This window comes from Acidaminobacter hydrogenoformans DSM 2784 (genome assembly GCF_900103005.1).
Taxonomy (GTDB): Bacteria; Bacillota; Clostridia; order Peptostreptococcales; family Acidaminobacteraceae; genus Acidaminobacter; species Acidaminobacter hydrogenoformans.
In genome coordinates, this window is record NZ_FMWL01000006.1 from 57,672 (window position 1) to 173,014 (window position 115,343).

General features: G+C 50.4%; 96 protein-coding genes, 1 pseudogene, 1 riboswitch and 2 other annotated features (1 of these 100 only partly in view). Of the genes and pseudogenes, 17 read left to right on the top strand and 80 right to left on the bottom strand.

The window, feature by feature from the left end; all coding sequences use genetic code 11:
• From BLP63_RS07710 to BLP63_RS07840, 25 genes are all read right to left on the bottom strand, one after another.
• On the bottom strand, positions 1-224 hold the 5' end (the start) of the coding sequence (locus BLP63_RS07710; protein ID WP_170829357.1) for an efflux RND transporter periplasmic adaptor subunit. The gene continues 1,081 nt to the left of window position 1, outside the view; only the first 224 of its 1,305 coding nucleotides appear in the window; it begins with the start codon at positions 222-224; the stop codon falls past the left edge of the window.
• 358 nt (positions 225-582) lie between these two features.
• A complete protein-coding gene (locus tag BLP63_RS07715) occupies positions 583-3,336 on the bottom strand; it encodes an Ig-like domain-containing protein (protein WP_092590340.1) in 2,754 nt (917 codons plus the stop codon).
• A 232-nt stretch (positions 3,337-3,568) separates the two neighbouring features.
• On the bottom strand, positions 3,569-5,410 hold the full coding sequence (locus tag BLP63_RS07720) for an O-antigen ligase family protein (protein ID WP_092590341.1): 1,842 nt from the start codon (positions 5,408-5,410) through the stop codon (positions 3,569-3,571).
• A gap of 161 nt (positions 5,411-5,571) precedes the next feature.
• Positions 5,572-8,364, bottom strand: coding sequence for an Ig-like domain-containing protein (locus tag BLP63_RS07725; protein WP_092590342.1), 2,793 nt, complete (start codon positions 8,362-8,364; stop codon positions 5,572-5,574).
• A gap of 171 nt (positions 8,365-8,535) precedes the next feature.
• A complete protein-coding gene (locus tag BLP63_RS07730) occupies positions 8,536-10,386 on the bottom strand; it encodes a polysaccharide biosynthesis protein (RefSeq protein WP_092590343.1) in 1,851 nt (616 codons plus the stop codon).
• Positions 10,387-10,455: 69 nt separating this feature from the next.
• Positions 10,456-11,514 (bottom strand): Wzz/FepE/Etk N-terminal domain-containing protein, encoded by a 1,059-nt coding sequence (locus tag BLP63_RS07735; protein WP_092590344.1) that lies wholly within the window; start codon positions 11,512-11,514, stop codon positions 10,456-10,458.
• 685 nt (positions 11,515-12,199) lie between these two features.
• Entirely contained in the window at positions 12,200-15,160 is a 2,961-nt protein-coding gene (locus tag BLP63_RS07740; protein WP_092590345.1) for an S-layer homology domain-containing protein, read from the bottom strand.
• Between the two features lie 403 nt (positions 15,161-15,563).
• On the bottom strand, positions 15,564-16,943 hold the full coding sequence (locus tag BLP63_RS07745; protein ID WP_170829358.1) for a S41 family peptidase: 1,380 nt from the start codon (positions 16,941-16,943) through the stop codon (positions 15,564-15,566).
• Positions 16,944-17,110: 167 nt separating this feature from the next.
• Positions 17,111-19,417 (bottom strand): xanthine dehydrogenase family protein molybdopterin-binding subunit, encoded by a 2,307-nt coding sequence (locus tag BLP63_RS07750; protein ID WP_092590347.1) that lies wholly within the window; start codon positions 19,415-19,417, stop codon positions 17,111-17,113.
• Between the two features lie 3 nt (positions 19,418-19,420).
• Positions 19,421-19,870, bottom strand: a complete 450-nt coding sequence (locus tag BLP63_RS07755; protein ID WP_092590348.1) for a (2Fe-2S)-binding protein — start codon at positions 19,868-19,870, stop codon at positions 19,421-19,423.
• Positions 19,871-19,891: 21 nt separating this feature from the next.
• Entirely contained in the window at positions 19,892-20,689 is a 798-nt protein-coding gene (locus tag BLP63_RS07760; RefSeq protein ID WP_092590349.1) for an FAD binding domain-containing protein, read from the bottom strand.
• A gap of 626 nt (positions 20,690-21,315) precedes the next feature.
• Positions 21,316-22,173, bottom strand: a complete 858-nt coding sequence (dinD, locus tag BLP63_RS07770) for a DNA damage-inducible protein D (protein ID WP_092590351.1) — start codon at positions 22,171-22,173, stop codon at positions 21,316-21,318.
• 336 nt (positions 22,174-22,509) lie between these two features.
• Positions 22,510-23,757 carry an alginate O-acetyltransferase AlgX-related protein gene (locus BLP63_RS07775; protein ID WP_092590352.1) on the bottom strand — a complete coding sequence of 416 codons (1,248 nt, stop codon included), beginning with the start codon at positions 23,755-23,757 and terminating at the stop codon, positions 22,510-22,512.
• Positions 23,758-23,803: 46 nt separating this feature from the next.
• Complete coding sequence (locus BLP63_RS07780) at positions 23,804-25,267, bottom strand: MBOAT family O-acyltransferase (RefSeq protein WP_092590353.1); 1,464 nt, start codon at positions 25,265-25,267, stop codon at positions 23,804-23,806.
• 253 nt (positions 25,268-25,520) lie between these two features.
• Entirely contained in the window at positions 25,521-26,123 is a 603-nt protein-coding gene (locus BLP63_RS07785) for a hypothetical protein (protein ID WP_092590354.1), read from the bottom strand.
• 111 nt (positions 26,124-26,234) lie between these two features.
• Positions 26,235-27,008 carry a Na-translocating system protein MpsC family protein gene (locus BLP63_RS07790; RefSeq protein WP_092590355.1) on the bottom strand — a complete coding sequence of 258 codons (774 nt, stop codon included), beginning with the start codon at positions 27,006-27,008 and terminating at the stop codon, positions 26,235-26,237.
• Between the two features lie 14 nt (positions 27,009-27,022).
• The gene (locus BLP63_RS07795; protein WP_092590356.1) at positions 27,023-29,689 is read right to left on the bottom strand and encodes an ABC transporter substrate-binding protein; all 2,667 of its coding nucleotides are present in this window, start codon (positions 29,687-29,689) and stop codon (positions 27,023-27,025) included.
• A 254-nt stretch (positions 29,690-29,943) separates the two neighbouring features.
• Positions 29,944-30,390 carry a hypothetical protein gene (locus BLP63_RS07800; protein WP_139159796.1) on the bottom strand — a complete coding sequence of 149 codons (447 nt, stop codon included), beginning with the start codon at positions 30,388-30,390 and terminating at the stop codon, positions 29,944-29,946.
• Positions 30,391-30,710: 320 nt separating this feature from the next.
• Positions 30,711-31,499 (bottom strand): lysine 5,6-aminomutase subunit beta, encoded by a 789-nt coding sequence (kamE, locus tag BLP63_RS07805; RefSeq protein WP_092590358.1) that lies wholly within the window; start codon positions 31,497-31,499, stop codon positions 30,711-30,713.
• Positions 31,499-33,064 (bottom strand): lysine 5,6-aminomutase subunit alpha, encoded by a 1,566-nt coding sequence (kamD, locus tag BLP63_RS07810; protein ID WP_092590359.1) that lies wholly within the window; start codon positions 33,062-33,064, stop codon positions 31,499-31,501. The genes kamE and kamD overlap by 1 nt, the downstream gene beginning before the upstream one ends.
• A 172-nt stretch (positions 33,065-33,236) precedes the next feature.
• Entirely contained in the window at positions 33,237-34,961 is a 1,725-nt protein-coding gene (kamC, locus tag BLP63_RS07815; RefSeq protein ID WP_092590360.1) for a lysine 5,6-aminomutase reactivase ATPase KamC, read from the bottom strand.
• Entirely contained in the window at positions 34,958-35,998 is a 1,041-nt protein-coding gene (kamB, locus tag BLP63_RS07820) for a lysine 5,6-aminomutase reactivase subunit KamB (protein WP_092590361.1), read from the bottom strand. Before kamB ends, kamC begins: the two co-directional genes overlap by 4 nt.
• Positions 35,999-36,060: 62 nt before the next feature.
• The gene (gene kamA, locus BLP63_RS07825) at positions 36,061-37,314 is read right to left on the bottom strand and encodes a lysine 2,3-aminomutase (protein WP_092590362.1); all 1,254 of its coding nucleotides are present in this window, start codon (positions 37,312-37,314) and stop codon (positions 36,061-36,063) included.
• Positions 37,315-38,356: 1,042 nt separating this feature from the next.
• Positions 38,357-39,394 (bottom strand): L-erythro-3,5-diaminohexanoate dehydrogenase, encoded by a 1,038-nt coding sequence (gene kdd, locus BLP63_RS07830; protein WP_092590363.1) that lies wholly within the window; start codon positions 39,392-39,394, stop codon positions 38,357-38,359.
• Positions 39,395-39,633: 239 nt separating this feature from the next.
• Positions 39,634-41,052 (bottom strand): sigma-54 interaction domain-containing protein, encoded by a 1,419-nt coding sequence (locus BLP63_RS07840; RefSeq protein WP_092590365.1) that lies wholly within the window; start codon positions 41,050-41,052, stop codon positions 39,634-39,636.
• A 529-nt stretch (positions 41,053-41,581) separates the two neighbouring features.
• On the opposite strand from BLP63_RS07840, the gene BLP63_RS07845 reads away from it, so the two are divergent.
• Positions 41,582-42,727 carry an alpha/beta fold hydrolase gene (locus BLP63_RS07845; RefSeq protein WP_242870844.1) on the top strand — a complete coding sequence of 382 codons (1,146 nt, stop codon included), beginning with the start codon at positions 41,582-41,584 and terminating at the stop codon, positions 42,725-42,727.
• 108 nt (positions 42,728-42,835) lie between these two features.
• Here BLP63_RS07845 and BLP63_RS07850 read toward each other — a convergent pair whose 3' ends face one another.
• The 7 genes from BLP63_RS07850 to arcA all read right to left on the bottom strand — a co-directional run bounded on the left by BLP63_RS07850 (position 42,836) and on the right by arcA (position 50,770).
• On the bottom strand, positions 42,836-43,264 hold the full coding sequence (locus tag BLP63_RS07850) for a DUF1934 domain-containing protein (protein WP_092590367.1): 429 nt from the start codon (positions 43,262-43,264) through the stop codon (positions 42,836-42,838).
• Between the two features lie 69 nt (positions 43,265-43,333).
• Positions 43,334-44,017, bottom strand: a complete 684-nt coding sequence (locus tag BLP63_RS07855; RefSeq protein WP_170829359.1) for a GntR family transcriptional regulator — start codon at positions 44,015-44,017, stop codon at positions 43,334-43,336.
• The gene (gene ispE / locus BLP63_RS07860) at positions 44,014-44,889 is read right to left on the bottom strand and encodes a 4-(cytidine 5'-diphospho)-2-C-methyl-D-erythritol kinase (RefSeq protein ID WP_242870838.1); all 876 of its coding nucleotides are present in this window, start codon (positions 44,887-44,889) and stop codon (positions 44,014-44,016) included. Before ispE ends, BLP63_RS07855 begins: the two co-directional genes overlap by 4 nt.
• Before the next feature lie 495 nt (positions 44,890-45,384).
• Complete coding sequence (locus BLP63_RS07870) at positions 45,385-46,503, bottom strand: acyltransferase (RefSeq protein ID WP_092590370.1); 1,119 nt, start codon at positions 46,501-46,503, stop codon at positions 45,385-45,387.
• Positions 46,503-47,882: an FAD-dependent oxidoreductase gene (locus BLP63_RS07875; RefSeq protein ID WP_170829360.1), complete on the bottom strand. Its 1,380-nt coding sequence runs from the start codon at positions 47,880-47,882 to the stop codon at positions 46,503-46,505. Before BLP63_RS07875 ends, BLP63_RS07870 begins: the two co-directional genes overlap by 1 nt.
• 353 nt (positions 47,883-48,235) lie before the next feature.
• Positions 48,236-49,228: an ornithine carbamoyltransferase gene (gene argF / locus BLP63_RS07880; protein WP_092590372.1), complete on the bottom strand. Its 993-nt coding sequence runs from the start codon at positions 49,226-49,228 to the stop codon at positions 48,236-48,238.
• 303 nt (positions 49,229-49,531) lie between these two features.
• Positions 49,532-50,770: an arginine deiminase gene (gene arcA, locus BLP63_RS07885; protein ID WP_092590373.1), complete on the bottom strand. Its 1,239-nt coding sequence runs from the start codon at positions 50,768-50,770 to the stop codon at positions 49,532-49,534.
• Between the two features lie 703 nt (positions 50,771-51,473).
• Between arcA and rocF the strand changes: the two genes are divergently transcribed.
• Complete coding sequence (gene rocF, locus BLP63_RS07890) at positions 51,474-52,382, top strand: arginase (RefSeq protein WP_092590374.1); 909 nt, start codon at positions 51,474-51,476, stop codon at positions 52,380-52,382.
• Positions 52,383-52,596: 214 nt separating this feature from the next.
• Here rocF and BLP63_RS07895 read toward each other — a convergent pair whose 3' ends face one another.
• The 16 genes from BLP63_RS07895 to BLP63_RS07975 all read right to left on the bottom strand — a co-directional run bounded on the left by BLP63_RS07895 (position 52,597) and on the right by BLP63_RS07975 (position 68,383).
• Positions 52,597-54,540, bottom strand: coding sequence for a sensor histidine kinase (locus BLP63_RS07895; protein ID WP_242870839.1), 1,944 nt, complete (start codon positions 54,538-54,540; stop codon positions 52,597-52,599).
• A complete protein-coding gene (locus BLP63_RS07900) occupies positions 54,512-55,201 on the bottom strand; it encodes a response regulator transcription factor (protein ID WP_092590375.1) in 690 nt (229 codons plus the stop codon). The genes BLP63_RS07895 and BLP63_RS07900 overlap by 29 nt, the downstream gene beginning before the upstream one ends.
• Positions 55,202-55,459: 258 nt before the next feature.
• Positions 55,460-55,717, bottom strand: a complete 258-nt coding sequence (locus tag BLP63_RS07910; RefSeq protein WP_242870840.1) for a Veg family protein — start codon at positions 55,715-55,717, stop codon at positions 55,460-55,462.
• 304 nt (positions 55,718-56,021) lie between these two features.
• Positions 56,022-56,777, bottom strand: coding sequence for a YkgJ family cysteine cluster protein (locus BLP63_RS07915; RefSeq protein WP_092590378.1), 756 nt, complete (start codon positions 56,775-56,777; stop codon positions 56,022-56,024).
• Complete coding sequence (locus BLP63_RS07920) at positions 56,774-57,724, bottom strand: sugar phosphate isomerase/epimerase family protein (RefSeq protein WP_092590379.1); 951 nt, start codon at positions 57,722-57,724, stop codon at positions 56,774-56,776. The genes BLP63_RS07915 and BLP63_RS07920 overlap by 4 nt, the downstream gene beginning before the upstream one ends.
• Positions 57,725-57,998: 274 nt before the next feature.
• Positions 57,999-58,772: a DUF1295 domain-containing protein gene (locus BLP63_RS07925; protein ID WP_092590380.1), complete on the bottom strand. Its 774-nt coding sequence runs from the start codon at positions 58,770-58,772 to the stop codon at positions 57,999-58,001.
• A gap of 1 nt (position 58,773) precedes the next feature.
• Positions 58,774-60,588, bottom strand: coding sequence for a DegV family protein (locus tag BLP63_RS07930; protein WP_092590381.1), 1,815 nt, complete (start codon positions 60,586-60,588; stop codon positions 58,774-58,776).
• Positions 60,589-60,869: 281 nt separating this feature from the next.
• Complete coding sequence (locus BLP63_RS07935) at positions 60,870-61,766, bottom strand: DUF4097 family beta strand repeat-containing protein (RefSeq protein WP_092590382.1); 897 nt, start codon at positions 61,764-61,766, stop codon at positions 60,870-60,872.
• Between the two features lie 72 nt (positions 61,767-61,838).
• Positions 61,839-62,441 (bottom strand): HAAS signaling domain-containing protein, encoded by a 603-nt coding sequence (locus BLP63_RS07940; protein WP_092590383.1) that lies wholly within the window; start codon positions 62,439-62,441, stop codon positions 61,839-61,841.
• Positions 62,438-62,758 (bottom strand): PadR family transcriptional regulator, encoded by a 321-nt coding sequence (locus BLP63_RS07945; RefSeq protein WP_092590384.1) that lies wholly within the window; start codon positions 62,756-62,758, stop codon positions 62,438-62,440. The genes BLP63_RS07940 and BLP63_RS07945 overlap by 4 nt, the downstream gene beginning before the upstream one ends.
• A 350-nt stretch (positions 62,759-63,108) precedes the next feature.
• On the bottom strand, positions 63,109-64,038 hold the full coding sequence (locus BLP63_RS07950; protein WP_092590385.1) for an SPFH domain-containing protein: 930 nt from the start codon (positions 64,036-64,038) through the stop codon (positions 63,109-63,111).
• A gap of 71 nt (positions 64,039-64,109) precedes the next feature.
• Positions 64,110-64,553: an NfeD family protein gene (locus tag BLP63_RS07955; protein WP_092590386.1), complete on the bottom strand. Its 444-nt coding sequence runs from the start codon at positions 64,551-64,553 to the stop codon at positions 64,110-64,112.
• A gap of 224 nt (positions 64,554-64,777) precedes the next feature.
• Positions 64,778-67,027, bottom strand: coding sequence for an S-layer homology domain-containing protein (locus BLP63_RS07960; protein ID WP_092590387.1), 2,250 nt, complete (start codon positions 67,025-67,027; stop codon positions 64,778-64,780).
• 152 nt (positions 67,028-67,179) lie between these two features.
• Entirely contained in the window at positions 67,180-67,926 is a 747-nt protein-coding gene (tatC, locus tag BLP63_RS07965; RefSeq protein WP_092590388.1) for a twin-arginine translocase subunit TatC, read from the bottom strand.
• Positions 67,927-67,934: 8 nt separating this feature from the next.
• On the bottom strand, positions 67,935-68,105 hold the full coding sequence (locus tag BLP63_RS07970; protein WP_092590389.1) for a Sec-independent protein translocase subunit TatA/TatB: 171 nt from the start codon (positions 68,103-68,105) through the stop codon (positions 67,935-67,937).
• A 74-nt stretch (positions 68,106-68,179) separates the two neighbouring features.
• Positions 68,180-68,383, bottom strand: coding sequence for a Sec-independent protein translocase subunit TatA/TatB (locus tag BLP63_RS07975; RefSeq protein WP_092590390.1), 204 nt, complete (start codon positions 68,381-68,383; stop codon positions 68,180-68,182).
• A 292-nt stretch (positions 68,384-68,675) separates the two neighbouring features.
• On the opposite strand from BLP63_RS07975, the gene BLP63_RS07980 reads away from it, so the two are divergent.
• The 5 genes from BLP63_RS07980 (at position 68,676) to BLP63_RS08000 (ending at position 78,343) form a co-directional block, all read left to right on the top strand.
• Entirely contained in the window at positions 68,676-71,042 is a 2,367-nt protein-coding gene (locus tag BLP63_RS07980; protein ID WP_170829361.1) for a helix-turn-helix domain-containing protein, read from the top strand.
• Entirely contained in the window at positions 71,035-72,666 is a 1,632-nt protein-coding gene (locus BLP63_RS07985) for an extracellular solute-binding protein (protein ID WP_170829362.1), read from the top strand. The genes BLP63_RS07980 and BLP63_RS07985 overlap by 8 nt, the downstream gene beginning before the upstream one ends.
• Positions 72,667-72,927: 261 nt before the next feature.
• Positions 72,928-74,709 carry a M3 family oligoendopeptidase gene (locus BLP63_RS07990; RefSeq protein WP_170829363.1) on the top strand — a complete coding sequence of 594 codons (1,782 nt, stop codon included), beginning with the start codon at positions 72,928-72,930 and terminating at the stop codon, positions 74,707-74,709.
• A gap of 397 nt (positions 74,710-75,106) precedes the next feature.
• Positions 75,107-76,438, top strand: coding sequence for a YjiH family protein (locus BLP63_RS07995; protein ID WP_242870841.1), 1,332 nt, complete (start codon positions 75,107-75,109; stop codon positions 76,436-76,438).
• Between the two features lie 660 nt (positions 76,439-77,098).
• Positions 77,099-78,343 carry an L-lactate MFS transporter gene (locus BLP63_RS08000; RefSeq protein WP_092590394.1) on the top strand — a complete coding sequence of 415 codons (1,245 nt, stop codon included), beginning with the start codon at positions 77,099-77,101 and terminating at the stop codon, positions 78,341-78,343.
• Positions 78,344-78,426: 83 nt separating this feature from the next.
• Here the strand turns inward: BLP63_RS08000 and BLP63_RS08005 are convergent, their stop codons facing one another.
• The 3 genes from BLP63_RS08005 to BLP63_RS08015 are packed head-to-tail and all read right to left on the bottom strand — an operon-like array spanning position 78,427 to position 81,289.
• Positions 78,427-79,212 carry an ABC transporter ATP-binding protein gene (locus BLP63_RS08005; RefSeq protein WP_092590395.1) on the bottom strand — a complete coding sequence of 262 codons (786 nt, stop codon included), beginning with the start codon at positions 79,210-79,212 and terminating at the stop codon, positions 78,427-78,429.
• A gap of 7 nt (positions 79,213-79,219) precedes the next feature.
• A complete protein-coding gene (locus BLP63_RS08010) occupies positions 79,220-80,272 on the bottom strand; it encodes a FecCD family ABC transporter permease (RefSeq protein WP_092590396.1) in 1,053 nt (350 codons plus the stop codon).
• A 51-nt stretch (positions 80,273-80,323) separates the two neighbouring features.
• Complete coding sequence (locus tag BLP63_RS08015) at positions 80,324-81,289, bottom strand: ABC transporter substrate-binding protein (RefSeq protein ID WP_092590397.1); 966 nt, start codon at positions 81,287-81,289, stop codon at positions 80,324-80,326.
• Between the two features lie 114 nt (positions 81,290-81,403).
• A riboswitch (cobalamin riboswitch) is annotated at positions 81,404-81,535 on the bottom strand.
• 370 nt (positions 81,536-81,905) lie between these two features.
• Here BLP63_RS08015 and BLP63_RS08020 point away from each other — a divergent pair.
• Positions 81,906-82,151, top strand: a complete 246-nt coding sequence (locus BLP63_RS08020; protein ID WP_092590398.1) for a thioredoxin family protein — start codon at positions 81,906-81,908, stop codon at positions 82,149-82,151.
• Positions 82,152-82,238: 87 nt separating this feature from the next.
• Positions 82,239-82,442, top strand: a complete 204-nt coding sequence (locus BLP63_RS08025) for a thioredoxin family protein (RefSeq protein ID WP_278278127.1) — start codon at positions 82,239-82,241, stop codon at positions 82,440-82,442.
• Positions 82,443-82,577: 135 nt separating this feature from the next.
• Here the strand turns inward: BLP63_RS08025 and BLP63_RS08030 are convergent, their stop codons facing one another.
• The gene (locus BLP63_RS08030; protein ID WP_092590400.1) at positions 82,578-83,015 is read right to left on the bottom strand and encodes an Lrp/AsnC family transcriptional regulator; all 438 of its coding nucleotides are present in this window, start codon (positions 83,013-83,015) and stop codon (positions 82,578-82,580) included.
• A 221-nt stretch (positions 83,016-83,236) separates the two neighbouring features.
• Here BLP63_RS08030 and BLP63_RS08035 point away from each other — a divergent pair, with 221 nt between their 5' ends.
• Positions 83,237-83,797 (top strand): RNase H family protein, encoded by a 561-nt coding sequence (locus BLP63_RS08035; RefSeq protein ID WP_092590401.1) that lies wholly within the window; start codon positions 83,237-83,239, stop codon positions 83,795-83,797.
• A 150-nt stretch (positions 83,798-83,947) separates the two neighbouring features.
• On the opposite strand, the gene BLP63_RS08040 is transcribed toward BLP63_RS08035, so the two are convergent.
• The 8 genes from BLP63_RS08040 to BLP63_RS08075 all read right to left on the bottom strand — a co-directional run bounded on the left by BLP63_RS08040 (position 83,948) and on the right by BLP63_RS08075 (position 87,479).
• Complete coding sequence (locus tag BLP63_RS08040) at positions 83,948-84,514, bottom strand: HD domain-containing protein (protein WP_207646434.1); 567 nt, start codon at positions 84,512-84,514, stop codon at positions 83,948-83,950.
• A 101-nt stretch (positions 84,515-84,615) separates the two neighbouring features.
• Positions 84,616-85,194, bottom strand: a complete 579-nt coding sequence (gene rbr, locus BLP63_RS08045) for a rubrerythrin (protein ID WP_092590402.1) — start codon at positions 85,192-85,194, stop codon at positions 84,616-84,618.
• Between the two features lie 98 nt (positions 85,195-85,292).
• The gene (locus tag BLP63_RS08050) at positions 85,293-85,799 is read right to left on the bottom strand and encodes a ferritin (RefSeq protein WP_092590403.1); all 507 of its coding nucleotides are present in this window, start codon (positions 85,797-85,799) and stop codon (positions 85,293-85,295) included.
• A gap of 87 nt (positions 85,800-85,886) precedes the next feature.
• On the bottom strand, positions 85,887-86,267 hold the full coding sequence (locus tag BLP63_RS08055; RefSeq protein WP_092590404.1) for a desulfoferrodoxin: 381 nt from the start codon (positions 86,265-86,267) through the stop codon (positions 85,887-85,889).
• Positions 86,268-86,356: 89 nt separating this feature from the next.
• Entirely contained in the window at positions 86,357-86,776 is a 420-nt protein-coding gene (locus tag BLP63_RS08060; protein ID WP_092590405.1) for a Fur family transcriptional regulator, read from the bottom strand.
• Between the two features lie 33 nt (positions 86,777-86,809).
• On the bottom strand, positions 86,810-86,968 hold the full coding sequence (gene rd / locus BLP63_RS08065; protein WP_092590406.1) for a rubredoxin: 159 nt from the start codon (positions 86,966-86,968) through the stop codon (positions 86,810-86,812).
• A gap of 92 nt (positions 86,969-87,060) precedes the next feature.
• The gene (gene rd / locus BLP63_RS08070; protein WP_092590407.1) at positions 87,061-87,216 is read right to left on the bottom strand and encodes a rubredoxin; all 156 of its coding nucleotides are present in this window, start codon (positions 87,214-87,216) and stop codon (positions 87,061-87,063) included.
• Between the two features lie 83 nt (positions 87,217-87,299).
• Positions 87,300-87,479, bottom strand: coding sequence for a transcriptional regulator (locus BLP63_RS08075; RefSeq protein ID WP_092590408.1), 180 nt, complete (start codon positions 87,477-87,479; stop codon positions 87,300-87,302).
• A gap of 277 nt (positions 87,480-87,756) precedes the next feature.
• Here BLP63_RS08075 and BLP63_RS08080 point away from each other — a divergent pair, with 277 nt between their 5' ends.
• Positions 87,757-88,962, top strand: coding sequence for an NAD(P)/FAD-dependent oxidoreductase (locus BLP63_RS08080; RefSeq protein ID WP_092590409.1), 1,206 nt, complete (start codon positions 87,757-87,759; stop codon positions 88,960-88,962).
• Positions 88,963-89,066: 104 nt separating this feature from the next.
• Here the strand turns inward: BLP63_RS08080 and BLP63_RS08085 are convergent, their stop codons facing one another.
• From BLP63_RS08085 to BLP63_RS08105, 5 genes are all read right to left on the bottom strand, one after another.
• The gene (locus BLP63_RS08085) at positions 89,067-89,951 is read right to left on the bottom strand and encodes a DUF1028 domain-containing protein (RefSeq protein ID WP_092590410.1); all 885 of its coding nucleotides are present in this window, start codon (positions 89,949-89,951) and stop codon (positions 89,067-89,069) included.
• Between the two features lie 197 nt (positions 89,952-90,148).
• Positions 90,149-90,439, bottom strand: coding sequence for a metal-sensitive transcriptional regulator (locus BLP63_RS08090; RefSeq protein ID WP_092590411.1), 291 nt, complete (start codon positions 90,437-90,439; stop codon positions 90,149-90,151).
• A 14-nt stretch (positions 90,440-90,453) separates the two neighbouring features.
• Complete coding sequence (locus BLP63_RS08095; RefSeq protein WP_092590412.1) at positions 90,454-92,970, bottom strand: FAD-dependent oxidoreductase; 2,517 nt, start codon at positions 92,968-92,970, stop codon at positions 90,454-90,456.
• 358 nt (positions 92,971-93,328) lie between these two features.
• A complete protein-coding gene (gene hcp, locus BLP63_RS08100; RefSeq protein ID WP_092590413.1) occupies positions 93,329-94,975 on the bottom strand; it encodes a hydroxylamine reductase in 1,647 nt (548 codons plus the stop codon).
• 147 nt (positions 94,976-95,122) lie between these two features.
• The gene (locus BLP63_RS08105; protein ID WP_092590414.1) at positions 95,123-95,905 is read right to left on the bottom strand and encodes an ATP-binding protein; all 783 of its coding nucleotides are present in this window, start codon (positions 95,903-95,905) and stop codon (positions 95,123-95,125) included.
• 189 nt (positions 95,906-96,094) lie between these two features.
• On the opposite strand from BLP63_RS08105, the gene BLP63_RS08110 reads away from it, so the two are divergent.
• Positions 96,095-96,772, top strand: a complete 678-nt coding sequence (locus BLP63_RS08110) for a Crp/Fnr family transcriptional regulator (RefSeq protein WP_170829364.1) — start codon at positions 96,095-96,097, stop codon at positions 96,770-96,772.
• A gap of 63 nt (positions 96,773-96,835) precedes the next feature.
• Here the strand turns inward: BLP63_RS08110 and BLP63_RS08115 are convergent, their stop codons facing one another.
• Positions 96,836-97,069, bottom strand: coding sequence for a glutaredoxin family protein (locus BLP63_RS08115; RefSeq protein ID WP_092590416.1), 234 nt, complete (start codon positions 97,067-97,069; stop codon positions 96,836-96,838).
• Between the two features lie 793 nt (positions 97,070-97,862).
• Between BLP63_RS08115 and BLP63_RS08120 the strand changes: the two genes are divergently transcribed.
• Positions 97,863-98,399: a Holliday junction resolvase RecU gene (locus tag BLP63_RS08120; protein WP_092590417.1), complete on the top strand. Its 537-nt coding sequence runs from the start codon at positions 97,863-97,865 to the stop codon at positions 98,397-98,399.
• Positions 98,400-98,432: 33 nt separating this feature from the next.
• Here the strand turns inward: BLP63_RS08120 and rsmA are convergent, their stop codons facing one another.
• From rsmA to metG, 4 genes are all read right to left on the bottom strand, one after another.
• A complete protein-coding gene (gene rsmA, locus BLP63_RS08125; RefSeq protein ID WP_092590418.1) occupies positions 98,433-99,290 on the bottom strand; it encodes a 16S rRNA (adenine(1518)-N(6)/adenine(1519)-N(6))-dimethyltransferase RsmA in 858 nt (285 codons plus the stop codon).
• A complete protein-coding gene (rnmV, locus tag BLP63_RS08130; RefSeq protein ID WP_242870842.1) occupies positions 99,284-99,850 on the bottom strand; it encodes a ribonuclease M5 in 567 nt (188 codons plus the stop codon). Before rnmV ends, rsmA begins: the two co-directional genes overlap by 7 nt.
• Positions 99,847-100,632, bottom strand: coding sequence for a TatD family hydrolase (locus BLP63_RS08135; RefSeq protein ID WP_092590419.1), 786 nt, complete (start codon positions 100,630-100,632; stop codon positions 99,847-99,849). The genes rnmV and BLP63_RS08135 overlap by 4 nt, the downstream gene beginning before the upstream one ends.
• 62 nt (positions 100,633-100,694) lie before the next feature.
• Positions 100,695-102,689, bottom strand: a complete 1,995-nt coding sequence (metG, locus tag BLP63_RS08140) for a methionine--tRNA ligase (protein WP_092590420.1) — start codon at positions 102,687-102,689, stop codon at positions 100,695-100,697.
• Positions 102,690-102,822: 133 nt separating this feature from the next.
• Positions 102,823-103,094, bottom strand: a binding site (T-box leader).
• 159 nt (positions 103,095-103,253) lie between these two features.
• On the opposite strand from metG, the gene BLP63_RS08145 reads away from it, so the two are divergent.
• The 3 genes from BLP63_RS08145 (at position 103,254) to BLP63_RS08155 (ending at position 104,948) form a co-directional block, all read left to right on the top strand.
• The gene (locus BLP63_RS08145; protein WP_092590421.1) at positions 103,254-103,676 is read left to right on the top strand and encodes a YxiG family protein; all 423 of its coding nucleotides are present in this window, start codon (positions 103,254-103,256) and stop codon (positions 103,674-103,676) included.
• A gap of 266 nt (positions 103,677-103,942) precedes the next feature.
• The gene (locus tag BLP63_RS08150; protein ID WP_092590422.1) at positions 103,943-104,446 is read left to right on the top strand and encodes a hypothetical protein; all 504 of its coding nucleotides are present in this window, start codon (positions 103,943-103,945) and stop codon (positions 104,444-104,446) included.
• Between the two features lie 259 nt (positions 104,447-104,705).
• Entirely contained in the window at positions 104,706-104,948 is a 243-nt protein-coding gene (locus BLP63_RS08155; protein ID WP_092590423.1) for an AbrB/MazE/SpoVT family DNA-binding domain-containing protein, read from the top strand.
• Positions 104,949-105,021: 73 nt separating this feature from the next.
• On the opposite strand, the gene rsmI is transcribed toward BLP63_RS08155, so the two are convergent.
• From rsmI to BLP63_RS08200, 9 genes and pseudogenes are all read right to left on the bottom strand, one after another.
• Positions 105,022-105,864: a 16S rRNA (cytidine(1402)-2'-O)-methyltransferase gene (rsmI, locus tag BLP63_RS08160; RefSeq protein ID WP_207646435.1), complete on the bottom strand. Its 843-nt coding sequence runs from the start codon at positions 105,862-105,864 to the stop codon at positions 105,022-105,024.
• Positions 105,864-106,658 carry a tRNA1(Val) (adenine(37)-N6)-methyltransferase gene (locus BLP63_RS08165; protein ID WP_092590425.1) on the bottom strand — a complete coding sequence of 265 codons (795 nt, stop codon included), beginning with the start codon at positions 106,656-106,658 and terminating at the stop codon, positions 105,864-105,866. Before BLP63_RS08165 ends, rsmI begins: the two co-directional genes overlap by 1 nt.
• Positions 106,659-107,286: 628 nt before the next feature.
• Positions 107,287-108,027 (bottom strand): annotated as a pseudogene (locus tag BLP63_RS17060) (PSP1 domain-containing protein); the annotation flags it as partial.
• Positions 107,999-109,009, bottom strand: a complete 1,011-nt coding sequence (gene holB / locus BLP63_RS08175) for a DNA polymerase III subunit delta' (protein ID WP_092590427.1) — start codon at positions 109,007-109,009, stop codon at positions 107,999-108,001. The gene holB and the pseudogene BLP63_RS17060, both read right to left, overlap by 29 nt.
• An 11-nt stretch (positions 109,010-109,020) precedes the next feature.
• Positions 109,021-109,347 carry a cyclic-di-AMP receptor gene (locus tag BLP63_RS08180; RefSeq protein ID WP_092590428.1) on the bottom strand — a complete coding sequence of 109 codons (327 nt, stop codon included), beginning with the start codon at positions 109,345-109,347 and terminating at the stop codon, positions 109,021-109,023.
• 66 nt (positions 109,348-109,413) lie between these two features.
• Positions 109,414-109,968 carry a signal peptidase I gene (gene lepB / locus BLP63_RS08185; protein WP_092590429.1) on the bottom strand — a complete coding sequence of 185 codons (555 nt, stop codon included), beginning with the start codon at positions 109,966-109,968 and terminating at the stop codon, positions 109,414-109,416.
• Between the two features lie 82 nt (positions 109,969-110,050).
• Positions 110,051-111,535, bottom strand: coding sequence for an aminotransferase class I/II-fold pyridoxal phosphate-dependent enzyme (locus BLP63_RS08190; protein WP_092590430.1), 1,485 nt, complete (start codon positions 111,533-111,535; stop codon positions 110,051-110,053).
• Positions 111,532-112,032: a hypothetical protein gene (locus tag BLP63_RS08195; protein ID WP_092590431.1), complete on the bottom strand. Its 501-nt coding sequence runs from the start codon at positions 112,030-112,032 to the stop codon at positions 111,532-111,534. The genes BLP63_RS08190 and BLP63_RS08195 overlap by 4 nt, the downstream gene beginning before the upstream one ends.
• Before the next feature lie 11 nt (positions 112,033-112,043).
• A complete protein-coding gene (locus tag BLP63_RS08200; RefSeq protein WP_092590432.1) occupies positions 112,044-112,259 on the bottom strand; it encodes a hypothetical protein in 216 nt (71 codons plus the stop codon).
• Positions 112,260-112,390: 131 nt separating this feature from the next.
• On the opposite strand from BLP63_RS08200, the gene BLP63_RS08205 reads away from it, so the two are divergent.
• Positions 112,391-113,569 (top strand): pyridoxal phosphate-dependent aminotransferase, encoded by a 1,179-nt coding sequence (locus tag BLP63_RS08205; protein WP_092590433.1) that lies wholly within the window; start codon positions 112,391-112,393, stop codon positions 113,567-113,569.
• A gap of 170 nt (positions 113,570-113,739) precedes the next feature.
• Here BLP63_RS08205 and serS read toward each other — a convergent pair whose 3' ends face one another.
• Positions 113,740-115,014: a serine--tRNA ligase gene (serS, locus tag BLP63_RS08210; RefSeq protein ID WP_092590434.1), complete on the bottom strand. Its 1,275-nt coding sequence runs from the start codon at positions 115,012-115,014 to the stop codon at positions 113,740-113,742.
• A 111-nt stretch (positions 115,015-115,125) separates the two neighbouring features.
• Positions 115,126-115,336: a binding site (T-box leader), on the bottom strand.
• Positions 115,337-115,343: the final 7 nt, after the last annotated feature.

Sequence of the window (115,343 nt, forward strand, 5' to 3'; positions counted from 1 at the left end):
CTTAGGTTGGAGGTCGCTTCACTTTCCAAAGTCCCCATGAAAAATAAATCTTTGGTCAAGGTCGAAGGTTCCACCGTCCAAAGCTCGGTGACAATGCTGCGCTTAGCTTCTACCGCTGTGCCCTGATCCTCTGCCAACGCGGCTTTCATCACTCTCGGACCAGCAAAGACTGCAAGCGCCACAGCCAGCCCTGCAACCAGAACAACTTTCTTTATGTGTTTCATGAACATCACCCCATCAGAATTTGTAGTAAAGGACGCGTGGTTTCATCAGGCCAATTGTGGGGGGACCACCATATCACTTATGCCTGTACTTGAACCCAGCGTCCTTACTTCTTCTATCCTATTCTAATGAAGAGCAAAAGAGTGTGACATGGGACACACTCCTTGAAAAAAGTGACAAGTGAACGTCCGGTGAATATTAACTGAACGTTCACTGAATATTTACTGAATGTTCACCTTGAAAGTGAATATTCACTTTGTTCAAGTTAATAATCGTGACAGCAAAGCGTCATTCGACCGTTTAACTTATAAGAATAGCCCCAGCTTGCGCCGGGGCTAATAAATCAGTTCTGAACGATCCTTATTGCTGAATTGGCGTCAATGTTTCAGTCGTTCTAAACGGATTGTTATTGCCATCCAAAACATTTGTGCTTTGCGTCACGGTTGGAACACTCGGTGGTGTGTTGTTCAGTGTCAGGCTCACAATGCTGCCGTTGGTGCCCACTGCTGTAATAGAGCCCGCGGAAACCTTGAAGGTCGACGTAGTCACAGAGCTGGCTTTAATGCTTTCCGTGAACACAATGGAAATCTTGTCGCCTGCAATGGTCACGTTGTATTCGCCGTCGTGATCCCCACCTTCAATGACATCAAGGGCTGGGGCAATTTTGTCCTCAACGCTGACTGTCACGTCTGCCACAAGCTGACCGTCTCCGTTTTCTAAAATGCGGTCTGTGGCATTGCTGTCAATTTTTAGCTTAACATCTGTTGCATCGTATGGCAGCGCCCTTGGCGATGTTAACAGTACAACCGTGTCGCCTGCGCTGTTGGTGGAGGTCTGAATTTCATCTGGTGCGTATTCCGTGGATCCTATCAGGATTTTAAAGGCATCTATATCCACGGTCGTCAGTTTTTGATCAAAGGTCACTTTGACGGTATTCAGGTCAACCGCCTCAGCGCCCTCCACCTCAGGTGCTGGTCCCAGTAAATCTTCAATGTCGTCAAACTCAAGTGTATAGGTGCTCATGGTATTGCCGGCGTAGTCCTTGATGCCGGAAATTCTCAGATCTGCACCTGTTCTTTGAGAAAGTGTGAATTCTGAATCTGTCAGCGACAGTTTCACTTTGGTCTCACCACTGATGAAGACAGGATTGTTATTGAGACGGTCTGTCGTGCTTCCAGAAAGGATCACATAGTTGTCTTCGTTAAGCGCAGTTGCTGAGGTCACAGGCTCACTGAAGGTCACATAGAGCTCTTTTTTAGAGGTATCCTGACGAACTTCCGTAACCCGTGGCGCGGTTGAATCCGCGACGGAAAGGGTTTTGGAGTAGGAGGTCAATACATTTGGCACAATGGCAAGATCCTCAACATTTCGAATGGTCACTTCAATGGATTTGCCGGTCAGGTTGACCCCGGTCAGGTTCGCGGAATAGACATTCCCTGAGCCGGTCACTGCCACGGACAAACCTGTGATCACAGAATCATCCGGATTTCGCACTTCAATATTCGTTCCGCTGAATTTGACGCTCTCGCTGAACTCAATAGCAAGCTTCGTCGAAGTCGAGCTGGAGGACGAAACCGAAAGCTTGGTCACGGAAGGCTTGGTCGTGTCTGCCGTCACGGTGACGGAATAACTGCCGCCAAGATAAGCATTGCCGTATTCATCCACAATTTTGACATTTGAAGCGCCAAGCTCTTTGATATAAACAGTCGCGGATCCGGAAGGCAGTGGATTCCCTGTAAGGGTGCTGCCTGATGCGTCAGCAAACTTTACATACACGTCTTCCACTTTGGTGCTGGTGGAAATGGCGGTGGTCATAGCAGCGTTGGAGTAAATCCCAAGAGGCACTTTGGCTGTTGACGTATGGTAGAAATGCGCCTTGGTCAGTCCGCTGACCACGTCACTGAATTCCACATGGACGTAGGTCTGTGTGGCTTTTATAATTTTTGCTGTTGGGTCATAGGACGCCGGTTTGTAGATCAGGTCGACTTCTTCAGCGTCGCTGTAGTTGCCTGCATAGTCCCGGAAGCTCTTGATCCTGAACTCGTAGGTTCTGTTATTCACTAAAGCTTTGCTCAGTCTGACAATGATGGTATCACTACCGAGCTCAGCAAAGGAAGCGGATGACGTATAGGACGTCCTGCCATCATAAACCTGGACTGTTCCAGCGGTTTTGATTGGCTCAGAAAAGGTCAGCTCCACATAGGCAGGCCCAAGGAGCCTTGCGCGTTCAAGCTCTGGATCAATGTCATCATCTGACGTGAACGTCTTGGTGACGCGGGAGAGAGAAGTCCCATCCTCAGAGCGAATACCGCTGATGGTCAAGCTATATCTCGTGTCGTTGGAGAGTGCACTTGACAGTTCCAGAATGACCGTAACGCCATCATTTTGAAGCTCTGGTGTCGCCGTCCGTCCTGAAATGGAAAAGTCAGAGCTTGAAAGAGTATCCTCGTCCACTTCTTTTGAGAAGACCACTTTGATCTCTCTAAGATTATTGGAAGAGACGTCTTCGACCTCAAATGGGATCATGTCCGGCGTCAGCACGTCGAGCTTTTGTCCGAGCATGTAGGTCTGTCCCTTCATGTCCGTCAGCAGGGTGTTCAGCATAGTCTCGAACAACTGGCCTCTGTAAATGCTGTTGGTTTCTCTTAATGACAGGCCTTCAAACAAGCCAAGGGCTTTTGCCTTGGTGTAAGCAGTCTCCCAGGTGAAGTCCGCTGGTGCGGTATAGCCCAAAGCCTTCAGCATAAAGACGCTGGCTTCCTGGACAGTGTGCTTCTGCTCATAGCCAAACTTGTTATCGCCAATACCTGCGGTCCAGCCTTTATACTGGGCATAGGCCACGTAGCGCTCTCCCCAGTGGTTGCTGCGGTCAGAAAAGGTGGATTGTCTCGTCCAGCGGAAGGCTTCGTTATACTCCCCGAGCATTCTCGCCAAAATGACCATCATTTCTGTGCGGGTCAGGAACTCGTCCTCCGCAAGGTCGCCATCTTCATAGCCTACAACGAGTCCCAGAGACCTCAGTGTCTCTCCGGCAGTCATCTCGGCCGCAAAGCCGGTTGGAATGATACCCATGGCCAGAATTAATACCAATAACATAGAAATAAGGCGTTTCATGTCATAACCCTCCTTGGGTAAAAATAACGGGGTAACTTTACTGCTTGCAAAGCATTAGACGCAAAAATCAGAAGGTTGGTTCCACTTCGTGATTCCTGCGTCTAATCTGAGTTTGTCGTGAAGTTACCCTCTTCAGTCTATTAATACCTAATTTGTTAATTATTAATCAAAGAGGGTGTAAATATTACAGCTTTAACTTTAAAGCCATGCATCACAATACTGAATACTATCTCTATGCGGATAAGGCTTCTTTTCTTTCCTTTAACAGGCTTTGGTTGAGGCTAAAGCCTATCCCCAACAGCGCCCAAAATACCGGCGCAATGGATACAATGGCATCATTGAACAGCCCTGCGCCAAGGTAGCCCACGACGCCAAGGAAGATCCCCACGCCCAGCTGAGCCCTGAAGTCTTCGTAGCTATTCTTGAAGTATAGCTTCATGCTTTGCGCAATATAGAGGCCAAAGATCACAAGCTGTGCCAGGAGGGACAGAACTCCAGTATTAACGGCTGTATGCAGGTACATGTTGTGAGGTTTGTCCGTCACCATACCCGTGGTGCTGTAGGCAATCTGCTTGCCAATGTAATCATCCTGCGGGAAGTAGAGCATATAGGTGTCCGGGCCGTGGCCAATCAGCAGGGTATCCCTCAGCATAGGAATGGTTCTGGACCAGATATAACCCCTTGAGGAGCCCAGACGCTCCTGGCCTACGAAGCCCCATTTTTCTATTGGATTGATTTTTACCGCCACGTCCGCGTGATTGACATAGCGTACTTCGTCTTCCAGGAACAAATATTTCAGCGTGACTCTATGGTAGCGCACCGTCACCATAGGCATCTCTTCCGTGGCCATGGTAATATCGAACTTGAAGTTACTGAAGCGTGGATCATTCAAAGTATATTCTTTTTCGCCCTTCACGGCTTCAAGGACCGTATCCTCTGCGTCCATGAAATAGAGCTGATCGTTGTCAAATTTGATGAACAGCGGGTCTTCCTGGAGCTCCAGCCTCAGCACATTGTCCTCAGAGGTCGCCTGCTGGGCACCATAGAGATTTTCCGCCGGTGCCAGGCTGTTGATCGTCGCTAAGATCCGCTTGTAGATGAGGCCCTCCAGAGCCGTATTCATGGAGGTCACAACGCCGGCTATAATGACTACGACCACAAGTGTAACCTTCCAGCGCTTGAACAGTTCCCGGCGGAACATAATCAGCATGACGACAGCAGCCACAGAAACGCCTATGATGCCTGCCCTGGATCTGGAGCCAAAGAGATTGGCCATGCTCAGAGCGAAGAGCGCCGTCACCAGAAGCTTGTGCCGGAGGTCGTGAATGAAAAAGACCAGGGTTAGAAGCAGCGGCGCCAGGAGCGCAATGAAGCTTCCCATGTAGTTTGAGTTTTGCAGGGTACTGTAGATCTGCGTTTCCGCCATTCTAATGGTGATCTCCGCACCGGATTTCAAGTACTGCATAGGTACAATGAGGGTCTTGCCAATTTCCGTTTTGAACAGGTCCATTTTAAAGAACTGAAAGATGCCTATGGTTCCAACCACAGCAACAGAAAAGTACAGGCCCTTGAGAAGAAGCTTAAGCTGCTTTTCGTCATAGGTATATTTTGAACCTATAAACAGGATGAGCATGTAAGACCACAGGACTAAAGCACCTTCATATCTGCCTCTGAAGCCCCAGAAAGACAGGCTGACGAATTCAGATAACACCGCTGAGAAAAGCACCGTCACCATAAAGACTAAGATGCTCAGGTCCAAAGGCTTTTTCTCATGAGGATTGCCATGGGAGGATCGATCAAAGACAAATACCGCAGTCATCAAGAAGGTGATTGATATCAAAATTCTGCTTTTGTAATAAGAGAAAAAGTCATAGTCGACGTCACTCACCCATGGACTCTCTGCATAGGCGGTGAGGTCAACGACCTTCAGCCGAACAATGATGGGAATGATGGCGAGGATCAAAAATAAAGCGATCATAATCCCTTTACTTGCACCTGGCGTCCTTGGGGTGCGTGAGGTCTTAATTTTATTTTTAGTTTTTGCCGATGGATTTTTGGAGTGTGCTTTTTTCAACGGGTGTTCCCTCCTGATTGTCAAACTGTGAAGATCTACCAATATCTTACCAAACTTATGGCTTCACTGAAATGCTAAGTGGGTTAAAAACAAAGAAAAAAGGTTGAAGCTTTGAGGCAGACCCTCAAAAGCTTCAACCCTCTTAAATTAACTCGATAGAATTATAGATCTTCGCCTTGCTCCAAAGCGTCTGTCTTAGAGAAGCTTTCCAGCATAAGGCCTTCGAGGTCTGCAATGCCAGCTGCTTCGTTGTAGTAGACGTTGGTATTGATTGTGAAGTCGGATTCATCCTCATCAGAGGTCAAGAGAATGCTGCGATCTCCATACTTTGTAGCGGTATCAAGAGTGCCACTGGTTGTGGTGAAGCCGTTTTTGCCGGATGGGGCGAAGGTGCCGCCTTCAAGCTCTTCCGTCAGTACAACCAGAATTTCATCTGAGTTAATAAAGTAAACTTCTTCAACTTCCGGTGGTGCTGCGTCGACAAGGACGTTGTCATATTCTTCAACGACTTCGTTGTACTGATTTTTCGATGATTGATCAATGATCGCAAAAGCAATATCATCACCATCATCCACAGATTTTGCATCTGTATCCACCTTGCTGGCAAGGGTGAAAGTCAGTACGGTATTTCCATCACTATTAACTGAGGAAGAGACTCTCGTTACAGTGAGCTTCTCGTCTGCGTCGTAGCCGTTGTCACCGTTCTCATCCGCATAGACAACAAAGTCTGAGTTATCAATGCTCGTGAGTCGATCTTCGAAAGTAACCTCAACCTTAGTTGAAGATACCAATTCTGCGGATTCTACGCGAACAAGTCCTGCATCATCAATCGTCAATTCATTGACCATAGCTATAGTATAGTTGCCAGCTGCGTCTGCAACTCTTCCAATTTCGAGCTTGTAGCTTTGATCGTCTTGAAGGTCGAGGCTGTCTTCAGGGATCTTTATCTCGACAGCCTTATTGCTTTCAATCATAGTGATCGTAACATCATCAAGCTCTGAAAGGAAATCATCATCCTCAAGCACGTATTTCTCAAGATCATTGACGGCATATTTGCCTGATGTCGCCATAGCTTCACCAAAACGTACGACTATGATTTGAACATCCGCATCCGGATTGTACAGTTTGGCGCTGAAATCAGAAGCAATTGGATCTGTCATATCCGTGACAGTGAACGATCTCGTTACTTTAGTAATTTCATTGCCAGATAAGTCTTCGACATCTTGAACAACAAGCTTGTAAGTGCCAAGAAGTGGTTCATCAAAGCGAAGCGTTACAGTATCCGTATCGTCCCCAGTGCCTCTGACAGCACTGTCGATCATATCCTCAAGCTCTGAGCCAGAGCTGTTTTGAAGAACATAGTTCTCAAGGTCTTCAGCGGAGTCTTCATCTACTGTTTCGCTAAAGATCAGTTCAATCTCTTCTTCGTCAATGACGCTGATGCCAGTAAGCGTTGGCTTTACTTCGTCAGCAGCGACTTTGACAAGGATTGTCAACTTATTGTTTTCATTATCCCAAAGGTCCATAAAGGTATCTGCTAAAACATAGAGATAAGCATTGCCTTCAGGCATCTCATTCGATGCAAAATTAAGCTTCAGTTCTTTTCCGTCAATGTCATCAGCGGAGATTGGCGCAGCGAGATTGCTGCCATTCGTATGATAGATGCTGGAGCTCGCTTCATAATCATCCGTTAAAACAATATCTTCATTGAAGATTAAGGTAACGCCTGTCTTTGATACATCTTTGTAGCCCGAAACCGTTGGCGGCGTCGTATCTACAACAACGCGAACGTCAAAAGTCGTTGCGCTTGTCTTGAATCCAGCGAAGTCTTCGATCCCGCTGCCTACAGCGACTTCGATTGTACCCGCTTCAAGCTCTGCATAAAGCTCCACATTAACTTCTGTGTTATTGTTCATCAGGTTAACGCCTCTGATAAACATGTCCCCATCTTCTACTTCAAAGTCGCTAGCGCTTACGGTTGCAGGATTGACCGGCTCACTAAAGATGACTTTAATGGTTTCTTTGCCAACCACTGCTGCGGATGTCGCAACTGGCGGTTTTGTGTCAAAGAAATTGAAGTCAAAGTCCGCTTCTACAGGAAGGATCTCTTCTTTGATGGTGAGGTTCGCTTGGGCTTGTTGCTCAACCGGCTCTTCGAAAGTAATGGTTACAACCTTATCATTGACCGTGATGTCATCGATCACTACTGGATCATCATTCATATCCAGAAGCTCGTCACCATCCTGGTCTTCGAAAATGTAGTTGTCAACGTTGACAAGCGCATCTTCATCAGCCCAAGTATTAGCGTTGAACTCAACCAGGACCTGAATCAAACCGTTCGCTTTGACGGACTGTATCTTAAGTGGCACGGTGCCCATAATGCCAAGGGTCTCACCAAGGGTTTTAGTCTCGCCCTTCATCTTGGTGTTTAGAGTGCGCATCATAACGCGGAACAAGTCGCCTCTTAAGATATCCTCAGCTGGCTCAACATCAACATCATCAAAAAGGTCGAGCTGGGTTGCTTTTTGGAAAGCGTTTGTCCAAGTAAAGTCCGTATCAGCAATGTAGCCAAGGGTCTTCAGCATGAAGACGGCGGCTTGCTGAGCAGTGTGCTTCATTTCATAGCCAAACTCATTGTTGCCCATGCCGCTGGTCCAGCCGCGCATTTGAGCATAAGCGACATAGCGCTCTGCCCAGTGGTTGTTCCCGTCTGTAAAGGTTGATTTAAGTTTGTAGTTTTCTGCTTCATCAAATTCGCCCAGCATTCTGGCGAGAATGACCATCATCTCCGAACGCGTGAGATACTTGTCTTCCATCAGGTTCCCGTAGGTGTCACCCTTAAGCAAGCCTAAGTCGCGAAGCTCCTCGCCCGCTGTCTTTGTGGCTGCCATGGATGCTGGCATGATGCCAATCAATAGCATCACGACCATGATTAGCGCGATAAATCTCTTCATAATCAAAATTCCTCCTCTTAAATAAGGTTCAATCTAAATAGCTGGTTGTGTAAAGAGAAGACTCGTACTCTTATATTATACCCTTAAAAACAGGGTTATTTCGTCGTTTTGACAAATGATATCGAATTGTAAGACAAGATTAAGAAAACCTTAATAGAACAGTTTTTGATTTTATCCTGCTGGCTGGTCCTGGTAAGTTGGGACGATTGTTCTTAGAATCTGCTTAAGTGCTTGATCACTTTCCTCGTCAATCATATCTTCAAGCTGGTTTAACTGGGTTTTTAGCTGTTCTGGACTAACCGCAAGAGGTCTTCCAATATAAATCTTATCATGACGTGTTTCAAGAAGACCTTCTTCTTTAAGAAGCAGCTCTTCGTAGAGCTTTTCCCCCGGTCTGAGACCTGTAATTTCAATTTCCATATCTTCGTAAGGGATGAAGCCTGAAAGCCGTATAAGGTCCTCTGCCAACGTCAAAATCTTGACAGGTTCACCCATATCCAATATAAAGATCTCGCCGCCCTTCGCCATGGCACCGGCCTGAAGGACCAACTGAGCTGCTTCTGGTATGGTCATGAAGTAACGCGTGATATCCGGATGGGTGACCGTTACCGGGCCACCTGCTTCAATTTGTTGCTTGAACAGCGGTATGACACTGCCATTGCTGCCAAGGACATTCCCAAATCTGACCGCAACAAATTCCGTCTTGCTGACAGGATTCTGGGTCTGAATCAGCATTTCACAGATGCGTTTTGTAGCACCCATGACGTTGGTTGGGTTGACAGCTTTATCTGTTGAGATTTGAACAAAGGTCTCCACGTGATATTGATCTGATAATTCTACAAGATTTTGTGTCCCAAAGACATTATTCTTAATCGCTTCATAAGGGCTTTCTTCCATGAGGGGCACGTGCTTATGGGCCGCAGCATGAAAAATGACTCGAGGCTGATACTGCGCAAAGATTTTCTCAATCCGTTTTCTATCTCTTATAGAGGCAATTAAGACCTCTACGGGGACTGCAATTTTATTTTTATCCGTACTGCGCTTTAACTCATGCTGAATTTGAAAAAGTCCATTTTCATTGATATCAAGGAGAATAAGTTGCTGAGGCTTATATTTCACTATTTGTCTCGCTAACTCTGAACCTATGGATCCGGCGCCGCCGGTAACCATGACGGTCTTACCTGAGAGCAGCGCTTGCAAATCACCAATATCTAGATTAACCTCGTCCCGACCGAGCAGATCTTCGATTTCAATATTTCGAATCTCCGAGATGCTGACCTGACCATTGATGAGCTCATAGACACCAGGCAGTATCTTGAGTTCGCAATCTGTCTTTTTACATTCATGAACGATCGCAGCAATATCTCGCTTAGACGCGGATGGAATCGCAATAATGATTTCATCTATATGCTTACTCTTGGCAGTACGGGATATTTCTTTTGTTCCTGCCCTTACTGTAACACCTTGAATGCTCTTGCCCCACTTCATACTGTCATCATCCATGGCAATAACAGGCTTCATATTAAGATCCCTGTGGCGTTTTAGCTCCTTGATCACCAAGGCCCCAGCATCACCAGCTCCAACGATCATGACGCGTTTCTTAATGGACCGTTTAAAAATACTCCCTTGATTTTTCATCCGCCTCATCATTCTGTAGCTCAACCTGACGCCACCAATAAACATAACGTCAAGAATTGAAACAATGATGTAAATACTCCGAGGGATTCGAGTTTCAAGCAAGAATAAAAACGACAGCATGACTGTATTGGCTACCACTGAAGCAGCGGATATCTTGAGCAACTCTTCAATGGACGCGTATTCCCACAGACTGTTGTATAGACCAAACAGGAAAAGCACCACAATTTTTATAATAATGACGTTAACCAGGAAACGATCTGCCAAATCAAAATATTCTGCTGGAAATGTACCTTCAAAGCGAATGAGAAAGGACAAGAAGAGTGAAAGTACTAGCAGTCCAACATCCACTGCCACTAAATATGCTGTTCTGATTCTGCGTTTCACTTTACCACCTTCTCATAAATCAACTTTTGATGTCTAACCTTTGCTGATCTCGAATATTATAAAATTATCTTAGCTGTTCTTCCAGTAGGCTTTGAAGAGTCCCATGAATACGCCCAGCATCATACCTAATACTAATCCAATGGCCATATTTAAAGCTTTTCTCGGCGCTACAGGACTATCCGGCTGGTATGGTTTTGAGGTAACAAAGACATTTTGTGCCATGACATCCAGCTTGCCATTCAGTAGCTGTGATTCATTTTCTGTAGTAATCAAGCTGTTGTAATTCTCAAGCTCTTTACTCAACTCACCAAGCAATTCATTTTTATTATTAAGGCTTTGTCTCAAATTGATCAGCTCAACCTCAGTATTGACCACTTGAGCCTCCACATTAAAATAGCTGTCATTTTTAATTTCCTCAGTCATAACATCATCAGACAGGCTGGCTAAATCAAGGTTTCTACGGTCTGCGTAGGCTGCTGCTGCAATGGGGTCTGAGGAAAGCATTTTTTGTAGCGTAATAACAGGCTCCAAAGTGCTGAGCAAAACACTTGTTTCTGCCAAAATGGCTTCTTTATATTCAATGGAATTATTTAAGCTTTCAATCTGTGATTGATAATCGAAAATAAAACTCTCCAGAGCTTGTTTCTTATAAGTCAATCTTAAGCTGTCAACGTATTGATTGATTAAGTCGTTATTGATCTGATAGGCCATCTCCGGGTCTTCGTTCTTGACTGTGACTTGAAAACGATTGGCATCCTTATCCTGGGTTATAGTAATCATATTTTTAAAAGATTTGCTTGAAATATCAAAACCATGCTTCGCTATGATGCGGTCAGAAACCTCATTACTATAGATAAACTGTATGTAGTCATTAATGTTTTCTGAAGGGAACGTATAGGTACCATATGGTGTAGAAGTTTCAACAGGCTTCTTAATAATCAAGACACTTGTTGTTTCATATTGAGGACTCGCAATCACAAAGGTATAAATCCCCGTTAAAACAACCGTAACCGCTAAGATAACAGCGATCAGCTTACGCTCACTCCATATGGAAAGAATCAACTCCTTAAGGCTGATCTCATCATAGTCATTATGATTCATTTCATGTCTTTCACTCGAATTCTGCATATCTTCCTCCAGCTTTTCCTTTGGATTTTATTCTAAAACAGCCAATCTGCTTTTAGCACTATTACAGTTTACCATAGTTTAACAGCGCAATACAGCCATTTGCATTCAATTTAATAGTTCTGTTAATTTTAAATCAGGCAACAAAAATGTGAGGGTTACTGATTTCATTAGACATGAAGAAAGACTCTTCAAACGAATTGGGTGTTTGAAGAGTCTGATTTATTTCACTCCGTTCAACAACGGATCGATAAAAGTGTTAACTCTACGCTTGTCGGTTGAATGACTGTCTTAATTCAGATTCAAATTGAATTGAAAACAATTTCACCATCTTCGCTATTTGTACCTGTCACCCAAGCCCGTCTTTTACTCTGACTTTTCTCTACATGCCTTGCAATCACTACATAAAATTATTAACAACTTCCGCAATTTCACTGACGGTGACAGGTACAGGCCATCGACAGGCCATCTTGCGGTTTCTGTTCGTCGGCCCGGGACTTTGCCTCCGGCTTCCTTCAGACTCCACCTCGCGATGGTCGCCCTTGCCTTCAGCTAACGCTTCCTGCTACCGAGCGCGTAGTGGACTTGCACCACCAAGTTATTGCCCATGGGGGGCGCAATACAAAAATGGCCCCTGTCAAATTGACAGAGGCCATTTCTAATACATTTATTCTAAATCTTTCCTCAATTACTTAAGAACAAAAGGTCTAAGCGTAGTTGAAGACTTGAACTCATTATCTGCCATATCAGATACAGCATACTTTTGAGTTACAACCAATCGCTCATCACCATCGAAAGTTTCGCCACTTTCAGCTTCGATTTCAATTGTTACAACATTTGTACCATCGGAATCTACTGAGATCACTTTCGCATCAGCAACAGAGAATGCGAGTCTTGAAAGTGAATCTTGAGCAATATTCTCAGTGAATTCGATTGTAATAGTAGCAAGAGTTATTGATGTATCAGAAGTGTACTGGATCAATACTTTTGCATCGTCTTCATTTGGAGCAGTACCTACATAAAGATCTTCATCTTCATCTGCATCAAATTCAGCAATTTCAGGTGCATATGCGTCGTCAGCTTCCATGTAGTCGCCTGTCTCAAATGCAATCGACTCACCATAGTAGTTTTCAGACTCATTATCTACAATCTTGAGTACAACGAATTCATTAGCAACAACGAGTTTTGCGTTGTAGTCAATATCTTCAACCAATTTTACAGTAACAACTGTATCATTGTCTGAGTTGACTGAAGTACTAATTCTACTATAAGCAAGAGGTGTATCAGTTGTTGTTCCTGCATAGAACTTCAGATCAGCAGCTTTAAAAGTAGTAAGCTTGTCGTCGAAAGTAATAACAACCGTATTTTCACCAGTAACTTCAAAGCTATCTACATAAACGTTGCCAGCAGATTTAAGATCAATTGTTCCTGAAAGAGTAGTGGCTTTATTACCAGCTTCATCAGCAACTCTACCAATTTGCAAGTAATCAGTACCAGCTACAAGATTCACACCATCTTCATCATCTTCTGTGGATGCAATCAAGATTTCAATTGCTTCGCCATTATCAACGAGCTTGATTTCTGGGGTTACATCCAAATCACTGAGCTCGACAAAACCTTCTCCAGCTACATATACCATATACTTTTCGATATTAAGTACAGAGTAAGCGCCTTCTGTGGCCATTTTCTCATCGAAGTCAATTTTGATCATTTGATCGTCATCACCAGGATTGTAGAGTGTAGCAACAAACTCTTCAATAACTGGTGCTGCAAGATCATCCACTGCGAATGTTTTTGTAACTTTTACAATTTCGTTGTTTGAAGTATCTTCGAGGTCTTGAACAGTAATTTTGAATTCTCCAGAAACTTCATCAGCTGGGTCGTCTAAGGTAATAACAATTTCGTCAGTATCAGCTGAGTAGTTTTCCACATCAAAGCCAACTTCATCACCATCTTCATCAACAATCATGAAAGCATCATCATCAATTGTATCGTAAGCGATGTCTTCAGAGAACTCAAGTGTGATTTCAACGTCAACATCATTGTCAGCAAGATCAACGTCAATAGCTTCAAGAACTGGCGCTGTATTGTCAACTGTGATTTCAACTTTAGTTACAATTTTGTTGTTTGCATTTTCCCAGAAATCTTGAACTGCATCAGCTGCGACGTATACATAAGCAGTACCTTCTGGAAGTGGATTATCAGTGAAGTCAAGCGTTAACTCATTGCCATCAATAACGAATGGTACGAAATCCGCATCATCAGCAAGAGCTTCTGCATTACCAACTACGTTGTTTGAGTTAGTATGATAGAAGTATTCATAGTCAAAATCGTAGTCATCGTTATCGAAAAGTTCTTCGATATCTTCATTGAAAATGAGTGTTACTTCCTTAGTTTTTGCATCAGTGTAACCAGTTACCACTGGCGCATCATTATCCTCAACAACATCAATTTCGAATACTGTTTTGACAACGTTGAAGCCAGCAAAATCTTCCATACCACTAACTTCAATAGTAATCTTGCCTTCTTCTAATTCAGAGTAAAGAACAACATTTGCTTCAGTATTATTGTTGACAAGATACGCATCTTCAATAATATAATCGCCATCTTCTACTTCAAAGTCATCATCAGAAACACTTACAACTGGCTCACTGAAGTAAACTTTGATTGTATCATTACCAATAACTTCTGCTTTTGTTGCTTTTGGAATCGTAATGTCGCCAAATTCGAAAACATCACTTACATAGTCATCAATTGAAAGCTCTTCATCAGCGCTTTTAACACCATCGATTTCTAAGATAGCTTCGTCTTGTTGATCGATTTCGTAATCGGAATCAACTTCAAGAGCACCAATCATAGTAATGACGACAGTTTTTTCGTCGCTTTGAAGTGAGAAAGCAGCTTCTTCCCACTCAGCATCTGTGAAGATGTCATCGCCGTCTTCATCAGTCAAAATGTAGTTCTCAAAATCTTCAGCAGATTCCTCATCAACAGGCATGTTGAACTTAACTTCTACTTGTACGAGGTTAAGAGCCTTAACAGAAACAACCTCAAGCTCCGTAACTTCCATGTAGCCAAGCTTAATCCCGAGAAGCTCGGAACCATCTTTAACTTCAGTGTTAAGAGCAGTTACCATCATAGTGAAGAGATCACCACGAAGGATAGGGCTTTTTTCAGCAGTGTCTACGCCAGCAAAGAGGCCTTTAGCTGTAGCGAACTCAACTGCGTTATCCCAGTTGAAGTCAACGTCAGCTTCGTAGCCAAGAGCCTTAAGCAGGAATACCGCAGCTTCTTGAGCAGTTACGTTGCCTGCTGGGTTGAACATGTTAGCGCCAACGCCTGCAGTCCACTCGTTCATTTCAGCGTAAGCAACCCATGGAACTGCCCAACCGAAACTTGCGAGGTCAGTGAAAGTTGATGGAAGTGCGAAAGCTTCAGCTTCTGCGCCTTTACCCATCATTCTAGCCAATACTACCATCATTTCTGCGCGGTTCAAGTTTTGATCTTCATTGAGGTCACCAGTTTCGTCACCTACAATGATACCGTATCCCTTAAGCATTTCGCCAGCGGTGTGACCGTCAGCAAAGCCCATTGGGATCATCCCTAACACTAACACGAGTGCCAGGACGAGAGAAAGTACTCTCTTCATCTGCAAATTCCTCCCTTATAATGAGTGTGTGAAGGGTATTGTACTGCGTCTTCAGCCTTACCCTTCTCAGAGGCTGTCGACTAGTTCACCTGATGCAGAGTTTATTGAAACTCCACCTTCTGCAACAGATTATACCATTTGGAAGGATGTGGAGCAACCGACCAAATGTTTTGTAACACAACTGTAAAATGAGCTGTTACAAAGCTCTACACGGTTAATTATACCCCAGATTCAGGATATTGCCCGTTACAGTTATATTACATATCGCAAAACGGCCGAAGCCGCAAATGCCAACAGGTGTAGCAATTTGTGTAAATTAAGCGTTACAATAGAGCTTGTGGATTTTGTGGATAAGTTACAAATTCCATATAAATTTATTTGTGCATTCTGTGTATAATGTGGATTATTGTATTTTCAACCACTCCAGGCTTTTTTGGAGAGGCTCGTCAGCCACAACTTGATTATAGCGTTCGAAAATGGCGCGATCAATAGATTTTTTAACAATCTCATCCAAAATTCCATCTGCTGGATAATTTGAAGCATTTTCATAACTAAAAAGTGCCTGCTGTGTGTCTCGGTCGAACACACCCGTGTGCTGAACCTCATACCCTAACAGACTCAGCCTTTGCTGTAGAGCGAAGGCTGAAACGGAAGTCTCCCCGACTTTCAGAGGCTCACTGTAATAAAATGGTGCCAGTGCCCTGAAAGGCGAAAGATCATTCCCTGAGTCTATAACCTCCACATCCGGCGTAATACCGACACCCTGGATCTTAAGGCCACTTGGGCCATAATACTCCGCAATAGTCAGCTTGACCCCATTTCCTGTTGAAAGCCTTCTGACTTCCTGAACCAGGCCCTTACCATAGCTGGTTTCGCCAAAGACTCTGACATTCTCTCTTCCTATAAGTGCCGCCGTCAAGACTTCAGAGGCGCTTGCGGATTTACCGTCAATCAATACCGCAATGTCGCCAGTAAAGCCAATACGCTTTGCGTATTCCGTATCATCTGGCTCACGTCTGTAATCCACGGTGACAATTTTTGAGCCTATTGGAAGTAAGGTATCTGCTATCTCCACCGCAGCATCCAGGTACCCGCCAGGATTGCCACGGAGGTCAACAACAATGTTATTTATACCCCGGTTCTTAAAGCTGGAAACAGCCTGTCTGAACTTGTCCTCGACACCAAAGCCGAAATCTTCGAGCTTGACATAGCCCACAGAGCCGTCTATAACCTTTGAAGTGACACTTTCAATGGTAATTCTTTGCCGCGTCAGGTTAAAGGACAGGTCACCGGTTTTGCCGGGCCTTTGGATCCCTATCTTGACTTCCGTGCCCGCCGGGCCTTTGATCTTAGCTACTACAACTTCGAGGGACTGTCCGTGGATGCTTTCACCGTCAACGGAGATAATCAGGTCGTCTGCTAAAATGCCGGCCTTTTCAGCAGGAGAGTCAGGGATGACTTTATGGACGCGTATGTAAGGCTTTGCTTCGATCAAGTACATACCGACGCCTTCAAAGCTATTGTTGAGGCTCTGGAACAGCGCTGTCATTTCATCTTTGGTCAAATAAGTGCTGTAGGGATCCAGCGTTTCCAGCATGCCCTTCAGCATGCCTTCCGTCAGCTGGTCGTCGTTAACTTCAAGGTAATAGTTCTCCTTGACGTAGTCCCGCATCCAGTCCAGCAGCGCGGCGTCCTCACTCTCAGTCTCAGCCGCAAAACCGCCAGGCAGAACAAGGGAGATCATCAGGATCAGCAACATAAAGACACGATAGCTTCGCTTCATTTTCCTCTGCCTCCTCTCAAGGTCCGTACTTCTCATTATAGCCCCTTATCTCAGTCCGCGCAAACGCTTCAGAGGAATTTAATAATATTATGTCAAGCGAAACGGGCCAAAGCACTTAGCTTTGACCCGCTCAGATCCATTATTTTATTGAACTTTAACGAAACAGCCTATACGTCATGCCCCAGCTTGCCAAGAATGATCTTCTCAGGGGTTACCGGAAGCTTTCTGACACGGACACCCGTCGCATTGAAGATGGCGTCCGCAATCGCAGGACTTGGCGTATTGATGCAGACCTCACCCACGGACTTGCCGCCAAAAGGACCAGATGGCTCATAACTTTCAACGAAGTCTACGGTGATCTTAGGGACATCACTTCGGGTTGGGATCTTGTACTCGAGAAGTGAGTTGGTCTTAAGCTTGCCATCTATAAACTTGACATCCTCGAAGACCGCCATGCCCATGCCTTGAACGAGGCCGCCCTCCATCTGGATCAGGGCCAGTTTAGGGTTAAGAATAGCGCCACCGTCTACAGAAGCGACGTAATCAATGATCTCAAACTCGCCAGTGTCAAGGTCGACCTCAACCTCCGCAAAGCCTGCTAAGAATGGCGGCGGAGATTTCTCCGTGACGTGAGAGCCGTGGCCTACCAGCTGCTTTTGATTCTTGACATAAAGGAGCTTCATAGCGAGGTCCGCCAGATTGATGGACTTTTCGCCGCAGAAGACACGCTCGCCGTCATATTCACACTGCTCTGGGGCTTCCTCAATCATCATGGCACCTTCAGCGAGAATCTGAGATCTGATGTCCTCAGCCGCGTTGACGACTGCAGTGCCTGTAATATAAGTCGTACTTGAAGCGTACGCACCGACGTCAAACGGCGTCACATCTGTATCTGAGGAATGAACACTGATTTTATCAAGCGGCACACTGAGAACCTCTGCCGCAATTTGCGCCAAGACTGTATCTGAGCCTGTGCCCAAATCCGTGGCGCCCATCATGAGGTTAAAGCTGCCATCCTCGTTGAGCTTGATAATGGCGGCGCCCATGTCAATGCTCGGAATCCCTGAGCCCTGCATGGAAAGGGCCATACCTACGCCTCTGGCCTTATTGCCGTTGACCATAGGCTTGCCATATTTTTCATCCCACCCTATGAGCTTTTTGCCATGCTCAATACAGGTGGACATTTTGTTGTTTTCAATGAGTTTAATAGGCTTTTTGACTCCGTCGCTGCCGGACGCCCTGTAGACCAAATGGGTCTCGCCCTCCTGGGTATGGTTGAGCTCACGAATCCGGCAAGGGTCAAATTTCATTTCATGGGCTAGCTCATTGATGGCAGACTCAATGGCGAAGACACCCTGTGTGGTGCCATAGCCCCGGAGCGCGCCGCCCGGCGTACGGTTGGTATAGACGACGTTGCCTTCAAAGTCAAAGGCATCCATCTTGTTGTACATGGACAGAACCTTGAGACAAGCCGCGCTGAAAACAGTACGGGCATGCTCGCCATAAGCGCCGGTATCAGAGATGCCGTTGACCTTGATCGCACGGATAATGCCGTTTTCATCCGCGCCGACCTTGTAAGTAAACACCATAGGATGGCGGGTGTAAGTAGATTCAAAGGCTTCCTTACGAGTGTAAGTCAGCATGGAAGGCCGGCCGGTCTTCAGGGTGACAAAAGCCGTGTAAAACTCCGTATGGAGGGCCTGCTTGCCACCAAAGCCGCCGCCAATTCTTGGTTTGATCACCCGGATTTTCGCTACCGGAATGCTGAGGGCATGCGCTAAGATTCTGCGGGCATGGAACGGCACCTGGGTAGAGGTGGTCACTACGAGGCGGTCATAGGCGTCAAGATGCGCGTTAGATCGGTGGGTCTCCATCATAACGTGGGCCTGTGCCTGAGTATAGTATTTGTGCTCCACCACATGGGTACAATTGCTGAAGGCTTCATCTAAATTTCCATAAGCAAGCACATACGTCGCTGCAATATTGTTCTCAACATCAACACCAGAAGGGATCTTCTCGACGACGCCCTCTGGATGGATCACAGACGGATGGCCTATGGCTGTTTCAGAATCCAGCACGGGCTCCAGGACCTCATATTCCACCTTGATGAGCTTCATGGCTTCTTCTGCAACGCGCTCTGTTTCTGCCGCGATTATGGCCACTTCGTCCCCCACATAGCGGACGTATTCGTCCAGCATGCGCTTGTCATAGTTGGACGGCTCTGGATAGTTCTGGCCAGCGCGGGTGTACTGGGTCTTCGGAACATCATGATGGGTATAAACCGCCACGACGCCTTCCAGTTCAAGCGCCGCCGAAGTATCAATGCTCACGATTTTGGCAAAAGGATGAGGGCTGCGAAGCAGTTTGACAGTGAGGTATTCCTTGGTATCATAGAGATCTTCCGTATAAGCCGGCGCGCCCATGGCGAGACGCAGGCCGTCCTTCTTGTCATAGGATTTTCCGATCACCTTCATGGACTACACCTCCAAATACTTGCGAATGCCGCGGAGCTGGCCTTCGTAGCCGGTACAGCGGCAGAGATTGCCGTTGAGATAGTTCTTGATCTGATCGTCTGTGGCTTCCTTACCAAGTTCTTTTTTCATGCCAAGGATAGAGAGCACGAGGCCTGGGCTGCAGAATCCGCACTGTTCGACGCCTTCACCGACAAGGGCAGAAGCGACCTTTTTGGCTTCTTCGCCGGCACCTTCTATGGTGGTGACTTCGTGACCATCGGCACGTGCACTGAGATAAGAGCAGGACAGGACGGGCTTGCCATCCACAAGGACAGAGCACAGGCCGCAGGAGCCCGTGTCGCAGCCGCGCTTGACGCTCTTGTAGCCGAGGCTGCGGAGGGTTTCGAGAAGGAAATCATCCGGGCTGATCTCAGCAGTATGCTTCTTGCCATTTACTTTCAAGGTTATATTCATAAGAACTGATCCTCCTTAGGCCTATAGCAGTTTGAGCAGAACGCGCTCGACGAGGGCTGGGGTGACAGCTTTGCGGTATTCTCCGGAGGCTCTGAGGTTGGTGCCAAAGTCAAGCTCATCCGCTGCCATTTTAGCGGCTGTTTTAGCCGTCTCAGGGGTGAGGCCGTTCTCGTTCAGGTAATCCATGGCGCCGGTCGCAAGCTTGGCAACCCGCGGACGAATGCCTACGGAAATGCGGTATTTGCCTTCACACACCGAAGCGGCGGCGTTCAGGACCGCGAAATCGCCCTTGGAGCGGCGGATGGAGTCAAAAGCTGCCTTAGTGGTTTCAGGATTCTTGATCACAATTTTTTCAAGGATATCGAATCTTCGCTTGCGCTTCGCGAGGAATTCATCAAACGCCATGCGACGGTCGCCGTACATGACCAGCTCCGCATCCAGGGCAAGGAGCGCTGTGTTTGGATCAGAGAAGGCATACTTGCTGTAGGCCGTGGCCCCTAAAGTCGCGAGGTTCCGGAACTGGACGCCTACTATGTGCTTCATGGCATCTGACCACATGCCGGAGAAGCAGTCCTTCAGGTATGGGTCCGTTTCAATCTCGTGGAAGGTGGCCATTGCGCCTATTTCTACAGCGTTCTCAATGGGCTTTATGTAGTCGAGGCCAAGGTCTACCAGGTCGACACCAAGGTCAATGGTCTTGTCGCCAAGCTTGAGCATCAGCATGCCACCGCCGAGTACCTGGGACTTCTTGTTGGATTTCAGAAGTGCCATGGCCTCGTCCATGGTTTTGGGACGGGCATATTCGCGAATCGTGAGCATTAGCAAATCCTCCTCTTTTGATGAGATATCCTTATAAGGTGTTTTGTTGAAGCTCTTGCAAAGTTGTACTTAAAACGCCTTAGAAGCTCGCGATGCAAGGCGCGTGTAAATTGGGCGACATGAGCATACTAAAAGGTATGTGATTGAGCCCAATTTACGCAGCAACGCAGCTGCGTGACGCTTATAAGGTGTTTTTCTTGAATCTTTCGCCGGACGGACTGGTTTGATCCTCAGCCCATCCGCCAGTGTTGTCATGGGGGGCATGACATCATTGTATGTGCGGCTTCATGGCAGCAGCGCTCGGCTGAAGCGCCGCCAACCTATCCGGCCGGCGAAAGATTCAAAAATAAAAGGTCAGCACAAGGTATATATACCCTGGCTGACCTGTTTAAGACCCAAAATTCTTAAGCATTATCAAGCGCTTAATATGCAGTTGATTGTCTTTCGGTGAACATGGCGTTTCCCCGAACTACGGCACTATTATACGTCTGGGACTCCAAAATGTCAAGTTCAGGAATGGCGTTTTGAGGCTTAGGATTAAAATTCGTTGTGAAAATATCACAAAAAGAGTTTGACAATTACCTGAATTGATTGAAAAGTCCAAAGAAAAGAGCACCTCCCAATCATTATTCATCCAGCATGAGCTTTTGTTTTGATTTCCTTAATTTCAATATTTCTTCACGCTCAATGGTTTGAATACTTTTATCCGGAACGGGCATGTCTTCAGGTAAAACAGCACCCATTTCAATAATTGCTTTGCGTATCTTCTCAGCTACCTCATAATGCGTATTATTTGCATCCACTGCTGATTTCACTTCATCACGCTTAAGCTTTTCCTCTGTCTGTGAGATTCTGAACAAATTTGCGATCAGCTCTGTACTCCCCATATAATCTAGAATTTTCTCGTTCTTCTTAAGGCCCTTTCTTTCATGCAGGTCAAAGACCGTCAATCCCCCATACAATCCCATATACCCGGAGTTTTGAAAAATCGCAAATTCTTCATCAGTAATTACACCCGCGTTATGAGCCGCTTCAGCCAATAGTTGATTCCATTGTTTAATGTTTCCTCTAACCACCAATCTTTTATTGTTTTCGTCTAACTGGTTAAACGCATCTTGAACTTCCTGACGTCGGGTTTGAATTGCAAAATAAGTTTGTCCAAGAGCAATTATCTCTTTTCTTGGATCTCCATTTTGAACGATTAGATAACAAGCATAACGCGTTAACTCGAAATCTTTTACTTTTCTTTGTGTCGAACTTCCTATAACAACCATTTTGCTGACCTCAGCAAAATGGTCTTTTAAAACATATCCACTGTTTTGACAAGCAAGAATTGCTCGATCAATTACTTTAAGAAAATTTCTCCATTGAACATATCCCAACACATCAGCCAACTCACGTGCGTTCCAGAATTCAATGCCATTATCCTTCACATGCCTTATGCTTTCGAAAGTTTTATATTCCTCAGCATTTAGGTTTGACACATTATGCGCCTCCTCGGTCTGATGATCTTACATTTATCTAACTTGAATTGATAAATCGTCCTGAACAATAAAAAAAGATCAAATAATTCTAACGCAAGTACAGTCGATAATCCTCGTAATAGTATCATTATTTTTTTGGCCAACATCAATACGCTACACATCTATGCGAATAACATCAGTATACCCAACAACAGATTATAAAAACATATGTTCTGAACATCGACAATAAATTTACCTGATTTTTACTTAAATAGTGAGTAAGGCAGCCTTTCATTAAAAACTATTAGGCATTTCTTGTACAATCACTTTTAATCACCAACATAAGTTCCCACCCTCTCAATTTCCAGAAAACTCAAACATCGAAGCCGCCAGGCTGTTGGGATTGTAGAGGATGATGACCAGGTCCGGCTGATAGTTTTTGGCGTATTCAGCAACAGAACCCTTATAAAGCCGCACATCCAGCGCCCGGATTTCATGCACCCCCAGGGAAAGAAATGAATATACCGGGAGGCCAAAAGAATCCTTGACCATCAGAATCCGGCCTTTCTCCTCAAGGTGGTTGGTCAAAATCAGCTCAGCATGGTCTCCGTGGTAGGCGGCGTAGCGGTTGGTGTCCACCGGTGCAAGGGGATCGAGGTAGTGATCGACGAGGACGGCCTCTTCAAAGCTGCCTTCCAGAATCACCGCCGGATCGACATCCTTTTCAGTGACGGTATAGTCCGTCTCAAACTTTGGCGTCACAACCGTAAAGCCGTCAAGACCGCTGTATAGCTTTCCCACCCGGCGTCCCATAGCGCCTAAAAAGAAGTCTTCGTACTTCTTGAAGTCATACCTTCCTGGATCAGTAAGCTCCGGGTCAATCTCAAAGCCGTAGTCGTCATTGAGATGCCCGGCAATCAACCCCGTGCTGTAAAGGGCAGCCTCAATGGTCCAGTGGTGATCCGTGTCATAGAACAGCTGGTTCTGGGGCATGCCGCTTGAAAAAAATTCCGGGCGCAGGTCGTAATAGTTTATGCCCGAAGCTTCAAGGCCAGAGAGGAAACGGTTGGCATTGTCATTGGCATACTCCTTCACATGGGGCGGGAGCTGCTGCTCGTGCTCCGGCAGCTTAAAGGGCGCCTGGATGTACAGCAAGTCAAGCCCTAAGGCGTCCAGCTCTGTTTTCAGCTGCCGGATGCCCTCAAGGTCCGCCTCGACCTCAGCCCTGTTGACCGTGGAGGTAATTTGGCCATAGCTCGTTTTATAGATTGAGCCGTAGTTATAGTCGTAAACCACATCCTTGGCCATCAGCTTTTGGGTAAGGCCATGGAGCTCAATAAAATTCTCGCGGTAGCGGATCTTCTCATTCACGGTTTGCTCGACGCTGTCCACCGCCAGCTCCAGTCTGCGGGCAAGGGTTAGCCCTTCCCCGCCGGGCCCTCCGGCAGCAACCGCCGCCGCTGAGGCATTTTGATAACGCAGCAGTGCCTCATCTTTCAAAGTGGTGAAGTCACTGACAAAAAACGCGAAGAAAACCGCGAGCAGAATCAGAAACCCTGCTGCGGTCAAGCGCTCTCTTGGGTGATGCTCAAGGTCAAACTTCATATCAGACAAGCCTCATTTCGAGAAAAACTTTATTGAAATAATTATTTTAAAAATTGAAGTAAATGAACGGATTATATGCCCCTTTGACCAAATAGGCCATAGAGATGACGAATAGGGCGAGGAGCGTGATGGGGCCCCGGAGGTCGGCAGGGGACCATCGGCCTCCCAGACGGTCTTCGAAGCGGGCATCAAACCTGGCGGACAGCCACCTCGCAACGGGCATGGAGAACAGGACGCCAAAGAAGAAAAACACGGCGTTTTCCTTAAGGTCCATGACAGCGGTAAGATTATAGGCAGGGGCATCAGAAAGGAACAGCATAATCTTGAGGTATTTAAACGCGTCCGCAATGCTTTCCGCCCGGAAGAGCACCCAGCCAAATAAGACCATCAGCAGGGTGTAGCTGCGGGTGAGTATGGAGACCAGCAGACTTCGGTCCGCCAGCGGGATGACGCGCTTTTCGAAGCTGAAGAGCTTTTCTACCGCGATCAAGACAAAGTAGAGGAGCCCCCAGCTGATGAAGGTCCAGTTGGCGCCGTGCCAGAGGCCTGTCAGACCCCAGACAATAAACAGGTTGATCAGGAGTCTTCTCCTCGAACCTACGCGGCGACCACCGAGAGGGATATAGACGTATTCCCGGAACCAGCTGCCCAGGGAAATGTGCCAGCGCCGCCAGAATTCCGAAATGGAGCGGGAGATGTAGGGATAGCTGAAGTTTTCAGGGAAATGAAAGCCAAACATTTTTCCAAGGCCTATGGCCATGTCCGAATAGCCGGAGAAATCAAAGTAGATCTGGAAAGCATAGGCCAGGATTCCCATCCAGGCATAGGCCGCTGAAAGGCCGTCCCAGCGCAACATATTAAAGGCATTATCCGCCAGCAGCGCGAAGTTGTTGGCCAGCAGAATTTTTTTCGACAGGCCGTAAAGAAAGCGGGTCACGCCATGGGAAAAGTCCGCGAAGCTCTCCCGCCTGCCCATAATTTGCTCTGCCACAGTTTCGTAGCGGATAATGGGTCCGGCGATCAGCTGCGGGAAAAAGACTATGTATAGGCCTACGTTGAGGGGATTTCTCTGAACTTTGCCGCGCTCATAATAGATGTCCAACACGTAGGAAATGGCTTGAAACGTAAAAAAAGAGATTCCTATGGGCAGGGCAATCCGAGCCACCTCAATAGACAGACCAAAAAGCCGGTTCAAGTTATCTAAGGTAAACATCAGATATTTGAAAATGAAAATGATGGTCAAATTGAAGAGCAGCATGGCGGAAATGACCCAGCGGGACCGAATCCGGTCAGCACGAACGCGGTCCATGAGCAGACCAAACGCCCAGTTGGCGCCTATGGACAGCAATAGCACCAGCACAAACCAAGGCTCCCCCCAGGCGTAGAAGCCCAGACTCGCCAATAAAAGAAAAATATTCTGGGCTTGGCGGTGCTTTCTGAGGGCAAGATAATACACCGCCAAAACAGCGGGGAGAAACAGGAAAAGGAATACTAAAGATGAGAACAGCACTGGGCTTGACTCCCTTCGAAAAAGACTTGATCTGGATCAGCTGCAGGTGTCCACCAAGATCCCAAACCTGCCTAATCCATCAATTTGACATATGTCAAATTACCACTTTGACCATTATATCTCAGCACAAGTTTCATGTCTATTCTGAAAAAATTCCTGGCGGATCGTGCTGCTCCGCCAGGAATTTTTGAAGTTAGTTCTTATTAACAAGGGAGGGGATTCACTTAAACACTGAGCCTTAAGCCGTTATTGACTACTGCGCTGGAACTGCGTTAGCGCCCATACCGAAACCATTTACACCCATGCCTTGGCCTGCGCCTTGAGTGTTACCACGCATCATGCCTCTGCCACCGGTGCTGCCTTCAGCTGAAATGCCATTTCTCAAGCCTTGTCCAGCTTCGTTTTCAGGGTTGCCATTAGAAAGACCATTTTGCTTGGCAAGACCTTGTCCGCCAGCGGCCTGACCATTGCCAAGTCCAAAGCGTTCGCCGTTATTGAGCTCAGCGCGCATAGCGTGAGTTTGAGTGCCGTCACAGTCATAGTTTTGCATGAAGTCAATCATAGCCTTTGCGCGTTCCTGGGTGAGTTTGCCGTCTGCTGCCAGCTGCTCAATTCTCAGAGCTCTGTTCGCTTTGACTGCCTCGACGAACTGGTCGAAAACGCCTTTTTCCTGTGCTTGTTCGCTGAGTGTGCTGCCTGCCTTGACGCCGTCTACAATGGCTTCTTCTGAAAGACCGCTGAGCTCGGACAGGATTTCAACGCTTCCTTTTACGGTAGGTGTCTCATCTGCGAAGACCACAACAGAACCGAGGGCGAGTACGAGAATCAGAGAAAGGGACAATAACATTTTTTTCATTTTAAATTCCTCCTAAGGGATGTATTTGGCCATTTCACTTCAGCCATGTTGTTTCTATGGCTTTACTATACAGGAGGAATTTGAAGGGATTATGAAGTTGGTCTACTTATTTCAAAACTTAAACACAAGCTGATCCACATCATGGACACCGTCCACCGTGACATCCTCCAGCTTGCATGGCGCCCCAAGGACGCCGGAGATCGCCGTCTCCAGCTCATGGCTGGACTCCAGATAGAAGACACGGCGGTTATATTCCACAAGCTTGATGTTCTGACGGTTGTTCAGAATGGTCTTCTCAAGGGCGGTCAGCGTTCCCCGGGCGGTAATCTCAATCCTGTCGCCGTGGATAAAGGCCTGCAGATCCCTTGGTCCCTTGCCGCTTCGCTCCTTGATGAGCGCGGAAATCTCGCCCCGCAGGGCCTTCTCCAGCGCCTGCTTCTGCTCAGGGTCCACCAGCTGATGGGCAATCAGCGTCGTGCGCACCGAGGACTTCAGCACCTGCTCCGCCAGCGCTTCCAGCTGGGTCACCAGCACTGCCGTATCCACGGGCTTCACGTGATATTTGACAATCCCCAGGTCCACCGCTTCCAGGATGGTGTCAGAGTCAGAAAGTGCGCTAAGAATGATCACTGGCGTCCTGTAGCCCTTCTCCCGCAGCGCCCGCACCATATCCAGGCCCGTCATGCCCGGCATCCGTAGGTCCGTCAGGATGATGTCCGTCGGCTGCTCTTCAAAGCGCTTCAGGCCATCCTGACCATTTTCGCCGGTAATCAGCTTCCCCACGCGGCGCTTCAGAAATTTGGAAAACTCCTCTCGGGTATCTGCTTCGTCCTCCACATAGAGAAGACGAATATGAGAAAGTAGTGTTGAAGCTGGCTGCGTCATTGGACCTCACTCCTTTATCGCATGAAATAGTTCTGTGCCAATGGTCGGCTGCCACCAAGCTCTTTTAACTTGGCATCCTCTTCTGTCCCCGCGCCGGTTGGGGCAGACCTTTGATCCCCGGACACCATGGCTTTAACCGGAATCCGGATGGCAAAGCTTGCGCCGCCGGCCTGGCTATCAAGCAAAACCAGCTGACCGCCAAACTGATTCTCAATAATGGATTTCGCAATGTACAGCCCAAGGCCTGTACCCTTGCCCCCTGTTTTGGTGGTGAAATAGACGTTGAAAACGTCTTCCCTGATTGACTCCGGTACGCCAGGCCCGGAGTCCCGCACCACGATTTCACAGCAGGCATCCGCCTCCTGGAGAACGGGCGCTTCCAAAAGCGGGGTACTGCCTTCTTCCAAGCAGCTGCAGTCCTCAGGCGCGTTCAGTTCAATGTCAATAAAGCGCCGGTCCATTGGGACCCCCGCCATGGACATGGCATCAATGGCATTGGTGACTAAATTGAACAGCACCTGGGAGAAGCCTTGCCTGGAGCCCGAAAGCCTGAAAGCGGCATTAGGATGAATAGCCGCTTTCACCTTATTAAAGCGGAGGTTTTCTTCCAGGAGATCCAGTACGGTTTCTATTTCCTCCAGAGGTGAGAAAACAACCGGGGTACTGTCCGGCTTCAGGAAATCTCTGAAGTCGTCTATAGTTTCGGACATCTTTTTAATAAGTCTTTTTGATTTTTCTATGGATTTGGTGAACTCATCCGGCTGGAGGTCGCCATACTGGTAGCCATCCTCCAGATTGCTGAGGATCAGCGCCAGGTTATTAAGCGGCTGGCGCCACTGGTGGGCAATGTTGGCCACCATCTCGCCGGTTGCCGCGAGCCTGCCCTGATGGGCAATAAGGGCTTCCTTCTGACGGTTTTCGTCCAGCTCCTTTTTAAACAGCCGCTCCAGCTCAAGGTTGATCTGCTCAAGCTTCTGACTCAGGCGGTCTCTGCCGGTAGCGTCCAGGGCAACCGCGTTCAGTGGTCTTAGGGCCTCCGGTCCAATTTCCGCGGCAATGTCGTCGACAATAGCCCTGAAGCGGGCCTCGCTGCGGCGGACGGCCTCTTCCTCGAGAAAGTCCCGTGTGATGTCCTCAATCATGGCCAGGTTGACCATGTCATCCGTCTCCGGGTCCTTGATCCGGGTCATGAAAACCCGGGCGTAGAGCAGGCCCCCATCTTTTCGGATATAGGTCCGTTCGAACTCAATCTCTTCCTGCCGTCCTTCCAGAAGGGCGGCGAGCTCTGCCTTCCCTTGATCTCTCGAGCTTGGTGCAATCAGGTCGAGAATGTTCATGCCAATCAGTTCTTCAAGGGGATAACCGAGCTGCCGGGCCCAGGTGCCGTTGGCCTGGAGGATGATCCCATTTTCGTCTGCCATGGTGATGGCGAGGACCGCATTGTCAAAGATGGATTGATGACGGGCGTAGGAGCGGGACAGGGTCGCTTCTGCCTTCATGCGCTCCTGGATTTCATCATTGAGCTCGCGGTTTCGCACGAATAAAAACAGCACAAACAGGACGACCAACAAAATGACAAAGCTGACAATCTGCCCTTGGCGCTTTTCAGCGGCTTCAATCCGCTTCGCCTCCTGTATGGCATCATAGTCAAACAGGATGCTCTCAATGGGATAAGTCTCTGCCATGAACCCCAGCTCTTTAAGCGTCTGCTGCATGTGATCCCAGCGCAGGGGGTTGAGGTTGCCTACGGCGACCACCGGATACAGCATCAGCTCCTGAACGACGCTGGCCTGAAAACGGTTGTAGCCGGTATGCTCCTGGAGGCTCATGTCTACTCGCGGGAGCTCGCTGCTTATGGCAATGGAGGTTTCTACAGGAAACTGAAGGGCGTACTCCCAGCCCTTGATGGTGGCGCTTCGGAAGCGTTCCACCAGCTCCGGATTTTCCGTTGCAAGTCTTGCGGAAGTAAACAGGGAATCCCCGTAAAAATCAATGCCGTAGTCAATAGGCCGGATCACACGGACGCCTACGCCTTCCTTTGCAGCATAGTAGCCCATGGTACCGAGATAGCTGGGAATCACATCAAAGCGTCCGGTCAAAAGGTCCTGGAAGGCTATACTCATAGACGCGTCACTGAGCTGGTCGTCATTTGGCATAATGCCACGGGAGACCAGCATGGCCTGGAGCTCAATGTCCAGGGTGTCATCCCGGCGCCTTGCGACATTCAAAGTGTTGAAATCTGATAGATCCTCAAAAGGCATCTCCTCGAGCATATAAAACTCTGTGGGACTCTTCTGGAAAAAGGAGGCGACAATTTTCAGCTGGCTGGCCCCCATGTCCAGGAGGATGTCCGAGGTGCCTATGCCAAAGTCCGCGCGGCCATCTTTGACTTCCTCGGTGGGACGGAGCACCTGCCGGTTCTCATCAAAGCCATGGCGGATTTCGACCTCGAGGCCTGCCGCCTCATAATACCCTTGCCAGAGGGCCTGGTAGTAGCCGGAGAACTGGAACTGGGGATCCCAACGGAGCTGGAGGACGACCTTGTCCAGTTCAGCGCTATGGTCTGCAAAGGTGGGCTGAAGGGGCAGGCAGGCGGCGCTCAGCAGGATTAGGAGGAGGAGGAGGCGCTCCAAGACCATCGGCAAAGCACTGGTGTTCTGGGCTTTTTGGTGTCTGAACATTTTGGGCCTTCCTCCTTTCGTCAAGTTTAGGCGGGGTGCGCCGTTTGCTTAATCAATCCTCTGAGCTTATTATAGCGGAAATTGAAGGACTACTCAAAAAAATGTGGTGGCTTGCGTAAAAGAAGCGGCGTGGGCTCAGACGCCTCATTTTGCGCATAAAAAAAAGCCTGTGCAGGCTTGAAATTGCCTATTCATTTTTGACAGAGCCTCTCCCACCCCTCATTAAACGGTTTGCTGCGGTGGACAGGGATGGACTATAACACAAGTCCAAAAAATGCCACACCAAGGGCAAGGCTCAGATTGACCAAAGCCAAGATGCCAAAGGACACAATGAGCAGACATTCTTCGAGTCCCCTGAGATGGGAGATTCTGTCTCTGAGCAGAGGGCGTCTCTGTGAGCTCATAACCGGTACAGCTTCCTCTTCCTCATACTGTCCATTCTTATCGAGATCTATGACCAGAACAGGCTTATATCCTGCAGGCAAGGCACGGCTACTGACCTTCTCCTCCGTCTCGCGGGAGCGCTTAACCTCATGGGTCAGTTCCCACAGGGAGAGCGCAGCAAAGACTGCGGTCCAGGCACCAAAAAACAGGGTGGTGGGCTCAAATTCAAAATAGGTGAAGGCTTCTATAGCCACTGCGGAAAGGATGGACATGTATAATGACAACCCTCGGGCAGGACGTTGGGACTTTTGTTTCACGGCGGATCACCTCGTTTGGTTTATGCTTTGGTAAGACTATAATACTTGCTGGAGTGTAAGAGTGCTGAGGTTATTCGTTTTTTGAGTCCTTTGGTACTGGTGAGTCAGTTTTGACGCCGTCCTCTTGGGCAGGGGGTTAAGGGTGTATGCTTATACAAAGTCCTTTATTTTAATATGATACCGTACTTGCCAGAGTTTGGAAAGTCACAATTTTGCATAAATACTGGGATTTTGACTAAATTTTTTTTGCAAATAGGACTACCGCTGAAAAAAGAAAAAGGAAACCAGCCTCAGCCAGTTCCCTTTGTTGTAAAAGTGCTCTATACCAGACCTCGCTGAACCATTTGGGTGACTATGAAAGTCGCCACGTGCTCCGCAAAGCTGCCCGTGGAGAAACCCGCGTCATAGCCAATTTCCTTGGCCAGCTCATGACTGATCCGCGGACCGCCGGCGACGACCACCAGCTTGTCCCTGAGCCCTTCTGCTTCGATGAGCTCAATGAGGTTGGTCAGATTTGGTATGTGAACGTCCTTCTGGGTGACGACCTGAGACACGATCACCGCGTCCGCGTTCAGCTCGATAGCTCTTGCCAGGAACTCCTCGTTTGGCATCTGGGAGCCCAGGTTATAGGCTTCAATGCCCTCGTAGCGCTCGAGTCCGTAGTGGCCGTCATAGCCCTTCATGTTCATGATGGCGTCAATGCCTACCGTGTGGGCATCCGTGCCGGTGCAGGCGCCCACAATGACCACCGGGCGCTTGATGTTTTCTTTGATATAGGCCTCAACGCCGTACTTGTCCATGACCTCCACGTCGACTTTAGGGACCTCAATTTTCGTGAAGTCCACGGTGTGGGTGCCCTTGCCATAGCAGACGAAGAAGGTGTAGCCTACGCCCAGGTCCTCGTAGTGGCTGATCTGGGGCTCGTCCACGCCCATTTTGAGGAGGTAGAGGCGGGCGGCTTCCCGGGCTTCATCGGAATAAGGCACGGGGAGGGTGAAGCTGAACTGCATCATGCCGTCGTTGAGGGTGTCGCCGTAAGGCTTGATTTTGGTGAGGTCTATTGTGGCTTGGGCTGTGGTGGATGGGGTTTTGTGGCTATGGGCAGTCATTAGAGGGTTCCCTCCTTTCCCAGCATAAGCGCGATGAATGGATTGAAGTAGAGCGGATCCTTGACCACGACGCCGTCCAGGCCCTTGCCGCCGTTCATGGCGCGCTTGACGCCGGCGAATTTGCCTTTTTCGATGGTGGACATAATGCCCTCGCGCTCAATGTCCTTCAGCATTTCCGCTGCGTCCGTGAGGACGGCCTGGGCGCGGCTCTGAATGATGCCACCTTCCTTGAACTCAATCTCGTCGCTGATGCTGCGCATGTTGTTGAAGATGTAGCGGGCATTTTCAATGGAGAGCGCGCGGTCATGGAGGAGCGGGGTGTGAATGGCTTCCGTCAGCATGCCCAGGAGCTGGATGCCCTGGTTGGTCATGATGGAGACCATGTTGAAGAGCGCGTCCTGGATATGGCCCCTGAAGATATTGCCGGTCATGAACTTCGTAGGCGGCATGTACTTAAGGGGCGCTTTCGGGAAGATTTCCCGGGCCATCTGGGCCTGGGACAATTCAAGGAGGAACCCGTCCTTGACGTTGGGATTCATTTCAAAGGCGTGGCCGAGGCCCATTTGCTCTTCCGGGAGGCCTGCGCGAACGGCAAACTGCTCATTGATGAACTGGCTGGCAAGGACCGTGTGGGCTTCCTCAACCGCGTCCGCAGTGGTTAAGTAATTGTCCTCGCCGGTGTTGATGATGATGCCGGCAAAGCCGTTGATAATCCTTGAGAAATACTGGTCTACCAGGGTGCGCTGCATGTTGATGTCCCGGAAGAGAATGCCATAGAGGGCGTCGTTGAGCATGACGTCCAGGCGCTCCAGGGCGCCCATGGCGGCGATCTCAGGCATGCACAGGCCTGAGCAGTAGTTGCAGAGGCGTATGTAACGGCCGACTTCGGTACCCACTTCGTCCAGGGCCCGGCGCATGATGCGGAAGTTTTCCTGGGTGGCGTAAGTGCCGCCGAAGCCTTCCGTAGTTGGGCCGTATGGGACGTAGTCAAGGAGGGACTGGGCCGTCGTGCGGATGACCGCTATGACATCAGCGCCCTGCCTTGCCGCCGCTTGTGCCTGGAGGACGTCCTCGTAGATGTTCCCCGTGGCGACAATAACATAAAGGTATGGCTGAGGGCCTTCGCCCACATTCTTGATGAAATCTTCGCGGACCTTGCGGTTGGCGCGGATGCGCTCGACGGTCTGGACGGCAACCTTGTTTATGGCAGCCTGGATGTCGCTGAGGGGCTTTTCAGGCAGCTTTGCCAGATCCAGCTCGCCTGCCGCGACGGCCTCCGCGATTTCCTGAGGGGTGTTCCCGGTGGCCAGCATGGCGCGGCCTATCCAGTAAGCGGCGCCAAGAGGCAGTCCGCCCTCTTTCTTAATGGCTTCAATCATAATGTTAGGCAGCGGCCGGTCGAGCTCGTCGACGCCGTCAATGCCAAGGAGTCTCGCGACGGTGCGCTCGACGGTGACGCTGGAATGCTGATCTATGAAGGGCTGGATGTCCCCGGCGATTCGGGCCGCGGATTTGCGGGCTTCCTCCACCAGGCCGAAGTCCAGGTTCAGCTTGTTCTTGTGCATGGATGTTCACTCCTTTAATGTTTGGTTGGGGACAGGCACTGCCTGAGGGTTTGGTTGGGGACAGGCACCGCCTGAAGGTTTGGTCGGGGACAGGCACCCACCAAACGCCAGCTGGTCCGTTGTCCATCCGGCCAGCAGACCAGTTGCCAGTGGCCATTTCTATCCTTACAACTTAACCCCTCGGCGTCACCAGGATCCTGCGCGCCTCTTTGAGAATCCCATCGTCAAGGCCCATCAGCGCGGCAATGTGGATCGCGTCCTTTGGCACCTCTTCAGGCGAGTGGATTTCTTTCAGCCGGTAGTCCATGGACCGCTTCAGAAGCTCAATCCCCTTTTCTGGATCATTCTCCATCTCCAGCAGAACGGATTTGAAATCCACGAAGCTGAGGCCCTGCACTTGTAGGTGCCGCACCTCCCGCGCGTCTGCCAGACCGTCAAAATGGGTCGTGATCAGCGTCATGGCCGCCGCCCGTTTCAAGTGGTTCACTATGGCCATGGAGATGGCAAAGCCCTCTTTGGGGTTTGTACCCCTGGCCAGCTCGTCGATCAGGATCAATCCCGGACTCGACGAAAGCTTTACGGCTTCTGAGACTTTCAGGATTTCGGCTCCAAAAGTGCTGAGACCCTGGTCCACGTCCTGCAGGTCTCCAATAGAGGTATAGATAAACGCCCGCGGCGTCAGCCGCATGGCCTTTGCCGGTACAAAGAGCCCATACTGGGCCACTGCCGTCAGCATGCCCACCATCTTCAGGGTCACCGTCTTGCCGCCCATGTTGGCGCCGGTGATGCACGTAACACCCGGCGTCAGGCTAAGGCCCACCGCCGTATAGCGGGCGCCGTCACCCGCTTTTTTGACCTGCTGCTCGACCTTGAGGTGCCGGCCCTCCGTGATTTCAAGGACCCCCGTGGCCAGTCCGTCCGCCGCCCCCGTCTTGGGCGGAATGATGTCCGGCCGGACACAGTCAAAGCCTATAGCGAAGTAGCCCTTGGCCGTCAGCAAGTCCAGCCGCCCAATAGCCCTGATGTTTTCCTCAAGAAAAGGCAGGAGCGCCCTCAGCGTCTGGGACAGGATTTTTCTAACCTCAAATTCCGCAGACTCTTCTTCAGACCGCAGGTCCTCCACCAGGCTGCACATGTGGTCAATGGCTTCATTGCCCCTTAATCGGTAAGTAATGTTCACATAAGTTTCCGCGCTGTAGACCAGATCAGGCTCGTTATTCAGCCGTTCAATCAAAGCCCGGTCATCTTTGCCCACAGCCAGCTCGCCGCTGGGCCTTATTTTGACGCCAAGCCGCGCCTCCAGCGCCCCGCGGATGCGCTTTCGCTCCAGCTGTATCTGATCCTCAAGGGCTCTCAACCGGTCTCTGACCGCCTTTAGCTCCGGCGCGTAATCGTCATAAATATAAAAGGTCGGTGTCCCCGTCCGGGCGGGATCCAGCAGCTGGTCCACCTCAGGCAGGGCGTGGACGGCAGCGTCAGCCGGAAGCCCTTTGTGAAGCTCTGAGGACGGTGTCGCAAAAGCAGCGCCAGAGAACCCCGCCTTCAGCGTCGCTGCCGTCTCTGACAGCTTTTTCATGGCCAGGGACAGCATCTTGATCTCGAACAGCTCCGTCACCGCTAAAACCTCGCCGGCTTTCAGGCGCAAAAAAGTCCCTCTGAGATCCTTGATCCGGGAAAACGTACCCCGCATGTCCACGAAGGCATAGCGGTTGTCTCGAATAAGCGCCGTGATGCGTTCCACATTGTCCAGCTCCGCGATCAGCGCCGTGGTTTCCTCCGGTCCAAAAGGCAGCATGGCCTTCTTTTCAGATTCTCCATAAGGGGTATGCACCACTATGCGTTCGAATATATCCTCAAGATCCAGATTCTTGAATACTTCAAGGCTGAAGGGCTTCATAGGTCCGCCTCCCCTTCCATGACATCAAACACGGGAATGGGCAGCAGATCCTCTGACATACGGCGCCGGAAGGTCTTGGGATCAAAATAATACCCCTGAGGCGCGTACGGGTTGATGGTGACTGCCAGCACCCTTATAGGTTCAATGACCTCCACCTTCAGGCCGGCCCGCCGGAACAGCTGCCAGTCCCTGGCGTCCACGAAAATCTTCGTGGCGTCCCGGACAATCAGCGTGATCCCTTTAAAATGACTGCTCGCGGCCACGAGGTCCCGCATGGTCTTCGTCACCAGCGACCCCGGCAGCACCACGTAACGGGTATGCTCGTCCAGCGCCTCCGCGATCTTGATCCCGGCCCCCAGGGCCGTCTTTGCCTCAATGCTTCTCACCTCAAAAGCGTCGTCGATCACAGCAATCAGCCGCGCCCTCAGACACTCCTCCGCCAGCAGCCTGACCACGGGATCCACCACCGTCTCCAGCTGCAGCAGGTGCACCCGGTGGATGGACTGCTCGATCACCTTGTTCATGTCCCGGCTGAGCACCGCCCCTGTGGAAAGAATGGTCGCGTCGGTGATCGCCGGTGACGCGCTGGACATCCGGTCAAGCGCCCCGTCCACCAGCACGAGCTCCGCCCCGTACTGCAGCATCCGCTCCGAGACCTCCCGGATCTCCTGGTTGGTCACGGGCCCGCCAATCTCAACGTTCCCGCTGTTCACCGCCCGGGCAATGACGATCCGGCCCAGGGACGACTGAAAATCCGTCATCTCCAGCACTTCAAGCTTTGCCTCCGAACAGTGGAACAGACTCTCCGCCGTCGCGATCAGCGTCCCCCGCTCTATGTAAATCATGGGCTTCTCTGTGCAGGTGACCACATCCACCCTCTCCCCGTCTCTGCCGATGGACGTCAGTCCCAAACGAACGCCTTCGTCAAACGCACTATACAAAATATCATTGAGCGCAGACGTCTTCCCGGCATTCTTCGCCATGCCAACCACAGACACAATGCGGTAGTTGCCCCGGATCAGATCAAGAATAGACATGTGGTCACCTCCTCTTCACAGATTCACAGAAATTTTTCTCGTTTTATTGATCAGAATGACTTCTACTCGTGATGACTTCTCTTGTAACGGTCGAGATCTTTGAGCTCCAGGCTGACCTGGTTCCCCTGAAGGAGCCCGCCTACCCCAGTGACCTTGTGGGCGCGCTTGCCCTCACAAACCTCACAGTGGCAGACCTCCTGATAAGGCGACGGCTCTGTATAAGTCGTGACAACGCCCTCGTAGTTCCTGAGCACAACGCGCTCCGGCGACATGGAAATCAGATACTGCGGCATGACCGGAATCTTGCCGCCGCCCCCTGGCGCGTCCACGACAAAGGTCGGTACCGCGTAACCAGACGTATGCCCTCTGAGTCCCTCAATGATCTCAATACCCTTGGACACCGGCGTACGGAAGTGCTCAATACCCACCGACAGGTCGCACTGATAAATATAGTAAGGACGTACGCGCATCTTGACCATGTTGTGCACCAGCTCTCGCATGACGTGCACGCAGTCGTTGACGCCTCTCAGCAGCACGGACTGGTTGCCAAGCGGCACTCCCGCGTCCGCCAGCTTGCGGCAGGCTTCCTTCGACTCTGGCGTGACTTCCTTGGAGTGGTTGAAGTGCGTGTTCAGCCAGATTGGATGATACTTCTTCAGCATGTTCACCAGGTCGTCCGTGATCCGCTGCGGCATGACCACCGGCACTCTGGAACCAATGCGGATGATCTCCACGTGCGGGATCTCCCGGAGCTTTTTGATGATGTACTCCAGCGTCTCGTCCGACACCAGCAGCGCGTCGCCCCCGGAAAGGAGCACGTCACGGACCACCGGCGTGTTGCGAATGTACTCAATGGCTTTGTTGATGTTGTCCATAGGCGACTGCTGGTCCTGAGACCCCGCGAAGCGACGGCGCGTACAGTGACGGCAGTACATGGAGCACATGTCCGTGATCAGGAACAGCACCCGGTCCGGATAACGGTGGGTCAGCCCTGGCGCAGGCGAGTCCGCGTCCTCGTGGAGCGGGTCGTCCATGTCCGCGGCGCTCTTATGGGTCTCGTGAATCGTAGGCACCGCCTGCATGCGCACAGGACAGCCCGGATCGTTCTTATCCATTAAGGAAGCGTAGTAAGGCGTGATGCCCATTCTGAGGATCTCCAGGGACTTCTTGATCCCATCCTCCTCCTCCTGCGTCAGGTTGATGACCTTCTTCAGGTCCTCCAGCGTTGTGATCCGGTTGCGGACCTGCCAGCGCCAGTCGTTCCACTGCTCCTCGGTGACGTCTTTCCAAAGCTCGATCTCGTTGTAATACTTCACTCGGAAGGCCTCCTTCTGATAGTCGGGATCTTACGGTAACGGATGATGCCCACAGGACACCGCCCAACGCGTGCTCACTGCCTGCGGACACACCCCAGACAGCACCAAATGACTATAGAGGTCGCCGATGGTCACACTTCCAACCTCTTAGACCTCATAGTCACCTCTTTCTCATATTAACATTGTTACACTTTTATTTATGGTTCAAACGAGCTCGGGATTGCTTCAGTAAGATTGTCCTGGTCTTTCTGGTGAAAGCGCTTTGGGTGGGAGCGCTTCACCTCCACTTATGTAGAGTTCGGACGGGGCCTGGGGTTTTTGGTGGGGGACAGGGACTTTCCGGAGTTTTGGTTGGGGACAGGGACTTGTGGTGCGGGACTGGGCCCGACTGCGCTTTGGGTGAACATTCTGCTTCGGGTTACACGTTGCCAGACACGGTTACAGCCTGATGGGTTCTGCTTGCTTCGGGTAAAGCATGGCAGGGTCGGGTTGTTTTTTTTCGCCTAACAGAACATTAGGCTGTAACCTGATATGACAATTATGTACTTATTTTGATTAACCATGTAATAGATTTGCTTTGCAAATCTATTACTCTCACCCATGCTGCAGGTTTCACCTGCGGCTTGGGTTCGGGGTCGGGTTGTTTTTTTTCGCCTACATGTAATTTCCCTGCTGTTGCCAAAACATATTCACTTTCAGTTCGAGGCATCTTATCCCCGGCACTTTACCTTACTCCTTTTTCTCCAGTATTATTTCCCTTAATCTCTATCTTCTTCCCCTTCTCCTCCCCAGGCGCCATCCGTTCTGAACAACCATGGTAAACAGTGACCAGTTCTAATCTGAAAAATAATCTTACTTTCGCAATCCCAAGTCTCTGATTTGACTTAAGTATTTATGGTGTCAGCTTTAGCCAACACTCATGCGAGGCGGAAAACGTGCCTCTGCACGTTTTCCTTCAACCTACTCCACTGTAATAGATTCACTGCGCTGTGCGCTTCGTGAATCTATTACCAGTATGCTCAATTTTCCGCAAAGCGGAAAATTAAGCATACAACTCTGTATAAATCTCCCTCAGGACTTCGCTTTCTCTCATGCAGTTGAGGGCACAATCGGCGTGGCCTTTGGTGTAGCCGTTGCCTATGATCATGGTGGTATCCATGCCTACGCCTTCCGCGCCAAGGGCCGCAGCCGTAAAGCTGGTAGCCATGGAGAAGAAGTAGATCACGCCGGTATCTTTCGTAGCAAGAATGCTGGACATCTCCGTGCCTGTGATGTTGACGCAGTTGATGGTCACGTCGCACATCTCGCCGTTCGTAGCTTCGCGTACTTTTTCAAGGATCTCAACCGGCTTGGTAGCGTCGCCCGTGATGAGGACGTCTGCCAGGCCCGCACGCTTGACGCGCTCCATGGACTTCTCGCTGCGGCCATAGCAAATAACTTTGCCAGTCGGGCCCGCTTTTTTCTTGGCTTCGTAGAGGCACAGCATGCCGGACTTGCCAGCGCCGCCCAGGACGAGGACCGTGTCGCCTTCCTTGACGAGCTTCGCCGTTTGAGCCGGTGCACCTGCCACGTCGAGGACGGAAAGCGCCAGGTTCTGCGGCATGTCCTCAGGCAGCTTCGCGTAGATGCCGCTTTCGAAGAGGATCGCCTGACCATCAATGTCCACCTGGTCAATGTCCTTGCGGATTTCCTTAATCGCGTTGATCTTCAGTGGGGTCAGGGAAAGGGACACCAGCGTCGCCAGCTTGTCGCCCACCTTCAGGTCGGTCTTGCCTTCAAGGGCCGGCCCAATTTCCTTCACTGTGCCAATCAGCATGCCGCCGCTGCCAGTGACCGGATTATGATGCTTGCCGCGGGACGCGACAATGCCCATCATAATCTCTTCAATTTTCGCAAGGTCGCCGCCCGCCTGCTCCTTGATCTGCGTGAAGCTGGCAGAGTCAATGTTCAGCGTCTGAACGTCGATCAGAATCTCGTTGTCGTAGATCTCCATGGTGTTGTCAATTTTGAGCGCCGGCTGTGGCAGCGTGCCCACTGGCTCAAGAACTCTGTGTGTACCAAATTTGCATCCTTTTTTCATGCTATGTACCCCCGCTTTTTGGACTTAGGTGCGCACACCTGTCGTTTGACTTCGGGATACTATATTGCAATCGCCATGCCAAAAAAATAACGAATCCCCGGCTGGCCGCTCCGGAGATTCCTTTAACCCTTTTATTTTCAACGCTTTGAGCCTTAAAAATTCTTTTTCAATTTTGAAAAACCTATCTGCCGATGGTCCCCCTTCCCCCAACCCCACCGCAAATCCGCTTCTTTTTGCCATTAAACCGCCGAATTTTCGGCATCTTGGCCTTCTTTCAGCTTCTTGAGCTTCGACTGCAGGGTTTGTCTTGGCAGCGCCAGCAGCTCCGCGGCGCGGGTGATGTTGCCCCCTGTCACCGACATGGCCTCCTCGATGTACTGGGCTTCGAGACGGGCGATGGCCTCGACTATCGGCAGTTTAGAGGTTTCTGGTTCCTGGGGACTGAGGCGCTGTCTGGTGGCGCGCTGGAGGGTCTGTGGCAGGTCGTCGAGGGTGATTTCGCGGCCTTCCATCATGCTCATGGCGCCTTCAATGACGTGCTCGAGCTCGCGGACGTTGCCGGGCCAGTCGTAGCGCATGACGGCGGAGAAGGCGGCTTCGTCGAGGCCCATGACGTTGAGGTAGAGGCGGTCGTTGAATTTCTTGATGAAGTGGTCGACGAGGAGAGGGATGTCATCCCGGCGCTCGACGAGCTTTGGCAGGTGGAGGGTGATGGTGTTGAGGCGGTAGTAGAGGTCGCTGCGGAGCATGCCGTGCTGGACGGCTTCCAGGGGCTCGATGTTGGTGGCTGTCAGAAGCTTGACGTCCACATGGCGTGTGCGGGTGTCGCCGACACGGCGGAACGTGCCGTCCTGAAGAACGCGCAGGAGCTTGCCCTGGAGCTCCAGGGGCATGGAGTTGATTTCATCGAGAAATAATGTTCCGCCGTCCGCTGTTTCAAAGAGGCCCGGGCGGTCGGTGGAGCCGGTGAAGCCGCCCTTGGCAGTGCCAAAGAGGATGCCTTCCAGGAGTGAGGCGGGCAGCGCGGCGCAGTTCTGGGCAATGAAGGGGCGCTTCTTTCGCCCGCCAGCATTGTGGATGGCCTGAACAAAGAGCTCCTTGCCGGTGCCGGTGTCGCCCCAAATCATGACGGGGGCGTCTATGCGGGCGGCCTTCATGGCCATGGACTTGGCGGTGAGCATGCGGGCGTTCCGGGTGACAATGTCGTCGAAGGTGAAGTGGGCATCATCCGAGGCGGTGGTGTCCTTTGAGCCGTACATTTTGTTCTGCAGGGTGACGACCTTTTCGCTGAGGGCCATGACGGCGGAGATGTCGTGGGAGATCTCCATGGCGCCCACCAGGTGGCCGTTTTTTCGGACGGGCAGGGTGGTGTTGACAGTGGCGACTTTCTTGCCTTTGTACGTGGTGAAGGTCTGCTCGTGGTTATAAATGGGGATCCCCGTCCGCAGGACTTTGTAGAGGGTACTGTTCTCCTCGTCCAGGGAGGGGTAGATTTCAAAGAGGTGCTTGCCCAATGAATTTTCAATGTTGATGTCGTCAAGCATGGCCGCCAGGCGGTTGCAGAACACCAGGCGCCCTTCTATGTCGATGACCTGGATGCCGTCAGAAACGTGGTCCAGGATGATACTGAGGTTTTTTTCGTCAATCAGGCTGACCATGGCGGGGGCTCCTTTCTGGTGGGGGACAGGGGCTTGTGGCGCGGGACAGGGACACGTGGTGCGGGACAGGGACTTGTGGCGCGGGACAGGGACGCGTGGTGCGGGACAGGGACACGTGGTGCGGGACTGGGACGGATCGCAATCACGGCATTTCAGCCGGCTTCAAAAAATGATGATTTAACTATTATGAGTAAATTTCACAGTGTGAAATCATAGACTCAGCGACTGCCGAAATTCCAGCATATAGCCGCCGTAATTTCGGCATCTTCTCTTTGTAGTGTATCACAACCCGTGTGTTGGTGGGTAGGAAAAACAAAAAACTTCGGAAATTAAGCCCAAGCTCTCTTGATATTACAGTTCTCTACTTCACTGGTAAAATTTTATAATACCGGGTATAAATGAGGTGCGAAAAAAGCTCATTTTCCACCCAACGTTTTCCACCCAACGAACCATTGCCAGGCGGGCGATTTCTGTCGTCCGTTAAACTGACCCACTCTTCCACTGCTGTAAGGAGGGCTTAACTGTGAACATGGACTTTGCTACAGCATTCCCAATTGGCTATCGTGATTTCCACAAAGATCCGACCTATAACTTCCAACTTAACCGGTGGCATTCGCTCGGGTTAATGCCCTCTGAAGATCTTCAAGGCCTTGGTACTAAAATCATAACTTTTGCAGATTGGAAAAGTGAAATGGTGCAATTGGCTGAAAAAGCCACCAGTGAAAACCGCCTCCGTAATGCAGCTTTTTACTACCGCGCAGCTGAATTTTACACAATAAATGGAGATCAACCCGACAAGGAATTTTATTATGATAAATTTTCTGGTTTATTCTATCAAACAATAGATTCCAAGCTGGTTGAGCGCAAGTTTATTCCATATACAGACCGTACCGAGCTACCCGTACTGCGGATCAGGTCGAAGTCTGATCATAAAGGCACTATCCTCCTTCACGGAGGTTTCGACTCATTTCTGGAAGAGTGGTATTTAATCATGGAATATTTGAGTACGAACGGCTTCGATGTCATTGCTTTTGAAGGACCTGGTCAGGGGCATATGCTCATTAAGCAAGGTGTCCCACTGGATTATCAATGGGAAAAGCCTGTCAAAGCTGTTTTGGACCACTATGGCTTGAACGACGCGACTTTATTTGGATTATCAATGGGTGGATGGTTTTGTTTAAGAGCTGCTGCCTTTGAACCGCGCATTAAAAACGTGATCACGTCCGGCCATGCGGTAGATTACTCAAGAATCCCTCCTGCCTTCGCAAGATGGCTTATGATGTTCTTTATCAAGTATTTCCGCGCCTATACTGGAAGATCCTTCAAAAAAATGGCCGCACGGGGCGGTATTAAAGGCTGGCAAGTTAACAACCTGGCCCACATAACAAAACAGGATCCTTTGGAGGCCTTTGAGTATTCATTGAATTTAAATAAGCAGAATTTAAATTGCGACCACATTAAGCAGAACGTCCTTTATCTCACAGGGCGAGATGATCATTTTATTCCATTCAAAATGCATGACATCCAGCTGAAACTGTTTACAAATGTCAAATCTCTGAAGGACAGGGTCTATGAACAAGAAGACTATGCCAATCACCATTGTCAAATTGGAAACATTAAGCTGATGCTGGATGATATTGTTGAATGGCTTGAAACATTGGAATCTCATCAATAAGCACAGTGGACCCATCCTCATTTTTTATATTCCCAAACACACACAAAGAGCCGGCAACTCCAATATTTGGAACTGCCAGCTCTTTGTTAATTTGGCGGAGGACTGCTTTCACGACACCTTAATCTTCAAATGATTCAGCGTCTTCGACAGCCCCTTGACTTCAATTTCATAACTGATTTCAATATGCCCGGCCCCGCCCTCATCAATGGCCGCAGTGAGGTCAATGGTCCTCATCTCCACATCAAAGACGCCGTAAGGCGTTTCGTAAACGGACTCCCGGATCTCCCCCGTCGCAAAGACAAGCTCGACAATATTCACGCCGTAGCGGTGCATAGTCACCACATCATCCTTGACCTTCAGGGTCGTCTTGCCGCCCTCCATACCGGAAAGCTCAGACTCCGAATATATGTAATAATGCGTTTCTTCCTTGAGATAATACTTCCCCGACGTGGCGAACTCAATACGCTGGGCCGCTTCGCCCTCCGTCTGAATTTCCGTTGTCAGCTGGAGGAACACCTCCGCGCCCTTTGTCGTCATAGAGCCTCCTATCTGCCGATGGTCACACAACCGTCCCCCCGTGCCCCCGCGGCACCACAGGACAATCGCCTATTCGTTGCGTTTTTCCTTCCAATTCATGACAAGGTCCATGATCACCTGAACGTGCTGCTGCGCTGCTTCTTTGGCAGTTTCTGCATCATTTGAGCGAATGGCATCATAAATTTTCTGGTGCCAGCGCTGAATTTCCGGATAATTGTCAAACTCGGTAAAATAGGTCAAGCGGAAGCGCTGAAACTGATCATGCAAGTCTTTGACAATCTCAATCAACTTGTTATTTTTTGTAGACTCAAAAATTTTATCATGGAATGTGTTGTCGAGGTCGATCATCCCCTGGCGATCTCCCTGCTCCACCGCGTTATTGAAGGCCTCCATGGTGTCCCGCAGCTCTACAAGCTCTTCCTCAGACATGCGCTGCGCAGCCAGGGCTGAGGCAAAGCCCTCAAGCAAAATTCGAATTTCCAGAACATCAATGATATCTTTCGCGGTAAGATCTGCCACATATGCGCCCTTTCGAGGAATCATCTCGACAAAGCTTTCTTTTTCAAGCTTTCGAATAGCTTCACGAACCGGCGTACGGCTGACACCAAGCTGTTCAGCAAGGGCAATTTCCATGAGCCGCTCCCCCGGTTTCAAAGTCCCGTTCAAGATGGACTCTCTCAAATATTCGAAGACAACTTCTCCGAGAGGTTTATAGTTCCTGATCTCCAGCGATCCCAAATTTGAATTGTTCAACGTTCCAACCTCCTGTTAGTGGTGCGCGCCAGATAGACCTGCGCGTAACTCTTTTTTAGATTTTTATACGCTTTCGAAGCACGTCCATATTGCCTGAAGAATCCAAAGACTGTTGGCCCGCTGCCGCTCATCATTGCGCCATCCGCGCCATATTGGAGCATTTGGCGGCGAATCTTGCCTACAATGGGATGCATCTGCGTGGTCACGGGTTCAAGTACATTGACCATATGCTCGGCGACGTACCGCATATCATCCGCTTGAATGGCCCGTATCAGAGCCGCCGTATCCGGACGCCCCACAATTTCAGTCTGATCATAGCGCTGATAGACCGCTGGTGTCGATACACCGAGGTTTGGCTTCGCCAACAGCACCCAGTGAGAGCCAAAACCCTCCAGGTACTCCAGCTTTTCGCCTATACCCCTGGCCACAGCACAGCCACCTGTAACACAGAATGGCACGTCCGCTCCGAGAGAAAGACCCAGCCTCTGCTGAGTTTCAAGATCCATCCCCAGTTGATAGAGTCGGTTGAGGCCCCGAATAACCGCTGCGGCGTCCGCGCTTCCACCTGCCAGACCCGCCGCTACCGGAATGCGCTTGACTATGGAAATCTGGACGCCTTTTTCAAGACCCGTTTCCTTAAGCACCAGATCCGCGGCCCGCCATGCCAAGTTTGAAGCATCCAGCGGCAGATAACCCACATCACAGCTCAGCGCGATTCCGGAATCACGCGGCTCGAGAATAATGTCATCAGCAAGATCGATCTCCTGAAGAATCATTTCTACTTCGTGATAGCCATTTTCGAGTACACCCAGAACATCCAGGGATAAGTTGACCTTGGCAGTAGCAATTTCTATGATTTTATTATGCTCCAATGGCGTCACCCCAAACTCAGCCTTAGAATAAAGATATACATACATTATACAAAATACATTACAAGTATTATACTTCAAAATCCTACAAGATACCAGCCTAATCTTGCACAAGAAAAAGAACAATTTTTGTCACTTTTTCGTATCAATTTTGTAAAACAAACAAACTTAAGGGCTTATATACAATCACATTACCGCGCCCGTCACTCAACAATTGATCCGGCCCAGTCCTCCACCACGCGGCCCAGTCCCCCACCACGTGTCCCTGTCCCCCACCAACACCCAGGAACAAAAAAACTTTCCGCAGCCATCGCCCTTTCTTCCAAACAAAAAAGGCGAAGCGCCCCCTGGCGCTTTCGCCCACCTTTCCTTATGCCAGAAACGCCGCACCCCGGCCGCGGCAGCGGCCATGGGGGCGGCGTTCTCCTTGTCTGTCACTTTTCCCCGTTCACTGTCTTAATAACCCTGTCTTCTTCCTTTGGTTTTTTTCCTTTGCCTTTATCCCTTGTCCTCTTCCTTCTTGCGCTTCTTAAACCTCTCCTCAACCTCATTGTACCCCAGCCGCACCAGCGCCGGCACCGTCAGCCCCAAAACAAAGCCCAGAACGATCTCCAGCGTCAGCGATTGCAGGTTGGCGGCACGTGACCATCGGCTGATAAAAAATAATATGAGAGGGTGGGCCAGATACACGTCAAAGGTGACGCCCGAGAGCCGGGACACCCAGCCCCCCAGCTTCTCATTGATGTTGACTGCCTTGAACCAGGCCAGCAGCAGCATCACTATGGAAAGGGAATAAACCTCCCAGGCCAGGGGCATGGAGAGCATGGTCATAGGCGTGATGGACTTGAAAACGGCCAGGCGGCCCACCAGATAATCCGCAAAGGCCACGGCGCCGGCTATGCCAAAGGCCGTCAGAAGCGTCGCCCGGGGCGGCCGCTCAAAAGCAACCATGCCCGCATAGAAAAATGGCAGATACGTCATGAAGAACCTGTCGGATGACGGAACATAGCGTCTCAGCCAGAAGGCGTAGAGGAGATAGAGCACCGCCACGATCGCTATGTCAAAGCTAAACGCAAAACCGCGATCTCCTTCCGGACGCGCCTTGTCCCACAGCCCGCCACCAAAGCGCCGCCTAAGCGCCAGCAGAAGCGGAAACACCAGGTACAGCTGTATAAGGATCACCATAAAATAGAGGTGGTAAAAGGCACCGCCGTTCAGGATCAGCTTCACCATACCCGCCGCGCCGTAGCAGATGCCCAAGAATCGCTGCTGCAGAATCAGATAAATCAGCGACCAAATCAGGTAAGGCAGCAGCACAGTTTCAATCCGCCGCCCCCAGAAGCCCAGCAGTCCCTCTACCTGCTCTTTACCCCGGTAGCGGGCCGCCAGCCCAAAGCCGCTGGCGAAAATGAAGGCCGGCACCGCAAACTGGCTGAAGCTGTTGACCCCAATGGCCAGCCGCTGCAGCCAGGATCCCGGCAGATACCCTGTGACCCCCGAGGCCGTCGTGTGAATGACCACGACCAGCACGCAGGCCACAATCTTTAGGAGATCCAGCGCCGGGGAACGCTCCCGCTCCCCTGGTGCCGGTTTTTTTACCACATGAAGTCCACTCATTAATCCAGCCCCTCAATTTCTGAATCCGCCCAAAACATTGATCCTGAATCCTCACAGATCTGGTCCACCACCCGCTGGGCGTCTTCCCCAAAGCTGTAGAAGCCAATGCCATAAGGAGATGGCCCGCCGAAGCCTGGGTTCAGCTCGACACCGGTGAAATAGAGACCATCGATAGAGGTCTTGCCCGCTTCGTGGATCAGCTGTCCGTCGTCCGCAAACACCGGCGCGTCCACCCACTGGTAGTTCGGCCTGAAGCCCGTGGCCCAGACCACGCTGGCAATCCCGGTCTCAGCCAGGTCGAGGCGCTCTGTCTCCTTAAGCGCCCCCCAGCTCAACCGCGGGAGGTTCAGATCCAGCGCCTTCTCAGGCTTGCCCAGCCCCTCACTGACAATATGGGACTCGATCTCCGCAATAAAACGCTGGAGATAGGTCTCGGAGTCCTTCAGGGTCTCGAACAGGTTCGGGCGAACCGTCAGCGCCCCCTCCCGGAAGCCGGTAAGGCGCCCCACCAGGTTCACGCCCTGCTGCTGGCAGGTGGCCAGGTTCTGGCGGAGCTTCTCCACAATTTCAAGGCGTTCCAGGTCATCCGGCCCATATTCGACGCCCCGGTCCAGCTTCGCGAAGCCAGACAGGCGGTTCAGCCAGTACACGCCGTTGACGTTGTCGTAAGCGTCCGGAATAGGCCGCTGAGTGCCCAGGGACAGCCACACCTCACGGCCCGCCTGACGCAGCTCCAGGGCAATCTGGATCCCGGACCGGCCGCCGCCCACCACCAGCACACCGCCTTCAGCCAGCTGGTCTGGATTCTTGTAGCTCACCGAATGCAGCTGCTGAACTCCAGCAGGAAATTCCTTCGATGCCGCCGGGATAAACGGCTGATTGTACTGGCCGGTGGCCACAATCACATCATGGGCATGAAACGTCCCCGCCGTGGTCTCCACGACAAAACGCGGCGGACGGTCATAAGGCGCCACCGGCATGGCCGCCTGTTCCTCTTCCGTCAAAGCTCTAAGACGTGTCGCCGTCACACCCTCCATGACCTGGGGCTCAAAGTGCTCCACCCAGGCCGTCAGGAGCGCGTTGATTTCCTTTAAAGTCATGAACTGGTTGTCGCTGGGCGCCGCACCTTCCATGCCCGGCAGGCGGGTCATCCAGTTTGGCGTCACCAGGGTGAAGGAGTCCCAGCGCTCGTGGCGCCAGGTGCTCAGCAGGGTGCCGCGCTCGATCACGCAGTAGTCCATCCCCATCTGCTCCAGGTAATAGGCGGAGCTGAGGCCGCTGGGCCCGCCGCCAATCACCAGGACGTCGACATTGTGCGCTGTATTATAAACTGTATTATCATCTGTATTATGATCTGTATGATCCACTCTATTCTCCATGGGATTTACCCTCCTGTTCAAACTGCTTGCTGTGTCTGATGAGATCACAGACGTCATTTTTCTATTATATCCAATAATGCCAGACTTAAAAGGGGCGCCCGGCAAAAAGGTTTGCCGCCCAGGCGAGGCGCCCCCTGGGGAAGCTGCGTTTGTTGAATCCTGCGACCATCGGCAAAAAAACAAAACAGGCCAGGGGTTGACCAAACGCGGTGCCATCCCCTGACCCATTATCTTTAGAAAGTTTTACAGCACTTCTTCAGCTGCAGCCGCCCACTGACCCCAGCCGCTTTGGACTGCCGATAGTCTCCGCCACCCAGCACCCAGCCGCGGGCCACAAGCCGCCTCGTCCCAGCCTACACGTTCCCAATCGTGGCGACCATAATCGCCTTAATGGTATGCATGCGGTTTTCCGCCTCATCAAACACCACGGAATGCCGGCTCCTGAACACCTCGTCCGTCACTTCCATGGCATCAAGACCAAACTTTTCGTAGACGTCCCTGCCCACCTGAGTCTCCAGGTCGTGGAACGCCGGCAGGCAGTGCATGAAGATCATATCCGGATTTTCCGTAAGTCTCACCAGATCCATGTTGACCTGGTATTTCTTAAGCTGCTGGATACGCTCCTCGAAGAGATGCTCCTCGCCCATGGACACCCACACGTCCGTGTAGATGACGTCCGCGCCCTTCACGGCTTCCAGGTCCTCGGAGAATTCCAGAACCGCCCGGGTCTCCTTCGCGACCTCCTCCATTTCCTTCACGAGGTCCTCCGCCGGCCAGAGCGCTTTAGGCGCCAAGGCAACGAAATGCATGCCCATCTTGGCCGCGCCAATCATCAGCGAGTTGCCCATGTTGTTGCGGGCGTCGCCGGCATAGACAAACTTGACTTTGTTCAGCGGCTTGTCCACGTGCTCCATGACCGTCAGGAAGTCCGCCAGGATCTGAGTTGGGTGGTACATGTCCGTGAGGCCGTTCCAGACTGGCACGCCGGAGTGCTTGGCCAGCGCCTCCACCGTCTCCTGCTCATAGCCCCTGAACTCAATACCGTCGTAGAAGCGCCCAAGCACCTTGGCCGTATCCTCCACCGACTCCTTCTTGCCCATCTGGCTGTTGGTCAGGAACGTTACGTGGGCCCCCTCATCCTGAGCAGCGACCTCGAAGGCGCAGCGGGTGCGGGTAGACGTCTTTTCGAACAGCAGCACAATATTGCGCCCTGCCAGGAGGTCCGACTTGACGCCAGCCCTCTTCTTGCATTTGAGATCTCTGGAGAGATCGAGTAAATAACGGATTTCTTGCGGCGTAAAATCTTTGAGTGTCAGAAAATGTCTTCCTTTAAGGCTGACTGGCATGGTTGAACCTCCTTATTGAGTCGGCTGCCGCCGGGTTTGTCCTCGAAGGCCTGTTTGCCCCGGTTTTATGCCGATGGTCTCCCGCCCCACTTCGCCGCCCCCGCGCCGCCGTTTAGTTTTCAAACGCAATGTTGCTTAGTGCTTAACTAAATCTGATTTTCTCACATTTTCGCCAGAAATCAATACTTTTTTGATTAATTATGCTTATTTTTTTGAATTTATTCATCTCGGTGCCTCTTCGCACACGAAACTGTGCGGCAGCTTCTCTGGAAGACATGCTTCCAGCCTCGCCTGAGTCTCCGTCTACAGCCGCTCCCGTATCAGCGGCATGGACATGCACCGCGGACCGCCCCGGCCCCTGGAGAGCTCGCTGGACGGCATGACATGCAGGCGGATGCCGTTTTCTTCAAGGAGGTGGTTGGTGATGTGATTTCTCGCGTAGACGACGACCTCCCCAGGCGCAATGGCCAGCGTGTTCGATCCGTCGTTCCACTGCTCCCGCCCCGCGTCAATGCCCCGTTTGCCGCCGCAGCGGATCAGGGTCACTTCCTCGAGCTCCAGGTATCTTTCCAGGATTCGCTTGAGTTCCATGGTTTCTTTTTCGATGTCAAACTCGGTGCCTTTTTTTGTGGACTTCTTGATGGAATAGACCGTCAGCGGCCCCTCTATTTCAGGGTGAATGGTAAAGGTCGCGTGGTCCACCATGGTGAAGACCGTGTCCAGATGCATGTACGCCCTGGATTTTGGGATGTCAAACGCCAGGATCACTTCGAAGCTTTGGCCGTCGGCAAACAAGCGGCTGGCAAACAGATCTATGGCCGCTGCGTCCGTGCGCTCGGAAATGCCTATGGCGATCACCTTGTCGCTAAGGACCAGGATGTCCCCGCCCTCGATGCAGTACTGCTCGTCTCTGTCATACCAGAACTTAATCCCCGAATCCCTGAAATCCGGATGGTATTTGAAAATGTACTTCCCAAAGAGCGTCTCCCGCTGCCGGGTCACGGTACGCATGTGATGGATGGTCACACCGGTGCCCACTGACGCGAAGGGATCCCGGGTGAAATAGAGGTTTGGCATGGGATCGATCAGGAACGGGTAGTCGCTGTCCATGATGTCAGACAGACTCTTGGGGTTGGCAATGAAGACCTCTTCCTTGCGGATGCCCGCCATCATTTTGTCTATGAGGGTGCGTGTGTCCTCGAAGGACTGGAAATAATCGAGAACGGCCGCCTTTTTCATATCCCCTCTGATCCCGGATTCTGCAATGAACTCCTCCAGGAACAGCGCCCGGATCTCTTCCGCCTGGATGCTCTGGGCTGCCAGATCCTCCAGGTAGACGACCTCGACGTCATTGCGCCTGAAAATTTCCGCGAAGGCGTCGTGCTCCTGCCTCGCCACCTCAAGGTAAGGAATGTCGTCAAAGAGCAGCCGGTCCATGAGGTCAGGCGTGATGTTTTCAATTTCGCTGCCAGGCCTGCGCAGCAAAACCTTCTTTAGTTTTCCGATTTCTGAGTAAACGTCGATTGCCGGTGTCTTTAACATGAGATTCACCTCTCCAATTCGTTCGTGTTCCTTCGTCGCAATTGGTTATTTATGGCAATTTATTCATCCGTTTCTCCCTTTATTTTAGTATACCACTCCTCTAATATTTTTTTCAAGTCGAGCCATTTTAAGCTTTTGAAGATAATAAAAAATTTTTTGAGGAATTTATGCGATTGTGGATATTCATCGAGTGTATATTATGTAATTTATTGTCATTTGATTTCTCTATGCCGGTCTGTGACTCAACTCTGAACTTTTTGAACAATATTGATTCATCTTCGCTGTGAATAATCATTAAGAAAAAATCATAAAGATTTTTCTGAATTTTCCCGCACTTTATAGCTGGCTGTAGGACGGCCTGTCATGGCTTTTTCCTGTTGATGGGAACTTGGACGCTGTTGTGCTCAAAAATGTTCACTGCTTTTGCCGATGGTCCCCCTTCCCCCAACGCCCCGTTCAATCCCCCTCCCGAAGCAGTTCGCCTTCTGCATATTGATTAATTACAAGTTATTTTTAAGCGATATTTGCACCATTTCGAGGTACATTAAGACGATTTCACTACAGATTGACAAATTAAGCTGTGATCGAGTATGATGATAGCACAAAGTCAGCCGGCACCTTGCCGGCACATTTTCGGGCCTGCTGGCGGCCTGCTTTAGGGCGCCGCGGCCAGACCCGACATGCATGAAAGGGGAAAAATAAAATGACGACCAAAGAAAAACGCATTTCTATTATAGGCGTCCCTATGAATCTGGGCGCAGACCGCTTAGGGGTCGACCTCGGACCTGTCGCGATCCGCTATGCGGGGGTCAAGAGCCGGCTGGAACGCATTGGCTATGATTTTGAAGATCGTGGTGACATAGAGGTGGTTCGTCCTGAAGTGGCGACGGATGGGCACAGCAACCTGAAGTACCTGGACGAAATCGTGCGGGTGAACACGGCGCTTTGCGATGGCGTCGCGGACATTGTAAACAGCGGCAGGTTCCCGCTTGTACTCGGCGGTGACCATAGCATCGCCATCGGCACCATAGCAGGGGCAATGCAGAGCAAAGAGAACCTTGGGGTCATCTGGTTCGACGCCCATGGGGACCTGAACACGGCGGAGACTTCCCCGTCCGGCAACATCCACGGCATGCCGCTGGCAGTGGCGCTGGGCCTCGGCCACGAGCGCCTGACGGCTATAGGCGGCGTGGGGAAGAAGCTGAATCCTAAGAATGTCGTGCTGATTGGCTCCAGGGACCTGGATCCGGGCGAGCGTCAGCTGCTCAAAGATTTGGGCGCTACGGTGTTCACCATGCATGAGGTCGATCTCATGGGTATGCCTAAAGTTATGGAGGAAGCGATCCGGATTGCTTCTGACGGTGCGGACGGCGTTCACATCAGCTTCGATATGGATGCCATGGATCCATTCTTTGCCACCGGTACGGGCACTCGCGTCGCAGGCGGCCTCTCCTACCGTGAATCTCACCTGGCCCTTGAGCTGATCGCTCAGGCTGGCATTGCTACCAGCGCGGAGTTCGTTGAGGTTAATCCGCTGATCGACAACAAGAACGAGACCGCTGAGACGGCTGTGGCCCTCATGGATTCCTTGCTGGGTGGCTGGCTGAAGTAGTCCGGCTGGTTTTGGGCAAGTGATTTAAGACAAGTGACTGAAAAGGTAAAAACCGCCATGGCTGATGCTTGGCGGTTTTTCTTTGTCTAAAAATTTTTGCCGACACTGTCGCGCGATGTTCGATGTGGCCCAGTCCTCAGAGGTTTGGTGCGGCCCAGTCCCCAACCAACATTCTGGTGTGTCCCTGTCCCCAACCACGTGTCCCTGTCCCCACCTACATTCTCGGGAGGGTCAGGATGGCTTTAAAGAGATCGCCATCGGTTTCAATGGCAAAATGGCCTTTTTGAAGTTCGGCGAGGCTTTTCGCAATAGCGAGGCCAAGTCCTGAGCCTTCGGTGGACCGGGCAGCGTCGCCACGGACAAAACGGTCTGTCAAGGTTTCATCCAGATCTGTCAGAGGCAGTGCCGAAATGTTTTTCATAGTGATGACAGCGTTAGTCTCGTCATTCTTTAAGTCGAGATAGACCCGGGAGCCAGGCATGGCATAATTCAGGACATTGAGGAACAGGTTTTCAATGATGCGCCAGAGGTGGCGGCCATCCGCATAAACCGTGATGGGCGGGTCCTGGGGCGGCAGGGTCAGCTTAAGATCGAGTTGGGCTTGTTCCATGCGGTCTCGGACCTCACCAGCGGACTGCAGGAGAAATTCCTGAAGGGCCAGAGGCTCAGCCTGGACTGAGAGACTCCCGGAGGAGGCTTTTGCAGCTTCGAAAAGATCCTCGGTGAGCGTCTTCAGGCGCTGGGATTTCTGATCGAGGACCTTGAGATACTCAGGGGCCTCCGGCGCAGTAAGACCGGCGCGCTTAAGGAGATCAATGTAGTTGAGGATGGAGGTCAGTGGGGTCTTGAGGTCGTGAGAGACATTGGTGATCAGCTCGGTCTTCATGCGCTCAGACTTGAGGGCGGATTCCAGGGCCGTCTGGTAGCCGTCGGCAAGCTGCCGGACTTTTGAGGAGATGCTTTTCAGACGGGCGGGGCCTTCAGGGACTATTTGTATGCTGAGCGCCCCGGCTTCAATGGCGGCCAGGCCGTTCTCAATCCTGGCGAGGACTTGGTCCTGGCGGATGAGATAGAGGGCGAGGAGCGCAATACCGGCGAGGTAAACCACGCTGCCCAGCAGGAAGCCCGCAAAACCCATTGCTGCGGTCAGGAGGCCCCCAAAGAGGATCGTGAAGGCGTTGAGGGCCAGGAAGCCAGTGGCAATGAGCAGAGGCATGCGGTCCACCGGACCGCTTTTAAGTCTGCGGGCAGCTTTTCGAAGGGGCTTTGCAAGTGCGCCGAAGCACTTTGAGGCGCACCAGACCACGAAGGTGTGGCGCAGCAGGCTACCGGTTTTCAGACGCTTCCAAAAAAGAGACCATGCATAGAGGGCCATGCCCCCACTGAGGGTCAGAAAGAGGCCGGCGGCGGGTTTTGTCAGGAGCTGCCACTCGCTGTCTGCAAAGCGCAGGATTTCACCAAACAGCCCAAGCAGAAGGATCTGAAGTCCTGCCCACAGGGCGAGCCCCAGGTCGGTGAAGATGCGGTCTGCTTTCAGGAAATGGAGCTCATCCGAGTGTGGTCTGCGGCCGGCGACAGCAGCGAGGTAAATGAGGCCGGAGAGCATGATAAGAATACAGGCTGTAAGGAGGATGAGGATGGGTGTATTTTCTTCAAGCCAGGTTTCGTGCCAGGTATTGGCGGCGTCACGGGCAATATCGCGCCGGAGGCCTATTAGAATGGTCATCCCCTCGGAAGGGCCGGCAAGCTCACTGTGGGCGTCGACAAGGGTGTAAAAATCCTCTGTGGCAGTCAAGCCTTCGAGGTTACTGCTGAGGAGGTTTCCATCCTTTAGGAGCATGAAGTAGTGTCGGTCAAGGGCGCCCTCAGGAAGGCGGTTTTTGAGGCTTTCCCATTCCAGCCCTGAGCTTTCAGCGCCAGGCGCTTCCTGGACTGCTGCCGGGGTCTCAGAAATGGCCTCGAACAATAAGTCATACGCTGTATCCAGGTCCTTATAGGCTTGGCTGCTGCGGTAGTCGAAGTCGAACAGGGTGCCTTCTGCTTCATCAAAAAGTGTGTTTGAGAAGATCAGGCCTGCTGCCAGGATCAACAGGATCACGGTGGCTTTGGTGAACCAGTGCCTTGACCAATTAGTCCAGCTTTTCAATTTTGTATCCAATGCCCCACACCACCTTTAAGTATTTTGGCTCCTTTGGGTTGATTTCTATTTTTTCACGGATCCGCCTGATGTGGACGGCGACGGTGTTTTCCGTATTGATGGGGGGCTCTGACCAGACCTGTTCGTAGATTTGGTCTGAAGCGTACACCTTACCGGCATTTGTCAGCAGCAGGCGGACAATGCTGTATTCGTAGCGGGTGAGTTTGATGGGGTCACCATCGGCAGTCACTTCTTTGGCTTCGTCGTCCAGGACAAGGCCGCCGCTGCGGAAGGTCGAGGGCTTCTCCGGGGAAGCGCCAAGGCTGGTATAGCGGCGCAGCTGGGACTTGACCCGGGCCAGGAGCTCCAGGGGGTTGAAGGGCTTGGCTATATAATCGTCCGCGCCCATGTTGAGGCCCAGGATCTTGTCAGTGTCCTCGGTTTTGGCGGACAGTATGATGATGGGGATATTGGAGTGTTCGCGGATTTTGAGGGTGGCCCGGAGGCCGTCCAGCTCTGGCATCATGATGTCGAGGAGGATCAGCTGAATATCGTTGTCTTTAAGGGCCTCCAGGGCTTCCAGGCCGTTGTAGGCCTTGGCAACCTGATAACCTTCCTGTTTCAGATAGATTTCTATGGCGTCGGTTATGGCGTGATCGTCGTCGCAAACTAAGATTTTCATGGTTTTTTGTCTCCTGTGGGGAAGTTTTTGGCGTTTGACGTCTGTTGTATGGCATTTACCGCTTGTGACCTGACAACTTCATAATAACAGATAAAAACGTCGAAAAACTGCTGATAATTCTTAAGGTTTTCTTTCGTTCCGGTCCGTCCCTGTCCCCCACCACAAGTCCCTGTCCCCCACCAAAAAAAGAACAAAGCCAGCGAACCGGCCGCAGGGCGGCGAATCGCTGGCATCAATAATTACTTGAAACTCATTCTCTTAGGAAACATTGACGTTCTGGCACAGCGTCACTTCAACTGTGTCTGTCAAAATGTCTGAATAGCTGAACGATACACGGCGCTCAATATCAAGGCCGGCGTTGATACGTACGGTGAAAACACTTGGATAAGCTACTTCGAGAATGCCCTCGCGGACATTCGCTTTGCGCTTGCCCTTGTTTGTCTTGAGAAGAACACGTTCTCCAATCAGACCTTCGACCGACTTTCTAATCTCTGCAAGTGTCGCTTTTGTCGCCAAGTTGACCACCATCCCATTCTCTATCACACTGTATAAATATTACCATACAGCGAGAGAAAAGTCAAATATTATACAATAGGTGCTATAAACCTGTCAACTATGTTTTGTCGAAAAATGTCTGTTAGTTTTATGACAATCATCAAAAGGCCAAAAGTCTTCCAAATACTGAAAGACAGGGCTTTTGTCAAGCCCCTGAACAACATTTTTTCACAGTCAAAATGCCAATTTACACAGAGGATCGATGCGCATTCGCATTCTTCCAACATAAATTAACCAAATTTTAACCTTTTGCCTTCACATAACGTCAGTCCAGTGTTTCTGCCGCTGCAGCATTGCCGGAACTACCGGCAGCCGCTCGCCTGAGCCGCTCCTCAGCCAGCGCCTCAGGCTCAAGCCGGACCATGGCGAACCAGTCCACCAGACCCAGCTGAATCTGATCCGGTTCCAGCAGCCCTGCCATCAAAAACCTGGAATCCATTGAGAACAAGTCATCAAACAACGCGTCACGTTCCCCGGAGGACATAGGCGCTTCAGAAATAAAGGACTCGCAATAGGGAATTGCCTTCTCTACCACAGCAGTCGGCAATACCACACCATGATGCTTCAAAATCTGATCTGCCGCCCTGCGATTGGCCTTCAGGACTGCCTTGAGATTCCGTCCGTAGTCCGCTGCCTGTAAGTGTCCGAAGATTCGGCAGGTCAAAGGCCGCACCTCATAAATCATACAGCGGCCGTCCGCCTCCAGCATGGGACACTTCATGGGTCGGGCGAGCTCGTCAAAAGCAAAAGCCTCTGCTCGCCGAAGGGCTTCAGCCCAGCGGCCACCCTTCACCAAAAAATCACGAATCCTGAGCCACTCCACGAAAAAGGTGCTGACGGACTCGGCGCAGCAGGCTGTACAGCCGCTGCATTTCCCGCCAGGCACCTTATTATAAACCGTCAATAGCCGCTCAAACAATCCGTTTTCTCCGGCATGATGGAACGCCCTCTCCCAGCAGTCCCCAACGAGCGGATCCAAAAATCTTACCTCTGTATCACCAGCTATTCCATCAGCCCTCATTCGCAGTCCCCTCCCAGGTAGCACGCCGCGGCGTAGCGCAGCCCCTCAAAATAATAATCCGGACCGCCGAATAAACTCGACGCCTCCACTACCAGCGGCGCGTCGAACGTCCTAAGCTTCCTGTAAACCTCCCCAGGCTCAAATGCCCAGCCTTCAGCCCGCAGCTGACCGGGATGAGGCACCACGTGGTGATATTGTCTGTAAAAGTGCGAGTTGCCATAATACTCTGTCCCCTGGACCGTCCAGATGTGGAAGCCCACACAGTGAGGTCCCAGCTGCTGAATCGCCTGATCAAAGTCGATTCCGTTCATCAGACAGGAGAAATAGAGGTGCCCTGTGTCCAGCAGCGGCGCAAGCCGCGAATAACCAGTCAGGGCTTCAACCCACTGCTCAGGACGGTTGAAATTCTGGTTGGAGCCAAAGTATTCCAGCGCGAGGATAGTGCCAAAATGCTCCGCCAGCGACTGAAGCTTTTCAAGGGACTCATGCAGGATCCCCTGGAAATCCAGGCCAAGGTAGGCGTTTCGGTAAATCCCCGGAAAATGTATCACGTAGTAATCCGGCTTATAGCGCTGAGTCAGCTGCCTCAGGTTCTCCTCAAGAAAGCGGAACGCCAGCGCCCGTTTTTGCGGATCAGGGTCCAGATAATAGCCGTCAAGGTAATCGAAGGGGAACCAGTCATAGAGGCACAGCGGCAGATGGATTGTATAAGCCATCCCATGGATCTCTGCCTCCTCCAGGTCAGCGAAAATGCCCGACAGCATGTCGTGGTAAGGCCGGTGGCGTCCGAGACACACTTCAATCCGCGTAAACCCAAGGCGCGCCAAGGTTCCCACCGCTGCGTTGTTGGTGTTGGAGCCAAGGCCCCTGCCTGGTCTCCCTGGGATCTGACGCAACGCGGCTGTCTCCGGCATAATTTGATGTGTTGATTCTTTAATACGGTCCATTAGCCTTTACCTCCGGCGTGGGATTCTCACTGGGTCGTCTGGGCGGCATCTCAAAGAAAAAGTCCCGCTGGAAGCAGGACCGACATTGGATGCGCGAAGAACCTTAACGTCGTCTCCCGACGCTATCAGTGTACCATATTTAAGCGCTTCTGCCCACGCCTTGACCGTGGCTTTGGGGTTAAAAAACGAGGCTGAAAACAAGACCATCGGCAAATCCTTAAGCTTCTAAAAGCACAGAGCGTTGCCGATGGTTCCCGTTAAGCACATCCGCACCTCAAGCCTTCTTCGGAAACCAAGGAAAAAACTTGCTGGTCACCGCCGCGTAGGCCTGGAATTCCGGATTATTCTCATACTTCTTCTCCAGCATAGGCACCCCGGAGACGAACATCAACAGATACGTGATCACCGCCGAGCTGATGATGGTTGGCCAAAAGCCCGTCGTCCCTATAACTATGATAAAGATCCCCCACCACATGGTCGCTTCACCGAAGTAGTTGGGATGCCTTGTATATTTCCAGAGCCCCGTCTTGATGATGTGCCCCTTGTTTGCGGGGTCTTTCTTGAAGTTCTCCAGCTGCTTGTCCCCTACGGACTCAAAGTAGAAGCCTGTGATCCAAACTATGGCCCCGACAACCACCCACAGATTAACCGGCTTATCCGCCACCGTCATGGCATAGAGATAAGCGTAGGACACCACTGCCATAAAGACCGCCTGCAGGACATAGACCTGAAGGAACGCCCTTGGAATAACCCACTTGCCCCACTCCTTACGCCAGTTGGCATACCGGAAATCCTCCGGCTTGCCCCAGTTGCGGCGGTACAGGTGATAGAAGAGCCGGATGCCCCAGATGCTGACCAGCGCCAGCAGCAGCCAGGAGACCGCGTCCAGGTTTCCATAATAGAATAAGGACGCCCAACCAACAACCACAAAGCCGAGGCCCCAGCCAAAGTCCACCACGGCGTTGTTTTTGACCGCGGTGCCGAGGATAAAGAACCCCATAAAATAAAGGAAAATCACAAGCCACGAAAACCATAATAAACCTGACATATTACCAGCCCGCTTTCTTCTGTAGATAAGCAATCGCCGTCGCGCCATCCCCGGCCGTCGCACCGACGACCGACGAGATCTCCGCGATATATTCCGGCGGTTTGCCAGTGAGTTCCTCAAATACGCGTGCCAGCTCCAATGCACGGTCCATGCACGCCCCGTGGACTATGACGTATTCCTCAAGGCCGTATTTCTCAATGTCCTCGCTTACTGACTTCACCAGCTTTTTCATGACCCCCTTAAAGGTCAGCTTGCCGCCATAGGCCTTGCCATGGCCTTCCCGGTCCAGCGTCATCAGAGGCTTCAGGCCAATAATCTTGGCGACTTTTCCAACACTGCGGCTGACACGGCCGCTGCGCTCAAGATACTTGACCGTGTCCACAGAAACGAGGATCTTAACCCGGTCCCGCATAGCCCGCATAGACTCGACGACCTCTTCGAAGCTTTTACCTTCACGGGCCATATCTACGGCTTTTTTGACCATAAGTCCCTGGCCGCCGGAGTTTTTCAAGGTGTTCAAGACCTCAATCTTTCGGCCCCGCTTAGTGATGAGAGGCTCAAGGCTCTTGATCATGGCATAGGTCCCGCTGAGCTTGTCCGACACGGCCAGCACGAGGATGGCCTCATAGTAATCGCTGAGGAACATTAAAAGGTTCTCAACATTTTTAATGGCAGGCATGGAGCTCTGCGGCTGATCCTTCAAGGTCTTGTTGATTTCATAGAAGTGTCCAACGGACAGCGTCACGCGGTCAAGGTGAACCACGCCGCCAATCTCAAGCTGAAGGGGGATTACCGAGATCTGATGCTCGTCAATATAAGCCTGAGGCACATCCGCTATGGTGTCCGTCACAATGGCAAAAGGATATTTCCTGTGATTGCGGATATCCACCTGAATCTTCATGTCATCCACTTTAATGGCGTCCAGCTTGCCCACTTTGCTCAGCGCGTCAAAGAGCGGTTCAGGTTCATTGGTGTGCAGGTGCACCCGGAGCTTGTCTTCGCCGCCGGCGATCACCAGGGAATCCCCAAAGCGTTCGGCAATCCCCCGAATGGTCTCAACTTTAAGGCCCTTGTCCTTACCCTTCTCCTGCCTGGTCAGCAGCGTCTCGCAGCAGTAGCGGAACTCGCCCAGGGTCTCGTGGGCCTCAGCGCTCCTTGGATGCGCTTCGGAAGGAATCACCGAAATCTTCTCGATCCCCGCCTCGCCATGCTCAATATAATGCTTGATCCCCTCGAGAAAATGGTAAAAACCTTTGGCACCGGCGTCTACCACATTGCTTTTTCTAAGCTGCTCCAGCATTTCCGTCGTCTTTCTGACGGCGGCCCCACTGTCCGAGAGCGTCCGCTCAGCGTAATCCAGGATTGTGGCAGCCTTATCCTTGTGCCGCTCCAGGGAATGGATCCATTCTCGAACCACTGTCAGAATGGTGCCCTCCACGGGGTTGAGCATGACGCCATACAGACGCTTCAGGGCCCCCTGCAGGCTGTGAATCAACTCGTCCTGGGTCAGGGTCTCCTTGTTCTTGACCTCCATGTACCAGCCGTAGATCAGCTGGGCAAAGATCAGCCCGGAATTGCCCCGGGCACCCATCAAGGCGCCGTCAGCAGCGCTGGAAAGCACTAAATCCACCTCTTCCTCGAGGCGAATATTCTCCATGACCGCTTTCATGGTGGACGTCAAGTTTGCCCCCGTATCCCCGTCCGGGACGGGGAATACATTGATGCGGTCCAGTTCGCTCTTATTTTGAATCACCTCATTGGCACCCGCCAAAATGGCGTAATAGACATGTCTTCCGTTAATTGAATCGGTGGTCATACGCGATCCCTCCTCGGCGTATTATTACCCTTAAAAACGGTGTCAACTTCATTTTTTTCCTTATTTTAATTCTATTTTTGAATTGATTTCATCAATAGGCAGGGTAAGCTTCATCGATACTATGGTTGTGGTGTGTGGGGTGCTGAAGACCATCGGCAACAATGCTTTTTAAAGGGAAAATTAAAACACCCCCCTGGGCCCAGGGCTTTAACCCCAGACACCAAAGAGATGTTTTTTTTGCCGATAGTCGCGCAAACACCATATTCACTCACGTCGCTCGATCACCTTATGCTCACGCTTCCGCTGACGGTTGACAGCTCAAGCGAAAATTGCCCGCTTCCCGCCGTCGCCTCAATGACGCGGTCTTCCCTGACCTCTATGTTCACTTCTTCTCGTTCTATTTCAAGCTCACCCGAGGTCGTCGTGATTTTGATCTCATGATTGAGTGGCTCCGTACTGGTCAGCTCAATACTTCCAGACGTCGTTTCCATCCATCCGTTTCCTCTCAGCGCCGCAAGTCTAAGCATCATAGCGCCGGACACCGTCTTGACGTCCAGCTGATCTGCGCTTCCAACGAACTCCACTTCGCCGCTGACAGAGCCCAAATCAACGTTCCAGGCATCAAGCCCCTCGACATAGATCCGCCCAGAAACCGACCCTGCGGAAACATTCCCCTTAAAAGGTTCTAATCCCGGTGAACGAAGCTTGACTGCACCGGAGACACTCTGAAGCTCGAGATCCCCGGACAGCGTCTCCGGAATCTTGACCATTAATCTGAGGTTCGTGGAAGTAAAGGAATGGGGCAGCGTGATCCCCCGGTCAATGTCAATTTCAACCCGGCCGTCCCCGTCCTGAGAAATACGTATTTTGGGCTGTGTGACGTCCAGAGGCGCCATATAGGTTCCCGTCAGCCTGATCTCAATATCTTCCCGCGGTTCACGGGTCACTTCCACCGATTCGAAGACGGTCTCAACGGTGACTGCCGTCAGGGACTTGACCTCGTTAATCGCCACTGTCCGGGTCTCGTCCAGCTCAAAGCGCTGGCTTCCCGCCAGCGGCCCAAGTGGCTTGCCCTGGAGTCTGTCCATCAGCTCTGGTCCAACCTCCCGAAGCGCCAGCACCGCGATCCCGCCGCCAATCAATAGTGCTGCAATAAGCCAAAGTGCAATTTTTCTCACTTTTATTACCCTCTCACGTCAGAGATTTGCAGGAGAAAAGTCAGGTGCTCCTGCTTAGTCACCGGTGATTTATCAGCCTTGCTTAATGATGCGTACATTGAGCTTCAAGTACTTCAAAGTGACCTGATAGAAGAGCTGGGTCAGCTTGAGCGCGCCAAGGAAGATGAGGCCTCCCAGGGCCGCTATTGCCACACCTGCACCGAGGATGGCCACAATCAGTGTGCCCCCCGCTATCCCCGCTGGAATGGCCACCGGCGCGAATACCGCTGTGCCGCTGACGGCCATGACCACACCGCCGAAGACCAGGCCTATGCCTGCGACAATCAGGGCCACCGCCGTGGCGTATACCGCAATCAGGATCCCTGCCAGCGCCAGGTAAGGGCCAAGAATGAAAATGATATTAAAAAGTCCGAGGCCAATTGAGGCAACCACTGCCCTTAAAAGATTAAAGGAGCTTGGCTTTTCCTCCGCGCGCTGGATCACTTTGCTTAACCTGAACTGCTTCGCGACCACCTCCGGCCGCCCGAGCTGCTCAAGGATGGCCTCTTCCGTCTCGCCGCTGGCCAGCGCGGCGTCAAAGTGCTCTTCATAGTCGTATAATATGTCGTTCAGCTCCGCTTCCGGCATGCCGGAAAGGGCGTTCCTCAGCTGGTTCAGATAGGTCTCCTTATTCATTTCCCGTGATCTCCCTCCACAATCAAGTTGACACCTGTCACAAACCGCCGCCACTCCGCTGCCAGCGCCGCCTGCTCCTGCCGGCCCCGCTCCGTCAGTGTATAATACTTGCGGGGCGGTCCCTCAGAGGATTCCTTCAGATAGGTGGTGAACATCCCATCCTCCATGAGCCTCCGCAACAGGGGATAAATGGTCCCCTCAGAAATGGTGATATTTTTCGAAATCTCCTGCACCAGCTCGTAGCCGTAGCAGTCCCTGTGGCTCAGTATAGACAGCACACACAGCTCCAGCACACCTTTCTTGAATTGTATATTCACAGAGGATCCCCTCTTTCTCCCTTTTTGATGATTAGAGCATATCACACGGTATCTTATAATGCAAGGTAGCGAGTATTAAAAGAATCTTAAATAAGGTTGGGGACGCGGCGGAGTGCTTTCAGGCGGGGACAGGGACGGGCCATTGGGGACTGGGCCGCACCACACACCCACTGCATCACCCCAATTGTTTGGTGCGGCCCAGTCCCCGACCGCCCGTCCCTGTCCCCAACCACACCCCAAGCGTCCCCTTCCCTTTAAAGCAGACGAAAGAAAGCCGCCGCCAGACACGGAAAACCCCGTGACCGGCGGCGGCTAAACCTTTCAGCCTATAACAAATTCGCCTGACTAAACTATTTCTTAATGATTTCGTTCAACGCGGCAACGGTGCCGGCAAAGCCCTGAAGGTCTGAAGGCACAATGATTTTTGTCGCCTGACCGTCAGCCATTTTTTCGAGGGCTTCAAAGCTCTTGATCGCGATGACGGCAGGATCCGCACCAGCTTCACGAATCATTTCAATGCCCTTGGCTTTCGCGCCCTGAACTTTGATAATAGCTTCCGCTTCACCTTCCGCCTCGCGAATCTGAACTTCTTTCTTCGCTTCAGCACGAAGGATGGAGGATTGCTTTTCGCCCTCTGCTTCGAGAATCATAGACTCTTTGGTACCTTGCGCCACCAGAATCTTGGAATTCTTTTCGCCTTCTGCACGAATGATGGATTCACGACGCTCACGTTCTGCGCGCATCTGTTTTTCCATGGCGTTCTGGATGTCTTCAGGCGGGATGATATTCTTGACTTCAACGCGGTTGACCTTGATGCCCCATGGGTCTGTGGCTTCGTCAAGTATAGCGCGCATCTGGGTGTTGATCAGGTCTCTGGACGTCAGCGTCTCGTCCAGCTCCAGCTGACCAATGATGTTTCTCAGCGTCGTGGCCGCCAGGTTCTCGAGGGCAACAATAGGTCGGGAAACACCATAAGAGTAGAGCTTTGGATCTGTGACCGCGTAATAAATAACCGTATCAATCTTCATGGTGACGTTGTCCTTGGTGATAACCGGCTGAGGTGGGAAGTCGACCACATTCTCCTTCAGCGAGACGCGGTTCGCGACGCGGTCAATGAACGGAATCTTAAAGTGCAGCCCGACGCTCCAGGTCGTGAGAAAAGCGCCGAGACGCTCAATGACATAAGCCTGAGCTTGGGGTACGACTCTGATGTTGGTGATGATCAACAAGATGGCGAATAAAAAGAGTAATGCTGGAATGATGAGCTTTAAAAAATCCATAAATGTTTGCCTCCCTTTTGTCTGCTGCAATAATGATCACGACTTGCTTCTTTCTGTCTGATGCTTTTTGGCTATGCCCTTTTTACTATGAGCTTGACACCCTCCACAGCTACAACCAGCACCCTGGCCCCAACTTCAATGGGTTCTCCATCCTCTGAAAGTGCGGTCCAGATCTGACCATTGATTTTGACCTGTCCGGTGGCGTAGCGCTCAATGCCTTTTAGAACCGGACCGTCCATGCCAATGACTGCCTCAACGTTTGTTTTTTCACTGCCAATGTGAAGAAAGTCCTTGGCCAGAGGCTTGGTGAAGTAGATCAGAAGCGCCGAAGATATAAGAAAGACACCAATCTGAACGGGTACAGAGAATCCAATCATGGCCGCCAGAAGCGCGATCAGCGCTGCGCCTGCAAACCAGATCGTTGTGAGGCCCATGGTCAGCGCCTCCAAAACTGCAAAAATGATGATGAGCGCGATCCAGACGATAAGTGGACTCAGGCCGGCTAAGAAACTCATATGGGGTCAACTCCTCCTGCTTTATTGTAAAATGCCTGATGTGCCAAACACTTCCTCTTTATATTACCCAACATTTATTAAATAAGCATTAAAAAAGGCATGAAAATGGCACTTTTTTCAAATAGAAAAAGCGGGCGTCACTTTTGGACGTCCGCTTCCTCAGGGTGCCTGCATGCAACAGTTTCTCGCGTTTTAATCAAATGCACTCAATCATTATTGATACTCTAAACCATAGCGACCTTAAACGTATAAGTGGATGTGGTGGCATTATCCGCCGCAACAACCTTGACAGTGATCACCTGACCGTCTTTGACAGCAATCTTATTGCTGGATTTATAGGCAACTGCCTTGCCATCCACCGTAATAGACGCCGCTTTTGTGGACATGGACGTCGGAATTACCGTAATACTGCTATTAGACTTTGGCACTTTGACCGTGTAGTCATAGGCCCAAGGATTAAAACGGTTTTGGAGTGCGTTTTTCACAGTGATCTCTTTGCCCGCCCAAGTGAAAGGCGCGCCCGGCGCTGCATACTCCACGGTCTTTCCAACCAGCTCGCCACCAACGAACTCAATATTCGATAACACAGAGTATTTAACGTGCCCGCCAAAGTTATAATTGACATCCACATTTGCTGCATCTGCCATATAAGGCCTCAGTTTAAGATCCGTTGTGGAGGACAAGAACTCTGCATTGTCACCTATGATGCCTGTAAGCTTGATAGCGCACCAGTTGGTGCCGTCTTTCCACATATCGCCAATCATAGTCGTTCTGGCCCCCGGCGCATCCGTGCCACCGCGAAGGGATGGCCGGCAGCCGCCTTCACCCTTGTCCACAACCTGTTGAAGGGCTGCTTCATAGAGCTTCAGGTTATTGTCGCTGAGCGCGGATTCATCGTGGCCAGTGAAGAGCTTGTCGGACTTACCCCCATCCTTGGTGTACTTAGAGTACGACTGCTGGACGAAGGAAAGTAAAATATCTGGCGGCATGCCCGCGACACCGACGTTGTCCGCAGAGCCCGCACGGGTACAGCCATAGAAGTCAGACGCGAACAGAAGTCCATTTTTCCTGTCGTGGATCGCGACATTGCCATTGGCATGGCCTGGAAGCGCGACGACGTCAAAGACAATGCCGCCGCCAAGATCGAATTTCATGCCTTCTTCAACGTTTTTGACCTTCGCCTGCGACTCCGTCGTTGAAAAGATTGGCTTGAACGGACCCGACGTTGAAGATGTGGACGCCCAGCCCCGCTCATTCAAGTAGACATCGACGCCCGCATTCATAAAGTTCATAGCCTGAGCGTCATGATCCCCGTGTTCATGGCCTACGATCAGGATATACGGCTTGGTGGCGAAACCATCGACAAACGTTTTCAAGTTCTTTTTATCTGCAGGGGTCTGCAGCGCGTCAAAGAGAATGCCGCTTGCAGGCCCTTCTATGTACCACGCCAAAGGCCTGACAGACTCAGAATCATTGCAAATCCTGAAGATTGCAGGGCTGATTGACGTCTTCTTCGCCATTTGCAGCACCTGGAAATCATCAATAAGCGGTCGGTGAAGCTTCCACGTGAAGGTCTGGACAGGGCTTGCGGCCATACCGTCTTTAAACGCAATGGCTTTATAGGTTACGACGCGGTCCGTTGGCACAGGCTCATCCGGTCCGCCGCCGCGGGTACCAATCATCTCCATGATATGTCCTTTGGTCTCTATGGTGTAGACCTCACTGTCCGCTGTAGGCTCTGAGCCGTCTGTGGTGTAATGAATAGTCGCCCCCGGCGTTGGGCAGTAAAGTTTGACATAGCGTCTTGGCGCGATAGCGTTATCTTTTGGCAGTGCCTGTACTGGTGCGACCATAGAACCCGTAATTTTAATGAAAAGCACTTCCATTTCGTCCCCTGTCAGTGCTCTCTTGGGATTGAAAAGCTGGTCCGTGCCAATTGTGATATAACCCAGTGCCGCCAACGTATTCACGCTGGTCCTGGCATAAGCGGAAATTGACGCTTCATCCTTAAAAAGCCCTGTCTTTGTGGTAAGCGGCAAATGGAACGCCTTCACGAGCATGACCGCAGCATCCTGTCTGGCGATCTGGGCATTCGGATCAAAATAGCCAGCCCCTACACCACTGGTGACCTTCTCTTCATAGGCAGTCTCAATCTGCTTGCCATAACGGTCTAAAGTCTTAACGTCCTTAAACTGCTTCAGTGGCGCTTTCCAGACGTCATTGTACTCTGTTGGATGCGGCCAGGCAAAATAATTAGAGATTTTGCCAATGAATTCTGCACGGGAAACCCCGTTTGCCAGCGGCGCTTCGACGTCCGCAAAGACCGTATAGCCAGGAATAGCGCTCGAAACAGCTATCCCCGCTGCACCAATAGCCATGCCCTTCAGGAAGTTTCTCCTTGAGAGTCCCTCCTCTGAGAGCCCCAAGTTTTCCATTTTGTTTTCTTTTTGATCGGTTGTCTTGTCTTTAATCACAAATCCTACCTCCTCAAAAGATGGTCCTTCACCACAGACCTTAAATTAAAGCAGCCAAACAGCCGCTCTGTTGCCATTTCAGCGCCCCGGGCAGATCGTCATTGCATATTCGTTCCCCAACCCTTCAATGATCTTTGCCCGGAGCGCCCCCATCAGCTTGCTTCAGTAGCCGCGAGCTTTCGCCTGAACAGCAGGCTGCTGATCCAGATGCTGATCTCGAACAGCACGAGCATTGGTAAAGCAATCAATACTTGCGATGTCACATCCGGCGGTGTTATAACTGCCGCCAAGATAAAGACTGCCAAAATGACGTATTTTCTATTTTTTCTTAAAAATCTAGGATTAAGCATGCCAAGCTGTGTCAGCAAAATGATCACAACTGGCATTTCAAAAACGAGTCCAAATGTCAGCATGGTGTTTATAAAGAAATTCAGATAGCTCTGTATGGACACCATGGCCTTGATGCTCTGCCCATTTCCTATGCTCCCACCGTTAAGTCCGGCGAAATACTTCAGCGTAAAGGGCAGAACGACCTCATAAGCGAAAAAGCTGCCCACTGCAAACAGCATCATACCAAAAGTCAGCACGAAGCCTGCCGCTATCCGTTCGCGACGGGTCAAGCCTGGCCGTATGAACTGCCAGATCTGGAAGCTGATCACAGGAAATGCGACGATAATGCCGCAAATAATCGCGATTCTTATGTAAGCGATCAGCAGCTCCGCCGGCGCGACGTAAATAAACTCGAAATCCTTGGCTTTGCCCACCAGGTGCTTAATGACAAACTCCGACCTTGCCAGACACACGCTCATGGTGGCAACAAAGCAGATCGCGCTGACCATCATCCTTTTCCTCAACTCATTCAGATGAGAAAGCAGTGTCGTTGACTTTTTGGCTGGCATAGGCCCCTTCAGCCCTCTTCCCGCTCTGTCAGAGGCTCAGCTTCCGCCTTTGAGAGACTCCTTTTAAAATTGCCTATAGTCTGACCAACCGCTTTTCCCAGTTGCGGCAGCTTGGTGGGCCCAAAGATCAATACCGCAATTCCGAAAATGACCATCAATTCAGTGGTTCCAAATCTCATGACTCTACCCCTTCCTGTCTCACTAAATTTTTGTGGATCCTAAATAAACGCTCATACGCATTTCTCAGAGCCCTTTACGTTGATTCCCGCTCCACCGTCTCCTCTGCACCGAACAATTCCCCACTCTCCAGATCTTTCTCGATTGTGCTCGCGTATCGCTTGAGAGAGCCTATGGAACGCCCAGCGAGTTTACCGAGCTCAGGCAGCTTTGAAGGTCCAAAGATGACCAGCGCGACTGCGAAGATCAGTATAAGCTCAGTAGTCCCTATTCCTGACAATTAAGATCACCTCCGCTGCTTGACTGTCTTATGGTGCTTCAGCAGTTTAGTCAGACTGAAACGTATTTGCTGATACCTTCAACATACCTGAACCCAGGTTGAAACATAAGGCCCAGGTTTCCGCAACGTGTATCACTCAGCCGAATCCACTGTTTCAATTCGGAATATTCTGTTTCAATATTCTGTTTATTGGCTTCCTTTACTGTTACAGACCGTCGCATCCTAAGCAATCCGTGTTATAATCATTATTACCGACAACACTTTCTACTGGATGGAAAGGAGGACCAAAAGAATGCATCTGCGATCATTTTTTTCAAACCGGCTGTTCATCAAAATGCTGATGTACTTCAGCACATTGCTGATTCCTGTCCTCCTTATAGGCATCCTCTTTTATAATTATTCGGTATCAGAAGCTAAGAAGGACTTTAGCCAAAACATAGCGAAGAATCTTGAGTTTTCTAAGGAACGCATTGATCATTCTGTCCAAATGGCTGTCGATGCGAGCCTCAATCTGATCATGGAGGATGCTTTCTTCGAACCCGTAATGCGTTCTCCTGAAATGAGCACAGAACAAAAGCGACACTTTGAAAACATGATCCAGGCTATTGTCAAAAGTCAAAATATCTCCAACTACTTTATTGATAACCTCTTCGTCTTTAAAGACAGTGAATGGATTTTTCGCAGCGCCGGTCCAGAGACTTTTGAACGCTTTTTCCGGGAGCTTTACTGGTTTGAAAAATATCCTGTTCCCTTCTGGAAAACTTATCTGGCCAGACCTTCAGCGGTTCAGTATCTTTCTCCGACACTGATCAAAACCTCAAGTGGCAGCACCAAAACCGTCATACCTACGGTTACCGTAGAGCACAGTCCCAAAGGCAATATAGCGGTAGTCGCGTGCCTCTCTGTCAGCGCGATTCATGAAACCATCAAATCCAACATGATCTATCCCGAAACGGAATTTATCTTACTGGATCCGGCGGATAATATCATAACCAGCAGCCGGGATGACCTCTGGAACAATGTCACTGTCGATAGACTCAAGTCTCTTCAGGCAACCAGTCCTTCAGAGCTCATCCCCCTTGAGTGGCAGGGTCAGAGCTACCTGGTTTCCACTTTGTCCTCTGAACGCCTTGAGTGGACTTACTACACCATCACACCGAGCTACTATTTCAGAGCCGAAGCCAACAACGTCCTCTTCGTCACCTTTTGGACAAGCATTGCGCTCATTTTTCTCGGCATTGGCTTGGCCTTGGTGTTCAGCGTCAAGCTCTACAGCCCAATAAACAATATAAGGGAAATCCTGCTGCAAAATACCGGCAGCCCAGACTCAGCCGAAAAAACACCTAAGCACCAGAATGAATTTGAGCTCATCCAGTCTTCCCTAAGGGAATTGCTCAGTGAAAAAACGGCTTACTCTGACAAAGTTGATGAACTTTCCTCAGAATATCTCGACAATGCCTTTATTCAGCTGCTGCGCGGGCATTCCCTGGACCCCATCAAAAAGTTCAGAACATTGATTCAGGATGACCTTAAGTTTACGACTGAGACGTTTCTCTGCTTCTCAATAGTTTTTGATTTCAACGAGCGTTTCTTTACAAAAATTTTGAGTCAGGAGCGGCATCATGTCCTTGAAAGCATCAAAATTATAATCCTGGATGCCTTGTCCGCCCAAAACAGAGTGTATCTTCTGGAGCTCGAACCCGGTCATTTTGTGGGCATCTCCAATCTGGACACACAGCATGATCAACGGACGCTGATGAACTCCCTCGACAAGCTTCTCGAATCTTTTTCCTACGAATCCAAGCATTATAAGATTTACATAGGTGTCGGCAGAATCCACGGTGGGCTCAACAATCTATGGCTCTCCTATTCCGAAGCCCAATACGCCCTGGAGTCCACAATAGATGCTGCGCATAATCAGGTGGCGGATGCTTCAACCCTTGAAATCAAACCCCATCATATTTACACCTTCCAGGATGAAGAAAAAATCATGAATTGCTTGCAAGCCCGGGACGAAGCTGGACTTGAAGGGATTCTGGATGGGCTGGTGAGGCAGACAGAGACCATCGGCAGCACCGGCTTCAGCAGACAGGCATTGTTCCACGATCTGCACCGAACCGCTGCTCGCTACGCTGCAGCCCATAGCCTGGATTTCTATACTGCGCTGGACCAGCAGGTCTGGTCATGGACGTCTCAATCCCACGCAATGGAAATGGCGTCTGGTGTCAATCCGGACAAAACGGTTCTCCTGCAAATGTTCAAGTCACTCATGGCGCTGGCTGAGCCGCCATCAGACCGCTCAGTGCAGATGATTCAAAATGTCATCACTTTCATTGATGAACACTTCCAGGAGGATATTCATCCAGAGCTGATCGCCAGTCAGGCAGGGATCTCTGTTAAATACCTCTCCAAGCTTTTCAAGGCACACACGAACCAAAATCTGACGGATTACATCAGCCAAAAACGTATATTCAAAGCCAAGGCGCTGCTGAGCACCACCAACCTGACCATTGAAGACATCTTTCCTATGGTGGGGCTGCAAAGTCGCGTGACATTTTACAGGCTGTTTAAGAAACATGTCGGGACCAATCCGGGGAGTTACAGAAAAAGCAACAACCAAGACCTGGAGCAGGTGCAGGAGGTGGACACAAATGAATGAGAAAGCTGTGTTTGTTTTTAAACACGGACTTGACGACCAGACAAAGCAAAGCCCATTACGATTCAGTCTGTTCCAGCGGCGCCTCCTGGTATTTTTTTGCCTGACTGCGGTTATTTGCCTGTTGCTGACGGCCTGCTCTGAGACCGTTCCGACAGATTCCCCAGACCAGGATTCCACTGTAAAACTCAGGGTTATGCGTCGTGAATCTGTTTTCCAGCCTATCAATATCAATCCGGAAACCCGGGCTCGGTATAAAGCTGCCACGGGCATTGATCTTCAGATCGAAGCCGTTCCAAGCAACAATTATTCGAGCAAGCTCAAGCTTTCACTCTCCTCAGAAAACTTGCCTGACATTATTGAGGTCTCCTATTCAGAAATGATCCAGTCTGTTTCATCAGGGCGGCTTGCGCCGCTGAGCCATCTGATCGCCACTCAAGCGCCGCACTTCAGCAAGTTGCTTGAGGCACGGCCAGAGCTGAACGCCCTTATGATTGGAGACAATTTTTACGCGTTCCCCATGCTGGTGTGGAAATCACTTCCGACAGCGGCTGTGCCAATTCTGCGAATGGATGTCCTGAACGCCCTTGATTTGGGCGATCGCCAAAACCTGACAGCACCTCAAACCTATGACGAGCTTCTGGAACTGCTTATTTACATTAAAGCCGCTTATCCGGAACTGGACTTGTGGATCAACAGAAGCGGTACTCGCAATTTGATTTCTAATGTCTCCTATCCGCTTGGTTCAGGCTACAGCCAGTCCACCTCCTTTTACTTTGAACCGCGCTCAGGGAAGGGTGAATTCCTGTATGGCCCTGCCCACAGCAGTTTTAAAGAGGTTCTGGCGTTTTTAAAGAAAGCCTACGAAAGTGGTGTTCTGGACCCCTATTACGCCCTGACGACTGTCGATGAATGGCAGCAAAAACTCAGCACCGGACAAGCACTCTTCTTCTTTGACCTGCCCATCAATCTGGAGAATTTCAATGTGCCCTTGAAAAAGCTAAATTCAAACTATGCCTTCGCGCCGCTTCTCAATATCAAAAACGGTGCGGGAGATGCCAGAATCAGCCTGCAATACGAAACCCACTGGCTCCACAATTACTACGCGATTTCATCCAAATCAAGGAACATCGAAGCTGCGGTACAGCTCCTGGACTGGTTATATTCTGAGGAAGGCGCCTCCGTCGCCAATTACGGGGCATTTGGGACGGACTATACCTTGGAGGCTGGCCGTGCCATTATTCATCCAGGGCATTATCTGCACTATAAAGAGGCGCCCTTCAGCTTCAGGCTGATGCAGTTTGAGCGCGGCACCGGTCAAGGTTTTTTTACGCCTTATATTGATCAAACCTTCCAGTACCAGATTCAGCCCCAGCTTGAGGCTGTTATGGATCAAATAGCCCGGAGCGGCATGGGAGAAACCGCGCCGCTGCCACCATCCCTGACTGTGAAGGAAGCCGCTCGGGTCAGTGAGCTTATCCAGCATTTAGACGCGATTTTATTTGAGCACATTGATGCCTATATCATAGGAGAAAAATCCATAGATCAGTTTGAGACGACGTTAATGCGACAGCTGCAAGAAGCTGGTTCTGGCGAGCTTGAAGAGATCTTGAACCGGGAGCGATAGCGATCGCTGAGAGCGGATGTCAACACGACATTCGCTTTTTTTATGAGAAGAAGGTGGGATCAGACACCAGCTTCCTTTTTCGGCTTGTCCCTGTCCCCCACCATAATCCTTTTTTACATTTCATTTTTTGCAGGATTATGTTACGCTATATTCACCCATAAAAAATTTTCCATACGTTTAAATGGTTACCTTACAGGGCGCGCTTCACCTCACGCCCACTCATCATTCCTGTCCTGCTGTTATCGAATGGAGGTTATTAAAATGTCCCACAACTGGCGCCTCGACGCCCTCTACCTGAGCTTTGAAGACCAAGCTCTGAAAACCGACTACCAGTCCAGCCTGACAGAAGCCCGGGCCCTCATTCAAGAGAGTATCATTCTCACAGAAGGCTCCCCTGAGCCAGAGACCTTTGAAAAACTCCTCAGAGTCGCGGAAGCCCTCTATCTCAAGCTCTGGAAGCTGTCTGCCTTCGCCTCTCTGACCCTGTCTGCGGACACGTCCTGCGAGCCTGCCCTGGCCCTTGAGGAAAAGGTCCGTAGGCTCCAGGCGGACCTCACCGTCTTTGAGGTCCGCCTCAATCGCGCCGCCGGCCGCATTGACGACGTGAAAACGTGGCTTGAGTCCTCAAATTCCGACTACCTCAAGGACCTTGAATTTTCCCTGTCAGAGCGCGCCGCGCTGGCCCATCACCTCCTCAGCGACGAGGAAGAAACCCTGATCGCCAAGCTGCGCATCACCGGCTCGGACGCCTGGGAGACCCTGCACGCCAGGCTGACCTCCACGCTGATGACCGACCTCCCGGATGTCAGTGGCCAAATCACCGCCACGCCGCTCTCCGCCACAAGGGCTCTGGCCCACGACCCGGATCCAGAGGTCCGCCGCCGGGCTTACCTGGCAGAGCTGGCCGCCTTCCCCAAAATTGAGGACAGTGTCGCTGCCTCACTCAACGCCATCAAAGGCGAGGTCCTGACCCTCACCGAGCGCCGGCGATACGCCTCACCTCTCGAAGGTACCCTTAAGGAAGCCAGGATGACGAAGCAAACCTTGGATGCCCTGATCAGTGCCATTGAAGAAAAACTCCCGGCGCTGAGAGCTTACTACAAAGCAAAAGCAACCCTCCTGGGTGACGAAAACGGCCTCAAATTCCACAACCTCTTCGCGCCAGTGGGCACACTGTCTGAGACCTACACCTACGAATCCGCCATGGACTTTGTCGTCCGCCATTTCACCACCTTCAACCCTGAGCTGGGCGCCTTTGCGGCCAAAGCACGGGACGAACAGTGGATCGACGTCGAGCCAAAAGCCGGCAAAGTGGGCGGCGCCTTCTGCTCCAGCCTCTATCCCGTCAAGCAGTGCCGCATCCTGACCAATTTCCAAGGGAGCCTGGGCGACGTGCTGACCTTGGCCCATGAGCTGGGACACGGCTACCACGACTACCGCCTCGAAACCCAAAAACTCTTCAACATTGAAGTCCCCATGACCCTTGCGGAAACCGCTTCCACTTTCTGCGAGACCGTCATTGCAGACGCCGCCCTGGCGACGCTGAGCGATGCGGACGCTATGACCGTCCTTGAGAGCAGCCTCCAGGACGCCGGCCAGGCCATAGTAGACATCTATTCCCGCTACCGCTTTGAGTCCCGGCTCTTCGAGCTCAGGGCAGACCATGCCCTCTCCGTCAACGAGCTGAAAGAAGAGATGCTGAAGGCCCAGGAAGCTGCTTACGGTGACGCCCTGGACCCTGAGGTCCGCCACCCGTACATGTGGCTGGTCAAAGGCCATTACTACAGCGCTTCCGTCAACTTTTACAACTTCCCATACGCTTTTGGGCTCCTGTTCGCCAAGGGCCTCTACCAGCTTTACCGTGAAGAAGGCAAGGCCTTCCTGCCGCGCTATGACAAGCTGCTGGCGGAGTCCGGCAAAGCCTCTGTGGAATCCGTCTGCGCCTCCGTTGGCATAGACGTCACCACAAAGGTTTTCTGGCTGAAGTCCCTGGACGTGATCCTTGGGGATATCAAACGGTTTGAGACACTGGCGAAGAAGTAAGCGCCCTGAAATTTGAAAAGTGCACAAAAACTAATGCCTGCCGATGGTTCACGTTCCCAAAACCATTGGCAGGCTTCATTTTTTGAGCTATTTCACTATAATAGTTCGCCCGCGCGCAAGTCGCCATCACAGGCCTGTATAAATTCATTACACCCTGCGCAAGAATACTTGCAGCAAAATCTCCGTGAAATCTTCCAAAGTGTATAAATTTTAGTCACATCATGAAAACGGTGCCTTTCATCTTGAACCACGGCGCCTGCTTAAACAGCATGCTTCACAAAGGAAACCCAGCATTATCAATACTTCCAAAAATTCAAACGGCATATTTCGCCCCTGCCTCACACTTGGCACAGCCTTTGCGATTAAAGAACCTCAAATACAATTATGAGGTGATTCCATGTCTATTCAAGAGCAAGTCATCCAAACCCGAAAAGCCGCGACCCGGCAGCAGCTGCTGATGAAGCTGGTCAGTTATAGCGCCATTGGCATAGTCATGTTTTTTCTCCCGGTAACCCTGGGCACAAAAACGACTATTCCCATTGACCACATTGTCACGGGTCTCAGGGAGGCCTTCCCGGGGGCGAGCGCGTTCTACACGCTTTTTGTGATCATGGCGGGTGCTGTCTACAGCCTTAAGTCCGAAAAATGGCGGGGCTCAGTGACAGAGCTGTCCTTTACGGGGCTCAAGCTCCTGGGGATGGCCCTGGGTCTCATGGCCTTTTTCGGGGACGGGCCGGCCTGGCTGTTCGAGCCGGATATGCTGCCATTTTTCTTCAACCGGATCGTCATGCCCATTGGTCTAATTATTCCCATAGGCTCAGTGTTTCTCGCCTTTCTGATCAACTACGGTCTGCTGGAGTTGGTGGGGGTCATCATGAGGCCGGTCATGAAGCCCCTTTTCAGGACGCCGGGCCGCTCCGCCATTGACGCGGTGGGGTCCTTCGTGGGCAGCTATTCCATAGCCCTCCTCATCACCAACGGCGTTTACAGAGAAGGCAAATATTCCATACGTGAAGCCGCCATCATAGCCACTGGATTCTCCACCGTCTCCGCAACCTTCATGATCATTGTCGCCAAAACTTTAGACCTTATGGACCACTGGCTGACCTTCTTCTGGGTCTCCCTGATCCTGACCTTTGCCGTCACCGCTGTTACGGCGCGCATCTGGCCGCTGAGCAGGAAGCCTCAGACCTACTGCAATGGCATGGTTGGAATCCCGGAATCCAGTGAAAAAGGCAATATCCTAAAGCGTGCCCTCAACGAGGGCATGGACGCGGCCGCCGTAGCGCCAGGCCTCCTCAGCAGTGTCAGAGAGAACCTCCGAAACGGCCTGGTCATGGCCATGGGCGTCCTGCCTACAGTACTCGCCATTGGTATTTTAGGCGCCTATCTGGCAAAGTATACGCCGGTCTTCGACTGGCTCGGCATGCCGTTTATTCCGCTGATCCGCTTGCTGGGCCTGCCGGACGCAACCTTGATCGCGAAGTCCCTGGTCCTCAACATTGCGGATATGTCCCTGCCGCTGCTCATCATGCAGGGCACCGCCATGGTTCCAAAGTTCATTATAGCCAACATCAGCATCTCCACCGTGCTCTTCCTGTCCGCGTCCATCCCATGCGTGCTCTCCACGGACATCCCGCTGACCTTTGTGGAGATTATGATCATTGCCCTGGAGCGCACAGTCATTGGACTGATCCTGATCACGCCGGTGGCGTATATGCTGTTTTGAGTCACTTGGGAGAGCGATACATGAGAGCGACTTACTTCCTCTGTGTCTCTCCTCTGATCAACAAAAAAGAAAGTGTGAAAGAAATATTGCCACCCAAAATACGAACTGCCGATGGTTCCCAATACCAAAACCATCGGCAGTCTTTCTTTTTAAATCAGACATGTTGGCTCACAACCAAGTCAAATTTTTTTTACACCCATATGCGTTCTTATTGACGTAAGCCGAAATTACCAAGTCGAATAATCAAAATCACAATTTCAAACTCGCCTCCTTCAGAAATTTCCAACCCCCTTCATATGCTTTAGACCGCACTCAGGATAAAAAGTCTGCGCACTGAACTTCTTACAAATCAACCACTGTGGACTTCAGCGCCGACTGAACGTCAAGAACTGTATGTTCTTATTTATAACTCTTTTCAGATCCAAATAATCACTCTAAATTTTCCTGATACTTTTGGCATGTTATTTGCTTTAAAATACCATAGATAAGCTATTATTCATAAATTACTGGAATGCGGAATGGACGGTATCAGAGAAAAGGAGGCAGATCCCTTACTGTATGGGCTTCGAAATGGAACAACCATTATCATCTTTGTAAGAAGACAAATTGCTCAGCTAATAATTAATCAAAACATCAGGTTGGGAACAGGAGGCAATATTCGTGAATTATAACTCTAAACGGTGGGGCATGCTAATCGTTGGCATCATCATTAATATCTGCGCTGGCTTTGGCTATGCGTGGAGCGTTTTTCAAAACCCTTTAATGCAGCAGTTCGGCTGGAACGCCATTCAAACATCCTTGGCCTATACTTTGGTCATGGGCGTCTCCGCATTGCCCATGGCACTCGTCGGCATGGCACAAGCTTATGTATCACCCCGTGTCCTGATCTTCACAGGAGGACTTCTTTTAGGGGGGTCAGTATTTCTTACTGCATCAATCCAGTCTCTTACCCAGTTATATTTGATTTATGGCATTGGCATTGGACTTGGTGTTGGTATTGTATATTCAGGAAGCCTTTCCAATATGGTCAGGTTTTTCCCTGATAAACGCGGTCTGTGTTCTGGCGCCATGGCCGCCGGTATGGGAAGCGGCGCCGTTATTATTGCGCCGTTGGCAGCAGCGCTGATCTCAGAATATGGTGTCATGCCAACATTCAAGATCTTGGGCATAGCCTTTATCGCAATCATTTGCGGACTTTCATTGTTCATCGAAACTGCTCCTCATAATTTCAATCCGAAGGGATGGACACCAAAGAGAACCACCTCTTCAATCTCGGGGATCGAAAAAAACTGGAAGGCAATGTTGAAAGATCCAATTTTCTATTTGATAGCAGGGATCTTTATGACGGGTGCAACCTCAGGTGTCATGATCCTCGGCCATGCCTCACCTATGTTTCAGGAAATAATGAAATTTACATCGCAAAAAGCAGCTGCCATGGTCGGTGTCCTGGCACTGTGCAATACTCTCGGCAGAGTAATTTGGGGCTTTACTTCTGACAGGATTGGTCGACTGAAAACGATTTATTTTTTATATGTCATTACTGCCCTCTCATTGTTCGGATTGATATATTTTTCAGGTCAGTCTCTTTTTGTAGTGATGGTGATGTTGATAGGTACCTGCTATGGCGGCTTTATGTCAATGATCGCCTCTTTAACTGCTGACGCCTTTGGATCAAAAAATCTTCCTGTCAACTTTGGCATCATGTTCTTGGCTTATGGATTTGCAGCTTTTACTGGTCCGCGTATGGCTGCTGTTGTAAAAATCATGAATCAAGGTGACTATTCTCTCGCATTTATAATTGCGATCCTGATGTGCCTGGCAGGTATGCTCCTTAACTGGATCACCATGAAAAAGTTGTCCAAAGAGCAATCTGAACCGCAGGCTCTCGTACATTCAATGACATAATGACTGGGCTTTCCCAGACTGCAAAAAACGACTGCCGATGGTTTTCAGTGATCAACACCATCGGCAGTCGTTTTCAATTTTTTTTACCTCGGAATCACATGGGGATTCCCGGACACCGGATTGACAATCAGTGTCACATCCACTTCGTAAACCGCCTTGATATATTCCTCTTTGATAACGCTGGAAGGCGGCCCTTCCCTGTAAATGCGGCCGTCCTTCATCATAAAGACGTAGTCGCTGAACTCAATTGCCAGGTTGAGGTCGTGAAGGATGGCCACCACGGTGATGCCACGCTCCTTGGTCAGCTTCCGGGTAAGGCGCATGAGCTCGAGCTGATGATGCAGGTCAAGGTGAGCTATGGGCTCATCGAGAACGAGGATCTCCGGCTCCTGGGCAATGGCCCTGGCAATGATCACCCGCTGGCGCTCGCCGCCACTGAGGCTGTTGATGGGAAAGTCCCGCATTTCCCAAACGCCGGTGGCCTTCATAGCCTCTTCAACGATTTTGTGATCCAGGTCAGATTCAGGCTGAAAACGCCTCAGGTGCGGATAGCGGCCCATCATGACCACTTCATGGGCGCAGAAGTCGAACTCCGTCCCTGTGACCTGAGGTACCGAGGCCATGACCTTGCTGAGCTCCTTATGGGAATAGGACGTGAGATCCCGGCCATTGACCGTCACCAGTCCTTTGCCTGCATGGACGATCCGGGTCAGGTTCTTGACAAACGTTGACTTACCAGAGCCGTTCGGACCCACTATAGTCGTGAACGAGCCCTTGCGGATGCGCATATCCACACCGTTCAGTACTGGCGTTTTGGAGTAAGCGAAATGCAGGCCTTCTACGAGAATAGGAAATTCCATGTTGTTCATTTCACATTCACCTCACACTTGACCGCGTTTTATTGCGGTACAGCAGATACAGGAAATACGGCGCGCCAAAGACCGACGTGATGATGCCAATTGGCAGCTCCCCCGGCATGACAACGGTTCTGGCCAGAGTGTCTGAAATCACTAAAAACACAGCGCCTCCCAGGATTGAAAATGGCAGGAGCGTTCTGTGATCAGGCCCTGAAATGATTCGGACCACATGGGGTATGACAAGACCTACGAAACCAATGATGCCACTGACTGAAACCGCAGCTGCGGTCACGACAGAAGCCACCACCAATATGTTCTTTTTTACCTTTTCCGTATCTACGCCAACGCCCTTTGCGCTCTCCTCGCCAATGGCGAGGGCATTGAGATCCCTGGCGTAGGTCAGCAGATATCCCGTTCCGAAAGCAATCGGCACAAAGGCCACAAGGATCTGGAGCCAGTCTGCTGTCGAAAAGCTTCCCATGGTCCAGAAAATAATATGTTCCATCTCGTCACGGTTGAGTGACATGATGAGCGAAATCATGGAGGAGAGCAGATAGTTAACGGCGATTCCCGCTAAGAGCAGTGTCACCACCGGTGTCCTGTTGCCCACTCTGCCAACGTTGTACACAACGTAAGCCGCCAGGAGCGCGCCTGCGAAGGCACCCACTGAAACAGAGCTTAGTCCCGCAACGCCAACATTGAAACCTGTCACTATAATCAGAGTCGCACCTAAAGCTGCGCCGGAAGAGATCCCAAGGACAAAGGGGTCTGCCATGGGATTCTTGAAGATGCCTTGATAGGCGACCCCGGATACCGACAGGGCACTGCCAACCAAAGCGGCGAGAAAGATGCGCGGCAGGCGGATTTTCAATAGAATCGCCTCATGGGTCGGTTTTATTCCCTCCATAGGGATCATGCCGTTTATGAGCGGAATTCTGGAGAGCAGAATTCGGGCACTATCCCCAAAGGAAATATCTGCAGAGCCAATGGCGCTCGCGGCGACAACGGCGAGCACGAGTCCTGCAGCAAGCGCCACAAGGCCTTGAATCAGCTTTTTGTTTCGCTTTTTCACACGCGCCACACATCCTTTTCTATGCCGAAAAACTTTCTATCCGGCTCAGGATCAGAACAGCTCCGGATGCATGATTTTCGCGAGCTCAAGCAGTCCCTCAGCAAGTCTTGGTCCCTGAAGATCAATGAGATTGTTGTCAATTTCCACCAAGCGGCCTTCTTTGACAGCCGTCAACTCTTTGTAGCCATTTGTGCTTTCTATGCCAGCTTTGTCATCATTGTAAAGCGAGCAGATGACGTATTCCGGGTCTTTTTCCACAAGCTTCTCAATGCTGTATTTCCAGCCTTCCATATCATTGGCAACATTAGCGCCGCCAGCCATGGTGAGCATCTGGTCAATAAACGTGCCTGCGCCAGCTGTATAATCTCCGCTCTCTCCGTAGCCTACGACATAATAGACCGTCTTAGACTCAACACCGGCAACTTTTTCTTCTACTTCAGCAATCGTTGCTTTCATGTCTTCCACAATGGCATTGGCCTGGTCTTGTCGGTTCAAGACGTTTCCAGTTTGAGCGATGGCATTATACACGCCTTCAAAAGTGTCATGGGAAGAAAGGTCGAGGACCTTGTAGCCCAAAGATTCAAGCTTAATACGGACATCATCCGTGAACATGTTGGAGACCAGAATGAGGTCTGGCTCGAGAGACGCGATCGTTTCAATATTGGGCTCTGTGATGGCGCCAACCGAAACGACATCTGCCACCTCTGCCGGGTATTTGCAGTAATCTGTACGTCCAACCAGTTTTTCGCCAGCGCCTATAGCATAGACAATTTCAGTCGCCGCTGGGGAAAGGGAAATGACCTTTTCTGGCTCTTGTTCCAAAGTCACGGTTTTGCCTGAAGCATCCGTTACTTCGAGGGGATAAATAGTTGCGGTCTCGTCAGCAGGTGCTTCTGCAGGCGTCTCTGTTTCTGGCGTTTCAGCTGCTGGTGCCTCAGTTCCTGGAGACTGGCAGGCCGCCAGCGTTAAAACCAACATCAGCATAACGAGCAGTGACATAAACTTCTTTTTGAACATTAAAAAAATCCTCCCTTTGTTTTAGGTGAGGACCGTTACGGATAAGGCAAAACCCCATTTACTGGAAAAAGAGGGTTCGCCTATGTAGCCGGTCAACCTCATCCTCGTGAGTTGATGTACCAGAAATCCTGGGCTGGTTCCTGACTCGCGCTGGCATGACGCCATGCGCTCACAGTAGCGGGACTGTGCCGGCTTTTCACCGGCTTCCCAATTAAGTCCGAAGACACCACGGATTTATGTTAATATCAGCCTCATCATACACGATTGTAAAAAATAATGCAACCCTGCTTGCAGAAGTTGCTCCATTATTGACCATCGGCAAGGACTTAATCCTGCCTCTGGATGATTATTTCTGTTGTCCCCATGCTCCAGATGCTTTTACACATTCCATCCCCAAGAAAACCGTGTTTTTGCACACTTCATCCACAGTTTCTGTGGATAACCTCGTTTCATGCCCTATAATCGACATTATTCGATACGAACACAGATTCGGTTATACACATAGTCCACACGTTATCCACCGTTTAACACAGATTTTACACAAAGGATTCACAGCTTATGCCCAAGGGTATACAATAGAATGAACGTAAATCATCACCGACTGGAGGTATGAAGGATGCTTATTAAGATTTACGGACACGGCTGCGACAAGTGTGAAAAGATGTACACGCTGGTCCTTGAAATTTTAGCTGAAAAAGGTATGGAGGCTGAGGTCGAAAAGGTCGAGTCGCTTATGGACATCTATAAAGCAGGCGTTATGACGACCCCTGCCATGAGCATTGACGGCACCATGGTTTATGCGGCAAACGCAGTACCGGGACGCAGCAGCCTCGAAGCGCTTTTATTGAAAAACAAGGGGTAAACACCATTGACTTTGAAGGGAGTGGGAACTGTGAAGCTGATTATTTATGACCAGGTTTGCTGAGGGTATTCTAAAATAGCGCCCATCGTGAATGAGGCCATACAACAAATGAAGGTTTCTCTGGAAGTTGAAATTATTGGTGATATCCGGCTGATTCGGGAGGCGGGGGTTGAAATGATGCCCGCCATGGCTATGGAAGGAAAAATCCTCCATCAGGGCAGAACCCCAAACGTCCAGGAGGCCATTGCCATATTGGAAAAAGCGCTTGCGGAAGCGGCATCCGGAACATAATAAGGGAATATGACAAAAAAAGGCTGCCCCAGCGCACGGCCTGTCGGCCACTGCTGCTGATGACAGCCTTTTTAATGATTTGACTTTCATCTGTTGTTCCTAATTTACAGAAGCTTAGCACTCAGGGCGCTGGGGCTACTCAATTCTGAGCTTTGAGGTCTCTTTTAAAGTTGACAGAGCCACATAAGTGTAGGTGTTGCGGGCGAAATCATTAATTTGTTCAATGACGTTTTCCAGCTCCGTTGTGGTGGAGGTCCTGACTTTGACCAGAAAAGTCGTATTTCCCGTGACTTTGTGACATTCCAGGACTTCCGGCATGGCAATCAGTCTTTCACCCATTTCCGTAATACTGACATCTCCCATTGGAACACTTATGAAGGACAATAGGCCGGCGTCGACCTCATCTGCATTTAAAATGGCCGTATAGCCCTTAATGACCCCTTCCTGCTCGAGCTTCTTCACGCGCTCCTTGGTGGCCGTTGTGGACAGGCCTATGGTTCGCCCCAGCTCAGATATAGAAAGCTTGGCGTCATCCTGCAGGATCCTTAGGATCTCCTTATCTGTTGCGTCCATGATTTTTTCCTCCTTGCGAGTGTGGGGTAAATCGCCGGTAATGGCTGCCGTCCTGAGCGATAAATCGCTTAAGCTTCAGTCGCCAATGACCTGCGAGCCTCGTTGAAACGATTATAGCCTTTTTTTCGCATTTGTGCAATAATAGTCAATAAAGCCGTAAAATTAACTGAAAATCTATTAAAGAGATTTAAAATTAACGTGAAAGATAGGAGGCTTCCGTTTTGAAGCTTGTAACGATCCATACAGACGGCGGCTGTGCCGGCAATCAATCTGAACAAAATTTTGGGGGTTGGGGCGCCCTTCTTGAATACAATGATAATGTCAAAACCCTGCATGGCGGAGAGATCAACACCACCAACAACCGCATGGAAATGACAGCAGTCCTCGAAGCCCTCCGTGCACTCAAGTCCAGGGACCTGCAGCTCGAAATCTATTCGGACAGTGCTTATCTGGTCAATTGCTTCCGTGAGCGTTGGTACGACAAATGGCGCCTCAACGGCTGGATGAATGCCTCCAGGCAGCCTGTCGAAAACCGCGACCTGTGGGAAGCGCTGCTGCCCCTGGTCGAAAGCTTTGCCAAAGTGGAATTTTTTAAAATCAAAGGCCACCTCAGCCTGAATAAGCCCGCGGAAATCAGAAAATGGAAAGAAAAGATAGAACGTTACAACGGGCGCACTTACACCGACTCGGCTTTCCGTCATCTGCTCGAGATGAATGCCAAGGTGGATGCCCTTGCAAACCAAGGGATTGATGAGGTACGGACCCAAACGGAGCAAGCTTAGGTTTTGGTTGGCCTCCTGAGGTTTGTTGATTTTGTGCAGCGTGACAAAAGGGTTGCTTACTAACTGAAAAAGCTATGACAGAAAGAAAAGCGAGGATGGTGTTATTATACACCGCCTCGCTTTTTATAATGTGCCGTAAGCGTCTCAACCTTACAGCAAGCTCAGGCCTTCAGCCTTTAACTCCTCTTCGCGTTCTTTTAGGGCATCCACGACGTTTTGGATATGCTCTGTCAGATCTATGCCAATATCCTCCGCGCCTTTCGCGATCTCATCCCTGTTGACAGCCCTGGCAAAAGCCTTATCCTTGAGTTTTTTTCGGACCGACTTCGCTTCAAGCCCTTCAAAGCCACCGGGCCTTACCAGCGCTACTGCCACGACAAAGCTTGCCAGCTCATCACAAGCATACAGCATTTTAGCCATTAAAGTCTCCCTTGGCGTCTCGGTGTAATCCGCATGGCCTTTGACAGCGAGCACAAACTCATCCGGAAAATTCCTGTGCTCAAGCAGATCTACGGCGACATAGGGATGCCTGTCCGGATACTTTTCATAATCCAGATCGTGCAATAACCCAAGGGCTGACCACACCTCAAGGTTTTCTCCAAGGCGTTTGGCATACCCTCTTAAAGCGGCTTCAACAGCGAGGGCGTGCTTACGCAGACTATCCGTCTCAGTAAATTCCTGCAGCAGCAACCATGCCTGATCTCTGGTGACCATCATTTGCACCTACCTCCTCATCACATTCAACGTTTTGCCACTATTATAGCACAATCACGGAAATGGAAAAACGGCGCTTTCGCGCCGCTTTTGATTTGACAATCTTAGTAGTTTGTTTCTTTAACTTCAAAGTAGCCTTGAGGCTTCTTGCAAGTCGGGCATAAACCTGGCGCTCTTTCGCCTTCGTGGACGTAGCCGCACTCACGGCATTTCCAGCGCGTTTTTTCCTTCTTGGCAAAGACTTCCTCATTCGCGCAGTTTTCCGCAAGCTTGAGGTAACGCATTTCGTGCTCATACTCCACCTTGGAAATCATGCGATAAGCAGTGGCAACGTCCTTGAAGCCCTCTTCCTCAGCGATTTTGGCAAACATAGGATAGAGGACGGTGTGCTCTTCGTTTTCACCATGGGCGGAAGCAAGGAGGTTCTCATACGTAGAACCGACCGTACCCGCAGGATAAGCCGCCGTAATCTCAAGAGCTTCTCCCGCAGTGAGGAAGCTGAAGAAAATTTCAGCGTGTACACGCTCGTTGTCAGCAGTTTCATTAAAGAGACCTGCAATTTGCTCATAGCCTTCTTCGATGGCCTTTTTGGCGAACATATGATAGCGGTTTCTCGCCTGTGATTCACCCGCAAAAGCTTTTAAAAGATTCTTTTCGGTTTGTGTGCCTTTAATCCCGGACATTGTTTCCCTCCTGATTATGTAAGTTATGCCGGCCGAACAATACTGTCCGGCCGGCTGTCGCATTCATTTTATCTGATGGATAGGCTTAACCGACCAACTTATTCAGCGGCTGGGTTAAATACGCGTGTCTTAAATTCACGGTTCATCATCATGATACCGTTGCCTTTTCCGTCAATCAGTTTAAGATCTGCCAGAATAGCTTCTGCATTTGCCTCTTCTTCAACCTGCTCATCTACGAACCAGTTGAGGAAGCTGCGGGTCGCATGATCCTTCTCATCAATGGCAATGTCCATGATGTTGTTGATAAGACTCGTCACGTGCTGTTCGTGAGACAAAACTTCCGCGAAAACGTCTACGACATTCTCCCACTCAACCTTAGGGCCATCAATTTTTGTCAAAACAACACGGCCGCCACGCTCGTTGACATAATCGAACATCTTCATTGCGTGGAACTGCTCTTCTTGGAACTGAACGCGCATCCAGTTCGCAAAGCCAGGGAGGTTTTGAGCTTCGAAATACGCAGCCATAGACAGATAAAGGTAAGCTGAATACAGTTCTGCGTTGATTTGGATATTGAATGCTTCTTCTACTTTTTTATTAATCATATTTAGTCACTCCTGTACTGCCTTCAGAAATTACTCCGAAAGTCGCTATTGTTTAGTTAGTGGTGTTGAAATCTGACAATCAAAAATTTATGCCTCTGAGCTCCAGTGTCCATGAAGGTTGCAGTACTCACGGGCAGTAACCTTCTCAGCGTCTGTGCAGAAATAAGCCACCGGCTCGTCTCCTGGTTTGAGGAACGCAGTCAATACTTCTGTTCCAGTCAGAAGCTCTATCCACTGAATGTAGTGAGCGTCCTGCATTGGATGAAGCGTTGAGCCCACTGTAACCTTATAGCCGCCCTCAACCTTTTCAATAACCGGTACGTGCTTCTCTGTAGAGGCGTCCGCTTTCTTCTCTTCCATGAATACCATAGGCTTTTCACAGCAGACGAGCTCGCCAGCGCCTTCATTGTAAACCTCTACTATATTGCCGCACACTTCACATTTATAAACGCCAAGTTGTTTTGCCAATGTGTTTCCCTCCTAAAAATGTCTTAAACTGTGATGTGAACTCCATTTTGCATTAAATTTGTTTTTTAATTCTCTTCAGCAAATAAATTCTACTGGATCTTGTTGCACCCAGAACATAGCCCCTTGTAATAAATGTGCTTCTCTCGAACTTCCGATCCCTCTGGGCCGCTATAACGCAATTGATCCGCTTCGATTTCAAAATCGAACACCTTCTCACAGGACACGCACTTGAAATGTCCGTGCAATGAAGTATCCGCGTCATAGCGGGCTTCATTTTCCTCTATGGAAATCAGGTGTGTGATCTGGTTCTCAACAAAGAGGTTCAAAGTGTTGTAGACTGTCGTCTTGGAGAGTGTCGGTATTTCGGGAACAAGCGCGCGGTAGATGGTGTCCACAGTAGGATGTGCCGTTGTCTTCATCAGATACTCAAAAATGCGGATCCTCTGATAGGATGGCTTGATCCCGTGTGACTTCAGATACTCGCTGATGTTCTCGATTTTCCTGAGCATTAAGCCCTGACTCCCTTCAATGGTCCTGCGGTTTTATTCTAATTCGAACATGTCCTTGCCAACGCCGCAAAGCGGGCAAACCCAATCATCAGGAATGTCAGCGAATGCTGTGCCTGGCGCTACGCCGCCATCTGGATCTCCGAGCTCAGGATCATAAACATAACCGCATGCAGTGCAAACATATTTTTCCATAAATAGTCTCCCTTCAAAGTGTGTTGAGGTTATCCCCGGCAGTCATTTAAAAAGCGCTGCCGATTGTTTTTCGTCAAAATGCTTTTCCCGGCCTAAACCGGCTCGAACATGTCCTTGCCAACACCGCAAAGAGGACAGACCCAATCCTCCGGGATGTCTTCGAAGGCAGTGCCCGGCGCTATGCCGTTGTCTGGATCGCCTATTGCCGGATCGTACTCATAACCGCAAGCTGTGCAAACATATTTCATTTTGTTGTCCTCCCTGTCTGATTTTTTATGTTGATCCGGATCTCGTCCGGCTTCAAACCAAGCTTCTACAGGCTGCGCCTGCCCTATTTCACAATTTCATAAAAGCAGCGCTTTGGTGAATAGATTTTTCCTTCATCCTTAAGCTGCTTGATTGCTTTATCTACCTCTTTTTTGTCAGCACCGGTTTTTTCGACGATTTCGCCGGGACGAACCGCACTGCCTGCCTCTTCAAACGCTTTCAAAACTTCTTGTTTAAGCTCCAACTTTGACAAGCCTCCTCATTCGTTGAATTGTAATGATTACATTTTTATACTAACATATTAATTTAGACAACGTCAAGCCTTTTTCCCATATTCAGGGTGGGTCATGCGTATTGACCAACCGGCGCAATGCTTTATTATTATACCTAAATACGCCCTGCCTAAACCAAATATAACTATTTTCTGAAAGGGATAAGTAATAAAATCGTTTTTGACCTTGCCTATTGGGTAGAAGTAGGTCGTACGGCATTTTTACTGTTAAAACAAGGAGGTCATTCCTATGAATAAAAAATCTTATGACATTATCATTCTTGGAAACGCCGCAGCGGGTACGGGCGCCGCTGAAAGCATCCGCGCCGCAAGTCCTGATGTTTCCCTGGTCATGATCTCATCAGAGCCGGAGCTCGGGTATTTCAGACCTATGGTGAGCTACTATCTTTACGACGCCCACAAGCCAAACCTCTTTTACCTCCACTCTCAAGACTGGTACGAAGAGAGGAATATAGAACTGTGCCTTGGTACGACTGTCACCGAGCTGCTGCCGGACAAAAAGCTTTTGAGGACTTCAGAAGGCGACGAGTATGTCTATGGCAAGCTGATCCTGGCTAACGGCAGCAGAAACAATGTGCCGCCTATTCGAAACATTGACAAAACCGGGGTCTTTACGGTCCGAACCAAGAAGGACGCAGATGACATCAAAGCTTACGCCAAGGGCGTTCAAGAGGCTGTGGTCATAGGCGGCGGGCTCCTTGGCCTTGAGTTTGCCTGGGGGCTTAAGAATCTTGGCCTCGACGTCACCGTCCTCGAGATAGCGGACCGTCTTCTGCCACGACAGCTGGACCACGAGGGTTCCAGACTTTTTGAGGAAGGTGTCATAAATGCGGGGATTAAAGTGCGCAAAGAGGTAAAAATCCAGGAGCTGATTGGAAAGGAAGCCGTTGAAGGCGTCCTGATCGGTGACGGCGCAGGGGAAATCATCAACGCGCAAATGGTTCTCGTTTCCGCTGGCGTCAAACCCAACAAGGAATTGGCTGAAGCCGCGGGCATTGAATGCAACCGCGGCATCCTGGTGGATGCATCCATGAAGACCAGCGCCGGAGACGTCTTTGCAGCCGGCGACGTCGCAGAGGTTGGCGGCTTCGTGTACGGCCTCTGGCCTATGTCTCTTGAGATGGGGAAAGTTGCGGGTTCGGGAGCTGTTGGGCAGGACGCCGTCTGGAAAACCACTGTACCATCCAGTATCTTCAAGAGCATGAACATGCAGGTCTTCTCTATTGGCGACATCATGACCTTCGAATCAAAGGGCCTTAGAAACATCACAGATTATGACAAAGCCAGCGGGAGCTACAAAAAGCTGTATTTCGAAGACGGGGTCTACGTTGGCGGGATCCAGATGGGCAGTCTGAATAAATCAGGGGTGATGCAAAAGTCCATCGGCAAAAATATCAACGCGGCTCAGATGATTGAGGACGTATTTTTGAAATAGCGACTATGGAAAAAAGAAAAAAGAGCGAAGGGGAAATTGGTCCAGTTTAAAAAGGCCAATTTCTGCTTCGCTCTTTCTATTTTTGCGGCTATGGAAATGTGGGGCTAATTCGCTTCATGCCCCGCCTTTTTGAGTAAACACTGGTAGGTCCTCTGGTCGATAAACGCTCCCTGAAGCAGTCGCACCTCATAGTTTTCACTGCTGGCAAAGGCTTCATAAGCAGCTTTGAGCTTCCCTTCAAAATAGGGGTGCGCTTCCAGAACACCCGGGTCATAGCCCAGCTGCTTTAGGGCATTATGAAGCTTCACTGCGATCTCAGGCGTGACGTTCAGATGCTCCTTCTGAGTGGGGGCTTCAAAATACATTTCATGGAGTGTCAGCAGGTGTTCGAGCTTTTCGACAGGCTCCGGGTCGTCATCCACCCGCAGGTCAACAGCGCGGTCGTTGTATCCGCCATAGCTGCCGTTCTCCCGGACGATCAGAAGCGCGGCGGACTGTCTTCCGCGGCTGTCTCCGCCTGCAGCCTGAGCCGCCTTCAGGGCTTCCAGAAGCCGCCTGGCCAAAGTGCCTTCCGAGTTTTCAAAGGTATCCGCCATAGCAGTCACTGTATCGCCATTCACCAGGATATTGCCCTGGCAGGCGTAGTTGTCGCCGTAAAGGCCGCCGGCCCAGAGGTGGCAGCGCTCACCGGTATAGGAAACCGCCCTTCCCTGGGCATCCACAATGCCCACCTGCCGGTCTTCCCTGCCTTCGTCCAGTGCCAGCAGCGCTTTTAAAGTCTCATCCGCGGTGTAGCCTTTTTTTAGGAGTTCAAGGCCCAGCTCCCCGTAGTCCAGGTTGGCATAAGCCTGGGTCGCAATGGCGCCCACGTTGGCTTTAGCCCAAGGCACCACGGCGCCTACGGCCAGGAACTTCGACTGGACTGCGACGCCCAGCTCTTGGGTAACCGGATCACGGGCTACTATTGAAAACGTGGCTATGTTTTGCATATAAAGGCCTCCTCGTGTGGACAGCGTGGCTGCTCAGATACCCTATTGATATCCCCTGACTTTGGAACTGAAACATTTGAAAAAGACGAAAAGGGACCGTCTGGCCGCTTCCGCAGATCGCTTCGCAGCCTTTCAGCTGCGGCACCTGCGGGGTTGCCAGACGGTCCCTTTAAATTAAATTTCTTAGCCTAAAACGCCTATTTTGAAAACTGGAGAATCATGTGAATGATGTGCTCCATTCGGTCCGCTTCGACCTTGCCATTTTCATCCGGATCCAGGAGGCACTCCAGCGCATGGCTTTCCATGACCATGAGCCCAATTTTGTGAACTGAGGATTTGATGGCGAGAATCTGCGTCAGAACATCTTCACAGCCTTTGCCTTCATCCACCATTTTCTCGATGCCGGCGATATGACCCTTGACGGTTCTCAGACGGTTGATGATGTCCTTGCGGTTTTTCTCAACCGTTTTGTCGCTGTAAACTTCCATTAAACTGCCTCCTTTTAGATAAAGAGGTTCACGTCAGCCTCTTCCGCTGCGCCAAGATAGGTCGCGACTCCAGAGTATTCAATGCCGTCGATCAGCTCTTCTTTTTCAACGCCGAGAACGTCCATGGACATGGTGCAGGCGATCATGCGGACATTGTTCTCCAAAGCTTGCTTAAGCAACGTGTCGAGGGAATCAACGTTTTTGTCCTTCATAATTTTCTTCATCATGGCCGGACCCATGCCAAACATGTGCATCTTGGACAAACCAAGCTTGTCGACGCCTTTTGGAAGCATAGCGCCAAACATTTTTGACATGAAGTCTTTTGACACTGACGGCGGGTTGGACTTCTTCAGGATATTGAGACCCCAGAAGGTGTAGAACATGGTGACTTTTCTTCCCATGGCAGCAGCGCCGTTGGCAATGATCAGAGCCGCCAATGCTTTATCCAGGTCGCCGCTGAAGACGACGAGGGTTTTGTCATTAGGCATCTCTGCCAGATGCTGAGCCGGCTTGCGCTCAACTGTACCCTTCATGACGGTGGCGAAGACATTCTTCTTGTCGCCTTTACCGGAGCTCATCAGCGTATTGCCTGTCTTTTTGGCCCAAGTCGCAATATCGTTGACAAAGCCTGGATCTGTCGCAGTAACTTCAAGAACGTCACCCGGTTCGAGCTCTTCCATCTTTTTAAACACTTGAAGGATAGGACCTGGGCACTGGAGGCCGCAGGCATTGAGCTTGATGACATTGCCCGTCTCCTTGACTGCCTTGGACACAACCTCGCCGGAATCTGAAATCTCCATGTCGTCAATCATGACACCTTCCGTACCGCTGATGATTGTGCCACCGCATTTTTCCAGGTTGGCCGGATCCTGACAGTAGACGTTTTGGAAGGTTGAAAAGCCGCCGCTGAGGTTTCTGACATCTTCAAAACCGAGCTGCTTGAGGATGCGGGCTGCAATGTAGCCGCGAAGTCCTACGGCACAGTATACCACGATGGTTTTGGACTTGTCGAGCTCGCCATGACGCGCTCTGAGATCATCCACCGGAATGTTGATTGAGCCGCCTACGTAGCCGAGCTCGCGCTCTACCGGATCACGAACGTCAACGATCACGCTCTTCTCAGAATCCAAACCTTCAATCTCATGCCACTGTATGACATTGAGATCACCTTTTAGAATATTTTCAGCAGTAAAGCCCGCCATGTTGACCGGATCCTTTGCGGAAGAGTACGGTGGTGCGTAAGCCAGCTCCAGCTCTTTGAGGTCTTCAATGGTTCCGCCAAATCTTATAGCCGTTGCAATAACGTCAATACGCTTGTCGACACCGTCATGTCCAACGATTTGAGCCCCCAGCACTTTGCCTTTATTGTCGAAGATAAGCTTAAACGCCATGGGCAGGGCACCCGGATAGTAACCCGCATGAGACTTGGAATGAATGATGGACGTCCAGTAGTCGACGCCATAAGCTTTTCCGGCACGCTTCAGGGATTTCTCATTGACACCGGTATTTGCAACCGTAAGGTCGAAAACCTTGGCGATCGAAGTCCCTTGAGTGCCCTTGTATTCCTCGCTTGCGCCGGCAATATTGTTTGCCGCGATACGGCCTTGCTTGTTGGCAGGACCCGCAAGTGGGACCATAGCCTTGATCCCTTGGACGAAGTCCATGACCTCAACGGCATCACCAATAGCGTAAATGTTAGGATCGCTGGTCTTCAGCGTACTGTCGACCACAATGCCGCCGCGCTCGTTGAGCTCAAGGCCCGCGTCCTTCGCAAGCTGCGTCTGAGGACGGACACCAATGGAAAGGAGCACAATCTCGGCGTCCACCTTGGCACCGCTTGCCAAAGTGACCGTGGTGACACCATTGTTGTAGTCAAATTCTTTGACGCCGTCAGAAAGGCGGAGGTCGACACCCTTTTGTCTGAGGTGTGCATGAACCTGCTGCGCCATCTCAAAATCGATGGGTGCCATAACCTGATCCAGCATCTCAATGACGCTGACCTGAATGCCTCTGTCCCAAAGGTTCTCCGCCATTTCAAGACCAATAAAACCGCCGCCTATGACTGCCGCTCTCTTTGGCTTGAGGTTGTCGACGAAGCCCTTGATGGCATCCGTATCTGGAATATTCCAAAGGGTAAAGATGTTTGGATTGTTGATGCCAGGAATTGGCGGCTTGAGCGGTGTCGAGCCTGGTGACAGGACCAGGACGTCGTAGCTCTCTTCGTATTTCTGACCGCTGGCAAGGTTGATAACCTCGATGCTTTTCTTCTCACGGTTGATGCTGAGCACTTCGTTCTGAACACGCACGTCTATGTTGAAGCGCTTTTTCATGTCCTCCGGCGTCTGAACCAGCAGCGCCGAACGCTCTTCAATGGTCTCACCAATATAATACGGCAGGCCGCAGTTCGCAAATGAAATGTATTCGCCTTTTTCGAACAGAATAATTTCCGCAGTTTCATCTACACGTCTGAGACGGGCAGCCGCACTCGCGCCACCGGCGACACCGCCGACTATCAATACTTTTTTTCCCACTTTAGACCCTCCAATTAGGTTTAAGTTAGTTGATTCTCACTTTTAACTTCCGAGCACCCCCACCCCTATGGGGGCGATTACACTCTCAATATACCCCTATCCGGATCGTTTGTCAATAGATTATCAGCACGAATTGCTTCAACGACACAAATTTTTAAAGCCCTCTCCCGACAGGTCAGTTTATGCCGATGGTCTATAATTCCGGGATGGGAGAAAGCAGCTCGAAGAGGCCCATAGCCGTAAATAGCTTTAACCAAAATTCCAAACATAGAAAAAGCACCTCTGCCGGAATATCCCCACAGAGGTGCTTCTAACTTCATTGAATCATTTGGAAAGTCCTGTTTGCTTCTCGTTTAGACTAAGCCATGAACAGCTTGATGTCGTCCTCAACAGAACCGACGCCTGCGATGCCAAACGTATTTACGAGTACATTTGCGACGTTAGGTGACAGGAACGCAGGAAGCGTTGGTCCAAGGTGAATGTTTTTCACGCCGAGGTACAGAAGGGCAAGGAGAACGATGACAGCCTTTTGCTCATACCAGGCGATGTTGTAAGCGATAGGAAGATCGTTGATGTCATTGAGTTCGAAGACTTCCTTGAGCTTGAGGGCGATGACAGCCAGCGAGTAAGAGTCGTTGCACTGACCAGCGTCCAGAACTCTTGGGATGCCGCCAATGTCACCGAGCGGAAGCTTGTTGTAACGGTATTTTGCGCAGCCCGCTGTTAAAATGACGGTGTCATTAGGAAGGGCTTTAGCGAATTCTGTATAGTAGTCGCGGTCCTTCATACGGCCGTCGCAGCCTGCCATGACGAAGAACTTCTTGATGGCGCCGGATTTAACCGCGTCGACAACCTTATCAGCAAGGGCAAAGACTTGAGCATGCGCAAAGCCGCCAACAATTTCGCCAGTTTCGATTTCCACAGGTGCTGCGCAAGTCTTAGCCATCTCGATGACTGCGCTGAAGTCCTTAGCGCCGCCTTCAGGTCTGTCCGCAATGTGAGGGCAGCCAGGGAAGCCAGCGGCACCCGTTGTGAAAAGCTTGTGCTTGTAGCTGTCTTTAGGAGGCACAATACAGTTGGTCGTCATGAGGATTGGGCCGTTGAAGGACTCAAACTCTTCATTTTGCTTCCACCAAGCGTTGCCGTAGTTGCCTACAAAATGCTTGTAGGCCTTAAATTTTGGATAGTAGTTCGCAGGAAGCATCTCACTGTGGGTATAGACGTCGACGCCTGTACCTTCCGTTTGCTTGAGAAGCTCTTCCATATCGCGGAGGTCGTGGCCAGAAATCAGGATCCCCGGGTTCTTGCCTACGCCAATATTGACTTTTGTAATCTCTGGATTGCCGTAAGTCGATGTGTTGGCTTTGTCGAGAAGCGCCATAACGTTGACACCGTACTCGCCAGTCTTGAGAACCAATGCGACGAGCTCATCCGCAGTGAGGGCGTCATTCGTCGTTGCGACGAGGGCTTCTTCAGCGAAAGCCGCAATGGTAAGATCCTCGTAGCCAAGGTTCATAGCGTGCTCTGCGTAAGCCGCCATACCTTTGAGCCCATAGATGATCAGCTCACGGAGGGAACGAACATCTTCATTTTCAGTAGAGAGGACACCAATGCTTGGCGCCTTCGCGTCAAACTCAGCCTCTGTGGATGCTGTCCAAGTTGCGGACTCATGTAAATCAGCAGGAATTTCAACGCCGTTCGCGACGAGAGCGGCTTTGATTTCCTCACGAAGCGCAAGCGCGTCTTGAATGCGCTTGACGAAAGCAGCTTTGTCAAAGTTGGCATTTGTTATAGTTGTAAAGAGACTTTCAACGATGAAACGGTCCGTTCTCTTTGGAGAAAGGCCTTTTTCACGAGCGATCAGGTCAAATCTGGAAATGCCTTTAAGGACGAAGATGAGCAGATCTTGAAGATTCGCGACGTCATCCGGTTTGCCGCATACACCGCGGATGGTACAGCCTACGCCTTTTGAAGCTTCCTGACATTGATAACAGAACATGGACATGAATCAATCTCCTTTCAATATCTTGCTGAAGGTTTGTTTATGAACTTCTTAAGTCCACTATATATTTATATATCCAACTTAGCGGTAACTCAGGTTACATTTTTGAAAAACTTCGACATTTTCTCTGGAATAGTCTCTTTTCTTATCTTAGAGAATTTCGCCATTTTGCTTGATTGTCACTTCACTGTACGGGAAGATTCGTCCAGACTGGAGCATGGCGCTCTTCACCGCGTGGGTTATTCCTGAGCAGCAAGGTACCTGCATACGGACCACGGTCACTGACTTTAAATCGTTAACGGTAAACAGCTCCGCCAGCTTATTGATATAGTGCTGATTGTCATCCAGCTTTGGACACCCAATCAGTACCACTCTGCCTTTGACGAAGTCTTTGTGGAAGTCACCATAGGCAAAGGCAGTGCAGTCCGCCGCAATCAGCAGGTCCGCGTTTTGAAGGAACTCGGAGCGCGTATTCACTAAATTGATCTGGACCGGCCAGGTCGTCAACTCAGAGGGTCTGACCCCTTCACTTGAATTCTGGACGGGTGCCGATGGTTTCATAACCTGCTCCATCGATTTGCGTTCAATGGTCATTGGCTTAGAGCTTGGGCAGCCGCAGTCACAACCGCAATCGTCATCCGCTGGGGCACTGTGGAAGCCCGCCGGCGGAGGCGTAAAGCCAAATGGCGTCTTGGATGCGGCAAGTCTCGCATCTACTGCTTCCTGAGAGTACTCGTCCGCGTCACGCTCTATGATCTTGATGGCACCTGTAGGACAAGCAGGCAAGCAGTCTCCGAGGCCGTCGCAGTACATGTCACTGACCAATCTCGCCTTGCCATTCACCATTTCAATAGCGCCTTCATGACAGGCGTCTACGCACAGCCTGCAGCCATTGCAAAGTGCTTCGTTTATTTCAACAATTTTTCTTTTCATTTAAATCTCTCCGTTCTATCTTTTGTGTTATGCAAACTCAACGTCAGACTACCCTAAAAACATTGTAACTTATCCATTTTAGTCATACCTACAAACACACTGCTTCTCCTTGAACTTATGCTTAGATTATATTAATCTTAAGCTATTAAGTATGTAACGCACGTTACAAAAAAAGAAAAGGTGATGAAAATGAGCAATACTCTAACGGTATTAAAGCGCTGCCGCCTGTTCACCAATCTTCATGAAGGCCAAATAGCACATCTGCTCAACGTCCTCGGCGCTAAAACCGTCAACTACAAAAAGGATACTGCCATCGCCATTGAAGGCGACAGCTGTGAACGTCTGGGCATTGTCATAGAAGGAAAGGTCGACCTGCAGAACATCCTTCCTTCTGGAAAAGTGGTTACACTTATTCAGTTTGGACCTGCCGAGGTCTTTGGCGAAGCCCTCATTTTCTCCAAGCAGACCGAGTACCCTGTTACGATCACCAGCGGCACTGCCTGCTCTATCCTTTTCATCGATAAGAAAGAAGTGGTCTTTCTTCTAACCCACCATCCTGTGCTGCTGGAGAACTTCCTTGGTCTCTTGTCAGACAAGCTCTTTTTCATGAACAAGAAGGTCAAGGTTTTGGCCCTTGAAACGATCCGCCAAAAAATCTGCGACTTCATCTTAAAAGAATATAAAAAGCAGAAAAAAATGAAGCTCGACATTCCCTACTCCAGAAAGGAAATGGCCGAGCTTATGTCCCTCCAGCGTCCCTCCCTGTCCAGGGAGCTGATCAATATGCGGGAGGAAGGCCTGATAGACTTCGACAAACACACTATAGAAATCCTGGATCTTGAAGGTGTCGAGCTTGAAATCCTCTAAATAAAAAAAACCCTTCCTCCATTTTGGAAAAAGGGCGCATAATCATGATTCAGCTTTTAATGCCTAGGATTTAAGGAGCTCGTCCAGTCTTGTCTTGTCAAAGCCTTGAACCACTTCATCATCCACATAGATGACCGGTACGCCCATAAAGCCTTTGGACATCAGTTCTTTTCTGGCAACTGTATCCGTTGAGACATTCTTTTCTTCAAACGCAATATTGTTTTCCTTAAGATAATTCTTTGCAAGATGGCAGTAACTGCAGGTGGAGCTTGTGTAGACCACTACTTTTTTGCTCATGCCAGATCCCTCCAATTTCAAATTAGCATCTAGATCCGCCGTACTGGGAACGAACCACGAAGCCCTTTGAGAAAAAGTTTTTCATGAAGTCGATTTCAAAGGTTTTGAACTGATCCTTGAGGTCCTTTTCAACCATGAGCTTGCCATTGCCGAAGTCCTCAGTGTAATCATTCTCTTTTTGCTCATCCAGAGCAATGCCGAAAACGGGACCGCCTCAGCCAATGCCTCGGACGAACACACGGAAGTTCATTGCTTTGTCTTTGCGGGTTTCAAGCGTATTTATAAGTTCTTTCTTAGCTTCTTCAGTCACTTTAAAAACCATGTTATACCCTCCTTGTATCCCCCCTGGGTGGGGGTTGACTTAATCATAAACCATGGGGGGGTATTTTGTCAACATAAAATTTAAGTCATTGACTGGTTCTGCTTATACACTTGACACGCTACCATCGGCCTCAATCTCTTTATTCCCTGAATTGACGAAAGCTAAACACAGCGAACTTTTTAGCTTAAAATTTTAATTTCATTCGTTAGAAACCTGACCAAGGCCCTAAAATTAGAGTTTTAGGGTCATGTTTATAAATAGATACATTCGGTTATACACACAACCCACAGGTTATCCACAGTTTTCCACAACCTTTTCCACAAAAAGTGTGAACTTTCCTGATTCTCATTCTCAAAACACGCACCGCTATTTGAGTCTGCTGGCGCACAGATTTCCATTATCATTCAAGGCACGCCAATACAGAATCATGGCGTGATCGTGTATACTATAACCGGAAAGGAAGTGACACCCATGACGGTCTGGAAGTCCCACGGTCTCCGGGGCGACGCCCTGGAATCCCTGCTCCTGAAAACCCATGATTATTACCGCTCCAAGCAGCTGGCTCGCATTGACAAAATCCACGTGCCTGTCAAAGTGGTGGAGCTGGATGAACGTGGCATGATCACCAAGGCTTACTTTGAGAAAAAGTCCACCATTGACTTTCAGGGTGTGATTCAGGGCGTAGGGGTAGCCTTTGAAGCTAAGGAAACACATCAGAAGAATCTGCCGCTGTACAATATCCACGAGCACCAGGTTGAGTTCATGCGGGATATAGACGCCCAGGGAGGTCTGACCTTTATCATTGTGCATTTCAAATTTAATGATACCTACTTCCTCATCCCCTATGAGGTCGTGCGGGATTATTATTATGGAAAGACGCGTAAATCCATCCCCTACAGCGCCATGAACGCGCAGTACAAGATTGAGCTGACTGCCATGGGCGTACTGAATTATCTCCCCGCCCTCAACAATTATGTGCGGGAAAAGATGAAGGAACAAAAAAAATGACCCGGAGCACGCCACTCCGGGTCATTTTTTTTCTTAAATTTCCTCAAACGCATTCGCCAGCCGGGCAAACTCTTCAATAGAAAGTGCTTCTCCCCTAATATTCGGCAAAATTTCCACCTCTTCAAGGGCTGTGAGGATCTTGTCTTTTGGCATGGAGAGGCCGGCACTGAGCGCATTGAGCAGCGTTTTACGCCGTTGTCCAAAGGCCGCTTTGACCAATTTGAAGAAAAAGTCGGGATTGACCAGCTCGACGCAAGGCTTCTCACGAAGCTTAAGGCGGATCACCAGGCTTTCAACACTAGGCTGAGGCATAAAGACCGTTGGCGGCACTTTTTGGACCACGGCGGCTTCACAGTAGTACTGCACCGCAATGGAAAGCGACCCGTAGGCCTTTGTGGATGGGGAGGCTGTCATGCGCTCCGCCACTTCCTTCTGGATCATGACCACAATTTCGCTCACGGGAAGCCGCTCCTCGAGGAAGCGCATCAAAATGGGCGTTGTCACGTAATAAGGCAGGTTTGCGACGACCTTGGGCTTTCGGTCGCCAAAGTGCTCATTTAAGAGTGCTTTGACGTCAATTTTAAGAATATCGCCGTGAACGACTTCGACATTGTCGAGACCGTCCAAGGTTTCATTCAGGACAGGCAATAAGCTGCTGTCAATTTCCACAGCAACGACTTTTTCCGCATGGGCAGCCAGGACCTGGGTCATAACGCCAATACCCGGTCCGACCTCAAGTACCATGTCCTCAGGTCCGACCTCCGCGTTGGCGACGATTCGATTCACCGTGCCTTCGTCGATCAGGAAGTTCTGACCCAGACTCTTGGAAAAGCGAAAGCCATACTTGTCCATAATATACCGAATGGTGGATGGTGAGGTAAGCTTCAGCATGTCTGTGGTCCTCCATTTTCAAGGTCAATTGCCGTCAGCGCTTTTTCGAATTCTTCCCTGGACACGCCAAAGCGATTGAGTCTGAGCAGGAACTGCTTGCCGTTGCCATAGCCAATGCCGAGAAGCTTTCCCATTTTATCCCTGCGCTTTAGGGCACCGGGGCCCCCTTCCAGGCCATTCCTAATCAAATCTGATTTTGTGAATTCGTCCACCGGGTTCTCTACCCAGGTCCTGACCTTTTCAAGCGCTGCCAGGATTGCTTCAGGCTTTGCGTTTTCAATGCCTATATCGCCCTCAGAAGTGGCGTCTGCCCGGGAAAGATAAGCGTGCCTGGCATTTGGCACACGCCGCTTGAGTCTCTCGCGGATCCGCTCCCCCATGAAGTCCGGATCCGTGAAAATAATGACGCCGCAGCGGCGGTCTGCCTCTTCAATGGCCTTAAAAGTGGTTTCCTTGATGCCATAGCCGCTTGTGATGATGATTTGCGCATCTACCGCCCGTTTCACTGCGCGTTCGTCACTTCGCCCCTCTACAACAATAACCTCTTTGATCCGCATCATTTGACAGTCCTCGGATCCGGAATGCCAAAAAATCGCAGACCGTTCTGATAAGTGGCTTCAGCGGCCTCTTCCAGACTGATCCCCCTGATTTGGGCCACCTTTTCACAGGTGTGCCGGACGTACATAGGCTCGTTGCGTTTGCCGCGGTTGGGCTCCGGCGTCAGGTACGGCGCGTCTGTTTCAATCAGCAGCCGCTCCAGGGGCACCTGTTCTACGACGCTTATTGTCTTGTGATTGTTCTTATACGTTACCGGCCCGGCAATGGAAATATAAGCCCCAAGCTTGACGTATTCCTTAGCCAGCTCCGCGCTTGAAGAATAGCAGTGCATCAGAACGCCGTGATCAAAGGCCTTCTCCGCCTTCAGCGTCTTAAAGATCTCTTCATGGGCTTCCCGGTCGTGGATAATCACCGGCATACCAAGGCGGCGAGCCAAGCGCAGCTGTTCTATGAACCATTTGCGCTGGACTTCGGGCTCGGAGAAATTATAATGGTAATCCAGTCCAATTTCCCCTATGGCAACAACCTTTTCTTTTTTCGCCAGGCTTTCGATCATGGCCAGCATGGCCTCGTCCATGGTCTTGGCGTCGTGGGGGTGAACCCCCACGGCCGCGTAAATGAAATCATAAGCTTCACTCAGTTTGACGGCAGCCATGGAGCTTTCCAAGCTGGCGCCGGGGTTCACCATCAGCGAGACACCGTTGCTTTTTGCCCGATTGATGACGAACTCCCGGTCGTTTTCAAATTTTTTCGAATCCAAATGGGTATGGGAATCAAAGAGCATGTCGTACCTCTTTTCTTTTGCTTGTTAGGACATCAGGACATTAAAGTTGCTTTGGTCACCTTTTAGGAAACCGTTGTGCCGGAAGGCATGTCTACCGTCAGCAGGCCAAGGGACTCGCCGTCCGCAGCGGCCAGGATCATGCCGTGGGATTCAACACCCCGGAGCTTGACCGCTTTCAGATTGGCGACCAGGATAACCTTACGGCCCACTAAGGCCTCCGGCTCAAAGAACTTGGAGATGCCGCTGACGACCTGACGTGTCTCTTCCCCAGCTTTGAGCTGGAGTATCAGCAGTTTGTCCGCGTTTGGATGGCGCTCGCAGGCCACGACCTCCGCGACCTTGAGCTGAACCTTGGCGAAGTCGTCAATGGAGATTTCTGCGGGTTGTGGGGCGCCGTGACTATCGGCAGAAGCCTTGTCTTTGGCATTTTCTTTTGGAACAGGCGCTTCCTTCTTCTCTTCCTTCTCAGGGGCTTCAACCGGCGCGCCAAGCGCTGCCAGGGATTCGAGTTCCTTTGGAACGTCTATGCGCGGGAAAAGCGCTTCTGCTTTCGTGACCTGGAGGCCTTCAGGCAGCAGGCCAAAGCTGCGGGCGCTGTCCCAATGGGTCAGGTCGCCCTCTTCGAGGCCAAACTGCGTCCAGATCTTGCGGGAGGTGTGAATCATAAACGGCTGAATGAGCGCTGATACAATGCGGATGGACTCTGCCAGGTTGTAGAGCACCGTGTCGAGGACGTCTTTTTGGTGCTCATCCTTGGCAAGGGCCCATGGCGATGTCTCATCAATGTACTTGTTGGTGCGGCGGACCAGTTTCCAGATCTCGTCCAGAGCGGTTGAGAAGTCGAGCTTGTCGAGGCGCTCCTCTACCTTGCCTATAGTTTCCTCAGCCAGCGCGCTCAGCGAAGCGTCAAAGGCCGTGACGGCGCTGCCCTTCTTGATGACGCCGCCGTTGTATTTCTCGATCATGGCGACGGTGCGGGAAACCAGGTTGCCCAAATCGTTTGCCAAGTCGGAGTTTAAGCGGTTGAGCAGGACCTCATTGGTGAAGATGCCGTCCTGTCCAAAGGAGTACTCCCGCAGAAGGAAGTATTTTAGGGCATCCACACCGTAGCGGTCAATCAGGACCACCGGATCGACAATATTGCCCTTGGATTTCGACATTTTTCCACCTTCGAGGAGGATCCAGCCGTGGCCAAAGACCTTCTTGGGCACCGGTACATCCAAGGCCATCAGCATGGCCGGCCAGATGATCGTGTGGAAACGGACAATCTCCTTGCCGACGAGATGAACGTCCGCCGGCCAAAACTTGGCGAAATCGCCATCCACTTCTTCAGGATAACCCAGGGCAGTGACGTAGTTGCTCAGGGCATCCAGCCACACGTAGATGACGTGCTTTGGATCAAACGGTACAGGGATCCCCCAGTCAAAAGAGGTCCGTGTCACGCAGAGGTCCTCGAGGCCCGGTTTGATAAAGTTGTTGACCATCTCGTTGACCCGGGACTTTGGCTCAGCGAAGCCTTCCACGTTTTCAAAGAGGTCCAGGAGGCGGTCCTGGTATTTGGACATTTTAAAGAAATAGGCTTCTTCACTGGTTTTGGTGACCTCACGGCCACAGTCCGGGCACTTGTGGTCCACGAGCTGGGACTCAGTCCAGAAGGACTCACACGGTGTGCAGTACATGCCCTCGTAAGTACCTTTATAGATGTCACCTTTTTCATAGAGCTTCTCGAACATCATCTGAACCCGGCGCTCATGGTAGTCGTCCGTGGTGCGGATGAATTTGTCGTAGGAGATCTCCATGACCTTCCAGAGATCTTTGATTTCAGCGACGACCTTATCCAGAAATTCCTTTGGTGCCTTGCCCTGGGCTTTGGCGACATTTTCGATTTTCTGGCCGTGCTCGTCTGTGCCGGTCAGGAACATGACGTCGAAGCCTTGGGCGCGCTTGTACCTGGCCATGACGTCCGCCGCCACAGTGGTATAGGTATGGCCAATGTGAAGCTTGGAGCTTGGATAGTAGATTGGCGTAGTGATGTAGAATGAGCCTTTTGCTGACATAGTGCACTTCCTTTCAAATAAAATCATTTTGGGGTTCGGATATAGGTTAAGTTGGTCCATGATCAATTATCCGGCTATACAGCCAAACACGTGCTGAATGTGACTAAAAAAAGATAAACCTCCGTCCTGATTCCTCAAGGACGAAGGTTCTGTTCGCGGTACCACCTTGCTTCACGCGACGAGTCGCGTCTCAGCGCTGCAAAGCTTTTAAGCGCTGCTGGACAGCTGCTTTGCGGCAGGCAGTGTAACGTTTGCCGGACGGCGCTGACTATGTGGCAGTTTTTCTCACCTGTTCGTCAGGGCGGTTCAGGGGCCATCTTCGCATTTCGCTTGCCGCCGGCTCTCACCATCACCCGGCTCTCTGTGGGGTTGCGATAATGTTACTCTTCCCATCATGACCTTTTGATATCAATTGTACCACATTATAGCACAACGTGAATTTTGGTGCAAGTTTCGCATGCCTCCAGTAAAAACAAGTTGATTCCCTCTTGTTATTATGATAAAACCATAGAGAACTCCAACAAAAACGCAATTCTATGGTATCAACAAAGAGGTGCAGAATCTATGAGCAAATATTTGAACGACCAACTCAATCAAATCCGGCAAGTTGAGCTGGATCTCATGAACATTGATTTTAAAGAAGAACGCATTCGCATTCAGGGCGCAGAGGCAGGAGACCATGAGAAACGCTTCGACCTTGTCTTTGAAGGCGTCAACGCCTTTTTTTACAGTGATCCAAGTGAAATGGAAGCCGCAATTCCAGGCAGGCGTTCGACCATGAAAACCGTCGCTTACCAGCATGATGGCTTCGGTGAGTTTGCGGTTGTACATCGTCACGAAGAAGTGGACGACGCAGATTTTCTGAATCTTGAATCCAACATTTCAGTGCCAAACTTCAACATTGAATTTGATGATGCCACCCTCTTCATAGAAGCAGAAGGCATTACCATTAATGATCGCCGTTATACCCTGACAAAACAGAGCTGATCTGGGCAAGGCTGTCGCAAAACTATTGAATAGTTCGGCGACAGCCTTTTTTTTGAGAGTGGCTTGTTTGAACGAAGGGACTAAACGAAAACAGCAGTCGCCAGTGGGGCGTAATTCCTGCGCCTCTCACCGCCCATTCAGGGAAAAACGCAAAAAAATCAATTGGCAGGCAACTATTTCGTGTAAAATTTGAAAATAGGGTACAAATAGGATAATAGGCATTTTTAAGAGAAAAGATGTCAGCAAAGAATAAGGGGGTAACTCACTTGAATTCACAACTCGTATTTACACTTAAGGACGTTGGCATGCTGGTCATTTGGGCACTGCTCGTCGCCATACTTATTTTTATCCTTTTGGTTCTGATCCGCTTTTACCGGTCCTTCAAAGATATCATGAAGATTGTCGACGACCACAGAACCAATATTGATAAAGTCCTGGAAGAAGCACCTGGCATCACAAAAAATGTCAATCAAATTTCAGATGAGGTCAACACCACACTTAAGGCTTTCCATGGCACTATTCAAAACGTCGCCGAAACTACGGAGGCAGTGACCACTTCTATCAAAGACAACAAGGATATTGTTTCCAACATCTCATCTGTTTTCAATACTGCCAGGATCGTTAAAGGTTCCTATGACAGAATTTTTAAAACGGAAGAGGAAATAAACGCGGAAGCTGAAGCGAAGGCTGATACCGAGGCGCATAAAAAGCCTCCAAAAAGTAAAAAAACTGCTGATACACCTGAAAAGGACACAAAAATTGAGCTGTAATACACGTAAAGGCGTTCTCGACATTCTTGAAATTCTTAAATTTTCCTAAAAAACGGATTAAAATCCGTTTTTTATGTTTACTTTTTATCCATTTTGTGGTATAAATGAATATATCATCTAAGTCTTGACACCATGTCTCTGGCTTAGATTTTTCTTTTTTGCAACATAAGAATTTCCAGTTGACTATTAATGTAAATGCTGGTATTCTTATCTTAAGCGAATTTTGTCGAAATTTGCACTTAAAAAAGGAGGTTTTTATATGAAGTCAACAGGAATTGTAAGAAAAGTGGATGAACTCGGACGTGTTGTTATTCCGATTGAACTTAGAAGAACCCTTAGCATTGGTGAGAAAGACGCGCTTGAAATCTTTACTGAAGCAGACACGATCATTCTCAAGAAATACGAGCCTGCTTGTATTTTCTGCGGCCAGGCAAAAGGGGTCAAAAACATTAAAGGCAAAAATATTTGTCCGGACTGTATTACTGAAATTACCAAACTTTAAGCTCTAATGCATGATCCCTCAAAAAAGGCGGTGCCAGTTTAATCTGAGCATCGCCTTTTTTTTTAACGCATTTCTATACCTGTGTAGAAAGCTTATATACCTCTTTCTTCGACAAACCGTAAAGCGCGGCTACTTCCGCCGCGGCGTCCTTTCTGCTCATTCCTTCTTCTACGCGGTTCATCAGCTCACGCAGAACCTCATCTTCTTCAGGTGCTTCAGCTCCATCTGTGCCTGCCTCAAGCGGGTCTGCACCAGCCAGGACAATGACGAACTCACCCTTCGGCGCCTGGGCTTCAAAATGTCGGATGGCCTCCGTGACGGTTCCCCTCACAAATTCTTCGTAGCGCTTTGTCAGCTCCCGCGCCACCGCGATCCGCCTGTCTCCAAAGCACGCCAGCATGTCCTTCAGCGTCGCTTCCAGCCTGTGTGGCGCCTCATAGAAAATAAGCGTCCGTTCATCCCGCACCAAAGCCTCAAACTGACTTCGACGGGTCTTTTTATTCCTGTCAGGAAAACCCTCAAAAGCAAAGCGCGCCGTTGGAAGCCCAGAAAGAATCAGCGCGTGTATGCCGGCGACAGGGCCTGCGATCAATTCCACATGAATCCCTTCACGGATGCAGCTCTCAATCAGCACCTCTCCTGGATCCGAGATCCCCGGCATGCCCGCGTCAGAAACCAGCGCAATATTCATCCCGCTCTTCAGCTTCTCCATCAACGCCTCACCAGATTTTCTGAGGTTGTGCTCATGATAGCTGACGAGAGGTTTGCGGATGCCCAGATGATTCAGCAGCTGCGAAGACCGCCGTGTGTCTTCCGCCGCCACAAGGTCCGCCTGCTGAAGGACTTCCTCAAGCCTTCTGGAGATATCCCCCAAATTGCCTATGGGTGTGCCACATACGAATAGTGTTCCCGTCATCATAGGCCCTCCTTCTCGAGTCCTGAATCCCGAGGCGTTGGGTCAACACCGGCCCGTTTGTAAATTTCGAGGATCTCCGGATCATAACCGCCCTCATCAGAATAAACGTAAAGCGGCGGCTCGACCCGCATTTCAGCGCCACCGCCCCGTACACCCTTAATCAGGAGGATGTTTGGCGCCTGCCCCCGCTTTGGATGCACAAACCTGAGGAGTTTCGGCTCAAGCTTATACCGCCGCATCAGCTCGATCATGTCTGGAAGCCGGGATGGCCTGTGCACCATGAAAAATCCCCCGCCGGGCTTCAGAAGCTGCGCTGCGGTACGAATAACATCCTCCAGGGTGCAATGGATCTCATGCCGGGCTATAGCTTTCGCGTCCCTGGGATTCACAAGACCGCCGCCGCCCGCTACGTAGGGTGGGTTGGTAACCACGACATCCACAGAAGATTTGTTCAAGTGCGTAGTGGCATTTCTTAGGTCATCTGAGATAATTTGAATCCGGGCCTCAAGCCCGTTATAAACGACGCTCCTCCGCGCCATTTCCGCGACTTCTTCCTGGATTTCAAACGCGGTTATAGAGGACGCTTTCGTCTTTGCGCTAAGCAGCAATGGCAGGATCCCATTTCCCGTGCCCAAATCGACTATATGCGCTCCATGCTTTGCTTTGGCAAAGTCGCTGAGCAGCACAGCGTCCACGCCAAAACAAAAGCCGCTGGGATTTTGGATTATGCTGAGCCCATTTAGCTGCAAATCATCTACGCGTTCACCCGGGAGTACGAGTTTCTCTCTTTCCATGATGCTGCCACCTCCTGTATCTACAGTTTCTCCTGTTTCTCCTGTTGCTCCAGAGCCTAAAAAAGCCGCCCGCCAGACCATAGTCTGGATCTTAGGCGGCTTTTAAGCACTGAATCAAATCAAATTATTTCTTCTTGCGCCTTCTTGGTCGTCTTCGGCGTGGCTTTTGTCCTTCTTCGCCTGTGCCCTCAGTCTCCGCGTCACCCTTAGGACCTTCAGAAACCTTATCCGGTTCTATGCTGCCCGGGGCGACCTGTCTTGGTTCAGATTTCTTTGCCGGCGGGTTTCTCCGTGCTTGTTCAGGACGTTCTGTCCGCTCAGTTTTCTCAGGTCGGTCAGCCTTAGCCTTTTGTGGCGGCCTTCCCTCGCGTTCACCGGATTTGTCAGCGCCGCCCTTACTTCGATCCCTGCGGTCGCCGGCGCCAGCGCCACTTCCTGCCCCATCCCGCCGGTTTGGCTGATTAGGTTTCAAGTGGTCGTCAAGACCATCAAAGCGCATGTCATCAAAAGGCTCTTCCTCTGCCGGCTTGACATACTCAGGATTGTCTCCCAGCTGATTCTTCTTATAGGTCACAATGTCCTCGCTGAGCTCCAGACGCCCGTCCGGCTGTTCATTGAGGATATGACGCACCTTAACGGACTCCGTCAAAATCACTGAGTCAAGCACCACGCCCATGCCGTCCGGTGTTTTAATCCGCTCGCCTCTGTTTGGCAGCTCACGGCGAATCTCCTGATAAGTGTCGTGCTCGTATTTGAGGCAGCACATCAGACGTCCGCAAATACCTGAAATTTTTGTTGGGTTCAATGAAAGGTTTTGATCCTTTGCCATCTTGATTGACACTGGCGCGAAATCCCCGAGCCAGTTGGCGCAGCAAAGTCCAACGCCGCACGGACCAATGCCGTTGACAATTTTCGCCTCATCCCGAACGCCAATCTGCCGTAGTTCAATCCGGGTTCTGAAAACAGAAGCGAGGTCTTTGACCAGCTCCCGGAAATCGATTCTGCCATCCGCAGTAAAATAGAATATGACCTTGTTACAGTCAAAGGTATATTCCACCTCTACCAGCTTCATTTCGAGCTCGTGCTCGATAATTTTTGCCTGGCAGGCAATGTGGGCTTCCTTCGCCTTTTCCTGGTTCTCTCTTTGAATTGCCTGATCCTCTTCAGTCGCAATTCGCATAACCTTTTTCAGCGGTGTGACAATTTCTGATTCGTCGACCTCCCGCAGTCCCAAGACAGCTTTTCCAAATTCGATGCCGCGGGCGGTTTCCACCACGACGTCATCTCCCCGTTGTATGTCAAGCCCGTCCGGGTCAAAATAGTAGATTTTGCCGGCCTTCTTAAACCGGACCCCTACGACTGTTATCATGCATTACCTCCTGTATTTTCAAAGCCATGGCGTGCATGGCGAGAGACGTGTTCGCATTACTGTTCAATGCGCGCGCCGTTTGGTCTAAAATATCAAGACAATCCAGCCACGGTGACTTTTGGGTCTTCCCCAAAAGCTCGATCAGGTCTGAACGCTTATCTTGACTGAAGATCTTCGCGCTTTCGGGATCCACCGAAAGGGCAGAAATATCTCGATACCATATTATCATCAATTCGATCAAAGAGGTAGCCAAAACTTTATCAGCGCTATATTTTTGAAGCTTGAAAAGTCCCTCGAGGGGATCTCGCTTCATCAAGGCTTTGAGGATGTCGAAGGCGTCCTGCCTCGTCTGAGAAAACACCTCAGAGGTTGCCAGCATGAGGGCTTTGGCTATGGAACCATCGGCAAAATTAGACGCCACCCGGGCGACGCCGGACTCAACCCCGTGCGCCTCAATGAGCCAGGCTTCTATCACCGGGGGGTTCAGTCTCGAAAAAGAAACGACCTGACATCTCGACAAAATTGTTGGCAGAAGCGCGTCCGCCTGGTTGGTCACGAAAATAAGCGTCGCGTAGGCCGGCGGCTCCTCGATCAGCTTCAGCAGCCGGTTCTGTGCGGATGCTGTCATGGTCTGAGCCTCGTCCACGACCACTACCTTGCGCGCCCCGCTATAAGGCTTGATCAGCACGAAGGACTGCAGGGCTTCAATTTGCTCAACCTTGACGGATTTCCCATCCGGCTCGATCTCCAGGTAATCCGGATGATTCTGCGTCTCGAATTTAAGGCAGGACTGACAATGGCCACAGCCCTCATCCAGACCTGACTCACAGAGCAGCGCCTTCGCCAGCTCCCTGGCGACCAACCGCTTCCCGCAGCCTGGAACGCCCTCAAAAATATAGCCATGCGCCAGTCTCTGCCGGTTCATGGCTAATCTCAACAGACCAATCACGTCTTCATGGCCTGCGATGCGATTATATCCCATAGTTCACCTCATCAGAACTTGACATGGCTCTCGACATCCACGACAAAAACCGTAGCTCCACCCACGGTCACCTCGATTGGCATTGTCATAAAACCGCCTGCCTCGCTGATGATTGACGTCGTTGTCGTGACCTCTTTGCGCGTTTTGCACGTCTCGCCAATCAGCGCCATGACATCCTCAATATGCTCTTTGCTGACGCCAATCAGCACCGTTGTATTGCCCGCTTTCAGGAAGCCGCCCGTCGACGCCAGTTTCGTCACGCCAAACCCAGCCTCATTAAGCTTACCAATGAGCTGCTGCGCGTCCTCGTCGTGGATGATTGCTATCACTAATTTCATAAATTTCGGCCTCCTTCATCTTCTTCATGAATTGTCTCTTTTTATTTTTGCATGTCACTGCTCAGTTTACATATCCCCAAAACGCGTCAAAGGATACAGCCTGAAAATGGCTTTGCCGATGATCTTCTCACCATCAATCAAGCCCACCTGACTGTCTCTGCTGTCCAGGCTCACCGCCCGGTTGTCGCCCATCAAAAAATATTTTCCATCCGGGATCGACTTTATATGAACATCTCCGTTGGTGTTGGAACTGACATAGGTTTCCTGAAGCTTCTCCCCATTGATATAAACCTCGCCACCCACAATATCAATAGTATCCCCCGGCAGCCCAATCACGCGTTTGATCAGGTTTTTGCCCGGATTGACGCTGGCAAAGATCTTCTGGATGGGATTCAAAGAGGCTATGTCGTTTTCAGACAGGGTCAAATCTGTCCTGAAGGAAACTATGTCCCCGCTTTTAACATCACTTGAGCGTCTTAACAGTAAAATATCCTTCTCAATCAGCGTTGGATACATGGAGGTGCTGTAAACTACCGTAGTCGCAAAAAAAACATTGAACACCAGCACAATGATGATGGCTACAGCAAAGGACTTCAACCACTCAAATATTTCATTTTTCATACTATGATCTCTCCTGCCCAAACGGCACCGCCGTTTCAATATGCAGGCAGCCTCTGGATTCTGTTCCAAAATGCTGCCCACCTTATTTAACCTTCTTTGAGGTCGTTTGCATTTTTAAGACGGAAAAACACCCATCACTCAAACCATTTACCTTATGTTGAATACCCAGATCTGACTGAACTATTCTCAACACTTCCTCCGAGACTATTTCACCAGGCGCCAGCAGCGGAATCCCCGGCGGATATGGGATCAAAAAATCTCCGGCAATCCGTCCTTTTGCCTCAGCGACTGGAATCCATTCCTGCTCCGACCAGAGCGCTGCCTCCGCTGAAACCGCCCGCTCAGGAAGTGCTGTTATTCTCAGCACTGGCACTCTGAGCAAGCCTGAATCTGCTATGGTCACCGCAGATACCGTGCTTTGGGCAATCTTTTCAAGACTCGCCATTAATGTGTTGAAATCCGAAGCGTTACTGACCAAACTTGGGATCAACACCACATACAGCGGCGTCGCGAACTCACCCACGACGCCAGCTTCTTCCAGCGCCTGATAAAGCTGATAGCCATCTATCCCAAGATCTGCGGCACTTATTACGAGACGCGTCCTGTCGACAGCAAAACCCGCTGGCAGCGCCATGCTTTCATGCATAAACCTGTAGCCCAGTAATTTTGCTTTCGAAGCAAACTTTTCAATCAAGCCCAAAAGCTGCGCCATGTCCTTCGACCCTTCTGCCTCATAGTAACTGGCCGCGAGCTCTAAAGACACCATTAGAGGATATGAGGGGCTCGAGCTCTGGAGCATTGCAAGATAGCTTGAAATTCTGTGCTTTAATCCCAGTCCCCGGTCTGTGCCGTAATGGAGCATGGAGCTCTGGGTCAGGGAGGTCAGAGTCTTGTGGGTACTTTGAACTGCAATATCAGCACCCAGGGACAGCGCCGTTTCCGGCAGATCCCCAGACAAACCAAAGTGCGCGCCATGGGCCTCGTCTACAATCACCGGCGTATTATGACTGTGCGCGATCTCTATTATAGACTTCAAATCACAAGCGACACCTTCATAATTCGGGTAAGTAATGAGGACAGCCGCCGCATCAGAGTGGCTTCGCAGTGCGCCCTTTACCATATCAGCGGACACCCCGAGGGCTATGCCTGTGGCAGTGTCGATCTCAGGCAAGAGATAAACCGGCTTGAGGCCCCCCATTAAAACAGCTGATAATACGCTTCTATGGGCGTCCCTTGGCAAAATGATCTTAGCGCCCCTTGGAACAGTTCCCAGAACTGCACCGAGAATGCCAACCGTTGTCCCACCCACGAGAAACTGCGTTTCCCGGGCCCCAAAAATCCTCGCAGCATCTCTCTGGGCTTCCAGAATGACCCCTTCCGGCGCATGCAGATTGTCCGTGCCGTGGATCTCCGTATAGTCCAGGGCCTCCAGGCTCAGATTCTCCGCGGTTAAAAAACAGGACAGGCCTCTTCCAAATTTATTGCCAGGCACATGGAACGAAGTCTGACCGGCGTGCCTCATTTCTGCCAATTTACTGAATAAGCTTTCATTTTTGGCTTTTTTCACGCTTTCACCTTTTCTTGTTCAATATGGGCTCTAAGAATTTCCAAAAATTTTTCAGACGGTTCAAACAATAATTTTTCTTTCCTTCTACGCCCAAATGAAATCACATGCCAGGACCCTTTTTGGCGCGAGACCTTGAACCGCCTGTTGCCAGGTATCCTCCGGTCCACTTTGTGGTCATAGCTTCTTATCTCGCTCACTTCCTCCAGCTTGAGGCTGAAATATGAGGTGCTGGACCGCCCCAGCTGACGCTCAACCACCAGGAGATCGTCAATGATTTTATAAGTAAACGACTCCCCATTGTGGGAGATCAGCTTCCACACAAATCCAATGCCAAACACCAGGACCGCTATGGAGATAGCGGAGTTCAGACCAGGCGGCAGCTTACTGAAAATCCTGACACAACCGTTTGTCGCAAAGGCAATCAAGCCAATTGCCGCCATCAGCCTAACCGTTCCTACCGGCTTTCTTCTGACGGTTTCCCTTTCGAAAATTCCCATGTTGCCTCCATTTATTTAATGACTTTCAGTCTGTTGCCCTTTTTATCCTTGCCGACCTGCGACTTTCTTTTAGCCGATGGCCGTTCATCCGTGCGCGCTCTCTGTTCCATAGGCTGAGCCCGGTCCAGCGCCTTTCTCATTTTCCACAGATCCGACAGAAAAAATGCCAGACAGCCAAGCACAATGATGCCTACAACTACTAAAGTGACAATTTGAACTGCCGACATTGAAGACTCCCCCCGGAAGAATTTTTCTGATATAATGACATCCATAATGAATGCGCATCAACGGTACTATTTTATCACAAATTGTGCTGGTTTGATGAGCAGATCCGCAAAACATGTTAGGAGGTACTCATTTGCTGTCCAAAAAGCTAGCTTCTATTACGCCTTCCTTTACCATCGGCATCAGTACTAAGGTTAATGAGATGAAAAGAAATGGTATTGCCATTACCAACCTGAGTATTGGAGAACCTGACTTCTTCACGCCGGAGCGCGCCAAAGCCGCCGGGATGAAGGCCATCGAGATGAACAAGACCAAATATGACGCCGCCGAAGGGCTCCGCGACCTGAGAGAAGCGATTTGTCTCAAGCTCAAAGAAGAAAACAATATCGAGTACAAGCTGGATGAAATTGTCGTTTCAAGCGGCGCGAAGCACTCCATCACCAATGCGCTGATGGCGCTGCTGGATCCGGGAGATGAAGTCCTGATTCCAAAGCCGTATTGGGTCAGCTATCCCGAGATGGTTAAACTGACTGGTGGCGTCCCCATCTTTGTCGAGACGCAAAGGGCCAACGATTTTAAAGTGACTGTTGAGGATCTTAAAGCCTGTGTCAGCGATCGCACGAAAGCCGTCTTTATCACAAATCCTTCCAATCCTACCGGCGCTGTTTACCGCCGGGAGGAGCTTCTGCCCATTGCTGAATTCCTGGTAGAAAAAGGCGTTTACATCATTGCTGATGAGATCTACGAAAAGATCGTCTTTGATCAGGCGTTTACGTCTGTCGCTTCTTTGTCAGAAGCCATCAAAGACATGACAATCACCATCAACGGCATGTCAAAATCTACCTCAATGACAGGCTGGAGAATTGGTTACACTGCGAGCACGCGGCCAATCGCCAAGGCTATGGCTACCATTCAGGGTCACCTGGTATCCCATCCGGCTACAATTTCCCAATACGCCGCTCTGGAATCCCTCAACTGCAAAGAAGAAATGATTGAAATGAAGAACGCCTACGCAAAGAGACGCGACCTCGTCAGCGGCCTTCTGACTGAGATAGAGGGCGTAGATTTCGTACGTCCTGAAGGTGCGTTCTACGTCTTTATTGATGTCAGCGCCTTCAAGTCCAAGCTGCCTGCGTCTGACAGCCTCTCTATTCAGGTGTGTGACCTGCTGCTTGAGAAATTCCAGCTCGCTCTCGTACCGGGCATCGCGTTCGGCCTTGACAATTATGTCCGGGCGTCCACAGCTGCGAGTGAGGAAACTTTGAGAGAAGGTATGGCCAAGCTGGCTGCCTTTGCAGCTTCACTCAAATAATAACGCTGGATTCTGATTATAATGTAATGCAGCACCCAAAAATAATGAAGACGGTGTAAGCGGGCTTTGGCCTGCTGGCACCGTCTTCTTGCTTATTCCTGTGGGAAGCCGCCGGAGCTTCCTCCAGCTCGCTGCTACTGTTCACTCAGTTTCATTTTGGCTCAAACGCATTAGCGGATGACTTCTACACCTCTCATGTAAGGGCGGAGAACTTCCGGAATCACGACACTGCCGTCCGCCTGCTGGTAATTCTCAAGAATTGCAGCATTCGTCCTGCCAATTGCCAGGCCAGAGCCATTAAGTGTATGAACAAAGTTGACCTTTTTTGTATCCTTATCTCTGTATCTGATGTTCGCGCGGCGCGCCTGATAATCCTCAAAATTTGAGCAAGAGCTAATCTCAACATAGCGGCCATAGCTTGGCATCCAAACTTCTATGTCATAAGTCTTCGCAGAGCTGAAGCCAAGGTCACCGGTGCAGAGCTGAACGACACGGTGAGGGATCTTAAGGAGCTTCAGCACTTCTTGGGCCTCATTGAGGAGTTTTTCCAGCTCATCATAAGAGCTCTCCGGTTTGACAAATTTGACAAGCTCCACTTTATTGAACTGATGTTGTCGGATCAGGCCACGCGTATCTCTTCCAGCAGAACCCGCTTCTTTTCTGAAGCAAGGCGTATAAGCTGTATGATACAGCGGCAGCATGGAATCCTCCATAATCTCATCGAGATATAAGTTCGTGAGCGGCACTTCTGCTGTAGGCACTAAGAAAAAATCCTTCGCCGGAATGTGGAACATGTCGTCTTCAAATTTAGGCAGCTGACCTGTGCCTGTCATTGCCGCGCGATTGACCATAAACGGCGGCAGAATCTCCGTATAACCATGTTGCTCCGTATGAAGGTCCAGCATAAAGTTGATCAGCGCCCGCTCAAGTTTTGCACCGAGCCCTTTATAAACAGTAAATCTGGTCCCTGCGATTTTTGTCGCACGCTCGAAATCCAAAATCCCCAGATCCGTACCTACATCCCAGTGGGCTTTCGCTTCAAAATCAAAGGTCGTTGGCTCTCCCCACACTCTGTATACCGCATTGTCCGCGTCACTTGTGCCAATTGGGTTGCTCTCGTGTGGTGCGTTTGGAATGTTGAGGAGCCTATCCTTTAACTCAGCCTCAAGGGTGGATACGCGTTCGTCAAGGGTCTTAATCTCGTCTGCAAGCTGCTTCATCTCTTCCATGAGCGCCTCGACGTCCCCGCCGTTCTTTTTGAGCACCGGAATCTGCTTGGATGCCGTCTTCTGCTCGTTTTTCATCTTTTCAACTTTTGCCAGGATTTCCCGTCTTTCATTGTCGAGGACCAGTACCTGGTCAATGCCAAAATCACCGTTGCCTCTGGATTCAACTTTGGCCTTTATATTGTCAAAGTCCTCTCTGATTCTGCGAATATCCAACATATTAAAACCTCCTCTAATTTATGTTTATCACTGCGCTTTTACTTCAACGTTGTTTCAGTTCTGACATGAAACGGCAAAACTGCGGCAAATAAAAAAGCCCCTCGTCCCCGGTATAGGGACGAAGAACTTGCTCTCCGCGTTGCCACCCTGATTGACTCCGCTCACCGCGAAGTCCTCTCAATAACACTATAACGCGTGTCAAGCGTCCGGCATTACCCGGATAGCTCCAAGGCGGATTCAGCCTTCATCACGTACCGGATTCCACCATGCCCGGCTCTCTTTGACAGATGATCAGCTTACTGCTCCTCTTCAATGCTTTGATTGGTGTT

Coding starts and splice junctions, on each gene's coding strand:
- BLP63_RS07715 (WP_092590340.1), bottom strand. CDS start 3,336: ATGAAACGCCTTATTTCTATGTTATTGGTATTAATTCTGGCCATGGGT.
- BLP63_RS07725 (WP_092590342.1), bottom strand. CDS start 8,364: ATGAAGAGATTTATCGCGCTAATCATGGTCGTGATGCTATTGATTGGC.
- BLP63_RS07735 (WP_092590344.1), bottom strand. CDS start 11,514: ATGCAGAATTCGAGTGAAAGACATGAAATGAATCATAATGACTATGAT.
- BLP63_RS07740 (WP_092590345.1), bottom strand. CDS start 15,160: ATGAAGAGAGTACTTTCTCTCGTCCTGGCACTCGTGTTAGTGTTAGGG.
- BLP63_RS07745 (WP_170829358.1), bottom strand. CDS start 16,943: ATGAAGCGAAGCTATCGTGTCTTTATGTTGCTGATCCTGATGATCTCC.
- BLP63_RS07750 (WP_092590347.1), bottom strand. CDS start 19,417: ATGAAGGTGATCGGAAAATCCTATGACAAGAAGGACGGCCTGCGTCTC.
- BLP63_RS07755 (WP_092590348.1), bottom strand. CDS start 19,870: ATGAATATAACCTTGAAAGTAAATGGCAAGAAGCATACTGCTGAGATC.
- BLP63_RS07760 (WP_092590349.1), bottom strand. CDS start 20,689: ATGCTCACGATTCGCGAATATGCCCGTCCCAAAACCATGGACGAGGCC.
- BLP63_RS07775 (WP_092590352.1), bottom strand. CDS start 23,757: ATGAAGTTTGACCTTGAGCATCACCCAAGAGAGCGCTTGACCGCAGCA.
- BLP63_RS07785 (WP_092590354.1), bottom strand. CDS start 26,123: ATGAAAAAAATGTTATTGTCCCTTTCTCTGATTCTCGTACTCGCCCTC.
- BLP63_RS07790 (WP_092590355.1), bottom strand. CDS start 27,008: ATGACGCAGCCAGCTTCAACACTACTTTCTCATATTCGTCTTCTCTAT.
- BLP63_RS07795 (WP_092590356.1), bottom strand. CDS start 29,689: ATGTTCAGACACCAAAAAGCCCAGAACACCAGTGCTTTGCCGATGGTC.
- kamE (WP_092590358.1), bottom strand. CDS start 31,499: ATGACTGCCCATAGCCACAAAACCCCATCCACCACAGCCCAAGCCACA.
- kamD (WP_092590359.1), bottom strand. CDS start 33,064: ATGCACAAGAACAAGCTGAACCTGGACTTCGGCCTGGTGGAGGAAGCC.
- kamC (WP_092590360.1), bottom strand. CDS start 34,961: ATGAAGCCCTTCAGCCTTGAAGTATTCAAGAATCTGGATCTTGAGGAT.
- kamB (WP_092590361.1), bottom strand. CDS start 35,998: ATGTCTATTCTTGATCTGATCCGGGGCAACTACCGCATTGTGTCTGTG.
- kdd (WP_092590363.1), bottom strand. CDS start 39,394: ATGAAAAAAGGATGCAAATTTGGTACACACAGAGTTCTTGAGCCAGTG.
- BLP63_RS07840 (WP_092590365.1), bottom strand. CDS start 41,052: ATGGTCAGCCTGATTGACGAAAAAAACCTCAGTATCATCCTGGACCAC.
- BLP63_RS07845 (WP_242870844.1), top strand. CDS start 41,582: ATGGACTTTGCTACAGCATTCCCAATTGGCTATCGTGATTTCCACAAA.
- BLP63_RS07850 (WP_092590367.1), bottom strand. CDS start 43,264: ATGACGACAAAGGGCGCGGAGGTGTTCCTCCAGCTGACAACGGAAATT.
- BLP63_RS07870 (WP_092590370.1), bottom strand. CDS start 46,503: ATGAGTGGACTTCATGTGGTAAAAAAACCGGCACCAGGGGAGCGGGAG.
- BLP63_RS07875 (WP_170829360.1), bottom strand. CDS start 47,882: ATGGAGAATAGAGTGGATCATACAGATCATAATACAGATGATAATACA.
- argF (WP_092590372.1), bottom strand. CDS start 49,228: ATGCCAGTCAGCCTTAAAGGAAGACATTTTCTGACACTCAAAGATTTT.
- arcA (WP_092590373.1), bottom strand. CDS start 50,770: ATGTTAAAGACACCGGCAATCGACGTTTACTCAGAAATCGGAAAACTA.
- rocF (WP_092590374.1), top strand. CDS start 51,474: ATGACGACCAAAGAAAAACGCATTTCTATTATAGGCGTCCCTATGAAT.
- BLP63_RS07900 (WP_092590375.1), bottom strand. CDS start 55,201: ATGAAAATCTTAGTTTGCGACGACGATCACGCCATAACCGACGCCATA.
- BLP63_RS07915 (WP_092590378.1), bottom strand. CDS start 56,777: ATGAGGGCTGATGGAATAGCTGGTGATACAGAGGTAAGATTTTTGGAT.
- BLP63_RS07920 (WP_092590379.1), bottom strand. CDS start 57,724: ATGGACCGTATTAAAGAATCAACACATCAAATTATGCCGGAGACAGCC.
- BLP63_RS07925 (WP_092590380.1), bottom strand. CDS start 58,772: ATGTCAGGTTTATTATGGTTTTCGTGGCTTGTGATTTTCCTTTATTTT.
- BLP63_RS07930 (WP_092590381.1), bottom strand. CDS start 60,588: ATGACCACCGATTCAATTAACGGAAGACATGTCTATTACGCCATTTTG.
- BLP63_RS07940 (WP_092590383.1), bottom strand. CDS start 62,441: ATGAATAAGGAGACCTATCTGAACCAGCTGAGGAACGCCCTTTCCGGC.
- BLP63_RS07950 (WP_092590385.1), bottom strand. CDS start 64,038: ATGGATTTTTTAAAGCTCATCATTCCAGCATTACTCTTTTTATTCGCC.
- BLP63_RS07955 (WP_092590386.1), bottom strand. CDS start 64,553: ATGAGTTTCTTAGCCGGCCTGAGTCCACTTATCGTCTGGATCGCGCTC.
- tatC (WP_092590388.1), bottom strand. CDS start 67,926: ATGCCAGCCAAAAAGTCAACGACACTGCTTTCTCATCTGAATGAGTTG.
- BLP63_RS07970 (WP_092590389.1), bottom strand. CDS start 68,105: ATGAGATTTGGAACCACTGAATTGATGGTCATTTTCGGAATTGCGGTA.
- BLP63_RS07980 (WP_170829361.1), top strand. CDS start 68,676: ATGCATCTGCGATCATTTTTTTCAAACCGGCTGTTCATCAAAATGCTG.
- BLP63_RS07985 (WP_170829362.1), top strand. CDS start 71,035: ATGAATGAGAAAGCTGTGTTTGTTTTTAAACACGGACTTGACGACCAG.
- BLP63_RS07990 (WP_170829363.1), top strand. CDS start 72,928: ATGTCCCACAACTGGCGCCTCGACGCCCTCTACCTGAGCTTTGAAGAC.
- BLP63_RS07995 (WP_242870841.1), top strand. CDS start 75,107: ATGTCTATTCAAGAGCAAGTCATCCAAACCCGAAAAGCCGCGACCCGG.
- BLP63_RS08005 (WP_092590395.1), bottom strand. CDS start 79,212: ATGAACAACATGGAATTTCCTATTCTCGTAGAAGGCCTGCATTTCGCT.
- BLP63_RS08015 (WP_092590397.1), bottom strand. CDS start 81,289: ATGTTCAAAAAGAAGTTTATGTCACTGCTCGTTATGCTGATGTTGGTT.
- BLP63_RS08020 (WP_092590398.1), top strand. CDS start 81,906: ATGCTTATTAAGATTTACGGACACGGCTGCGACAAGTGTGAAAAGATG.
- BLP63_RS08030 (WP_092590400.1), bottom strand. CDS start 83,015: ATGGACGCAACAGATAAGGAGATCCTAAGGATCCTGCAGGATGACGCC.
- BLP63_RS08040 (WP_207646434.1), bottom strand. CDS start 84,514: ATGATGGTCACCAGAGATCAGGCATGGTTGCTGCTGCAGGAATTTACT.
- rbr (WP_092590402.1), bottom strand. CDS start 85,194: ATGTCCGGGATTAAAGGCACACAAACCGAAAAGAATCTTTTAAAAGCT.
- BLP63_RS08050 (WP_092590403.1), bottom strand. CDS start 85,799: ATGATTAATAAAAAAGTAGAAGAAGCATTCAATATCCAAATCAACGCA.
- BLP63_RS08060 (WP_092590405.1), bottom strand. CDS start 86,776: ATGCTCAGGAAAATCGAGAACATCAGCGAGTATCTGAAGTCACACGGG.
- rd (WP_092590406.1), bottom strand. CDS start 86,968: ATGGAAAAATATGTTTGCACTGCATGCGGTTATGTTTATGATCCTGAG.
- rd (WP_092590407.1), bottom strand. CDS start 87,216: ATGAAATATGTTTGCACAGCTTGCGGTTATGAGTACGATCCGGCAATA.
- BLP63_RS08080 (WP_092590409.1), top strand. CDS start 87,757: ATGAATAAAAAATCTTATGACATTATCATTCTTGGAAACGCCGCAGCG.
- BLP63_RS08085 (WP_092590410.1), bottom strand. CDS start 89,951: ATGCAAAACATAGCCACGTTTTCAATAGTAGCCCGTGATCCGGTTACC.
- BLP63_RS08090 (WP_092590411.1), bottom strand. CDS start 90,439: ATGGAAGTTTACAGCGACAAAACGGTTGAGAAAAACCGCAAGGACATC.
- hcp (WP_092590413.1), bottom strand. CDS start 94,975: ATGTCCATGTTCTGTTATCAATGTCAGGAAGCTTCAAAAGGCGTAGGC.
- BLP63_RS08105 (WP_092590414.1), bottom strand. CDS start 95,905: ATGAAAAGAAAAATTGTTGAAATAAACGAAGCACTTTGCAATGGCTGC.
- BLP63_RS08110 (WP_170829364.1), top strand. CDS start 96,095: ATGAGCAATACTCTAACGGTATTAAAGCGCTGCCGCCTGTTCACCAAT.
- BLP63_RS08115 (WP_092590416.1), bottom strand. CDS start 97,069: ATGAGCAAAAAAGTAGTGGTCTACACAAGCTCCACCTGCAGTTACTGC.
- BLP63_RS08120 (WP_092590417.1), top strand. CDS start 97,863: ATGACGGTCTGGAAGTCCCACGGTCTCCGGGGCGACGCCCTGGAATCC.
- rsmA (WP_092590418.1), bottom strand. CDS start 99,290: ATGCTGAAGCTTACCTCACCATCCACCATTCGGTATATTATGGACAAG.
- rnmV (WP_242870842.1), bottom strand. CDS start 99,850: ATGATGCGGATCAAAGAGGTTATTGTTGTAGAGGGGCGAAGTGACGAA.
- BLP63_RS08135 (WP_092590419.1), bottom strand. CDS start 100,632: ATGCTCTTTGATTCCCATACCCATTTGGATTCGAAAAAATTTGAAAAC.
- metG (WP_092590420.1), bottom strand. CDS start 102,689: ATGTCAGCAAAAGGCTCATTCTACATCACTACGCCAATCTACTATCCA.
- BLP63_RS08145 (WP_092590421.1), top strand. CDS start 103,254: ATGAGCAAATATTTGAACGACCAACTCAATCAAATCCGGCAAGTTGAG.
- BLP63_RS08155 (WP_092590423.1), top strand. CDS start 104,706: ATGAAGTCAACAGGAATTGTAAGAAAAGTGGATGAACTCGGACGTGTT.
- rsmI (WP_207646435.1), bottom strand. CDS start 105,864: ATGACGGGAACACTATTCGTATGTGGCACACCCATAGGCAATTTGGGG.
- BLP63_RS08165 (WP_092590425.1), bottom strand. CDS start 106,658: ATGGAAAGAGAGAAACTCGTACTCCCGGGTGAACGCGTAGATGATTTG.
- holB (WP_092590427.1), bottom strand. CDS start 109,009: ATGGGATATAATCGCATCGCAGGCCATGAAGACGTGATTGGTCTGTTG.
- BLP63_RS08180 (WP_092590428.1), bottom strand. CDS start 109,347: ATGAAATTAGTGATAGCAATCATCCACGACGAGGACGCGCAGCAGCTC.
- lepB (WP_092590429.1), bottom strand. CDS start 109,968: ATGAAAAATGAAATATTTGAGTGGTTGAAGTCCTTTGCTGTAGCCATC.
- BLP63_RS08195 (WP_092590431.1), bottom strand. CDS start 112,032: ATGGGAATTTTCGAAAGGGAAACCGTCAGAAGAAAGCCGGTAGGAACG.
- BLP63_RS08200 (WP_092590432.1), bottom strand. CDS start 112,259: ATGTCGGCAGTTCAAATTGTCACTTTAGTAGTTGTAGGCATCATTGTG.
- serS (WP_092590434.1), bottom strand. CDS start 115,014: ATGTTGGATATTCGCAGAATCAGAGAGGACTTTGACAATATAAAGGCC.